Annotated in this window: 88 protein-coding genes and 4 pseudogenes; 36 read left to right on the top strand and 56 right to left on the bottom strand. The window is 60.8% G+C overall.

The window, feature by feature from the left end; translation table 11 throughout:
* Positions 1-167: 167 nt before the first annotated feature.
* Positions 168-821: a DsbA family oxidoreductase gene (locus tag AACY08_RS06465; protein WP_339417816.1), complete on the bottom strand. Its 654-nt coding sequence runs from the start codon at positions 819-821 to the stop codon at positions 168-170.
* Between the two features lie 68 nt (positions 822-889).
* Entirely contained in the window at positions 890-1909 is a 1020-nt protein-coding gene (locus AACY08_RS06460; protein WP_339468677.1) for an alpha/beta fold hydrolase, read from the bottom strand.
* Positions 1910-2105: 196 nt separating this feature from the next.
* Here AACY08_RS06460 and AACY08_RS06455 point away from each other — a divergent pair, with 196 nt between their 5' ends.
* Entirely contained in the window at positions 2106-7706 is a 5601-nt protein-coding gene (locus tag AACY08_RS06455; RefSeq protein WP_339468666.1) for a dermonecrotic toxin domain-containing protein, read from the top strand.
* Between the two features lie 95 nt (positions 7707-7801).
* Positions 7802-8719 carry a transcriptional regulator MetR gene (gene metR, locus AACY08_RS06450; protein WP_049709781.1) on the top strand — a complete coding sequence of 306 codons (918 nt, stop codon included), beginning with the start codon at positions 7802-7804 and terminating at the stop codon, positions 8717-8719.
* A 55-nt stretch (positions 8720-8774) separates the two neighbouring features.
* Here the strand turns inward: metR and AACY08_RS06445 are convergent, their stop codons facing one another.
* The 6 genes from AACY08_RS06445 to AACY08_RS06420 form a co-directional block, all read right to left on the bottom strand.
* Positions 8775-9281 carry a GNAT family N-acetyltransferase gene (locus AACY08_RS06445; protein ID WP_339468665.1) on the bottom strand — a complete coding sequence of 169 codons (507 nt, stop codon included), beginning with the start codon at positions 9279-9281 and terminating at the stop codon, positions 8775-8777.
* The gene (locus AACY08_RS06440) at positions 9278-9685 is read right to left on the bottom strand and encodes an NUDIX hydrolase (RefSeq protein ID WP_339468664.1); all 408 of its coding nucleotides are present in this window, start codon (positions 9683-9685) and stop codon (positions 9278-9280) included. Before AACY08_RS06440 ends, AACY08_RS06445 begins: the two co-directional genes overlap by 4 nt.
* 128 nt (positions 9686-9813) lie before the next feature.
* Positions 9814-11154 carry an HD domain-containing phosphohydrolase gene (locus tag AACY08_RS06435; RefSeq protein ID WP_339468663.1) on the bottom strand — a complete coding sequence of 447 codons (1341 nt, stop codon included), beginning with the start codon at positions 11152-11154 and terminating at the stop codon, positions 9814-9816.
* A 167-nt stretch (positions 11155-11321) separates the two neighbouring features.
* The gene (locus AACY08_RS06430) at positions 11322-11594 is read right to left on the bottom strand and encodes a type B 50S ribosomal protein L31 (RefSeq protein ID WP_339468662.1); all 273 of its coding nucleotides are present in this window, start codon (positions 11592-11594) and stop codon (positions 11322-11324) included.
* Positions 11595-11694: 100 nt separating this feature from the next.
* Positions 11695-13020 carry an APC family permease gene (locus AACY08_RS06425; protein ID WP_339468661.1) on the bottom strand — a complete coding sequence of 442 codons (1326 nt, stop codon included), beginning with the start codon at positions 13018-13020 and terminating at the stop codon, positions 11695-11697.
* 92 nt (positions 13021-13112) lie between these two features.
* The gene (locus AACY08_RS06420; RefSeq protein ID WP_339417806.1) at positions 13113-13928 is read right to left on the bottom strand and encodes a carbon-nitrogen hydrolase family protein; all 816 of its coding nucleotides are present in this window, start codon (positions 13926-13928) and stop codon (positions 13113-13115) included.
* Between the two features lie 93 nt (positions 13929-14021).
* Between AACY08_RS06420 and AACY08_RS06415 the strand changes: the two genes are divergently transcribed.
* The 3 genes from AACY08_RS06415 (at position 14022) to AACY08_RS06405 (ending at position 17739) form a co-directional block, all read left to right on the top strand.
* Entirely contained in the window at positions 14022-14786 is a 765-nt protein-coding gene (locus tag AACY08_RS06415; protein ID WP_065872550.1) for a helix-turn-helix transcriptional regulator, read from the top strand.
* Between the two features lie 28 nt (positions 14787-14814).
* Entirely contained in the window at positions 14815-16434 is a 1620-nt protein-coding gene (locus tag AACY08_RS06410) for an FMN-binding glutamate synthase family protein (protein WP_339468660.1), read from the top strand.
* A 174-nt stretch (positions 16435-16608) separates the two neighbouring features.
* The gene (locus AACY08_RS06405) at positions 16609-17739 is read left to right on the top strand and encodes an OpgC family protein (RefSeq protein WP_339468659.1); all 1131 of its coding nucleotides are present in this window, start codon (positions 16609-16611) and stop codon (positions 17737-17739) included.
* A 39-nt stretch (positions 17740-17778) separates the two neighbouring features.
* On the opposite strand, the gene AACY08_RS06400 is transcribed toward AACY08_RS06405, so the two are convergent.
* Positions 17779-19197: an amino acid permease gene (locus AACY08_RS06400; RefSeq protein ID WP_339468658.1), complete on the bottom strand. Its 1419-nt coding sequence runs from the start codon at positions 19195-19197 to the stop codon at positions 17779-17781.
* Between the two features lie 179 nt (positions 19198-19376).
* Here AACY08_RS06400 and AACY08_RS06395 point away from each other — a divergent pair.
* Positions 19377-20025 (top strand): annotated as a pseudogene (locus AACY08_RS06395) (transglycosylase domain-containing protein); the annotation flags it as partial.
* An 8-nt stretch (positions 20026-20033) separates the two neighbouring features.
* Positions 20034-20168 carry a hypothetical protein gene (locus tag AACY08_RS06390; RefSeq protein ID WP_339468678.1) on the top strand — a complete coding sequence of 45 codons (135 nt, stop codon included), beginning with the start codon at positions 20034-20036 and terminating at the stop codon, positions 20166-20168.
* A gap of 96 nt (positions 20169-20264) precedes the next feature.
* On the opposite strand, the gene AACY08_RS06385 is transcribed toward AACY08_RS06390, so the two are convergent.
* Together AACY08_RS06385 and AACY08_RS06380 are read right to left on the bottom strand one after the other, a co-directional pair.
* Positions 20265-23852, bottom strand: a complete 3588-nt coding sequence (locus tag AACY08_RS06385) for a hypothetical protein (protein WP_339468657.1) — start codon at positions 23850-23852, stop codon at positions 20265-20267.
* A gap of 30 nt (positions 23853-23882) precedes the next feature.
* Complete coding sequence (locus AACY08_RS06380) at positions 23883-24848, bottom strand: hypothetical protein (protein ID WP_339468656.1); 966 nt, start codon at positions 24846-24848, stop codon at positions 23883-23885.
* 217 nt (positions 24849-25065) lie between these two features.
* Between AACY08_RS06380 and AACY08_RS06375 the strand changes: the two genes are divergently transcribed.
* Complete coding sequence (locus AACY08_RS06375; protein ID WP_339468655.1) at positions 25066-29925, top strand: NEL-type E3 ubiquitin ligase domain-containing protein; 4860 nt, start codon at positions 25066-25068, stop codon at positions 29923-29925.
* A 66-nt stretch (positions 29926-29991) separates the two neighbouring features.
* Here AACY08_RS06375 and AACY08_RS06370 read toward each other — a convergent pair whose 3' ends face one another.
* The 5 genes from AACY08_RS06370 to AACY08_RS06350 form a co-directional block, all read right to left on the bottom strand.
* Positions 29992-31203, bottom strand: coding sequence for a hypothetical protein (locus AACY08_RS06370; RefSeq protein ID WP_339468654.1), 1212 nt, complete (start codon positions 31201-31203; stop codon positions 29992-29994).
* Positions 31204-31221: 18 nt separating this feature from the next.
* On the bottom strand, positions 31222-31704 hold the full coding sequence (locus AACY08_RS06365) for a CS1 type fimbrial major subunit (protein ID WP_339468653.1): 483 nt from the start codon (positions 31702-31704) through the stop codon (positions 31222-31224).
* A 4-nt stretch (positions 31705-31708) separates the two neighbouring features.
* Positions 31709-32449: a molecular chaperone gene (locus AACY08_RS06360; RefSeq protein ID WP_339468652.1), complete on the bottom strand. Its 741-nt coding sequence runs from the start codon at positions 32447-32449 to the stop codon at positions 31709-31711.
* 72 nt (positions 32450-32521) lie between these two features.
* On the bottom strand, positions 32522-35044 hold the full coding sequence (locus tag AACY08_RS06355) for a CS1-pili formation C-terminal domain-containing protein (RefSeq protein ID WP_339468650.1): 2523 nt from the start codon (positions 35042-35044) through the stop codon (positions 32522-32524).
* Positions 35045-35173: 129 nt separating this feature from the next.
* A complete protein-coding gene (locus tag AACY08_RS06350; RefSeq protein WP_339435855.1) occupies positions 35174-35662 on the bottom strand; it encodes a CS1 type fimbrial major subunit in 489 nt (162 codons plus the stop codon).
* Positions 35663-36149: 487 nt separating this feature from the next.
* Between AACY08_RS06350 and AACY08_RS06345 the strand changes: the two genes are divergently transcribed.
* The gene (locus tag AACY08_RS06345; RefSeq protein ID WP_049709805.1) at positions 36150-36671 is read left to right on the top strand and encodes a PadR family transcriptional regulator; all 522 of its coding nucleotides are present in this window, start codon (positions 36150-36152) and stop codon (positions 36669-36671) included.
* Positions 36668-37435, top strand: coding sequence for a siderophore-interacting protein (locus AACY08_RS06340; protein WP_339468648.1), 768 nt, complete (start codon positions 36668-36670; stop codon positions 37433-37435). The genes AACY08_RS06345 and AACY08_RS06340 overlap by 4 nt, the downstream gene beginning before the upstream one ends.
* Positions 37436-37536: 101 nt before the next feature.
* Here AACY08_RS06340 and AACY08_RS06335 read toward each other — a convergent pair whose 3' ends face one another.
* Both AACY08_RS06335 and AACY08_RS06330 read right to left on the bottom strand, forming a co-directional pair.
* Positions 37537-38160: a Pr6Pr family membrane protein gene (locus tag AACY08_RS06335; protein WP_339468646.1), complete on the bottom strand. Its 624-nt coding sequence runs from the start codon at positions 38158-38160 to the stop codon at positions 37537-37539.
* A 4-nt stretch (positions 38161-38164) separates the two neighbouring features.
* The gene (locus AACY08_RS06330) at positions 38165-38398 is read right to left on the bottom strand and encodes a VF530 family protein (protein ID WP_012722427.1); all 234 of its coding nucleotides are present in this window, start codon (positions 38396-38398) and stop codon (positions 38165-38167) included.
* 149 nt (positions 38399-38547) lie between these two features.
* On the opposite strand from AACY08_RS06330, the gene AACY08_RS06325 reads away from it, so the two are divergent.
* The gene (locus AACY08_RS06325) at positions 38548-40566 is read left to right on the top strand and encodes a TonB-dependent receptor (protein ID WP_339468644.1); all 2019 of its coding nucleotides are present in this window, start codon (positions 38548-38550) and stop codon (positions 40564-40566) included.
* Between the two features lie 414 nt (positions 40567-40980).
* Positions 40981-43392: a glucose/quinate/shikimate family membrane-bound PQQ-dependent dehydrogenase gene (locus tag AACY08_RS06320; protein WP_339468642.1), complete on the top strand. Its 2412-nt coding sequence runs from the start codon at positions 40981-40983 to the stop codon at positions 43390-43392.
* A gap of 91 nt (positions 43393-43483) precedes the next feature.
* Here the strand turns inward: AACY08_RS06320 and AACY08_RS06315 are convergent, their stop codons facing one another.
* The 9 genes from AACY08_RS06315 to AACY08_RS06275 form a co-directional block, all read right to left on the bottom strand.
* Positions 43484-45820, bottom strand: a complete 2337-nt coding sequence (locus tag AACY08_RS06315) for a putative bifunctional diguanylate cyclase/phosphodiesterase (protein WP_339468640.1) — start codon at positions 45818-45820, stop codon at positions 43484-43486.
* A gap of 290 nt (positions 45821-46110) precedes the next feature.
* Positions 46111-47286: an ABC transporter substrate-binding protein gene (locus AACY08_RS06310; RefSeq protein WP_339417779.1), complete on the bottom strand. Its 1176-nt coding sequence runs from the start codon at positions 47284-47286 to the stop codon at positions 46111-46113.
* Positions 47283-48257 (bottom strand): CobW family GTP-binding protein, encoded by a 975-nt coding sequence (locus AACY08_RS06305; protein WP_339468638.1) that lies wholly within the window; start codon positions 48255-48257, stop codon positions 47283-47285. The genes AACY08_RS06310 and AACY08_RS06305 overlap by 4 nt, the downstream gene beginning before the upstream one ends.
* Complete coding sequence (locus tag AACY08_RS06300; RefSeq protein ID WP_339417776.1) at positions 48254-48553, bottom strand: hypothetical protein; 300 nt, start codon at positions 48551-48553, stop codon at positions 48254-48256. The genes AACY08_RS06305 and AACY08_RS06300 overlap by 4 nt, the downstream gene beginning before the upstream one ends.
* A 13-nt stretch (positions 48554-48566) precedes the next feature.
* The gene (locus AACY08_RS06295) at positions 48567-49316 is read right to left on the bottom strand and encodes an SDR family NAD(P)-dependent oxidoreductase (RefSeq protein ID WP_339437920.1); all 750 of its coding nucleotides are present in this window, start codon (positions 49314-49316) and stop codon (positions 48567-48569) included.
* 69 nt (positions 49317-49385) lie between these two features.
* Positions 49386-50147, bottom strand: coding sequence for an SDR family NAD(P)-dependent oxidoreductase (locus tag AACY08_RS06290; RefSeq protein WP_339468637.1), 762 nt, complete (start codon positions 50145-50147; stop codon positions 49386-49388).
* A 10-nt stretch (positions 50148-50157) separates the two neighbouring features.
* The gene (locus AACY08_RS06285) at positions 50158-51498 is read right to left on the bottom strand and encodes an MFS transporter (RefSeq protein WP_339468635.1); all 1341 of its coding nucleotides are present in this window, start codon (positions 51496-51498) and stop codon (positions 50158-50160) included.
* A gap of 33 nt (positions 51499-51531) precedes the next feature.
* Positions 51532-52410, bottom strand: a complete 879-nt coding sequence (locus AACY08_RS06280) for a polysaccharide deacetylase family protein (RefSeq protein ID WP_003234086.1) — start codon at positions 52408-52410, stop codon at positions 51532-51534.
* A gap of 11 nt (positions 52411-52421) precedes the next feature.
* Positions 52422-53744 carry an amidase gene (locus AACY08_RS06275; RefSeq protein ID WP_339468634.1) on the bottom strand — a complete coding sequence of 441 codons (1323 nt, stop codon included), beginning with the start codon at positions 53742-53744 and terminating at the stop codon, positions 52422-52424.
* Positions 53745-54081: 337 nt separating this feature from the next.
* Between AACY08_RS06275 and AACY08_RS06270 the strand changes: the two genes are divergently transcribed.
* The 7 genes from AACY08_RS06270 (at position 54082) to cmoB (ending at position 61288) form a co-directional block, all read left to right on the top strand.
* Complete coding sequence (locus AACY08_RS06270) at positions 54082-55071, top strand: GntR family transcriptional regulator (RefSeq protein WP_339468633.1); 990 nt, start codon at positions 54082-54084, stop codon at positions 55069-55071.
* Between the two features lie 138 nt (positions 55072-55209).
* Positions 55210-57633, top strand: coding sequence for an endopeptidase La (lon, locus tag AACY08_RS06265; RefSeq protein WP_339435848.1), 2424 nt, complete (start codon positions 55210-55212; stop codon positions 57631-57633).
* 204 nt (positions 57634-57837) lie between these two features.
* Positions 57838-58227: a protease inhibitor I42 family protein gene (locus tag AACY08_RS06260; protein WP_339437914.1), complete on the top strand. Its 390-nt coding sequence runs from the start codon at positions 57838-57840 to the stop codon at positions 58225-58227.
* 1 nt (position 58228) lies between these two features.
* On the top strand, positions 58229-58888 hold the full coding sequence (locus AACY08_RS06255) for a lysoplasmalogenase (RefSeq protein WP_339468632.1): 660 nt from the start codon (positions 58229-58231) through the stop codon (positions 58886-58888).
* A gap of 135 nt (positions 58889-59023) precedes the next feature.
* Positions 59024-59446, top strand: coding sequence for a hypothetical protein (locus AACY08_RS06250; RefSeq protein ID WP_339468631.1), 423 nt, complete (start codon positions 59024-59026; stop codon positions 59444-59446).
* A gap of 145 nt (positions 59447-59591) precedes the next feature.
* Positions 59592-60335 carry a carboxy-S-adenosyl-L-methionine synthase CmoA gene (cmoA, locus tag AACY08_RS06245; protein WP_339468630.1) on the top strand — a complete coding sequence of 248 codons (744 nt, stop codon included), beginning with the start codon at positions 59592-59594 and terminating at the stop codon, positions 60333-60335.
* A complete protein-coding gene (gene cmoB / locus AACY08_RS06240; protein ID WP_339468629.1) occupies positions 60332-61288 on the top strand; it encodes a tRNA 5-methoxyuridine(34)/uridine 5-oxyacetic acid(34) synthase CmoB in 957 nt (318 codons plus the stop codon). The genes cmoA and cmoB overlap by 4 nt, the downstream gene beginning before the upstream one ends.
* 140 nt (positions 61289-61428) lie before the next feature.
* On the opposite strand, the gene tadA is transcribed toward cmoB, so the two are convergent.
* The 10 genes from tadA to lptF all read right to left on the bottom strand — a co-directional run bounded on the left by tadA (position 61429) and on the right by lptF (position 71840).
* Complete coding sequence (gene tadA, locus AACY08_RS06235) at positions 61429-61926, bottom strand: tRNA adenosine(34) deaminase TadA (protein WP_339468627.1); 498 nt, start codon at positions 61924-61926, stop codon at positions 61429-61431.
* Positions 61926-63302 carry a multicopper oxidase family protein gene (locus AACY08_RS06230; protein ID WP_339468626.1) on the bottom strand — a complete coding sequence of 459 codons (1377 nt, stop codon included), beginning with the start codon at positions 63300-63302 and terminating at the stop codon, positions 61926-61928. Before AACY08_RS06230 ends, tadA begins: the two co-directional genes overlap by 1 nt.
* Positions 63303-63462: 160 nt before the next feature.
* Positions 63463-64206, bottom strand: coding sequence for a pyridoxine 5'-phosphate synthase (gene pdxJ, locus AACY08_RS06225; RefSeq protein ID WP_339468625.1), 744 nt, complete (start codon positions 64204-64206; stop codon positions 63463-63465).
* 51 nt (positions 64207-64257) lie between these two features.
* The gene (gene recO, locus AACY08_RS06220) at positions 64258-64947 is read right to left on the bottom strand and encodes a DNA repair protein RecO (protein ID WP_339417755.1); all 690 of its coding nucleotides are present in this window, start codon (positions 64945-64947) and stop codon (positions 64258-64260) included.
* A 157-nt stretch (positions 64948-65104) separates the two neighbouring features.
* Entirely contained in the window at positions 65105-66007 is a 903-nt protein-coding gene (gene era, locus AACY08_RS06215; RefSeq protein ID WP_027604661.1) for a GTPase Era, read from the bottom strand.
* A complete protein-coding gene (rnc, locus tag AACY08_RS06210; protein ID WP_017136295.1) occupies positions 66000-66689 on the bottom strand; it encodes a ribonuclease III in 690 nt (229 codons plus the stop codon). Before rnc ends, era begins: the two co-directional genes overlap by 8 nt.
* 152 nt (positions 66690-66841) lie before the next feature.
* Positions 66842-67693 carry a signal peptidase I gene (gene lepB / locus AACY08_RS06205; protein ID WP_339468623.1) on the bottom strand — a complete coding sequence of 284 codons (852 nt, stop codon included), beginning with the start codon at positions 67691-67693 and terminating at the stop codon, positions 66842-66844.
* A 5-nt stretch (positions 67694-67698) separates the two neighbouring features.
* Positions 67699-69498, bottom strand: coding sequence for a translation elongation factor 4 (gene lepA / locus AACY08_RS06200; RefSeq protein WP_339417750.1), 1800 nt, complete (start codon positions 69496-69498; stop codon positions 67699-67701).
* A 151-nt stretch (positions 69499-69649) separates the two neighbouring features.
* Positions 69650-70729 carry an LPS export ABC transporter permease LptG gene (gene lptG, locus AACY08_RS06195; RefSeq protein ID WP_339468622.1) on the bottom strand — a complete coding sequence of 360 codons (1080 nt, stop codon included), beginning with the start codon at positions 70727-70729 and terminating at the stop codon, positions 69650-69652.
* The gene (lptF, locus tag AACY08_RS06190) at positions 70722-71840 is read right to left on the bottom strand and encodes an LPS export ABC transporter permease LptF (RefSeq protein ID WP_339468621.1); all 1119 of its coding nucleotides are present in this window, start codon (positions 71838-71840) and stop codon (positions 70722-70724) included. The genes lptG and lptF overlap by 8 nt, the downstream gene beginning before the upstream one ends.
* A 283-nt stretch (positions 71841-72123) precedes the next feature.
* Between lptF and AACY08_RS06185 the strand changes: the two genes are divergently transcribed.
* The 6 genes from AACY08_RS06185 (at position 72124) to rlmF (ending at position 78674) form a co-directional block, all read left to right on the top strand.
* The gene (locus tag AACY08_RS06185) at positions 72124-73614 is read left to right on the top strand and encodes a leucyl aminopeptidase (RefSeq protein ID WP_339468620.1); all 1491 of its coding nucleotides are present in this window, start codon (positions 72124-72126) and stop codon (positions 73612-73614) included.
* A gap of 51 nt (positions 73615-73665) precedes the next feature.
* Positions 73666-74094 (top strand): DNA polymerase III subunit chi, encoded by a 429-nt coding sequence (locus tag AACY08_RS06180; protein WP_339417743.1) that lies wholly within the window; start codon positions 73666-73668, stop codon positions 74092-74094.
* A 7-nt stretch (positions 74095-74101) separates the two neighbouring features.
* On the top strand, positions 74102-74482 hold the full coding sequence (locus tag AACY08_RS06175) for a DNA polymerase III subunit chi (RefSeq protein WP_339468619.1): 381 nt from the start codon (positions 74102-74104) through the stop codon (positions 74480-74482).
* A 121-nt stretch (positions 74483-74603) separates the two neighbouring features.
* Positions 74604-77450 carry a valine--tRNA ligase gene (locus AACY08_RS06170; RefSeq protein ID WP_339468617.1) on the top strand — a complete coding sequence of 949 codons (2847 nt, stop codon included), beginning with the start codon at positions 74604-74606 and terminating at the stop codon, positions 77448-77450.
* Positions 77451-77462: 12 nt separating this feature from the next.
* Positions 77463-77618 carry a hypothetical protein gene (locus AACY08_RS06165; RefSeq protein ID WP_339435845.1) on the top strand — a complete coding sequence of 52 codons (156 nt, stop codon included), beginning with the start codon at positions 77463-77465 and terminating at the stop codon, positions 77616-77618.
* Between the two features lie 36 nt (positions 77619-77654).
* Positions 77655-78674, top strand: coding sequence for a 23S rRNA (adenine(1618)-N(6))-methyltransferase RlmF (rlmF, locus tag AACY08_RS06160; RefSeq protein ID WP_339468616.1), 1020 nt, complete (start codon positions 77655-77657; stop codon positions 78672-78674).
* Between the two features lie 77 nt (positions 78675-78751).
* Here rlmF and AACY08_RS06155 read toward each other — a convergent pair whose 3' ends face one another.
* Positions 78752-79033, bottom strand: a complete 282-nt coding sequence (locus AACY08_RS06155; protein ID WP_003212743.1) for an HU family DNA-binding protein — start codon at positions 79031-79033, stop codon at positions 78752-78754.
* A gap of 397 nt (positions 79034-79430) precedes the next feature.
* On the opposite strand from AACY08_RS06155, the gene yejK reads away from it, so the two are divergent.
* Both yejK and AACY08_RS06145 read left to right on the top strand, forming a co-directional pair.
* The gene (gene yejK, locus AACY08_RS06150; RefSeq protein ID WP_049709838.1) at positions 79431-80435 is read left to right on the top strand and encodes a nucleoid-associated protein YejK; all 1005 of its coding nucleotides are present in this window, start codon (positions 79431-79433) and stop codon (positions 80433-80435) included.
* Positions 80435-80785 (top strand): glutaredoxin family protein, encoded by a 351-nt coding sequence (locus tag AACY08_RS06145; protein WP_339468615.1) that lies wholly within the window; start codon positions 80435-80437, stop codon positions 80783-80785. Before yejK ends, AACY08_RS06145 begins: the two co-directional genes overlap by 1 nt.
* On the opposite strand, the gene AACY08_RS06140 is transcribed toward AACY08_RS06145, so the two are convergent.
* Genes AACY08_RS06140 through AACY08_RS06120 form a run of 5 tightly spaced genes read right to left on the bottom strand, consistent with a single transcriptional unit; the run spans position 80786 to position 84546 of the window.
* Positions 80786-81763: a FecR family protein gene (locus AACY08_RS06140; RefSeq protein WP_339468614.1), complete on the bottom strand. Its 978-nt coding sequence runs from the start codon at positions 81761-81763 to the stop codon at positions 80786-80788.
* On the bottom strand, positions 81760-82338 hold the full coding sequence (locus AACY08_RS06135; RefSeq protein ID WP_445261417.1) for an RNA polymerase sigma factor: 579 nt from the start codon (positions 82336-82338) through the stop codon (positions 81760-81762). Before AACY08_RS06135 ends, AACY08_RS06140 begins: the two co-directional genes overlap by 4 nt.
* Positions 82339-82345: 7 nt before the next feature.
* On the bottom strand, positions 82346-82672 hold the full coding sequence (locus AACY08_RS06130) for a DUF3325 domain-containing protein (RefSeq protein ID WP_339468610.1): 327 nt from the start codon (positions 82670-82672) through the stop codon (positions 82346-82348).
* Positions 82673-84247 (bottom strand): PepSY-associated TM helix domain-containing protein, encoded by a 1575-nt coding sequence (locus AACY08_RS06125; RefSeq protein WP_339468609.1) that lies wholly within the window; start codon positions 84245-84247, stop codon positions 82673-82675.
* Complete coding sequence (locus tag AACY08_RS06120; RefSeq protein WP_339417725.1) at positions 84244-84546, bottom strand: DUF3649 domain-containing protein; 303 nt, start codon at positions 84544-84546, stop codon at positions 84244-84246. The genes AACY08_RS06125 and AACY08_RS06120 overlap by 4 nt, the downstream gene beginning before the upstream one ends.
* 170 nt (positions 84547-84716) lie before the next feature.
* Between AACY08_RS06120 and AACY08_RS06115 the strand changes: the two genes are divergently transcribed.
* The 3 genes from AACY08_RS06115 (at position 84717) to fecA (ending at position 88571) form a co-directional block, all read left to right on the top strand.
* Positions 84717-85205: a sigma-70 family RNA polymerase sigma factor gene (locus tag AACY08_RS06115; RefSeq protein WP_339417724.1), complete on the top strand. Its 489-nt coding sequence runs from the start codon at positions 84717-84719 to the stop codon at positions 85203-85205.
* Complete coding sequence (locus tag AACY08_RS06110; protein WP_339468607.1) at positions 85202-86143, top strand: FecR domain-containing protein; 942 nt, start codon at positions 85202-85204, stop codon at positions 86141-86143. The genes AACY08_RS06115 and AACY08_RS06110 overlap by 4 nt, the downstream gene beginning before the upstream one ends.
* 91 nt (positions 86144-86234) lie before the next feature.
* Positions 86235-88571, top strand: coding sequence for a TonB-dependent Fe(3+) dicitrate receptor FecA (gene fecA, locus AACY08_RS06105; RefSeq protein WP_339468606.1), 2337 nt, complete (start codon positions 86235-86237; stop codon positions 88569-88571).
* A gap of 61 nt (positions 88572-88632) precedes the next feature.
* Here the strand turns inward: fecA and AACY08_RS06100 are convergent, their stop codons facing one another.
* A complete protein-coding gene (locus AACY08_RS06100) occupies positions 88633-89043 on the bottom strand; it encodes an HPF/RaiA family ribosome-associated protein (RefSeq protein ID WP_339468605.1) in 411 nt (136 codons plus the stop codon).
* Positions 89044-89255: 212 nt separating this feature from the next.
* Positions 89256-89638: pseudogene (locus AACY08_RS06095) on the bottom strand (LysR family transcriptional regulator).
* 41 nt (positions 89639-89679) lie between these two features.
* Here AACY08_RS06095 and AACY08_RS06090 point away from each other — a divergent pair.
* The 3 genes and pseudogenes from AACY08_RS06090 to AACY08_RS06080 form a co-directional block, all read left to right on the top strand.
* A pseudogene (locus tag AACY08_RS06090) lies at positions 89680-89808 on the top strand (L-serine ammonia-lyase, iron-sulfur-dependent, subunit alpha); the annotation flags it as partial.
* A gap of 240 nt (positions 89809-90048) precedes the next feature.
* A pseudogene (locus AACY08_RS30360) lies at positions 90049-90272 on the top strand (HAAAP family serine/threonine permease); the annotation flags it as partial.
* A gap of 228 nt (positions 90273-90500) precedes the next feature.
* The gene (locus AACY08_RS06080; RefSeq protein WP_339468604.1) at positions 90501-90815 is read left to right on the top strand and encodes a DUF3509 domain-containing protein; all 315 of its coding nucleotides are present in this window, start codon (positions 90501-90503) and stop codon (positions 90813-90815) included.
* Here AACY08_RS06080 and AACY08_RS06075 read toward each other — a convergent pair.
* The gene (locus AACY08_RS06075; RefSeq protein WP_339468603.1) at positions 90812-91300 is read right to left on the bottom strand and encodes a phosphate-starvation-inducible protein PsiE; all 489 of its coding nucleotides are present in this window, start codon (positions 91298-91300) and stop codon (positions 90812-90814) included. The genes AACY08_RS06080 and AACY08_RS06075 overlap by 4 nt on opposite strands.
* Positions 91301-91551: 251 nt before the next feature.
* Between AACY08_RS06075 and AACY08_RS06070 the strand changes: the two genes are divergently transcribed.
* Positions 91552-91812 carry a YebG family protein gene (locus tag AACY08_RS06070; RefSeq protein WP_003171979.1) on the top strand — a complete coding sequence of 87 codons (261 nt, stop codon included), beginning with the start codon at positions 91552-91554 and terminating at the stop codon, positions 91810-91812.
* A 54-nt stretch (positions 91813-91866) separates the two neighbouring features.
* Here the strand turns inward: AACY08_RS06070 and AACY08_RS06065 are convergent, their stop codons facing one another.
* On the bottom strand, positions 91867-92886 hold the full coding sequence (locus AACY08_RS06065) for a Glu/Leu/Phe/Val dehydrogenase family protein (protein ID WP_339417718.1): 1020 nt from the start codon (positions 92884-92886) through the stop codon (positions 91867-91869).
* A gap of 187 nt (positions 92887-93073) precedes the next feature.
* On the opposite strand from AACY08_RS06065, the gene AACY08_RS06060 reads away from it, so the two are divergent.
* A complete protein-coding gene (locus tag AACY08_RS06060; RefSeq protein WP_339417717.1) occupies positions 93074-93877 on the top strand; it encodes a SirB1 family protein in 804 nt (267 codons plus the stop codon).
* Here the strand turns inward: AACY08_RS06060 and AACY08_RS06055 are convergent.
* Genes AACY08_RS06055 through hmgA form a run of 4 tightly spaced genes read right to left on the bottom strand, consistent with a single transcriptional unit; the run spans position 93874 to position 98524 of the window.
* Positions 93874-95241, bottom strand: a complete 1368-nt coding sequence (locus AACY08_RS06055) for an MFS transporter (RefSeq protein ID WP_339468601.1) — start codon at positions 95239-95241, stop codon at positions 93874-93876. The two genes, AACY08_RS06060 and AACY08_RS06055, sit on opposite strands and share 4 nt — an antisense overlap.
* 55 nt (positions 95242-95296) lie before the next feature.
* Positions 95297-95938 (bottom strand): maleylacetoacetate isomerase, encoded by a 642-nt coding sequence (gene maiA, locus AACY08_RS06050; RefSeq protein ID WP_339468600.1) that lies wholly within the window; start codon positions 95936-95938, stop codon positions 95297-95299.
* 12 nt (positions 95939-95950) lie between these two features.
* A complete protein-coding gene (gene fahA / locus AACY08_RS06045; RefSeq protein ID WP_339468598.1) occupies positions 95951-97237 on the bottom strand; it encodes a fumarylacetoacetase in 1287 nt (428 codons plus the stop codon).
* Positions 97238-97240: 3 nt separating this feature from the next.
* Positions 97241-98524, bottom strand: a complete 1284-nt coding sequence (hmgA, locus tag AACY08_RS06040; RefSeq protein ID WP_339468596.1) for a homogentisate 1,2-dioxygenase — start codon at positions 98522-98524, stop codon at positions 97241-97243.
* Positions 98525-98644: 120 nt separating this feature from the next.
* Between hmgA and AACY08_RS06035 the strand changes: the two genes are divergently transcribed.
* Positions 98645-99424 (top strand): IclR family transcriptional regulator, encoded by a 780-nt coding sequence (locus AACY08_RS06035; protein ID WP_339417709.1) that lies wholly within the window; start codon positions 98645-98647, stop codon positions 99422-99424.
* 1 nt (position 99425) lies between these two features.
* On the opposite strand, the gene dacB is transcribed toward AACY08_RS06035, so the two are convergent.
* The 5 genes from dacB to AACY08_RS06010 all read right to left on the bottom strand — a co-directional run bounded on the left by dacB (position 99426) and on the right by AACY08_RS06010 (position 105336).
* Positions 99426-100871 carry a D-alanyl-D-alanine carboxypeptidase/D-alanyl-D-alanine endopeptidase gene (gene dacB / locus AACY08_RS06030; protein WP_339468593.1) on the bottom strand — a complete coding sequence of 482 codons (1446 nt, stop codon included), beginning with the start codon at positions 100869-100871 and terminating at the stop codon, positions 99426-99428.
* Positions 100872-101015: 144 nt separating this feature from the next.
* Positions 101016-103436, bottom strand: a complete 2421-nt coding sequence (locus tag AACY08_RS06025; RefSeq protein WP_339468592.1) for a TonB-dependent siderophore receptor — start codon at positions 103434-103436, stop codon at positions 101016-101018.
* A gap of 109 nt (positions 103437-103545) precedes the next feature.
* Positions 103546-104481, bottom strand: coding sequence for a glutathione S-transferase family protein (locus AACY08_RS06020; RefSeq protein ID WP_339468591.1), 936 nt, complete (start codon positions 104479-104481; stop codon positions 103546-103548).
* Positions 104482-104556: 75 nt separating this feature from the next.
* Entirely contained in the window at positions 104557-104829 is a 273-nt protein-coding gene (locus AACY08_RS06015) for a GIY-YIG nuclease family protein (protein WP_339468590.1), read from the bottom strand.
* Positions 104830-104865: 36 nt separating this feature from the next.
* The gene (locus tag AACY08_RS06010; RefSeq protein WP_339468589.1) at positions 104866-105336 is read right to left on the bottom strand and encodes a nuclear transport factor 2 family protein; all 471 of its coding nucleotides are present in this window, start codon (positions 105334-105336) and stop codon (positions 104866-104868) included.
* Positions 105337-105480 lie beyond the last annotated feature (144 nt).

Below are 105480 nucleotides of genomic sequence, written 5' to 3'. Positions count from 1 at the left end.
AAGCCTGCGTTCGGCCAGCGTGGTTGATGGGGCGCCTGAGATCAAAATCAAAAACAGATCAAAAGCCAGAGCAACCGCTGCTCAGCCGAGCTCGGGCATCGGGCGGAAAGTTGTGTAGATACCTATGGTCATCGCAGGCAAGCCAGCTCCCACTTTTTAGATCAGTTTCAGGATTTGGCTTCGCTGATGATCTGCCGAATCGCGCCCACAAATGCCTCGGCTGGCTGGCCACCGCTGACGGCGTACTGATCGTTGAACACAATGGTCGGCACCGAGGTCACGCCACGGGAGATCCACAGCTGTTCCTGTTCGCGGACATCGGCGGCGTATTCATCGGAGGCGAGAATCTCAGCCGCACGTTTGATATCCAGGCCAACGCTTTCTGCAATGATCGCCAGCGTCGCATGATCGGAAGGGTCCTGGCCGTCAGTGAAATACGCCTTGAACAGCGCTTCCTTGAGGTTGTACTGCAAGCCTTCCAGCCCGGCCCAATGCAGCAGGCGGTGGGCGTCGAAGGTGTTGTAGATACGGCTCTGACCATCCGTGCGAAAAGCAAAGCCCAACGCAGCCCCCATGTCGCGGATTCGCGCACGGTTTGCCTGGGACTCTTCGGCGGTGGAGCCGTATTTTTCGGTGATGTGCTCGACGATGTTCTGGCCCTCGGCGGGCATGTTCGGGTTCAGCTCGAACGGCTGGAAATGGATCTCGGCCTGTACTTCGGCGCCAAGCTGGTCGAGGGCTTCGGTCAGCCCGCGCAGGCCGATGATGCACCAGGGGCAGGACACGTCGCTGACGAAATCGATTTTCAGGGGAGTACTCATGGCAGGCAACCTCGCTGGCGTTCTTTGTGGCAGTAGCAGTGCCGGAAAGGTTGCACGATACACCAATGTCACAGCAGCTTCGAAGGCGCGACCGGGTCAATCTGCGCCCAGTGCGCGGCATCTTCACGATGCGCTTGCAGGTACGGCAACACCGCCGCCAGCAATGGCGCCTTGAACGCCTCTTGAAAACGATGGGCCAAGCCAGGAATCAGCGTCAACTGGCTGCCCTGGATATGCGCCGCCAAGTGCACGCCGTGCATCACCGGTAACAGCGGGTCGGCAGTGCCATGCACGACCAGGGTTGGCACGCGCAACTGGTTGAGCAATGGCACCCGGCTCGGTTCGGCAAGGATCGCCATGATCTGGCGCTTCACGCCTTCTGGGTTGAACGCTCTGTCGTAGGACAGCGCCGCCTGATGCAGCAACGCCTGGCGATCATCCTTCACATTCGGGCTGCCCAGCGCCGCCAACAGGTCCGCCTGCTGCTCCAGCGCCACTTCTCGATTGGGCGCACTGCGCCGTGATAACAATTGCACCAGCGCCGCATTCGGCGCTGGCAGGCCTTCGGCGCCAGAACTGGTCATGATCAACGTGAGGCTCTCGACCCGTTGCGGCGCCATGGCCGCCAGGTGCTGGGCGATCATGCCGCCCATGCTCGCACCCAGCACATGGAATTGCTGGACCTGCAAAGCGCTCATCAAGCCCAGGGCGTCGTCGGCCATGTCGGTCAGCGTATACGGCGCCGCCACCGGCAAGCCGAGCTTGTAGCGCAGTACCTCAAAGGTCAGGTTCGCGCCCGCCGGGGCCTGTCGCCAGGTCGACAGGCCGACGTCACGGTTGTCGTAGCGGATCACCCGGAACCCCTGTTGGCACAGGGCGACCACCACTTCGTCCGGCCAGTGGATCAACTGCCCGCCCAGGCCCATCACCAGCAACAAGGCAGGGTCGGACGCACGACCGATGCTCTGGTAAGCGATGCTCACCTGAGCCAGGTCGACCGTTTGGGTCGGGACATTGACGTCACATCGAGAAGCCGCAAAAGACGGCAGGCCGAACAGTAAAGCGGCCAGTAAAAACAACACGCGCATGAAATACACCGAAACGCAGAACCCCAGTAGAACGCGAGTCTGATGAAGTTTGTTCAAGCGCGCTGCCACACTTCCATGACAGTTTAATGAAGGCCGCCCAACGGTCGGTGACCTACCTATGTAACCCCAAAGCCTGGGGAGTGAAGCGCTCAATACGGGTTTGCCGGTAATCCCGGCCCTTTGGAGCCCCGTCACCATGTCCAAAACGTCCCTCTTCGATATCCTCCCGGCGCATCCCCCCGCGGAATTTGCCCGTCTGCACTCGGCAAGCGCTGCCTTGGGTAGCAACGAGAACGCGATGCGCCAGGCCCATCAGCGCCTGCAACGCTGTCGCGAGGAAATGCTTACACTGATGGCCGCAACCCCGACGGTGCGGACCTCAATTCGCTGGTATCTGCAACAACGCCTGGAGCTGAACAGCGATCGAGTCAGCCTGCATTTCTTCCCCACCGACACCGCGCCAAGAGCGCGTTTCAACCTGACCGAAGCCTGCGGTTTTTTTCTCGGCCACCCCCAGGCATCGACCGACGCACTGCGCGCCGGTGAAGTGGTTAACTTGCCCGCTGGACATCGCTACGCCAGTTGGTCGGCAACGCGCCTGCTGGAGTCGGTCAGGGTGCTGGACCTCAAGCAAGCCTTGCTGGAGGGATGGAACGCTTACTGGATGAGCCGAGCGCCCGGCACAGGCGTCTCGCGGCGGGAACGGGCGGCGCAGCTGTACAAGACACACTTCGAGGTGTCCGCGCAATTTGTCCAAGCCAGCCGCGTACAGCGCGCGGATCAATTCAAGGTGCTGCAGGTGCTGATCGATCCGCACACCGTCGAGCTGGACGGCCAGCACTTGTATACCGAACAAATGCGGCTCACCCGCGCGAACGGCGAGCAGTTGGCGTTGCCGGGCGCATGGGTCGTCACGCTGGACAGCGACGCACCGGTCAACCAGTTGTTGTACCTGCCGTTCCACGACCCGGCCTGGCAATTGTTCAGCAACAGGACCGATCTGGAGCGCTGGTTGCTGGACCATCAGCAAACACTGTTCAAAGTCAACGATCCGCTGGCCTCGATCCACTACCAAGTGCACGTCATGCCGCTGGACACGGGCATCAACCAATGGCTGGCCTCACTGGGCGAGGCCCAGTATCAGAGCACCCAGGTCAGCGAGCCTGCGTACGACCTGATCGAAGGCAGTATCAGCGCGCTGATCACGGCGGATGAACGCGATCAGCAACGCCAGAGCAACGCGCTGTTCGCACCCGCTCCAGCGCTGCCGGCAACCTTGATCCACGACGAGCCACAACCGACGCCGACATTCGGCCTGCTGAGTGCTGACCTCCCCGCCAGCGAACGCCAAGGCATGATCACGCAGCAACTGGCGGCGATCGAGCAGTGGCTGGGAAATGACGAGAATGCGGACTTGCAACACCCCAGGGTGATGGCATTGAAACAGCAACTCGACACCTTACACGGGCATCAGGACGCTGCTGCCACTGCTGCCTGGGGTTTGTTGACCAGGGGGGTGTTCGATGTTCCCACTCTCAACACTCACTTCACCGCATTGCACAGCGCCCGTCTCGGTGGCCTGCTCAGCGAGGCGCTGATCCAGCACACCCTGGGCCAGTTGACCACTGACGAACACGCGCTGGTGCAGAATCTGCTGACCTCTCCCGCCGTTGCCCGCGAGGCGACTAGCCCGGTTGCGGCCACCTTGAACCTGTCGCTGACCCGGCAACTGGACTCCTCCAGCACGACGGCCAGCACCACCGAACTCATCGGGCCCTTTCTGATCACCACTGCGCAAGCGTTGACAGACCCAGCCAACGCACGCCACAGCGTGCTGCTCTATTGGCCCGGCGCCGCCGGCGGGCTACAACGGTTTAATTCACGCCAGGATTTGGAACAGTCGTTGTTGCACCTGCAAGCCGACGAAACGGCACTGGCCGTCAGCTACACCCCCCTCACTGGAGACCCTCTGAATGACAGCCTGCGTCGCCAGCAAACGGCGTTCGACACGGAGGCCGCGACGATACGCTCAAACTACCCCCTACTGTCGCAACGGGAAAACGCGTTGGAAAACCTGCGCCTGAGAACCCTCGACTCCCTGCTGGTACCCGCCGCCGAAGCGCGGGACGCCGCCTTCATGCAACTGATCGAGCAAAACAACAGCAGCCACCTTGCTACCCGGATGCCGAGCTGGCTGCAACAAACGCCCGGCGCGCACTCAAGACTCAAGACCCTGATAGAGGTTTTCCCTGACGCCCTGGCGCAGGCTCAAGCATTGATCGCCCGCTCATTGCCTGAGCGCGAGGGCTATCTCAAGCGGCAGATCGACGCGCGCCTGCGCAAGGACTTCGCCCTCAAGCAAGGCTTCAGCGTGCAACTGGAGCTGCCGGACTCGGTCGAGCAACGTCGCGAGCCCACCGGTGGCGCGGCGCCGGGTACGCCGGTGAAGGTGGTCAACGTGCCCAGTGCCCAGCGCAGTTCTATGACACTGGAGGCGCTGGCTCTGGGCAATATCGACGAGGCCATCGGGCTGCGCATGGCCTTCAAGACCCTCACAGTACGCGCCGACGATGCCACTGAACTCGCTACCCTGAAGACGGGCCTCACCCACGCGTACCTGTTCAAGCTGGCACGCGACCTCAACCTGGCGCAGAAGTACGAAAACCTGATTCTCGACACGTTCAAGGGCAACGACCAAGAGTCCCTGTTTGCCACCCAATACCGTCGCGAATGCCTCCTGCAACCCTGGCGCCTGACCTTGCATCTGCAGGGCGAATGCGCGCACTTGCAAGGCCTCATAGACGCCCAGGCACTGCGCCTGTTGCAGATCGCCACGGACGCCGACCGCAACGAAGCGTGGAACGTCGAGGGCAAGCGCATCCGCCTGCTGCCCGCGCACCTGAGCGCCGGCACTGGCGACACCGGCGGAGCCAGCACGATCACCTTGTCCGGGATCACGTTTATCGAGGAGCAGAACAGTGGCCAGACCCTGCTCTACCTGCCTGAGGTGCCGGATGGTCAATGCCTGCGGCCCTACGCCAACCTAGAGCAGGCGCGCAAGGCGCTGTTCGATCGGTGTGCGCAAGACAGCATGGCCCGCTATGTGGCCGGATGTGCGTTGGAGGGCGCGGTCGCTGGGCATCTGTCGCGGCTGCAGCTTGCCCATCAGCAGGGGTTTGACGCGATGATCGGCGTGGGCCTCTCCTGGCCGACCTCCACCTCGTTGGCCGCCCATCAGTTGGATGCCTACATGGGACGCTTGCTCCAGTCGCATCGCAATGACTCGCGCTCGAATGCCGACCTGACGCTGCAAAAGTACGCGTTGCAGAGTGACACCTTGTTCAAGGGGATCAAGATCGCGCTGGGTGTGCTACCGGTGATCGGTACTGCGGTCAACCTCGGCGACGGGGTTATCAGTTTGTACAACGCCGTCGACGCGTTTCGCCAAGGCAAACCCTTCCATGGGATCACCGAACTGGTGGCGGTATTCGAGTCCCTGGTGTATGCGCTGTTAGACATAGCCCCAGCAATGGGCGCACCTAAAGCCAGCGCCCGGGCCGCGCGCCAACTCACACGCGTTCGCCAGGCGTCCCGAGCGCTGCACCGGCAACCGTTCTGGAGCGCATTGCCACGGCAAAAACCTGCGGCTACGCGCTTGCGCTTCGAGGGGTACGCCTATGAAAAACCGCTGTCACTGGCCGATCTGCAGCCCCAGGCCAATGGCATTTACCGCCAGGTATACCGCCACGCTGAGGGTGATTTTATCCTTCATCAGGGCCTTACCTATCAGGTGGAATACGACAAGCACCTGCGCGCCCTGCGCTTGAGCGGCACCCGCAGCAAAACCTACAAGCAGCCGATCGGCCTGAATGAGCGTGGCCAGTGGGACACCCATGGCGGCCTGTATGGCACTTTGGTAGACGGTGGCCTGGCCGGTGGCGGCAACCTGCTCGGGCATCTGGCCGACCAGATGGACCCCTTGTGGCCAGCCGCCATTCGCGAATGGCTGCCACGCTGGTGGACTGACCACACGTGGCGCCAGCATCAGCGGTTGATGGGCCGTATCGCCAGCACTGAGCAGTCTATGGGTGCGCTCGCACAGCGGATCAACGTGCTGCTGCCACGTTACGCCGCGAATGACTTGTCGGTGATTTCCGATATTGAACGGGTCATGGACGAACTGATCGCACTCGCGAAAGTCATGGACGCCGACTTGGTGCGCATCAGTTCGCATGTGCGGGGCAACCGCGCCAGCCTGCTCAGAAAAGCACGGGGCGATACCGCGCAAGACGTTGTTCACTGCGCGCAGTTCCAGGTCAAGTTTAGTCTCGGACTGTTTTTCAAGACGGGTAACGAAACCAATGCCGCCCTCGCCCACCTCAACAGCCTGCCGTTTGATCAACTCGCCGCCCGGACCGCCCAGCGCGCGCAGGTCAGGCGCCTGCGCGTGCAAACCTACGAGTACTTAAGGCGCCTGGACACTGCCATCGAACAGATGAATCACTGGCTGCCGCTGGTGCAAGGCCCCTCCCGCACAATCATGGTCAACGCTGCAGAAACAATTAACCGGGGACTCTCCGAACGCCACCTGGTGAACATGAAAGCCGGTGAATTGATGGACCTGATTGTTCGTCGCCACCCAGAACAGGATGTTTCCTGGCACTACCTGCAAGGCCCGTTGCGCAATGCCGAGAATACATTGAGCCGCGCACTCTATTTGCAACTGCACCTGCTCGAAGCAGGAGCTGGCCCGGCCCAGCGTAATCAAATCCTGCGTTACTGCATCGCGGTCTACGGTAACTATCGGCGGCAGTTGAACAGTTGGCGAGCGAGCGCGCCGATGCACTTCGATGATGTTTACGTGGAAATGATGCACACGGAAATCGAAAAAATCCGGGGCTTGGCCGAAAAGGCACTGACCTACCAATCGACGCCCGCCCCGCGCGGCAGCAACAGAAGGGTGTTCGAGTCGGTCGACAATGTATTGCTGATCGGCGAAACCGCGCCGTCGGCAGCCGGGCAGCCACGTCGGTACACCATGACCGGCCCACGTGGTCACGAGCAAATCTGGGAACAAACGCCCAATGGCAGGTTTCACTTGACCAACCCATTGCCCTCGACGCCTTGGCAGCCGACTGCGCGAGACCTGCCGGCCACGCTACAAGCGGCCCGATACCGCCTGGAGGGTGTCTCGGCCCACCGGACAACCGTTGAGGGCTACGCTCGGCGGGGCATGAGCCCCAACGATCTGGAGTTCATGATGACCAGTGAAGCCGACTCTTTGAACCTGCAAGCACGTCACATCGAGGCGCTTGACCCTCAGGCCAGCATTCTCCCGGAACTTCGTCGCACCGCCACAGAGCTGACTGAGCAGGGGCGTCAGTTACGAATCGAGCAAATATGTAAAAGCCAGACCCCGACCGAAGGCTACCTCGACTACCTGCTGACACAACGAACGGACGCCAATCCCATTGTCGATATCCGCAAAACAGGTCCGATTGAAGCGTTGGGCAAACGCCAGGACGGTCGCCCGGACTTTATGCAGGAATACGAGGTCCGCGACCTGCGTAGCGCGGCCCCGCAAGTTCTGTGGTACGCCCACTTTCACTACGAAAGCAGTACGCCAAGGCAATTCGACACGTTCGTCAAAGCTCACCTCAAGATTCCCAGCCAACGCCGGCAGGGCCTGAAATGGCAGCAAATCCAGGCACAAGGAAGTGGTAGCAACCAGGTCACGCCGATCTGGCGCGGGAGCATCGGTAAGCCGTTTGCGATACTGCATTTCAAGGAAATATGACGCTGTAGAGGGGTGACAGCGTTGTGGAGCCACGTAATCATGAATAGAATTCAAGCACTTCAAATCAAAAATCAATTCTATTCATGGAGTCTCCGGTGCTCGAAATCCGTCACCTGAAAACCCTGCACGCCCTGCGCGAGGCTGACAGCTTGGTCGAAGCCGCCGAACGCCTGCACCTGACGCAGTCGGCACTGTCCCACCAGTTCAAAGAGCTGGAAGAGCGCCTGGGCATGCAATTGTTCGTGCGCAAGACCAAGCCGCTGCGTTTCACCAGCGCCGGCTTGCGCCTGTTGCAACTGGCCGACGCCACCCTGCCCTTGCTGCGCGGCGCCGAGCGGGACATCGCGCGCTTGGCCGGCGGCACTGCCGGGCGTTTGCACATGGCGATTGAATGCCACAGCTGCTTCCAGTGGCTGATGCCGACCATCGACCAGTTCCGCGATGCCTGGCCGGAAGTCGAGCTGGACCTGGCGTCCGGTTTCGCCTTCGCGCCGCTACCGGCCCTGGCGCGCGGCGACCTCGACCTGGTGGTGACCTCCGACCCGCTGGAACTGCCGGGCATCACCTATGTGCCGCTGTTCACCTACGAAGCCATGCTGGCAGTGGCCAACCAGCATGCGCTGGCGAACAAGGCGTACATCGTGCCGGAAGACCTGCTGACCGAAACGCTGATCACCTACCCGGTGGAACGCGACCGGCTGGACATCTTCACCCGCTTCCTGGAACCGGCCGACGTGGAACCCGCCCAAGTGCGCACCTCGGAACTGACAGTGATGATGATGCAACTGGTCGCCAGCGGACGTGGCGTGTGCGGCATGCCGCATTGGGCGCTGCATGAATACAGCTCGCGCGGTTACGTGAAGGCCAAGCGCCTGGGCGAGAAAGGCTTGTTTGCGACGCTGTACGCGGGGATTCGCGCGGACATGCTGGACGCACCGTATATGCGCGATTTTTTGCTGACAGCCAAGGACACGTCGTTTTCAACGTTGGATGGGGTGAGTGCGGTTCGCTGACTTAAGAACACTACGATCCAGTGTGGGAGCAGGCAAGCCCCCCCCACATTGAACATCAGTGATCTTCCAGTTCGCGCCACATGTGGATCTTGTCGAAGTAATCGACGCCGACGCGCACCGCCAATGGCTCAAGGCCGTATTGGATAAAACCGCAGCGCTGGTACAAGGCAAACGCCGCGTCATTACCGGCGGTGACGGTCAGTCGAATCACCTTGAGGCACGGCTGTTTGCGCGCTTCTTCCAATGCCGCCTCGACCAACTGACGGCCCAGGCCTTTTTGCTGGTGGGCCGCGTTCACATACATGCCGAACAGCGTCACCTTGTGCCGCGCTTTCTCTCGCGCTTCAAACGCCAGGCCGACAATGCCGGCCAGTTCATCGCCTTCGAAAGCACCGAGCAGCCGGTCCAGCGGACTGCTCAAGCGTTTTTCCCACCCGCTCAACGGCATCGCGGCACGCTCCGCCACGCTGGAGGTGAACGCCTGGGGATAGGCGCCATAGGCCTCAAGCATCAATGCACGATAGGCCTCGGCGTGATGCGTCCCCAGCGTGCGAACCATCATGCGTTCAGCGACGAGCGGTAAAATGGCAGGATCAAATCGCGCGTCAAGGGCGCCAACTGCAGGCCGCCATCGCCGGCCGGGTCAATCCAGCGTACCTCTTCGATTTCGGCGGCGGGGGTTACCACAACGTCGATCTGCACCTGGAACAACTCGGCTTCCACGGTGAACCCCGGCTCGTTGACCGCGGGTGCGGAAAACGTGCCGAGGTAGACGGCGGCACTGGGCTCGATACGCAGGTTGAGTTCTTCGTGCAGCTCGCGGGCCAAGGCCTCGGCGGGTTGCTCGCCAGCGTCGATTTTGCCGCCGGGTTGCATGAAGGCCTGGGTGCCGCGCTTGCGCACCAGCAGGGTCTGGCCGTCAGCGCCGATCAGGAGGGCAGCGGCGATGCGGATCGTGGAGGTCATGAAAAGTCTTCCTTGGCGGTAAAGGCCGTAAGGATCACATGCGCCCGGGCACACCGCAATCAATGTGAGCGCTGGCTTGCCTGCGATAGCGGTTTGACTGAAGCCAGCTCCCACATCCTTTAACGCGCTCAGCCGGGGGGCGCAGTTTGCTCCTTGATAAACAAGCTGTAGCGCGCGCCTTCCATGGCCTCGAACGCAATCAACTTGTCCACCAACGGCAGGTTCAACACCTTGCCGGCGTTAAGCAACAGCATGCCGTTGTCAGCATTGAGGTTGCGCGCCAGTACCATTCCCTCCTCCAACTCGCGGGTGCCAAGGACTTTGACGCTGGGGTCGCCCAAGGTCACGTCTTTGAGGTAGATGGCGCAGACCATTACAAAATCTTCGACCATCACCGGGTCATACAGCCGCCCAGCGTATTTGCGGATGTACAGCAGCGCCTCGTCGCTGTTCATCTGCCGCTCCAGGATCAGACCTTTTTGCAGCTCAATAAAATCCACCGCAAGTTTCAGCAGACGCGAGCCGGCGGGAATCGCTTCACCCTTGAGGTGGTCAGGGAAACCGCTGCCGTCCCAGCGTTCCTGGTGATGGCGGATCAACCGCGCGGCATCCTTCATCGGGTCCAGGGTCATCAGCAGTGATTCACTCTGGGTGGCGTAGGCGCGATAGCGTTCACGGTCGCTGCCGTGCAGCAGGTCCGAGGGTGAAGCCATCATGCTGTCGCTCCAGCTCAGCTTGCCGATGTTGTAAAGCGCGGCGGCCATGGTCAGGTCACGGTTGCTGGCCTCGTCCACACCATGGGCCACACACCAGGTGCGTACCAGTTCGATGATTTGCCGATTGGTCTGCTTGGCGCGGGGCAGGCGCAGGTTGGCCAACAGCGAGAACACCTCCGTGCCGGTGGCGTAGCTGTGCTTGAGTTCTTCGTAGGCCAGGTCGAGCATGTCGGCGGTCTGTTGCAGCTCGCTGGTACGCGAGGCCACACGTTTTTCCAGGGTGGCGTTGAGCTGCTTGAGTTCATCGTTCTGCTGCTGGATCAGTTGTTCGAGGCGCAGGCGTTCAAGCTCGGAATGCTGGTGGGCCAGGGATTGGCGCAGCGCCAGCAGTAACTCCTCATCTTTCCAGGGTTTGCTCAGGTAGCGGTAGATCTCGCCTTCATTGATGGCTTTGACGATCAGCGTCAGGTCGGTCTCGCCTGTCAGCAGAATGCGCACGGTGTGGGGATAGCGCTGGTGGACATGAGCCAGCAGCGAAGCACCGTCCATGTCCGGCAGGCGCGCGGCGCTCATCACCAGGTCGATGGGTTGGCTGGCCAGGATGGCCAAAGCCTCGGCAGCGCAAGTGGCGCTGTGCAGGTCGAAAGGTTCCAGACGCAACAGGTGCGTGAGTCTGTGGAGAACCTCCGGATGGGCATCAATCAACAGCACCACGGCGCGGTCGGTATCGGTGAACGTAACTGACTCTCCCATGAGACACCTCGGATCGTCGGTGTGCGGTCCTTAGGTTGGGGTCTGCCTTCCTGGCCATTACTAAACAGTTTAGTAGGTTTCGTAAAAGGTGATAGCTTTCCGACATCAACGCATAAAAAAAGCCGCTCCAGAAACCAGAGCAGCCTTCGAGGTGAAACCAACATGCCTCACGCTTCAGCGTTTTTCGGGCGCGAACCAAACGAAGCAAAACGCTTGTTGAACCCGGCAATCCGGCCTTCGACCTGGGTCTTGCGCTGTTGCCCGGTGTAGATCGGGTGCGAGGCGCTGGATACGTCCAGCGGGATGTAGGGGTAAGGGTTGCCGTCGCTATGGGTATGGGTGCGGTCGCTGTCGGCGGTGGAGCCGATCAGGAAGAACACGTCGGCGGCGGTGTCGTGGAACAGCACGGTGCGGTAGTCGGGATGGATACCAGCTTTCATAAGGCCTCCGGGGCGTCTGGGTGCTTTTGATGCGTTATACAGTAACACAAATCATGCACCCAAACGAGAACCTATTGCAATAAGGATAGGCCTGCAGCTTCTATGCGGCTTCCTGGAAGTCCATTTCCGGTGGCTGTCGAGAGAAACCGCGGGTGAGGAAGCCCAGGTAAACCACCCCGATCGCCAACCACGCCAAGCCCAGGTAAATCGCCAGGTGATCGAGGCTGACCATCAGCCATAAATCCGCCAGCAGGCCGATGGCCGGGAATACCAGGAACAGGATCAGCTCACGCACACCCCGTTGCTTGGCGCCGATCCAGTAATGGAAGATCACCGACAGGTTCACCAGACTGAACGCCAGGAAGGCGCCGAAGTTGATAAACGATGTGGACGTGGTCACGTCCAGCTTCAACGCCAGCAGCGCCACCACCGCGCACAACAGGATGCTGTTGACCGGTGTGCCAAAGCGCGCATGCAGGGTGCCAAAGAACGACTTGGGCAACACGCCGTCGCGGCCCATCGCAAACAACAAGCGCGAACCACTGGCCTGGGCCGACAGCCCCGAGGCGAACTGGCCAACGATCAGGCCGATCAGGAAGATCGACACAAACAAGTCGCCACCGATGTTGCGCGCGATTTCATACGCCGCCGAATCCACATTGGTGAATTCGAAAGACGGGTGCGCGATCTGCACAAAGTAGGACACCGCCACGAAAATCAGCCCGCCAATCAGGGTGATCAACATGATCGCTCGTGGGATGGTGCGGCGCGGGTCGCGGGTTTCTTCGGTGAGGGTGCTGACCGCGTCAAAGCCCAGGAATGAATAGCAAGCGATGGCCGCGCCGCTCATGATCAGCGGAAGTTGCATCTGGCCGTTGAAGAACGGAGCGGTCGTCCATAGAGGCTTGCTAGCATCACCACCGATGTAGTGGATGCACAGCGCCACAAACGCAATCAACACCAGGAACTGCACCAGCATCAGCAAGGCATTGATGCCGTTCGCCAGCTTGAGGCCGACGATATTGATGGCGCTGGTGATGCCGATAAACGCCAACACCCAGATCCACTGCGGCAGCGCTGGGAACGCTGAGTTGAGGTACGCCGCACCGATCAGCCAGATCGCCATGGGCAGGAACAGGTAGTCGAGCAGCACTGCCCAGCCGGCGATAAACCCCAGTTTCGGGCTGATGGCTTTGCGCACGTAGCTGTAGGCGGAACCGGCGACCGGAAACGCCGAGGCCATGCGCCCGTAACTCATGGCGGTGAAGAACATCGCCACAAGCGCTGCCAGATAAGCGGCAGGGACCATACCCGCAGTGGATTGCGCCAGGATACCGAAGGTGCCGAGCACAATGATCGGCGTCATATAGGCGATGCCGAACAGCACCACCGACCCTAATGACAGGGTGCGTTGCAAATGAGCCATGAGCGATTCTCCGCGAAATTATTAGATTTATGGCAGAACTTAAGTCGATGAAGCCGTTGTCGTTTTTCTTATGTCGATCGTAGTGAGCGGGCTTAAGGAATCAGCAGTTCGCGCGTGCCGTCAGTGTGCTCGATCACCTCACCCGGCAACTTCAAGCGCTGGTCATCCAGGTAGCGGTAGTCCTTGCGCGCCGCTGCCAATTGGTCGAGATCCAGCTCGACCGTGAATTGCCCTTCGTCGCGCCCGGCTTCAAACAGCAAGGTACCAAACGGGTCCACCAGCGCACTGCCACCGGCAAACAACAATCCGCCATCCCCCTCTTCCACTCGGTTGACCATCAGCGCAAATGCCTGGTTTTCCTGGGCGCGCGCCATGATCGCGGTGCGGTGCGTGGGGCCGTACGGGTCCATGTTGCCGTTGGTGACGATCAGCAATTCGGCGCCCAGTTGCGCATTGGCTCGGGCGGTTTCCGGGAACTCAATGTCGTAGCAGATCAACAGACCGACGCGCACACCGTTCCAGAGGCAAGTGGCGTAGCGATCGCCTGGGGCGAATACACCGCGATCCGAGGCCCACAGATGGGTCTTGCGATAACGCAGGGCGATGCCTTCGGGGGTGATCAGCAAGGTGGTGTTATAGAATTGGCCGTCGTCGCTTTCGGCCATGCCGATCACCACGGCGATATGGCGCGCGCGGGCGGCCTGGATCACGGCCTGCACGGTAGGCCCGTCCAGCGGTTCAGCGATGTCAGCGACGGTCTCGGCGCTGGGAAAGCCCATCAGGTGGGTTTCCGGGAAGACGATCAGTTGCGTGTCCGCAGCCGCTGCAGCGATCGCCGCCAAGGCCCGCTCAAGGTTGTAAGCTGTACCGTTATCACGGCCCGCCAACTGGGCAAATTCGACCTTCATGGGTATTCCTTGTTCTGTGTACGTGCCGCAGTATGCGCAGGCGCAACCGGCCAGGGAATCACGCGGCGGGGGTAACCCGATAGGGGTAGAACAATGACCATGTCATTGCAAGACATCGCCTGGCACCGTTCGGTGGGGCAAATGATAGACGCCCTGGACCAGCCCAATTTCTGGACCCAGCTTGTCCGCCTGCTGGACCAATACGTGCCGTTCGACAGTTGGGTGGTATTGCTGTTCAGCAGCGAACACCGCCCGCTGGTATTCGCCGAATGCCCAGGCGCCGATGGCACACCGGATCATTTGTTCCAGGACTACCTCAACGGCCTGTACCTGCTCGACCCCTTCTACATCGCCAGCCGCGAACACTCGCGCACCGGGCTGTTGCGCCTGGCCGAAGTGGCGCCGGAGCACTTCGAACTCACCGAGTACTACCAGCGCTACTTCCGCCTGAACGTGGTGGCTGATGAAATCCAATTTAATTGCCAGCAGCCGGATGGGCGTACCCTGTGCCTGTCACTGGGCTCCAGGCAGCGCTTTGACCCGGCGCAGATTGCCCTGCTGTCGTTGATCCAGCCCTGGGTGCTGGGCCTGCTGCGCCAGCGCCTGCCCTTTGAACTGCACCAGGTGAGCGCCCCGCAGCCGCCGATCCAGAATGATGAGTGGGGCGCGCAACTCACCGCCCGCGAGCTGGATGTGGGCCGTTTGATGCTCAGCGGTTGCTCTAGCAAAGAAATCGCTCGTAAGCTGGAAATCTCTGTTGAAACCGTGAAAGTCCATAAGAAACACATGTACAGCAAGCTAGGGATCAAATCCCAGTCAGAGCTGTTCTCGATCTTTCTACAGGCGCAAAACGCCTAGCCGATGAGTCCGAATCCAGGAAACCCGTATGAGCCTGTCGCTACTGAGTCGTTACGCTTTCTTTGCCGTGTGCGTCATTTTCACCCTCGCCAGCCTCCCCTTTATCGAACATGAATGGCTGTGGCCGATCACGGTGGTCACCGGGGTGTTGAGCCTGATCGGGATTTTCGACCTGCTGCAAAGCCCCCACGCCGTGCGCCGCAACTACCCGATCCTGGGCAATATCCGTTACCTGGTAGAAGCCATCCGCCCGGAAATCCGCCAGTACCTGCTGGAGTCCGACAGCGACGCCCTGCCCTTCTCCCGGGCCCAGCGTTCATTGGTGTATTCGCGCGCCAAGAATGAATCTGCCGACAAACCCTTCGGCACCTTGATCGACGTGTACCAGTCAGGTTTCGAATTCATCGGCCACTCCATGCGCCCCGCGCCGCTCAGCGACCCCAGCGCGTTCCGCGTGATGGTTGGCGGCCCACAGTGCACGCAACCGTACTCGGCGTCGGTGTTCAATATCTCGGCAATGAGCTTTGGCTCGTTGAGCGCCAACGCAATTCGCGCGTTGAACCAAGGTGCCAAACTGGGCAACTTCGCCCATGACACCGGCGAAGGCAGCATCAGCTCCTACCACCGCGAGAACGGCGGCGACCTGACCTGGGAATTGGGCAGCGGCTATTTCGGCTGCCGCACCAGTGACGGCCGTTTCGATCCGGAACGTTTCGCCGTGCAGGCGCAGAATCCACAAGTGCGCATGATCGAAATCAAGATGAGCCAGGGCGCCAAACCCGGCCATGGCGGGATCCTGCCCAAGCACAAAGTCACCCAGGAAATTGCCGATACCCGCGGCATCATGATGGGCGAAGACTGCATCTCGCCGTCGCGCCACAGCGCGTTTTCCACCCCTATCGAACTGATGCAGTTCATCGCCCAACTGCGCGAACTGTCCGGCGGCAAACCGGTAGGCTTCAAGTTCTGCCTGGGTCACCCGTGGGAATTCATGGGCATCGCCAAGGCCATGCTCGAAACCGGCATCCTTCCGGACTTTATCGTAGTGGATGGCAAGGAAGGCGGCACCGGCGCCGCGCCGGTGGAGTTCACCGACCATATCGGCGTGCCGCTGCGTGAAGGCCTGCTGTTTGTGCACAACACCCTGGTGGGCCTGAACCTGCGCGACAAGATCAAACTCGGCGCCAGCGGCAAGATCGTCAGCGCGTTCGACATCGCCAGCGTCCTGGCCATCGGCGCCGATTGGGCCAACTCGGCGCGCGGCTTTATGTTCGCGATCGGTTGCATTCAATCGCAGAGCTGCCACACCAACAAATGCCCGACCGGCGTTGCTACCCAAGATCCGTTGCGTCAACGTGCGCTGGTGGTCCCGGACAAAGCCCAGCGCGTATTCAACTTCCATCGCAACACGCTCAAGGCGCTGGCGGAAATGCTCGCCGCGGCCGGCCTGGATCATCCGTCGCAGCTGTCGGCCAAGCACTTGGTACGGCGCATGTCGGCGACAGAGATCAAGCTGTTTTCGCAGTTGCATGTGTTTCTCAAGCCTGGGGAGTTGCTCACGGGTGAGGTGAACGGGGCGTTCTATTCCCGCATGTGGCAGATGGCGCGGGCGGACAGTTTTGAGGCGCAGGAAGTCGTCGCCGCCTGATAACCCTCCTTCTTGAGCCTGCCCGTGCCGGGCAGGCCGTCGAGACATTCAGTAATACCCAACCTTTGCAATTGCTTACAAATACCGCCAACCTGCGCCCGCCCGACGGGTGGCGTGCGCCAACGCCCACGCCTGCCTGTCTTTAATAAACATTTCGTACAAGAGCCCGCTGCCATGTTGAACGGACGCGACCCGCGCATCGATTTTTTTCGGGGCCTGGCGTTGATCTTCATTTTCTGGGATCACGTCCCCCACAACCCGCTCGGCCAGATCACGCTGCGCAACTTCGGCTTCAGCGATGCGGCTGAGGTGTTTGTATTTCTCGCCGGCTACGCGGCGGTATTGGCCTACGGCAAGATCCTGCAACGCGATGGCTATTGGATTGCCTCGCTGAAAATCCTGCGGCGTGCCTGGGTGTTATATGTGGTGCATATCTTCCTGCTGGCGATGCTGATGGGCATCGTGTTCTTCGCCAACAGCCACGTGGAAACCCGCGACCTTGTCGAAGAGATGGGCCTGACGCACTTCGTCACCCACCCGCAGCAAGCGCTGACCGATGAGCTGCTGCTGCGTTTCAAACCCAACCTGATGGACCCGTTGCCGCTCTACATCGTGCTGCTGGCAGGACTGCCGCTGGTGTTGCCGTTGATGCTGCGCAACACCTGGGCGGTGGTGGCCGTGTCTACGACGATCTACTTGCTGGCGCCGTGGATGGGCTGGAACCTGCGGGCGATTGCCGATGGTGTCTGGTACTTCAACCCCGTCACTTGGCAACTGCTGTTCATACTGGGAGGTGCGGCGGCGCTCTACAGCCGACAAGAACGGCCGGTGAACACCCGGCCACTGCGCCGCCAGCCGATGTTTGTCGCGGCAACGATTTATGTGTTGATGGCCGGCGTGCTCACGCTGTCCTGGCGCTGGCCGCAGATCCACGATGCGCTGATGCCGTCGATGATCAGCGACCTCATCTACCCCATCAGCAAGACCGACTTATCACCGCTGCGCCTGCTGCACTTCCTTGCCCTGGCTTATGTCACCGCCAAGCTGCTGCCGGGCCGTGGCTGGACCGAAAACTGGCTGGCGCAACATACCTGTCGCATGGGGCGTTATTCGCTGGAGGTGTTTTGCCTGGGCGTCGTGCTCGCGCCGTTGGCGGACATGATCAATGCCATGGCCGGGGATGCTTTGGCGATTCAATTGATGACCGCTGTGGCCGGTGCTGCACTGATGGGGTTGCTAGCGCTGTGGCTGGAGTTCAACAAGCGTCTGGATCAGTCGCTCAAGGCAAGCGTGCACGCGGGATAGACTGGATGGCCCGCCGCACGCAGCGGGCCATTTGTGGCGTCAGGCCGAACGCACCGGCGCCGCAGTCGCGTTGTTCGGTTGCAGCTTGAACACGTAGAACAGCACCGTGAGCAGCACCAGGAAGGCCGGCCCCACATACAACGCCACGCGAGTATCCGGGAAGTACGCCATCAGGCCCACCACCAGCACCAGGAACGCCAGCGCCAGGTAGGAACTGACCGGGTAAAACCACATGCGGTACTTGAGACCGGCCTGCTCAGCGGGACTCAGGCTTTTGCGGAATTTGAGCTGGGCCAGCAGTATCATCAGCCAGGTCCAGATCGCGCCAAAGGTAGCGATGGACGTTACCCAGACGAACACTTGGTCCGGCACCAGGTAGTTGAGCAGCACGCCCAGCAACAAAGCAAAGATCGACAACAACAGCGCCTTGCGCGGCACGCCATTGCTCGAGGTGGTGCCAAAGGTGGCCGGTGCCTGCCCGTTCTGCGCCAGGCTGTAGAGCATGCGCCCCGTACTGAAAATACCGCCGTTGCACGACGACAGCGCCGCCGTGATCACCACGAAGTTGATGATGCCCGCAGCGGTCTTGATGCCCAAGCGCTCGAACGTCATCACGAACGGGCTGCCCTGAGTGCCGATTTCATTCCACGGGTAGATCGACAGAATCACAAACAACGCACCGACGTAGAACAGCAGGATGCGCCAGAACACCGAGCCGATAGCGCTTGGAATCGTCTTCTGCGGGTTGCGTGCTTCACCGGCGGTGAGGCCGATCATCTCGACGCCCAGGTAGGCAAACATCACCATCTGCAGCGACATCAACACGCCTTGCACGCCGTTGGGCATGAAACCGCCATGGGCCCACAGGTTGGAAATACCCAGCGCCACGCCGTTGTTGCCAAAGCCGAACGCGATGATGCCGACGCCGCCGATGACCATCGCAATGATGGTGACGATCTTGATCAACGCGAACCAGAATTCGAATTCACCGAAGGCTTTTACTGCGATGAGGTTGATCGTACCCATGCTGATCAGTGCCGCCAGGGCCCAGATCCAGCGCGGCGTGTCTGGGAACCACACGCCCATGTACACAGCCACGGCGGTGATCTCTGCAACGCACGTTACCAGCCACAGGAACCAGTAGTTCCAGCCGGTGAGAAAGCCCGCCAACGGGCCGAGGTAATCCTGGGCATAACGGCTGAACGAACCGGCGACGGGGTTGTGCACCGCCATCTCACCGAGCGCACGCATGATCACCAGGATCGCCAGGCCACCGATGATGTACGACAGCATGATTGCCGGGCCGGCCATTTCAATGGCCTTGGCCGAACCGAGGAACAGGCCGACACCAATGCAGGCGCCTAGGGCCATCAGGCGAATGTGCCGCTCGCCAAGTTCGCGTTTGAGCGGACCGCCTTGAGCGGTCTCGCCGTGGGGCAGTGGGTTGCCGACAGGCATAAAGGTACAACCTCATTTTGTTATTGGAGTGTCCGCCGTGGAGCACGCTTGGCGGGCGTGCAGTATAAAAAGCGGGGCTTAGAGTGATTCACTATAAAAAACGAAAAATTCAGTGAAACCAACCGCAAAAATGCCATTTGGTAGGGGCATTATACCTGCCTTTAGCGGAAAAATGCCTCAGCGACGCCATCGCCTACCCGGGCGCCGGCCCGTTTGATAGGCGCTTGGGCTAGAGCGACCTGGACAGTTTTATCGGCCGGCTGCTCAAGCGTGGTTATGTGATCGAGGCCCAGACGCAGTTCTCTGCCGAACTGTTGGAGTACGCCCACAAAGGCCTGTTCGAGCCCTACGCTGAAAAGAGCCAGGCCGGGCTGTCGATCACCGATTGCCGTGCCGCTGTATCAATACGTGTATCCGCAGCAACTCTACGAGCGTTTCACCGCGATCCCGCCGCTGGTGGTCAACAGTTTGCTGTTTATCGAAAACCGCGACCTGCTCGACCCCGCGCCCCCCCCCAGGCCAACCCTGCCGTGGACTGGCCTCGCTTTGCCAGGGCTGCGTGGTCTCAGGTGGCCAAGCGGCTGCACCTGCCGGGGCAAAGCGCCGGCGGCAGTACCCTGGCCACGCAGTTGGAAACTGCGTATGTTCGCGCAGAATGCTCTGATTGATGCGCCGTTGTTGCTGGCCGCCTTGAGCGCGCCGTTGGCCTACCGCGACTGGCAATTACAACCCACCGTCCAGCCGATCAATACCAACAAGGGCATCAGCGTCGCCCGCAGCCGTCTGGCCGCCTTGCTTCAACGTCCGCTCTACGACTTGGACCGCGTATCCGCACCATGCTGGAGATCGAGGCCTTTCTCGACATCCATCAGCGCTGGCAGGCGCTCGGCTATCCGTTCGATCACTTGGTACCCTCACTGGCCACCGCGATTGGCAGTTCCGGCAACCGGGCAGTCACAGCCAGTGCATAAGCCCGGGCTGAGCCCACGCGGGATCGCCTCAATGCGATTCAGTCAGAGAACGTTCAGGCCCGCGCCTGCCCGTTGGCGAGCGCGCTTGCCACGGGATCAGTCGAGGCTGAAAAACAGACGACGTGACATGGCCAATCCAACAGGCGAGCGATAAATCTCCAGCGTCTGTTGCGCCCGGCCGCCCTGCCCGAGGCGCATGCGCGCAAAGGCCTGGGCTTCGAACTCAGCCTGGGCCAGGCGACCCAGGCGGTTCTGTTCGGGGCTTTTGAGGTGACCGAAGGTGTAGTGATCGTCAGGCCCGTGACGACTGGCGTAGTGAAAATGCGCAAAACACAGCGCGCGGCCGGTATGGATGTCGTTCACCGCGTACACTTGCAAAAAATCATTGCGGCGCCCACGCAGCGGCACCCGTTGTCCCTGCCGGATGATCTTCACTTCACCCTGCTGTTGCAAAAACGCCACGTCATTGACGCTGCGTAGGTTATTGCGGCTGGCGCGGATGCGCGCGTCCAGCCCGGCCGCGTCCAGCCGCGCCGCGGCCAGGCGCAATTTCGCCTCGGTATCCCGCGCTTTGCTGCGCTGGACGTTCTCGAGTCGCACGATGGTCCGGCCGCTCAGTTTGTGCCTGATAGCCTCGGCCGCCAACGTACGGCTACGCCCCTGAGCCTCCAGCAGTTCCTGAAGCGACGCCGCATCGTTGGCCCGAGCCATCATCGCCTCGACATTGGCGATGGCCCTGTCCTCATCGCGCAGCAGGACGTCCGCTTTTTTCAACAAGGCCCCCAGTTCTGGATCAGGACGCACGGTGGGGGGTGCTTTCAACTGATCCCAAACGCCATCGTCGGCCTGGGTGAACGAACCGATCACACCGCCCGCAGCGTCATGCAACTGGGCTGTCTCGACGCTCATGGGTTCCAGGCTCAGCCGGGCCACATAAAGGTCGCGATTGCGCGTAAGAATGATTTTCCCACTTGACTGGCCAGCCGCCTCAGGACGGGGTTTGATCACGCGGCGCGGCGCAGGTTGCAGCAACTGCGCCAGATCCTGTTGCACCTGGTGATGCAGGGATGCCAACAGTTCCTGCAGTTTTTGCAGATACGGCAGGTCGAATTTATCCGGCTCCATGGCGCGCCAGAATTCGATGCGATCATCGGTTTGTGCGTAGACACGATCAATGCTCTGGAGCAGTTCGATGCGTTGTTCGTGGCTGCACTGCAAGTGCTGCAAATCGACCTGGGAGCGACTGGCCAAACGGGCGCGGTCGAACGTTTCATTCATGTCATCGATAAAATCATCCTTGAGCAGCGAACCACGCACATCAAAGGCAGCACTCCAGAGCGTGGTCAATTGCAACGTTTGCAGGTCAAGGATCGACGGGCGTTGCGGCATACGCAGGGTTAACACGCGTGCCTTGTCACGTCCCAGTCGCGGGACCTGGCGCATTTCTTCAAGGTAGCGCTCTTCTATCGTGCGCCAGTGAATCGCGTCGCCATGCAGGGTCGCCAGCTCACGCATGATCTGTCTCAGCTCGTCATGAAACTGTGCTTGCCTCGTCTCCTCCAACTGCTTCAACACGGCGGGCAATTTATTCGTGACCCGCTGAATGTGTTCACGGCTGACGACGTCGGACAATTGTGCGGCGAGGACAATCGACTCCACTATCTGACTCAGTTCTTCTTCGTATCGTGGGCGTGGCGCCAGTTCCCGCAGGCGCCTGAGCAACCTCAGTTCCTGCAGCAAATACGCCACCTTGCCGTTGAGCTCCTTGATGTAGCGGTCGCGGACTGCGTTGAGCATTTTTTCGTCGGCGCCGCTGTTGGGTTTTTTGAGCAGGTCGTACGCAACTTCCGCTGCCTGTTGCGCGCGCGTGCGATTCTTGATCGCATGCTGGTACTGAGCTTCCAGGACACTGCGGTCCACGACAGGCTTGCTCGGCTCCTGGTCCGCGCCCCCGCTGAGGCGCAACTGCAGATCAATATCCCACAGGCCGGCACCGATGAGTTTCAACCAGGGCCCGAGCCGGCTTCCGTCAGAGCTGATCACACGGGCCCGCCCCCGTTGCAGGCGCACGGCGAACACTTGGCCGCGCACCAACGCCTTCCACTGCGTGGGCGCGCGCGCGGTGTCATGCCACAACCCCTGCCAGGGTCCGCTTTGCTCGGTAAAGCCCTGGGGCCAGGGCTTGCCAACGGTGTTCAGGCTAAACCCTTGCAAGCGCGCCTGCAGCGGCGGCGTCAGAACGTCACGCGCATTGGCCCAAGCGGCCGGTACGCTGAAGTCCACTGGCGGAACGTGATAGGTGGGCGGCAGCGGGCTCGGCTCCTGGGCGGCCAGAGGGGCGAACACCGGGTGTTCTAGCAGCAGATGCTGGCGCGCGTCGTGGGGCGAGGCCTGGTGCGCGAGGATTGCCATCAGGTTGGCAAGCACGTCCATGACGGCGGCGTTACGTGTCTGGTCATCATCGCTTTGCAGGCTAGGCATATCCTGCCGGGCACTGTCGAGCACCTGCACCAGCCAGCCCGCCAACATCACCGGGCCGCCGAGCAGCGGTTGCAAAATACCGAACAACAGCCAGCCAACCTGCTTTACGCTGGCCCAGCGCTGTTCAGCGTTCGACACGCTTTGCCGATCCGCTTGGGCAACCATGGCCTGGGCAGTGGCGGCGAACACTTGGTGCGCGGGGTCGTCCACATTGATCCGCTTGCTCAATTGCGCAGGCCCAGGCGCCTCGAACGCAGTGAACTCATCGCCCGACAAAAAACGCCGCACATGAGGTTCGCGGAAACCGCCGTGGGCATACACCGCCTGGCGCGACGGGTCGAGCCAGTTCAGGACGCTGGCCTGCAAATCGCCAGGCGCCTGTACGGCCGCGAACAGGGCATCGAGGCTGGGGTATTCGAGCAGCAGCGGAACGCACAAGGGCCGGTACAACAGATGCGCACCTTGCTGGCCTTGCTCCGGGCCGATGATAAACATATTCGCCACCTCGTCCGGCGCGGCGTCGCGTGTTGCCTTGAACGCCAGTGGCCACATCGCCACGGCTTGCCCGTCCACCTGGCGTTGCGCCCGCGTGTCTTGCAGCGCCGCCAGCAGCCGGCGAAACCCCTGGAAGGTCAGGCCGTGCAGGCCGCTCACCTGCCACTCCAGCGCCTGCATGGGCAGTTGGATGCGCAGTTGCTGACTGAATAAGCGCCGGCGGCGCGTCGCTTGCACCGGGTCGTCGACCAGGTTTTTCTTCAACAGCGCAGGGTACGTCTGGCCCACATCGGCGTTAGTCACACAGGTCTTGAGCAGGTTATAAGTCAACCACGCGGGCGCCGGTTCCCCCTTGAGGCGGATGCTTTTCGCGGTATAGGGAAACCCGGCAAGGTTTTCCAGGGCAAGCTGCGCCAAGGTGACGGTAATTGACTGCACTTGCCCGGCAATGAAACCGCCCGGCACCGGCACGGCGGCGGCGATGACTTTGTCAAAGCTCACACTGATCGCAGAGGGTTCGAGTGTGGCGGTTTTCGGGTCGTTCTTGAGACACGCCTGCAACTGCTGTTCGGCGTATTCCGGGAGTGCGGGAATATCATCCAGAAAATGCTCTGTTCCGTTTTCCTGCCGGGCCAGCACCTGGGCCTGGAGCAGACGCGCGTAGGCGCTGCAGGTTTGTCCGTCGACGTGCAGCAGCCACAGCGGCAACTGATCGCGCAGCTGTTGCTGACGGGGGCTCTAGCGCGGAATGAACCAGCGCTGCACATCGGTAATGGTCCTCAGCAGTGCCTGATAATCCTCGACGGCACGTGGCACCGCGAGATCCAGGCTGGCGATTTCCCGCAATTGGCGCTGCAGGTAACTCGACGCCAATTCATCGAACGGATCGCTCACGACCTCGACAGCGAACCAATCCCCGGCAGCGCCCGGCAATAACGGGCTGGCATAGGCCGGCAACAAGGCCTGCACCGCTTGCAGGTTATCGAGCACCTGCACGCCGCTGGCCGGGCTGAACAACACCACAGGCCCCTGCCCTGCGGGGCTGAGCACCAGCAACGGCAGCATCTGCACGGGCTCGTTCCGGCCACGCCGCAGGTGCAGGGTCTGTACCCGCAGCGCAGGGCCAAGAGCGTTCCAGTGACGGTTGGGTCGCTGCCGATGCAGGCCCGACTTGGGCAACACCTGGGCATACCGTGCCTCACTCATGCCGGGCGGGCGCGGGGAATCGTAGAGCAACCCCAGTAATTCGTCGGACAGATACCCCCAGCGCGTCCTGTTCACCGGCAGCGATTCATTCCACCAGGCTTGCAAGCGCTGGGCGAAGCGGGTGAGCAACAGGGCGCCGCATTGATTGATCAGCCGCTCCACGGTCGCCAGGCTCGGACCTGCGACGGTGTAGGTTTCACGGGTGCGCTGCGCGACCACGTGGTAACCCGCGGCCAATAACGTCGGTTGCGCCGCCGCCAGACGCTCCAGCAACAGTTGCGGCAGGCTTTTGTAGCGATAAGTGGTCGGGGCGGTTTCGATCTCCGGAAAACCCAGATAAATCAGCCCGGCAGCGTCACGGTGTTGCTCAGCATAGGTGTCCAGCCAGGCCTGGGCGCAATCCTGGGCCACCACGAGCAACGTGGGCGGATCGCTGAACAGGGTCAAGACCTGCTCGATATGAGCCTGGCGTAGCGACAGTGGAGCATCGACAGTCATGGTGCGTTCTCAGTCAGGGATTGAGCGCAAACCGTAGGCGGGAGCGGCGGCGCGCGGGCACTAAACAATTACCCCTGGCCTGTTCACCGCGGTACCGGCGGCCTGCCCCTATGCCCCCGTCTGTGAAGCCCAGGCGAAACGCGCTAACTATGTAACCCCAAGGCCCGCACCGGGTCCTTAGGCTGATGACCTTAAATCGCACTCGAGGTCATCCGCCATGCCTGTCACACCTGACGCTGTGATCACACTCAACCTTCCCGACTGGCTGCGCAGCACCGCCTGGCCGCGCGCCCAGCGTCTGCAAGGCGCGTCGATGGTGGCGCTGACGACCTTCCATCGGCTGGCCGACACGCCTCAAGCACCGCTCAAACGTGCCAACGCGCACGCCTGGCGTGCACAGAACAGCGTCGACAAACGTCTGGGCGCAGTGCTCGACCTGCACGCCTTCGCCGAACCCTTGCTCAGCGATGCACTGAAGCAACGCTACGCGCTGCACCTCAACGTCAAGGCCGTCTACCTGTTCTTGCACAGCGAAAAAGGCACCTGGCTCAAGGGCACGACCAGCCGCAGCGTGTCCCTGCTGGACGCCGCGCTGCACAACTTCGCCAGGAGCGAGGTGTTCAGTACCGATTCCAGCTACATCACCCGGCCTGATGCGCGCGGGCACTTCATGATCACGCCGCTGAAAGACCGCATGAGCATCGCGCAGTTCGTGACGCTGTGCCGCGAGCTGGACCTGGGTGCGCAGTACCAGCGGCATCTGCAGCGTTACCTGCTGCCGCCTGCCCAGGCAGACCAGGACGCCTTGCAAGCTGAGGTCATCGCCAGCCAGAAAGCCGCCTTGAACGCGGCGGCGCACCTGGCGCTGCATACCGGTGAGCTCGACGCGGCGACCTTTCACCTGGTGCAGCGCGCCGTAGCCGGCGAGCGCGGCGTGATGCAGTTTTATCAACTGCGCATACAGGACACGCAACTGACCGGCATCCTGCTGATTGCGCCTGATCTGCTTGCAGCCACGACCCTCGTCCCCATCGTGATGTACATCCCCCACGAGCCCAAAACCCCGATAAAGCAGTACGTCAGCACCGTCGCGCTGATGGATGACTTGCAAGCGAAGCTGAAGGATACGGGCTACACGGTGTTCTTCAGCCAGTTCGTCGATCAGCAGCAGCGCGGGCGCTTTTTCAGTGCGCTGCAACAGCACCCGCGTTTCGAGGCAAGCCTCATCAATGGCGATTTGTGGCAGCACCGCTACCAATCGATGCTGAATAAAATACTCAACGACGGTCGCGAACTGGCGGTGGCTACCGCCTACGCCGACAGCCGTGCTCGCTGGAGTTGGTGGGACAATTTCAGTCAATTGCTCGAAGAAGTATTCAATGCGGCGCTGCTGGTGATCACGCCGTTCGTGCCGTTGCTGGGCGAGCTGACACTGGCCTATACCGCCTATCAATTGCTCGATGAGGTGGTCGAAGGTGTGGTGGACCTCGCGGAGGGCCAGGCCCGCGAAGCCGCCGGCCATCTGATTGGCGTGGTCAGCCAGGTGGTGCAACTGGGTGCCTTCGGCGTGGCCGGACACTTTGCACAGTCGGCCTTCGTCAACCAGCTCAAGCCGATCAGCTTCAACGGCAAAACGCAGTTGTGGAACCCTGATCCAAAGCCCTACGCGCAACCGCGACTGGACCTGCCCGCCGACTTGACGCCGGATGAGCGCGGCCTACTCCAGCACAATGACCGCAGCTTGTTGCCGGTGGATGGCCAACACTATGCCGTCGCCCTGGATGCGCCTGAGGCCACCTACCGGGTCCAGCACGCCAGCCGCCCGGACGCCTATGCGCCGCCCCTGCAGTACCTCGACCAGCCGCAAGCCTGGAGTGACCAACAACTGTGGCGCCAACTGGGGCCGTTCAGCGACGAGCAACAGGCGCACATCCGCAGCATCAGCGGTGTCGACCATGGCGTATTGCGCGCCGTGCAGTCAGAGCACCTGCGCGCACCGTTGTTGGACGACACCGTCAAACGCGTGCGTCTGAGCCAGGACACCCGCGACATGGTGCAGCGCTTGCGTGAGGGCAAACCGGTGGACCAGGACACTTACTGGAGCCCGCACCTGGCCCGTGAGCTGCAGGGTTGGCCGGCCGATGTGGCGATCGACGTGTATGAAAACGCCGACCTCAGCGGCGCTTGCTTACGCTTCGGTGAGCCGGACGCCGGCGAGGTACTTGCCATCAGCCAGGAGGCCCTTAACCAAGGCACGTTGCCGGAGCGCCTGCTAGACGTGCTCGACGACACACAACTGAGTGCGCTGCTCGGCGAGTTGCCGGAGCAGCGCCCGGCGCGCATCCAGGCACTGCGTGAGCGCCTCGCCGACAACCTCGAGCGCCGTCATGGTGCGGTGTTCGACTACCTGTATCGCAACAGCGAAGATCTGCACGATGAAACCGCGTTGCGGGTGCGTCAAGCCATGCCGGACCTGCCCAAAAGCCTGTTGCAAAGTGTGCTCGACCACGCCCGCCCGGCGGAGTTGAGGCGCCTGCGCGAAGAACAACGCCTGCCTCTGCGCTTGAAAAATCTCGCCCGCGAATGGCAGTGGCAGGCACGCGCCGCCCATGCCTTTCAGGGCTTGCACGAACCCGAACTGTTCGGCGCCGATACCGAACAGATGAGCCTCAATACCCTGCGCGTCAACAGCGATGCGCTGGGTGATTGTCGAATCGAAGTGCGCCAGCAACACCTGCAGGGCACTCTGCGCGCGAGTGCCGGGCCGCAGGGTGCACGCCGCACGCGGGTGCTGGTCGCGCACGATGGCGGCTATCAGTTGTACGACGAGCGTCAGCACGCGCTGCAACAAACGAATGATTTTTTTGACGCGCTGCTACTGGCGTTGCCCGTCGACACAAGCGCCGCCCTGAAGCTTAACGAGGGGACGACGCTCAAGCGCTGGCTGATGGACCGCATTCAAACGCCGCAGCAACGGCGCAGCCTGTTTGAACCGGCCGGTAAGCCCGCGAACGCGCCCAGGGATGCGCTGGTGCTGACGCAAAAACCGATGCACCGGATGGGTCAATGGATGTGCGAACTGTTTCCCACGTCGTTGAGGGGTCGGGTCAAGGCGCTCTACCCTTTTGCGCCGCAGATCGTGATCGAGACTTATCTGCTGGGCCTCGATGACCCGGTGCAACGCGATCTTTTCGAGGCGCGAGCGCTGGAAAAAACCCGCCTGGAGGAAGACCTGAATAATTGGCTGGACGCCGCGCCGGCACTGGAACACCCGCACATGGGCCGCAGAAAGCAAGAATTGGCCACGGCGCTGCTGCGCACCTGGGAACAGAACATTGACCCCGACCCGGACGGTTTCGGCTTGATCCTCAATGGGGTTGAGCTGTCAGGGCTGCTGAGCGACCTGCGCCTGCGTACCCGCTTTGAACATATCTTGCATCTGGATTTGATCGACGCCGAACTGACCGACAGCGATACGCACTTTCTCAGCGTGTTTCCACGGCTGCACAACCTGGACCTTTCCGGCAATGGATTGACGCGCTTGCCTGATGCGCTGACCGGAATGCGCAGCCTGACAACCCTGAACCTGGATCGCACGCCGATTCAGTGGGAGGCGCACGGTCTAGCCAAGCTCAGCGGCATGCGGCGTCTGCGGCGCTTGTCCCTGGCGGACAACCGCAACCTGACTGTAGCGCCAAACCTTTCGCAACTGCCTGGCCTGCGCTGGCTGTGCCTGCGCAACACGGCGATCAGCGAATGGCCGCAAGGGCTGTTTCCAAGGCGGAGCCCGGCGCATTTTTTTCTCGATATACAACACACGGCAATTATCGACGTGCCGGCATTTCTGCCCTGGCAGCCCGAGGCCGAACTGGTGGCGCGGGTGCGCCTGGATCGCAACCACCTGACCACTGACGCCGAGAAACGACTGGTGAGCTACCGGATCGAGGCAGGGCTGGACCCGTTCCGCCTCTATCCGCCGAAAGGCGACGCGGCTTATTGGCTTGAACTCGAAACGCCTGAACACAGCCCCTGGCTGCGGCAACTGTGGCAGGAACTCGAAGAGGAACACGGCTCGCAGGGGTTCTTTGAGGTGATCAAGAGTCTTGAACCGTCGGCGTATTTCGAGGACCCCAACGATGAAGCGATGTTTGCACAGGGTCGCCGCGAACTGACCTCAAAGGTCTGGCGCATGCTGTTGGCGATGCAAGGCGATGAGGCGCTGCGCTTGCGACTGTTTCTCATGGCCAGCAACCCGTTGACCTGCGCCGATGCCGGCGCACATGTATTCAATGCCATGGGCTACGAGGTGCTGCTCGTCGAGATCAACCGTGATCTGCTCGGCCTCGATCGGGACTTGAAACTGTCCCACCTGGCCAGGGGTAAAACACGCCTGGATCGCCTGAACAAAGTGGCGCAAGCCGCTATCCGCTTGCGCATCACTGCGCTCGAAGAAGGCGGACACGGGTTGCGCTTTACCACTGACGTTATCGACGGTGTGCCGGGAACGGTGGATGAGGTGGAGGTGTACCTGGCCTACCACACCGGGCTCAAACGACGCCTCGACTTGCCCTGGATCGCCGAGCACATGACCTACCGCATGACGGCGCAGGTGGATGAACCCAGTCTTGAAACGGCGTACAACCACGTGATCGCTCAAGAGGCCGGGGACGGACTGGCGGCGGGCATGCTCGATCAGCCGTTCTGGGTTGAGTATTTGCATGCCCGGCATGCCGAGCAATTCGCCGCTAGCCTGGACCGCGGCTATGAGTTGATCGGCCCACTGGACGAACTGCGAGACGCGCAAGATCAATGGGCCAAAGGCCAATCGCGGCCCCCTGAAGAGCAACCCACGCTCAAGCAACACCTGCTGACGTTGGCGGATGCGCTGAACGTGCCCCACGACGTGGTCCTCACGGGCAAGCCAATGACCACCGAAACGTACGAACGTCTGCTCGCAGGCGGCTTCACGGATGACCAAATCAGTGAAACCGACCTTGCCCACCAACTGACCCGCAACGCCTTGCATCGCCTGAACGACTACGAAAGCGGCCGGGGCACGCCACAGCAAGCGCACTAACTATTGAGCGCCGTGGCGAGCGGGCGCGCCCGCGTGACACAACAGGCCCGCTCGCCACGGGAAACGCTAGGCCTGCGAATCCCACACCACGGTGACTACGCCGCTGTAGGTACTCCCGGCCTGTTCAAGCATTTCGGCCACGGCGTCGGCCTTGACTTCAAAGTGCAAAGTACTGGGTTTGCGGTTGATGTAGTTTATCGGCCGGAACAGTTCAGTACCGCTGCCGTCCAGGCGCAGGGGCAAGCGGTTGACCGGGCGCCCGGCAGCGTCGACAAGGCCATGCGGCAAACTGACGGCGACGTCCAGCGGTACCTGATGACCGGCAGCGTTACGCAGGCTGCAGCTGTTGCCCATGGGTTCCGGGCATTCCAGGGTCATCTTGAAGTGCGAGCTGGCCCACAGGTTGACGGTCTGGTCGCGGAACAGCCGGCTGGGCCTACGGCCGTTCTGCAGCCAGGCTTGCCAGCCGCCCTGGGGTTCAAGCTGGATGCGGTTGCCGCCAGGGGGGACTTCGACTTTGAGGTGGTGATCCACATCCAGGGTGAAGTTGAAGGTCAGCACGTTGTCGGTGGGGATCATGATGTCGCCGAAGTCAAAATCCGCACCCGGCCCGATGGTGTAGGTCGTGCTACCAATGTATTGGCCGGCATCCATTTGCAAGGGGTTGGGGGTTTTCAATTCGTACGAATACTCGAACGTTTCGTAAAACAGGGTTGAAATGTCCTTGGCCGCAGGCATCGCGCAGGCACCGATGCCAACGGGTGTGATCCACGACCACAACAAATAGCGATCGTTGCCAATCGCGTAGTCTGTGGACACGCAAGGACTTCGGGCGATCTTCCATCCAAGAGTGCCATAAAGCCAAAGCCAGCGGTCAGCAACGGGCAACACGTACTTACCCCCAATGCCAGCAATTCTGACCTGCAGCAATTCGGTTTTTGCTGTCACCGTATTGGTCACCTGCAGGTCGCGCCATTCGGTGGGCACCTTGAACATCGCGCCTTTGCGCGGGTCTGTGTGATTGCCCAGGATTGGGCCACTGGAGTTGAACTGAATCGCCGTGGTCCGAATACTGAAGATACCTAATTGCTTGCAACGCTCTGGAATATGCCAAGGACAAATGCCACTTTCCGGCGTGGTATTTTTAAACCGATTGATCATCGGATTAGACGGGTCAGGGCGAAACTCAGCCGTCATTTCCTGCACGAGCGCCTGGGCATGCGCCGTCCACAAAAAAAATCCGAGCATCGCAATCCAGCGCCCACTCAATACATTCATCAATAAATCTCCAGTCGATCAGGGCGCAATTGCATCGAACACCATGTGCACGGTGCCGTAGTAATGGCCGGGCCGGTAATCGTCGTCCGGTTTGATGGCGGCGATTTCCAGGCTCACGCGTGTGCCGGGCCGCGCTTGGGCGGTGGACACCACCTCGGTCTGGTCCAACCCCAATTCCACGTCATTGAAGGTCACGCGCAGGTCAACGCGCTCGGTGCCGTTGGACAGGTACGCCTCCTGGTCCAGCCGCGCACCAATGGCCCCAGCGATATTTTTCACATCGAACGGCGCGCGCAAGGTGGCCAACTGGGAACTCACCGGGTTGTAGACCAGCTTCTGGTCGCGCTGCACCAGTTGCGGGTCGACCGGCAGCACATAAAAGTCGGCCGTCGGAATGGTCACAGACACTTCAAACGTCTCGCGCTCAACGGCGGCGTGAATCCGCGACCCCGTCATCCCAAGGACGATGACTAACATGGCCAGGGCCAGGAGCTTGTACATAGGTTTACCCCTTGACCTCGATTTTTCTGGTCTCGTCGCCTTCGATCAGGCTAAAGCGGTATTCGCGACCCGGTTGCTTGTCGAAGCCATACGAACGCCCGGCACGGATGTGGTGACGCAGGGTCGGCCGGCACTCTTGCGCGGACTCGGCCGAGCAGTCCTTGAACTCGTCGATCACCACCACACTGTTGCCGTTGTTGCTCAGGGTGTATCGCGTGGCGTTGTCCTGGATCGCCGTGTCGAACCGGGTGACCTTGGGCCGTACGAAAAACACCGTGCCGTAGCCGGCCAAAACCCTGACACCCGCCGCGAGGCTTTGCTGATACTCGTCGCGCTCTTCATCGGTGACGGCAAAGTCATCGTCAGACTGCGGCACCACCGGCACAAAGCGCACGCGGAAATAGCGCTCCTTGTCGCGGTTGCCCAGGAACAGCAAGCGCGTGCCCTGTGTGCCGTTGGCCGGCACGATCAAGCGTGCAGGGCTCGCCATCAGCCCTTCGCGCGCAGCGGCGCCCGGCTGGTTTTGCAGCGGCACTTCGCGGTAGCTGCCGTCGTCGTTATAGATCATCTCAAGGATGTTGACCTTGACGAAGGCAGTGGAGGTGCCGCCGTTGAACACCCGTTTCATGTAGGTACTTTTATCGCTGTCGAGGTAGTCGTACACCACCCCCACATTGATCTGCGGGCCGGCCAGGGCCTCAAGGGAAAACAGCGATAAGGCGTATAGCATCAACACACGTTTCATTTACTCAACCTCAGGTTTATCGCGAGAAGACGGTTGTCTAGGACCGTTTCAGGCCGTTGCATAAAAAGGTGATCAGCCCGCAGCTCGGTCAGTCAGGGCGATATCAGCCAACGTATCCGGCGTGCACCGCAAATCCCCGATCATCAGCACATCGCTTTCCTGACGCGCCTTGCTTGGGTCGAGCCTGAACTGGCACCGCAACTGGTTGGCGTAGCGCACTTCCAGGGTCGGCGCGCCGGCGTTCATTTCCATCGAGAAGAAACCGTCCACTTCGCTGACCGCACGGCTGGCGTGGTTGATCACGTGGTGGCCCTTGAGGGGAGAGCCCTGCCCGTCGACCAGGCGCCCCAATACCGTGACGGTGCGCATCACGCTGATCTTGCGGTACTCCACGCCGCCCTTGTTCAGGTGGTATTGGGTACGCGCCGGCTGGATATTGGCGGCCGGTGGATGGTTGCCGTCAAAGTCGAACGCGAGGGTGCTGCTCTTGTAAGCGGTGATCGGCACAAAGTTGCGCCCTGGCCGCAGGCGTGAACTGCCGCCGGTCAAGTCATCGGCGCGCAGGGTGATGTCTTCGAGGTCGGTTTCCACGTCGACGATCATGCCTGCGCCACCGCGTTGCTGCTGGCTGCTGAGCACGGCTTTGCTGCCGCCCACCGCGACCGTGCTGCTGAGGTTCAAGCCACCTGACAGGCGCCCGTTGAACGACGAGCGCTGCACGTAGGTGTCGCCATAGAGTTCGTCGCTCTGGAAGCTGGCGCGCCCCGACAAACCCACGCCATAGGTGTCGGCAATCGCGGTGCCGGACACGCTTTGCAGCAGGTGATCGTCAAGGGTCTTGGTGTAGGTCAGCGAGCCGTTATTGTCGCGACCACCGTCACGCGCGGTACGCGAGCCGATGCTGGCGGACCACTGCTCGCCCGGCGAACCCAAGGCCACGCTGACGCTGAGGTCGACGCCGCGGTTGCGGTTGTCACCGGTGGCTGAGGTGGCGGGCCGGTCGAACAGCGACAAACGCCAGTTGGCATCGCTGCCCAGGAACGTACCGCGCTGGGTCCAGCCCACGTCCACGCCCGTGCCTTCGATGTTGCCCTGGCTGTAGGACAGCCGCGAGTTGATCGAACTTTTGTTGCTGAGGCGATGGTTGAGGGACAGCGACGAGTTGCTGGTCTGGCCGATAAACACGTTGCGCTGTCGGAGGCGCGTGCCGTCCGGCAGCAGCTCGTAGGTGCGCGTGGTGTCGAGCCAACTGCGGTTGTGGCTGAACACCACACTGCCCTGGCCATAGCTGTAGAGGGTTTGCAGATCGACGCCGGTGCCGTGGTCCTGGGTCTGGTAGACGTTGGCATACAGGCTGAGGCTGTTGGCGAGCGTCCAGTCGATGGACGTGCCGTACTGCATTTTTTCCCGCACCTTGCGCGTGGACAGGCCGAGAATCACCCGAGGATGCGCGAGGTAGTTAATCCCGGCGCCATAGGTCATGAAGCGACTCGACTGCTCGTCCCAGTTGCTCAGCAGTTTGGTTTCCTGGCCGATGAAAGTGTTGTAGCGCCAGCGTTCATCAGCGTTGCGCCAGTTGTTGGGCTTGTAGATCAACTCCTGGGTGGTGGAGGTGGTGAAACCGTCTTCGATCAGGCGCACCTCCACCTCGTAGATACCACCCGGCAAGGGCCGGGTGTCGAGGGTCTGCAAGCCGGCAGCGACGGGCTGGGTGTTGATCAACAGGCCGGCGCGGTAGATTTCCACCGATGCCTGGCGGCTGGCGGTGACGTACACCGGGTAGACGCTGGGCTTGGGGTTGTTGATGAGCAGGCTGTCGGAGCTGCCGTACATCACACCCACGGCGGTGTCGGGGTTGGCGCCGAATGAACGGATCTGCCGGGTGAGCCCGTTGGAGCCAGGGGTGAAGTAGCCCAGGCGGACGAAATTGCCTTCCAGTTCGCGCTGGGTGTAAAGCTCGTGCATGGCGTGGTAGAGCGTGGTGTCCACCCCACCGACGCGGGACAACTGCAGGTTCATCGCCTGGCTCCAGTTGCCAATGCTGGAACTGGCCTCAAGGCCATAGCGGCCGCCGACTGACTCGTCCTGGCCACCGGTGAGGTTGAATTGGTTATTTAAAATCATGCCCAGGCTGCCGGCTTCCGGCTGATCGTAAAACTGCTTCATCTGCGCGTTGCGCTCGACGTTTTCCGTGAGGATCGAGACCAGCGAGTTTTCCAGACTGTAGTGCACCGCTAACAATTGCGACGGGCAACTTTGTTCGCAGCCGCCCAAGGGCATGCCGTCTTTAAGGCGTTGCTCCCAAGTGGCACTGACAGCGGCAGACAGTTGACTGTCGCCCCGGTCAGTAAACTCAAGTAAGGTAATACGGTCATCGCGACCCAATACAATCATGGCTTCGCCGAGAAACTGTTGATCGAGTTCTACGCGCACCGCCAGTGGCACATCGAAAAAGTGTTGCTCAAACTCTTCAGGCAGTCCCTTGGACTGTGATAACAAGCTACCCGGTGTTGTACCGGGAACTGTCGGTGCAGCCAGGGCATTGGCGCACAGCAATAACGCGAGCGCGCCCATCAGTGGCGTCATCGGAAACATGGACGGAATACTCGTCAGTACGGACAGTCGGGACTGTTAAACCAGGCCGGCGTTCGGGAAGGAAGCTGCCGGCCTGTCTATTAAAACCCCCGCAATCATCGCGTTCACGGGGTGAACCACAGGCTCACATCAACGCGGTACGGCGTCGAAGATCACGGTGTAGTTGGAGGTGTAGAGGCCGTTCTGAGTGTCCAGCGGCTTGGCCGGAGTGACGACCAGATCAGCTTGGGTGCCTGGGGTGGATTGAGGATCATCAACCACTTCCTGAGGGGTGGCCGTCAGGGTGACGCCGTTGAAGGTGTTGGTCAGCGCGATGTTGTCCGAGCCGTTGTACAACGCAGCCGCGGTCGGGCCGCCTTCGATGTAGGCGTGAACCGAACCGTCGGTGTTCTTGACATCGAAAGTTGCCCGCAGGGAACTCAGTTCACCGCTGACAGGGTTGTAGTTCATGGTTTCATCCTTACCGAAGTTAGGGTCACGCGGCTGAGCGTGAAACTGCTTGGTAGGGATATTGGCCGTGATGTTGATGGACGAACGCGCATCGTCGACCGCAAAAGCCGTGGTGGCGGACATGGCGACGGCGACGAGAGGTGCCGCTACGGCGAATTTCTTGAACATGCTGAATACCTGTCATCTAAAAAAAGGGTTCTTAGAGGCGTTGGAAGCGTTTAACTTTCCAACTAATTGCATTGCAAGTCGGGGACTTGTTCAACGCCAGGCAAGTATCCACAGCAATAAATGCTAAGTAAGCCGTCTGATTCGCTTAGTTGCGTAGCCGAGTCACACCATGACACATGGGAAAATTATGGCATTTTGCCAAAACTTTAAAATTACCCGTAAGAAACAGACTACACGCGGAAAAATGATAATAATTTACTGCGGATCAGTTCCGTAAGACTAGTATTACAACAACTAAAAAACAACAGCCTTTACGCGTCCCCACCCACTTTCTATTGAGTCGAGTCGTTCTGCTATTACATGTTTCAAGTAGCGGTGAGCAGAAGACCGCTGGGACGCAGGTGTGGCTGACCGTCCGTCTGGAGCCCTTGCCACGACCACAAGATATATCTTACGTTATATCTAGACACACACAGAGGCTCCTACCATGCGAGACCATCCTCACCAACGTGACGGTTTTGACCCACGCGCCGGCCGCGGTCGTGGCCCTCGGGTATTTGCGCCCGGCGACTTGAAATTGCTGCTGCCGGCACTGATCGCCGAACAGCCGTGCCACGGTTATGACCTTATTCGCCAGATTGAAAGCCTGTTTGACGGCGCCTACACACCCAGCCCGGGTGTGATTTACCCGACCCTGACCTTTCTGGAAGAAAGCGATTTGATCCAGGGCGACGCCGATGGCGGAAAAAAGCGCTACACAATCACCGACGCCGGTCGTCTCTTCTTAAGCGAGCAAGCGGTCGCCCTGGACGGCGTGCGTATGCGCATCGACGTCAGCAAGCGTTCACTGCGTGGTCATGACCGCCCGCCGGAAATCCACGAGGCGGTGCACAACCTGCGTCATGCCTTGCATTCGCACCACGGGCGCTGGAGCCCGGAAGAAATCGTTCGTGTCGCGGCGCTGCTCAATCGCACCGCCCAAGCCATTGCCGACGGGAAAGACCAATGAATACGCAAGTCATCCACCGCGTTACCCACGACATCAAACGCCGTCGCCTGGACGTATTGCGGGTGGTCGATATCACCCCACGCATGCGCCGTGTCACCCTCGGCGGCCCTGAACTGGCGGGATTTGTGAGCCTGGGCAGCGACGATCACATCAAGCTGCTGTTCCCGCAGAACGCCGCTGAACAGGCCGCGCTGGAAAGCCCGGGCTTCAGCATCAAGGGTGATGGCCCGCAACCGGCCATGCGCGACTACACGCCACGGCGTTTCGACCTGAGTATTGGCGAGCTGGATATCGACTTCGTGCTGCACGGCGATGGCCCTGCCTCCACCTGGGCCGAGCAGGTGCAGGTCGGCCAACACCTGTACATCGGCGGGCCACGGGGCTCGATGATCGTGCCGGATATTTTCGACAGCTACTTGTTGATCGGCGATGAAACCGCCCTGCCTGCCATTGCGCGACGCCTGGAAGAACTGCCGGCGGGCCGCAAGGTGTTGGCCGTGATTGAGATCGCCAATGCGGCGGAGCAGCAAGCACTGCAAAGTGCCGCCGATGTGCAGGTGAAATGGGTGGTGCGTGGCCAGGACGATCTGCTCGACACCGTACAGAACCTGACGCTGCCGAGCGGTTCACTGTACAGCTTCGTGGCGACCGAAACCAAGCTGTCGCGCCGAGTACGGCGAGTGCTGCTGGACACGCACAAGGTCAATGAGGAATACCTCAAGGCCGTGGGCTACTGGCGCGCCGAGGGCAGTGAAGACAATTAAACCTGACGCGGTCAAAATGTGCGCGGGCTTGCTCGCGAATACGCTGGATCAGTTACAGATACATCCACTGACACACAGCATTCGCGAGCAAGCCCACAGTTTTACCGTGGTCGCTTTAGAAACCTGTCCAGGCCCACCACTGCCGACGCAATCAACACAAACCCCGCCAAAATCCCCCCGGCATTCGCAAACACCTGTGGATAACCCAACGTGCTCACGTCAATGAACGGGTACTGATACTGCCCGAGCAAATCTCCACGCAGCAGCGCATAGCCAAAATACACCAGCGGGTAAATCACCCACGCCGCAATGTGCCTGACGTGCAAGCTGCCCTTGGGCACATACCGCCACCAGTAGACAAAAAACAGCACCGGCATCACGTCGTGCAGCAACTCGTCAGCGATAAACTGGAAACCTTCGGGCTGCCACAAGTGCCGCAGCAACAGGTTATAGGCCAGGCCCACCACCACGATGCTCACGGCGATGCCGCTGCTGACCTTGGGCCCGAGGAAAAACCGCTTCGCAGCGCAATCGCGACTCACCCACGCATAGCTCAACACCACCACCGCCAGGGTGTTGGTGAGCACGGTGAAGAAGCTGAAAAAGTTGATCAACCCGCCCATCAGGCTGGCGCCGGACGCCCAGCGCGAATAGAAAATCAGGTATTGCTGGATCGCCAGCCCCGCCCAACCGGCCAGCGCCACTGCTGCCACGAACCGCTTCATGGGTTCAATCCAACGGGCGTTTGGTGCGCATCAGTTTCACGTACAACCCTTCGACTTTCTCCCGCGCCCAAGGCGTCTTGCGCAAGAAGGTGAGGCTCGACTTGATGCTCGGGTCACTCTTGAAGCAGCGGATATCAATACGCTCGGCAAGGCCTTCCCATTCGTAGTGTTCCACCAGGGTGGTGAGGACGTGCTGCAGGGTCACGCCGTGGAGTGGGTCGTTACTTGTCGCGGTCATGCCAGGCCTATGAAAAATGTGTTCACGAAGGCGCACACCTTATCACCCCACCTGCTCGTTATAAAAAGTTCCGGCCTCCAACGAAAAGGAGATGTTATATTGTAACTATAAATCTCAAATCTTTTCGTCGTTTTTCCAAGGAATGTCCGATGCCCCTCTCTTCTCTGTGGCGCTTGACCCCACTCGCCGCCGCCCTGTTGATCTGCTCCGAAGCCCACGCCCTGGAGCTGCAACCCCAAGTCATTACCGGTAACCCGCTGGGCAGCGAACAGCTTGCTTCGCCGACCACCGTGCTGGAGGGCGATGAGCTGACCCTGCAACAAAAAGGCAGCCTCGGTGAAACCCTGAACAAACAGCCGGGCGTATCGTCTTCTTACTTCGGCCCGGGCGCGAGCCGGCCAATCATCCGTGGCCAGGATGGCGACCGTATCCGCATCCTGCGCAATGGTGTGGGTGCGCTGGATGCCTCTTCGCTGTCCTACGACCACGCGGTGCCGCTGGACCCGGTTAACGTCGATCGCATTGAAATCGTGCGCGGCCCGGCGGCGTTGTTGTACGGCGGCAGCGCCATCGGCGGCGTGGTCAACACGTTCGACAACCGTATCCCCACCGAGGCCATCGAAGGCATCCACGGTGCCGGTGAATTGCGCTACGGCGGCGCCGACACCACGCGCAGCAGCGCTGGCAGGCTGGAAGCCGGTAACGGCGCCTTTGCCTTGCACCTGGACGCCAATGCGCGGGAATTCAATGACCTGAAAATCCCTGGCCAGGCGCGCAGCCGCCATGCCCCGGAAACCGATGATGCACCCGGCAAAAGCGGCCGCCTGGGCAACAGCGACGGCCGCCAGGACGGCGGCGCGGTGGGAGGTTCCTACACCTGGGATGACGGTTATGCCGGGCTGTCCTACAGCAACTACGACGCCAACTATGGCTCCCCAGCCGAGCAGGACGTACGTATCCGCATGCAGCAGGACCACTACGCGTTCGCGTCGGAGATCCGCAACCTGCAAGGCCCGTTTACCTCGGTAAAACTTGACGCGGGCTACACCGATTACGAACACCGTGAAATCGAAGGCGGCGAAACCGGCACGATCTTCAAGAACAAGGGGTATGAAGCGCGCGTCGAAGCCCGTCACCAGCCCATCGGCCCGTTCGACGGCGTGGTTGGCGCACAAGTGACCCGCAACGAGTTCTCGGCCCTCGGTGAAGAAGCCTTCGTGCCGCAGACCGACACCAACGCCGGCGCGCTGTTTATCCTCGAAGAAATGCAGGCCACCGAGCGCCTGAAACTCAGCCTCGGCGGGCGCCTGGAACACACCAGCGTCGACCCGGATGCCAAAGGCAACGCGCGCTTCGCCGGTGCAGACAAATCCAATGATTTCACCGCTGGTAGCCTGTCCTCCGGGGCGGTCTACACCCTCACGCCAATCTGGTCCCTGGCCGCGACCCTGGGCTATACCGAACGCGCGCCGACCTTTTACGAGCTGTACGCCAACGGTGCCCACGTCGCCACCGGCACCTACGAGCTGGGCGATGCCGACCTGAAGAAAGAAAAAGCCGTGTCCAGCGACCTGGCCCTGCGCTTTGACAATGGCACCCACAAAGGCAGCTTTGGTGTGTTCTACAGCCGTTTCTCCAACTACATCGGCCTGCTGGGCAGCGGTCGCACACTGAACGATGAGGGTGAAGAAGACGCGGGCGGTATTCCTGAGTACAAATACGCCGGCGTGCGCGCACGGTTTGCCGGCTTCGAAGCCCAGGATCACTGGAAACTTGGCGAAAGTGCCTACGGTAAGTTCGCCCTGGAACTGTCGGGCGACTACACCCGCGCGAACAACCTGGATACCGGTGAAGCCTTGCCGCGTATTGCGCCGCTGCGCTTGAACAGCGGCTTATTGTGGGAGCTGGACCGCTGGCAGGCACGCATCGATGTTGAACATGCCGCCGGACAAGGCCGCGTGCCGGATAACGAGAGTGGCACCGATGGCTATACGACCTTGGGGGCGAGCGCGGGCTATCGCTTCAATCTCGGTGGCAGCCAATGGCTGGCGTTTGTGAACGGTGAAAACCTGACAAACCAAACCGTGCGCTACGCCAGCTCGATCCTGCGGGATATCGCACCCGCGCCGGGCAGAAGCGTGCAGTTCGGCGTTCGCACCACCTTCTAATAAGTACAAACACTATTTGTAATGAGCGGGCTTGCCCCGCGCGAGGCAAGCTCGCTCACTACAAATATCCCGCCCTGCCCAATGGTTTTGCAGCGACATTTAGTCACTGTTACCCAATTTGAAATAATGCATCTTGCGATTTGCGCTTTCTCTCGACGCGCACTCCCTTTATCCTTGCCCGCAATAATCTGAAACGTTTCACCTCCCGGTCGAACCCATCTTGCCGATTCATACCGCCCATCAAGACAGCGCTGTCTTACACGGACCTGCGCGTGGGAATAAATCGCCCGCCTGTGGATAACCGTGCTTATTCCCAGAAAACTGAATTAACGCTGAACCAAGCCCGTGTCGAATCGTCATCTACAGTGAAGAAACACGGGATACATAATTCCAACGCAACGGAGAAACACAATTATGAGCACTGACGGTGCCTCAAGCCCAAGTCGCCTGCTGCCCAGGCTGCTAGGCGTCTTGCTGCTGATCATGGGCCTGGCCTTGCTGGCCGGGGGTATCAAGCTGACGATGCTCGGCGGGTCGCTGTATTACCTGCTGGCCGGTATCGGCATCGCCCTGACCGGCGTTCTGCTGCTGGCTACTCGCCGCGCCGCGCTGGGTCTATACGCACTGGTGCTGTTCGCCAGTACCGTGTGGGCCCTGTGGGAAGTCGGCCTGGACTGGTGGCAATTGGTGCCACGCCTGGCGCTGCTGTTCGCGCTGGGTCTCATCATGCTGCTCCCGTGGTTTCGCCGTCCGTTGCTGCGTGGCCAGCCTGCTCCGCTGGGCACTGGCGCGCTGAGCGTGGCCGTGGTGCTGGCCGGTGCTGCCGCCATTGCCAGCCAATTCACCAACCCCGGTGAAATCAAAGGCCAGCTGGACCGCGACGCGGTACCGGGCATGGCCAACGCTGCACCGGCCCAGGCCGATGGCGACTGGAACTCCTACGGCCGTTCGGCCTTTGGCGATCGCTACTCGCCGCTGGCGCAGATCACCCCGGAAAACGCCCACAAACTGGTGCCGGCCTGGACCTTCCGCACCGGTGACATCCCTGGCGCAGGCGACCCGGGTGAAACCACCGCAGAAAACACCCCGCTGAAAGTCAACGGCATGCTCTACGTGTGCACACCGCACAGCCAAGTGATTGCCCTGGACCCAGACACCGGCAAGGAAATCTGGCGCTTCGACCCGAAGATCACCACCCAGGGTGCTGAGAACTTCAAGGGTTGGGCGCACATGACCTGCCGTGGCGTGTCGTATCACGATGATGCCGTCTACGCTTCGTCGCAGAGCCCGACCGGCACCGCCAGCCCGGCTGCCGCGCCGAATGCCTGCCCGAAACGCATTTTCGTACCGACCGCCGACACCCGTCTGATCGCCCTGAACGCCGACACCGGCAAGATGTGCGAAGACTTCGGTGACAAAGGTCAGGTCGACCTGCGTGCCAATATCGGCAGCTTCGCCCCAGGCGGTTACTACTCCACGTCGCCACCGGCCGTGACCAAGAACCTGGTCGTGATCGGCGGTCACGTGACCGACAACGTTTCCATCGACGAGCCGAGCGGCGTGATCCGCGCGTTCGATGTGCACACCGGCAAGCTGGTGTGGAACTGGGACAGCGGCAACCCGGAAGACACCACCCCGTTGGCCGAAGGCAAGACCTACACCCGCAATTCGCCGAACATGTGGTCCATGTTCGCCGTGGATGAAAAGCTCGGCATGCTCTACCTGCCGATGGGCAACCAGATGCCCGACCAGTACGGCGGCGACCGTACCGACGAGTCCGAAAAATACGCTGCTGGCCTCACTGCGCTGGACATCGACACTGGCCACGTGAAGTGGACCTTCCAGTTCACTCACCACGACCTGTGGGACATGGACGTGGGCGGCCAGCCTTCGCTGATCGACATCAAGACCGAAGCCGGCGTGAAGCAGGCAGTGATGGCGTCGACCAAACAAGGCAGCATCTATGTACTGGACCGCGCTACCGGCCAACCGGTCGTGCCGATCCACGAAGTGGCGGTACCGCAAGGCGCAGTGGCGGGCGACCGCACCTCCCCTACCCAACCGAAGTCGGACCTGAACTTCATGCCACCGCCGCTCAAAGAGCGTGACATGTGGGGCGTGACGCCGTTCGACCAGATGCTGTGCCGCATCGACTTCAAATCCCTGCGCTACGACGGCCCGTTCACCCCGCCATCGCTGCAAGGTTCGATCGTTTATCCGGGTAACTTCGGCGTGTTCGACTGGGGTGGCATTTCCGTCGACCCCGTGCGTCAGATCGCCTTCGTGAACCCAAGCTACATGGCGTTCAAATCGAAGCTGATCCCGAGGGCCGACATCGCCAAGCAAGGCCCACGCGTCAGTGAAACCGAAGGCGTGCAGCCGAACAAAGGCGCGCCGTACGGTGTGATCCTCGAAGCCATGCTGTCGCCAATGGGCCTGCCGTGCCAGGCGCCAGCCTGGGGTTACGTGGCGGCGGTCGACCTGACCACCCACAAAACCATCTGGATGCACAAAAACGGCACCGTGCGTGACAGCTCGCCGGTTCCGATCCCACTGACCCTGGGCGTGCCTAGCCTGGGCGGCACATTCACCACCGCTGGTGGCGTGTCCTTCCTCAGCGGCACCCTCGACCAGTACCTGCGTGCCTATGACGTGAAAAACGGCAAGCAACTGTGGGAAGGCCGCCTGCCAGCAGGCGCGCAAACCACGCCGATGACCTACACCGGCAAGGACGGCAAGCAGTACGTGCTGGTCATGGCGGGCGGTCACGGTTCCCTGGGTACCAAGCAGGGTGATTATGTGATGGCGTTTAAACTGCCGGATTAAGCGAAACTGGCGGTAAGAAAAAGGCGGCTACCCTCACAGGTAGCCGCCTTTTTAATGTAGGACGAAGATCAAAACGTGGGAGTACCGGTCTTTAGAGCGGCGCTCGCTCCCGACGCATCCACCTCTCAAACGCCATCGCATTCAACGGCCGACTGATCAAATAGCCCTGGGCAGTGTCGCACTTCCACTGTTTGAGCAGCTTCAGGCTAGGCTCGAACTCGACCCCTTCGGCCACCACTTTGAGCCCCAGGTTGTGACTCATCTCGATAGTGGAGCGCACGATCACCGCGTCGCCGCTGGTACTGCTGAGGTTGCGCACAAATGACTGGTCAATCTTCAACTCTTGCACCGGCAGGCGCTGCAATTGCGCGAGGGACGAATAGCCGGTACCAAAGTCATCCACCGACAGGCTGATGCCGCAGCCGCGCAGTTGCTCCAGCACGCTGAGGGCCTGTTGCGGGTTGTGCATGATCGCGCTTTCGGTGATTTCGAAGATCAGTTGTTGGGCCGCCACGCGGTACTGCATCAGCAGGGCGGTAACGCGAATCGCCAGGTCATCATCGGCCAGGTCGTCCACTGAGATATTCACTGACAGCTGGATCAGCATGCCGCGTTGTGCCCACTCGGCGATCTGGCGGATGGCTTCCTCGATCACCCACAAGGTCAGGTTGCGAATACTGCCAGTGCGCTCGGCCAGGGGGATGAACTCGGCGGGAGACACCTGGCCCAACGTCGGGTGCTGCCAGCGCAACAAGGCTTCGGCCTGGCGCACATGGCCGTGCTTGAGATCGAGTTTGGGCTGGTAGCAAAGGAATAATTCCCCCTCAAGGGCCGCACGCCGCAAGTCGCGGATCAGGGTGATCTGGCGTTGGTGGGCCAGGTCGCGGTCCTGCTGGTAGGTCTGCAGATGCCCCGGCAGGCTCGCGGCGTCATGCCGGGCGATCGCGGCGCGGCTGATCAACTCGTCCACCTGCTGGCCGTCGGCAGGGTAGGCGGCGATGCCGATGCTCACCTCGTGGCGCAGTTCGTCATTGCCGATGCGATGGGGCTCGGTGAGCAGTGCGTATAGGCGGTCGGCGCGGGCTACAGCGCGGTCGACTTCGGTATTTTCCAGCAACAGCAAGAACTCACTGCCGGTGATGCGCGCCGCCGTATCGCTGGCCAACAGGCTCATGGACAGGCAGCGGCTGGCCTCGCGCAGCATTTCTTCCACGCCCTGTGGGCCGAAATCTTCATTGATCACCCGATAATTTTCGATCCCCAGGTACAGCAACACCACTGGCCGCCCCGCACTGATCGCACTGCCCAGGCGCTCCATGGCCAAGGCGCGATTGGGCAGGCCGGTCAGCGGGTCGTGCAGTGCGTTGTGCGCCAATTGCCGCTCGCGCACGGCGATGCCGCTTTGCATGGCGTTGAAGGCCCGGGCCAACAGGCCGAATTCATCATGGCTGCGCACCCGCACCGGCGTGCGGTAGTCACCGGCACCAATCCGGTCGGCCGCTTGCACCAGGGCATTGAGCGGGCGTGACACCCTGCGTGCCATAAACAACGCACCGGCCAACGACACCAGCAGCACCGCCAGGGCGATCCCAAGGAACTGCCGATCCAGCGGCGCAAAGGATTCCAGCGCGTGGTCCAGCCGGCTTTGCAGCAGCACCCGCACTTCATCGCCATCGCCGGTGTTGTCCAGCGGCAACACCTGGCTGAGCACACGTAGGCCGTAGAACACATGGATTCTTGGCTCGGGGTCGACGGGCTCGTCACGTAACAGGCTGAGGATGGCGGCTTGGTGAACATCCGGCTGAGTGCTGAACAACGGGCCGGGCGCGCCGTTCTGCACGCTGAGGAACGACACTTCCAGGTTGCTCATGGCGCGCAATTCATTGGCGAACAGTTTGTCCATGGGAAAGCCCATGACGATGCGCGCGATGGGCAGCGGGTCGAGCACTTCATCCTGCACCAGCAAATACGGCCGCCCATCCATGGCCACAATCAGCATCTGCAACCCCGTGCGCCGCGCACGGCGCAGGGCGTCGTCATAGGGGAATAACTCGCCGCGGGTCAATATCGGCAAGGTACTGACCATGACCTTGCCATCCAGGCCCAGTACGAACACTTCGCTGGAGCGAATGCCCGTGCCGTGGCGACGCAGCGCGGCGAGAATCGGTGCCGCCTTGCCTTCGGCCACGGCCTTTTTGAAGGGAATATCGACGGTCAGCCAGCCCAGCCCGTACTGCAGGCGATGCCCGCGCAGGTCGAGCAGGCGTTCAAACACCTGGCTGCCGGTTTGCAGTTGGACTTGCGCCTGGTTCTCCACGGCGCGGTTGGTGGCGGTCTTCACGGCGAAGTAAGTAGCGGCGACCACGACCAACAGCAACAGCGCCAGCACTCCGGCGATGCGGGTTTGGAACGTATGGCGCCACCTCATTGCAGTGCCCTCTGGCAGCGCTCGCCTCTCTCTGCCACCGCGTCCCTTTGTCATGTGCATTCCCTGCGAGAGCTAACCTGGCGTCAAAAAGATATCCATTTTTATTGAATATTAGGATTCAGGAGATTAGCTGGGACTTGGGGTACGTGCACCCAATAAAAGCTAGGATTTTGGTGGCATTTTATTGGCGACAGAGGGTTGACCAGGGTATGCACCGATCCAGAGCGCGTGATATATGCCTGATACGGGAGATCGACGTTAGGCCGGCCGCTTCAAACGGGTGAGCCCGGTCAAACAGCCCGAGCCCGCATGAAATCGCCCCATCGGCGCACGAGATAATTGTGTTCGTCCATCACCGAATTCCATACCGCAATATGCCCCATGCGCGCCTCATAAGCCCCTCCATCGCGCACTTCTCCGATCTCGATCAACGGCAACCCATCACTGCCCAGCAATTGCTCGCGTGCGGGCTTTCCAGCGTACCAATAATCCCATTCCGCACTGCTCAAGTGATCACGCGCGCGCGCCGGATTACCGATGTAGTAACCCTGACGCGCCATTACCGCCCCCGGCCAACCGGACAACCACCAATTCAGATACGCATAGGCGGCATCCAGCACCGGTCCCTTGGCATGCTGCGACAATGACAAACCACCAAACCAGGCGCGATAACCTTCGCGCGGCACCGCCAGGCGGTATTTCACTCCGGCACGATGCAGGCGCATCAGGGTCGGCGACCACAGGCTCTGGATGTCGATGCTCGGGCTGAGCATCAGTTGCGCGGCCTCTTCGTCGTCCGACCAGAAGGCCGCGAAATGCCCCTCCTTCTGTTTACGCACGAGGATATCGGCGAGTACATCGATCTCTTCGATGCTCATATTGCCAATGTCCTTGAACTGCGCCAGCCCCGCGCCCTGCACCGCCAGCGCGGCATCCAGGGCGCCGATGGCGGCGTCGCTTTGCAAGGCGGTGCGCGCACGCCACGCGGGGTTGAGCAGCCAGCCCCAGCTTTCGTTGCCGTGGCAAAAACCTTCGGGCAAGCGCTCTGGGCGGTAGGCGAAACTGTCGGCGTTGTGGGTCAGGGGCAACATGCTGATGCGCTCGGTGACCGTGCTGCCGAGGCTGCCGTCGTGCTGCACGAACAGCCGCTCGCTGGGCACGCTGCCGCTGCCCAGGCGGTCATCGGGCGACAGGCGCCCGCGCTTGGGTAGGTCATTGATCTCGTGCCACAGCGCGATGCGTCGGGTGTCGATAGGCTGGATCGCCCGGGCCGGCCACACGAAGTCGACGTTGTGGAACCACTGGTCATACAGGTCGTAGCTGTCGGGTTGCATCACCGCGATGCGTTGCGCCTGTTCGACGTCGTGCACTTGGTAGACAAGGCGAATGCCCAGCTCCTCTTCGGCGCGTACGCGCAGGCATTCAAGCAGGGTGACCGACGTGCCGAGAACGCGGAGTGTGATCATGCAGCGAGCCGCCGCGAGAACGCTTCAAACGAACGCTTTAGCAGCGCAGGCTCGAGGCCACGCAGGATAAACACCAGGCGTGATTGGCGGTCGCTGCCCGGCCATGCAGGCAAATGCACCGGCGCATGCAGGCAATGCTGCACGCCATGAATGACGATAGGGGCGTTACTGGCGTTCACGTTGAGCAGCCCTTTGACGCGGAGAATTCGTTCGCCGTGGCATCTTAACAGCATCGACAACCATACCCCGAAACCCACCCAATCAAGAGGCTGGTCGAAGGTCAGGCTGCAGACTTGCGCGGCGCCGTGGGTGGCCGTGGTGGTGTGATGCAGCTGCCAGCGGCTGACTTCCATGGCGGGCTCGGCACTGCGCAGGCCTTCGCCCAGCAGCAGTTGGTCGCCGCTATGGATGTCGTGGGTATTGAGAATCGGCGTGCCGGTATTGAGCGCTTGCAGATGTGCGCGCAGCGCAGCGCAGTCACCCGCCAGATCAGTCTTGCTCAGCAGCAAACGATCCGCCGCCGCCACCTGGGCCAGCCATTCCGGGTGCAGGCGTTCTTGCAGGACAGCATGGCTGGCGTCCACCAGGGTGATCACCAAGCCAATATGAAAACGTCCGCGCAGTTGCACGTCGTTGTTCAAGGTGGCCAGGATAGGCGCCGGGTCGGCCAGACCAGTGGTTTCGAGGATTACCCGTTTGAAGGCGGGGATTTCACCACGCTCGCGGCGTTGCAGCAGGCCGAGCAGCGCGTCTTTCAACTCGCCACGGATCGAGCAACACACGCAGCCGCTGGGCAGCAGCACCGTGTCCGGCGCCACCTCTTCCACCAGCAGATGGTCGATGCCGACATCACCGAATTCGTTGATCAGCAACGCGGTGTCGCCCAGGCTTTCACCCTGCAGCAGACGCTTGAGCAAGGTGGTTTTACCGCTGCCGAGAAAGCCGGTGATGACGTTGAGGGCGATGCTCATGGGGCTGACTCCAAGTGGTCCAACAAACGCGGATCGAGGGGATCCAGCGGCCGGCCGAGCATGTTTTCGGCGGCTTGCCACAGTTGATCCAGACCGCTGGCCAGCGCCTGCTTGCCAGTGGCGCCGAGCAGCAGATACGACGCGCCCTGGAAGTCTTCGACCTTGAGCCGGAACACCGCCAGCACCTGGTTGATCGCCGCGATCCGGCGCAGGCGTTCACGGCGCCGGGGTAACTCATCGCCCAGGGGATCGCTCCAGTGCAGGTCTTCGCCAAGCAGTCCGCAGAGTCCGCACATGGCTACACCTCATTCATGGCATGACATCGCCGGAGTTCGGGCCCAGTGTCTGGCCAACGAACAAGTTGCCGCCGGGCTCGCTGGCCAGCAGCACCGCCACCGGCGCCACTTCATCGGCCAGGCCGAAACGGCCCAGCGGCAACTCCTTGGCCTTGGCGCGTTTCCATTGCTCACTGATACCGCCCACCAACGGCGTTTCAATCGGGCCCGGTGCGATGGCGTTGACCAGCACGTTGTCCTTGGCCACTTCCAGCGCCAGGGACTTGGTAAAGCCGATCACCCCAGCCTTGGCGGCGGCGTAGTGAGTCAGTTCGGCGCCGCCCTTGATGCCCAGTTGCGAGGCGACGTTGATGATCCGGCCCCAACGCTGCTCGAGCATGTACGGCAAGGCGCGCTGGCTGGCGATGAACACACTGGTGAGGTCGACGCGCAGCATGTCGTTCCACATGTCGATGGTCAGGTCGACACAGCGCGCCTGGGTGAGCATGCCGGCATTGTTGACCAGGATATCGATACCGCCGAACTGTTCGACGCAACGGTCGACACTGGCCTGGGCGCCTCCGACGGTGCCGACGTCGGCCAGGCATTCGAACACCTCGGCGCCAAGGTTGCGGCAGGTGATCGCGGTTTCGGCGAGGCTGGCGGCGTTGCGGTCGGCCAGCACCAGGCGCGCGCCTTCGGCGGCGTAAGCGCGGGCGATGGCGGCGCCGATGCCGCTGCCGGCACCGGTGATGACAGCGCGGCGGTTAGTCAGTTGGGGCATGTCAAATCTCCTAAAGCAAACACAGATCCAATGTGGGCTTGCTCGCTCCCACATTTAGATCCAGCACATTCAGTCAGGCCAGCGTACGGTCAGGCCGCCGTCGATGACGATGCTCTGCCCGGTCAGGTAGCTCGACGCTTCACTGGTCAAAAACTGCACCAACGACGCCACTTCATCCGCCCGCCCTACCCGCCCCAGCGGAATCGCGCGCGCCGCCTTGGCCAAACCTTCCGGTCCCAGCGAGTTCTTTGCATCCAGCGACTGCGGCGTTTCAATCAACCCTGGAATCACCGCATTACAACGAATGCCCAGCGGCGCCAATTCCACCGCCAACGACCGGCACAACCCCGGCACACCGGCCTTGGCCGCCGCGTAATGGCTGTGTTCCTGCCAGCCATACACGCCACCGGCAATCGACGAAATCGCGACCAGCGCGCCGCCTTCGTGCATATGCCGGGTCGCCGCGCGGAAGGTGCGCATCACCCCTGTGAGGTCGACATTGAGCATCTCGTTCCACAACGCATCGGTCATCTCGAGCAACGGCGCGCGGCGCAACAGGCCCGCATTGGCCACCGCATAATCCAGCCGCCCGAAATGCTGCATGGCTTGCGCGGCCAGTGCGTCGACCGAGGCGGTATCGCCCACGTCCAACGGCAGCATGAGGCACTCGCCGCCGGCTTGTTGCACCAGGCTTAGGGTGGTCTGCGGGTCATGCGGATCAGCCGGGTAGTACCCGCCCACTACCGCCACACCGTGGCGGGCATAGGCCACGGCGAGGGCTTGGCCGATGCCGCTGGCGGCACCGGTAATCAAGGCAACTTTACGGCTCATCACTCACTCCTTACTGAACGGTTTCCGGGCGCACATGGCGCGCGGCAAACATCAGGACGCCGGACAGGAAGCACGGCAATGCGCCAAACCACAGCGCGGCGGTCTGCCAGTCGCTGCCGGCGGACAACACCTGGGTCGCACCAAAACCTGCGACCACTGCCCCGATCGGGCCCATGGCATGGATGATCGCGCCGCCGGTGGCGCGGATGCTGGTAGGGAAACTCTCGCTGATAAAGAACAGCGCCGCCGAGTACGGCCCGATCAGGAAGAACAGGCCCAGGCTGTAAAGCCCGACCACCATCGGCATATTGCTCGGACCAAACAGCATCCCGGCGAACGCCAGCCCGCCGAGCATCCAGCCCAGGCCGATCACGTTGCGACGGCCGATCTTGTCGCCCATCCAGCCGTGGCTGAGGTAGCCGCAATAGCCCACCAGGTTCGACAGCACAAGGATGATCAGCGAGTTCTCGAACGAGATGTGGTGCACGCTGACGATCACCGATGTCCCGAGCACGCTGAACACTTGGATAGCTGCCCAGTTAAGCAACAGCGCAGCGCCGATCACCAGGGTGGCGCGCCGCGCCGGACCACGGAAGGCGGCTTTGAGACCGGCCTTGCTGTGTTCGTCATAGTCCACGCCGTAGGTCTCGGCGACATTTTGTGCTTCAGTCACCGCGCCGCTTTTACGCAGCTGGCTGATGCGTTCATGGATCTGGAACTGCGGACTCTCCTTGAGCTTGCGCGCCATGATCGCAATCACCACCGCTGGGATCGCGGCAAAGATGAAGCAGCCCTGCCAGCCAATGATCGGCAACAGCAACGCGGTCAACCCAGCGGCGATCAACGCACCGACCGGCCAGCCGCCCTGCACCAGGCTGTAGATAAAGCCGCGACGTTTGGTCAACTGCGGGTCTTGCGAGGCGCCATACAGCTCGCTCAGATAAGTCGCGTTGACGGTTTCCTCGGCATAGCCCAGCCCGCCCAGCGACCGGATCAGAATCAGCGGCGACTTGCCCCACGCGCCGCCGATTGCAGTCAGTGCCGAGCAGAGCGCGGAACCCGCCACGGTGAAAATAATACCTTTGCGCCGCCCCAACTTATCGACGACGGGGCCGATGGCAAAGGCGACCACCGCCGTGCCCACCGCCACCCACGTCGCGATTTCAGCTTGCTCCACTTCACCCCAGCCAAAATGCCGGCCAATCTCCGGCAGCAAAGTGCCGAACAGGATGAAGTCATACACCGCGAACACCCAGGCGAAAAACGCGATCCAGGTGGCGAAACGTACTTCCTTGGACGTCAGTTGCCGGGGTTTCCAGCCAGTCAGGTCAAGCTTGTTATAGATGGACATAATCGCGCCTCAGGGGGTGAGCAAGGGTGGGTGTCAGGTACGCGGTTGGCGGCGGATAAAGTCGTCGGCGATTTCGTCAAAGGTGACGAAGCGCACGCCGGCATGGCTCTGGATGTGTTCGATCAGCCGCTCAAGCATCAACAGCACTTGCGGACGGCCGGAGACATCGGGATGGATGGTCATGGTGAACACGGCGTGTTCGTGCTCGCGGTAGACCCAGTCGAACTGGTCGCGCCACATTTCTTCGAGGTGACGCGGGTTGACGAAGCCGTGGCTGTTGGGGGCCTTTTTGATGAACATCATCGGCGGCAGGTCGTCCAGGTACCAGTTGGCCGGGATCTCCACCAGGTCGGTTTCTTCACCGCGTACCAAGGGTTTCATCCAGGTGTCGGGGTGCTGGCTGTAGTCGATCTTGGTCCAGCTGTCGCCCTTGCGCACGTAGTAGGGATGGAAGTCGTTGTGCATCAGGCTGTGGTCGTACTTGATGCCTTTTTTCAGCAGCAGTTCGTTGGTGACTTTGCTGAATTCCCACCATGGCGCAACGTAGCCCGTCGGGCGTTTGCCAGTCACTTGGGTGATCAGCTCGATGGATTTATCGAGGACGATTTCCTCCTGCTCCGCGGTCATCGCGATGGGGTTTTCGTGGCTGTAGCCGTGCACGCCGATTTCGTGACCGGCGTCGGCCACCGCCTTCATCTGCTCGGGGAAGGTTTCCATCGAGTGGCCGGGAATGAACCACGTGGTGCGCAGGCCGTAACGTTCGAACAATTTGAGCAGGCGCGGCGCACCGATCTCACCGGCAAACAAGCCGCGGGAAATGTCGTCCGGCGAGTCTTCACCGCCATAGGAGCCGAGCCAACCGGCGACGGCGTCAACGTCGACGCCAAATGCACAGAGAATGTCTTTAGCCATGATGAATCTCCTTAAACGTTAAGTACGGTTTCGACGGACAACGCCGCGCGCAGCAGGCGTGCGTCTTCTCCCGCCGGTGCGCTGAGCAGCAGCCCGGTGGGCAGGCCCTGGGCATCGCAGCCGCTGGGCAGGGTCACGCCGGGCATGTCGAGCAAACTGCCGGGCATGGTCAGGCGCAGGGTGGCAAGGTTGGTTTTCACGAACAGGTCGTCGTCGGCTTCCAGCGGTGCCAATGCGGGCGCCACGTGGGCAACGGTTGGGGTGATGAGAATGGCGCCGTCGAGGTCATCGATCAGTTGCTGTTGCAGGCGGCTGCGCGCGTCGGTCAGGTGGATCAGTTGGCTGGCTGGCAGCGAACGTGCGGCTTCGAGGCGGCGGCGTACGCGAGGGTCGAGTTGTTCGGCGTCGCGGCTGTCGAGCAACCCTTGGTGCAAGGCGAAGGCCTCGAACGAGCCGAGCCAGCCGTGGTGGTTGATCAGGTCCAGAGTGGCCTGGAAGGTCGGGCATTCGCGCTCTTCGATCAGCGCACCTTGGGCCTTGAGTTGCTCGACTGCACGCAGCAGGTTGTTGCGCACAGCAGGCTCGACATCCTGTTGCGCCAATACGAAGCGTTGGCCCTTGAGGCTGCGGGCATGGTGGGTTTGGGTGCGCCCATGCAGCAAATCGTCGATGGCCAAGGCGTCGCGCACACTGCGGGTCAGCGGGCCGAGGCTGTCGAGGGTATGGGCAAGGGGAAATACGCCATCGCGGCTGTAGCGTCGGCTGCTGCTGCGATAACCGACCAGGCCGTTGAACGCCGACGGGATGCGGATCGACCCGGCGGTGTCGGTGCCCATGGCGATGGGAACGATCCCGGCCGCAACGGCCACTGCAGAACCGGACGACGAACCGCCTGGGATGCGTGGTTGGTCAGTGCCATGGGGGTTGTGCGGCGTGCCGAAATGCGGGTTCAGACCCAAGCCTGAGTAGGCCAATTCGCTGAGGTTGGTCTTGCCCACACTGACCATCCCGGCACGACACAACAGGCCCACGGTCGGCGCGTCGAGCAAAGCGGCAGGCGCATTGCGGCGATAGGCGGCGCCAGCAGTGGTGGTGCTGCCGGCCACATCGAACAGGTCTTTCCAGGCCAACGGCACGCCATCGAACACGCTCAAGGGCTGGCCGGCGCGCCAACGGGCAGCGGCGGCTTCGGCTTCACGGCGGGCACGCTCGGTGGTCAGGCTGATAAATACCGACGACACCTGGCCTGCCTTTTCGAGTGCCTGTTCGAGGGCTTGCACCGGATCGCTGCGACCGCAGGCAAAATCCTCGGCCATTGAAGTGGCGTCTGACATCAAGATGACCCTCAAAAAACGTACATATTAATAAAATGTACATTTTACAAAGGCAGCTTTCGTGCCAGTCTCTTGTGAGGTGGTTTTGCGCTGTCAGGTTTTTTCGCTGAGAGCAACGGGATAGATGGTTTTAATAGACGAGAAAAAACCTCGTCAGAGCAAAGCGCGCTGCTGCCAACGAAATAATGTATCTTTTATTAATAAGTACATTTTGGTGCAGAAAAGTAACATTCCCAGCGTTCGGGCCCCAAAAAAGTGCCATCGACGTTGCCCAGAGTGACAGGTGCAACTTATGAGAGAATCCCCGGCCACCGTCCTCCCACCTTTAGAGAAATCGATGAAAGCAGTGTCCGCCTCGGCCTCTCGTTACGCGATGATTCACCAAGTGTTGCGTGACGCGATCGTCAACGGCACCGCTCGCCACGGCCTGGTTTTGCTGGAAGCGCCGTTGGCCGAACTGTTCGGTACCAGCCGTGTACCGGTGCGCAAGGCCTTGGACCTGCTGCACGCCGAAGGCCTGATCTGCCGCTTCAATGGCCGGGGTTACCTGATCAACCCCGAAGGCCTGGCGATGGAGCCGCTACGCCTGCCCTTGAGCCATACACATTTGGGTCTTGATGGTAAGGATGAGCTGGTGGATACGCGGCCGTTGGGTGAACGTATCGTCGAGGAAATCGGCGCGGCGCTGTCCACCTGCATTGCCTTCGGCCATTACCGCCTGGATGAGCAAGCCGCCGCCGACCACTATGGCGTCAGCCGTGCAGTGGTGCGTGAAGCACTGATGCGCCTGCGCGATCGCGGCCTGGTGGAAAAGGAACCCTATTCCCAATGGTTGGCGGGGCCTTTGACGGCGCGGGAAGTCACCGAAGACTACGAACTGCGCGCCTGCCTGGAACCCGAAGCCTTGCGCCAGAGCGCACCGCACCTTGATCGCCAGCTGCTTGAAGCCATGTTGCAACGCGTACTGGCTGCCCAAGACAGCCCTCACTGCAGCCTTGAGGCCATCGAACAGATCGAGGAAGACTTGCACCAGCACTGCCTGGCCGGCCTGCAGAATCGCAAGATCGCTGCACTGATCCGCCAGGGCCAGAGCCCGATGATCATCAGCCGGATTTTTTATCGGTTGCTGGGGATCGGCGCCGATCCGGCGATGTTGGCCGAACATCGGTTGATTCTTGAGCTCTTATTGCATGGCGCGGTGGATGCGGCGGCGCTGAATCTGCGTGAGCATCTTCAGCGAGCACGCCAGCGCATGTTGCAACGGCTGAAAGTGCTCTCAGTCCTGCCAGAACAACCGCTGCCCGCCTACCTGCACAAAATCAGCTGACCGCACACAGTTGCGAATAGAGGTGGGAGCGGCGGCGCTGTCGAGATTTCATGCAATATGTTGCGATCTCGCCGCTGCCATTGAAACCACTGCACCCCCGCCCCATCTAAGCACCATACTTCCTGATGCAGGTGCCCCATGAGCGACCAGCAAGAATTCCCTGATTACGACCTCAACGACTACGCAGATCCCGAAAACGCCGAGCACGAAGCGTCCTCCAACACCGGCCTGGCCCTACCTGGGCAAAACCTGCCGGACAAGGTCTACATCATCCCGATCCACAACCGGCCCTTCTTCCCGGCGCAAGTGCTGCCGGTGATCGTCAATGAAGAGCCGTGGGCCGAGACCCTGGAACTGGTGAGCAAATCCGACCACCACTCCCTGGCCCTGTTCTTCATGGACACCCCGCCGGACGACCCGCGCCACTTCGATACCTCCAGCCTGCCGCTGTACGGCACGCTGGTGAAGGTGCACCACGCCAGCCGCGAAAACGGCAAGCTGCAATTCGTGGCCCAGGGCCTGACCCGCGTGCGCATCAAGACCTGGCTCAAGCACCACCGCCCACCGTACCTGGTGGAAGTCGAATACCCGCACCAGCCCTCGGAGCCGACCGACGAGGTCAAGGCCTACGGCATGGCGCTGATCAATGCGATCAAGGAACTGCTACCGCTCAACCCGCTGTACAGCGAAGAGCTGAAGAACTACCTCAACCGCTTCAGCCCCAACGACCCGTCGCCGCTCACCGACTTCGCCGCCGCGTTGACCTCGGCCACCGGTAACGAATTGCAGGAAGTGCTGGACTGCGTGCCCATGCTCAAGCGCATGGAAAAAGTGCTGCCGATGCTGCGCAAAGAAGTCGAAGTTGCGCGCCTGCAAAAAGAACTCTCCGCTGAAGTGAACCGCAAGATCGGCGAGCATCAGCGCGAGTTCTTTCTCAAGGAACAGCTCAAGGTCATCCAGCAGGAGCTGGGCTTGACCAAGGACGACCGCAGTGCGGATGTCGAGCAATTCGAGCAACGCCTGGAAAGCAAAGTACTGCCGGCCCAGGCGAAAAAACGCATCGATGAAGAACTGAACAAACTGTCGATCCTCGAAACCGGCTCGCCGGAATACGCGGTGACGCGCAACTACCTGGACTGGGCCACCTCGGTGCCGTGGGGCGTGTTTGGCGAGGATAAACTCGACCTGAAACATGCGCGCAAGGTGCTGGACAAGCACCACGCAGGCCTGGATGACATCAAGAGTCGCATCCTCGAATTCCTCGCGGTGGGTGCCTATAAAGGCGAAGTCGCCGGTTCCATCGTGCTGCTGGTCGGTCCGCCGGGCGTGGGCAAGACCAGCGTCGGTAAATCCATCGCCGAGTCGCTGGGACGGCCCTTCTACCGCTTCAGCGTCGGCGGCATGCGCGACGAGGCCGAGATCAAGGGCCATCGCCGCACCTACATCGGCGCCATGCCCGGCAAGCTGGTGCAGGCGCTCAAAGATGTGGAAGTGATGAACCCGGTGATCATGCTCGACGAGATCGACAAGATGGGCCAGAGCTTCCAGGGCGACCCGGCGTCGGCACTGTTGGAAACCCTCGACCCCGAGCAAAACGTCGAATTCCTCGACCACTACCTGGACCTGCGCCTGGACCTGTCCAAAGTGCTGTTCGTGTGCACCGCCAATACCCTGGACTCCATCCCCGGCCCGCTGCTGGACCGTATGGAAGTGATTCGCCTGTCGGGCTATATCACCGAAGAAAAAGTCGCGATTGCCAAGCGCCACCTGTGGCCCAAGCAGCTGGAAAAAGCCGGCGTGTCGAAAAACACCCTGACCATCAGCGACGGCGCGTTGCGCGCATTGATCGACGGCTATGCCCGCGAAGCCGGTGTGCGCCAGCTGGAAAAACAGCTGGGCAAACTGGTGCGCAAGGCCGTGGTCAAGCTGCTGGATAAGCCGGACCTGGTGATCAAGATTGGCAACAAAGACCTGGAAAGCTCACTGGGTGTACCGGTGTTCCGCAATGAGCAGGTGCTGTCCGGCACCGGTGTGATCACCGGCCTTGCGTGGACCAGCATGGGCGGCGCGACGCTGCCGATTGAGGCGACACGTATCCATACGCTCAATCGCGGCTTCAAGCTCACCGGGCAGTTGGGTGAAGTGATGAAGGAGTCCGCCGAAATTGCCTACAGCTACATCAGCTCGAACCTGAAGTCGTTTGGCGGTGATCCGAAATTCTTTGACGAAGCTTTCGTGCACCTGCACGTGCCGGAAGGCGCCACGCCAAAAGACGGCCCGAGTGCGGGGGTGACCATGGCCAGTGCGCTGTTGTCGCTGGCACGTAACCAGCCGCCGAAAAAAGGCGTGGCCATGACCGGTGAGCTGACGTTGACCGGGCATGTCCTGCCGATTGGCGGGGTGCGCGAGAAAGTGATCGCGGCGCGGCGCCAGAAGATCCATGAGCTGATCCTGCCGGAGCCGAATCGGGGCAGTTTTGAGGAGTTGCCGGAGTACCTCAAGGAAGGGATGACAGTGCACTTTGCCAAGCGGTTTGCGGATGTGGCTAAAGTGCTCTTCTGATAGTTATGTAGCGCCTTAACTGGCCTCTTCGCGAGCAAGCCCGCTCCCACATGTTGACCGAGTAAATCCTTTGGAATGCGGTCGAAATGTGAGAGCGGGCTTGCTCGCGAAAGGGCCGGCCCGGTCACTACAAAATCCCACCCAGTCACACCTCGTCCCATCTTCGGTTATGCTCGCCCTTCGTCGCCAATCAACGGAGCCCTCATGACCGCTGCTCGCCTGCTTCTCCCCTTGAGCCTTGCCCTGCTGGCAGCCTGCGCCAGTGCCCCCAAGCAAAACGTCAGCGTGGACAACCAGAGCGCCTGCCCACTTCAGCTTAAAACCGGACAAAACCTGATCCTCACCCTGCCGAGCAACCCCACCACGGGTTACCGCTGGGCCATCCAGGATTCCGCTGGCGGTGTGTTGCGCGCCTTGAGCCCGGAGGTCTACACCAGCTCGGAATCCGGCGTGGTCGGTGGCGGCGGCCAGTCGACCTGGCGGTTCCAGGCGTTCGCGACCGGCCAGGGGCGCTTGCGCCTGACGTCCCAGCAACCCTGGGAGCCGGAAGCCGAACCTGCCGAAACGTTCGACTGCGCCATCACGGTGAACTGATATGCCATGGCTGATTCTTGCGTTGATGGGCGCCGGCACTTTTATCTACGGCCTGACCACCCATGCCACGTTGCTGTGCCTGCTGGTCAAGCCGCTGCCGGTCCTGGCGCTGCTGGGCTGGCTGCATGATGCGCCGCCCACCGAGTATCGACGCTGGATCAGCCTGGGTTTGATCTTTTCCCTGATAGGCGATGTGCTGCTCGCCTGGCCGGGCGATCTGTTTATCTTTGGGTTGGGCGCATTTCTGTTTGCGCACCTGGCCTACCTCAAAGCCTACTTCAGCGACTGCCGCCGCTTAGCCCTGTTGCCGTTGGCATTGGCGCTGGGCGTGGGCGCGATTCTGCTGAGCATCCTGATCTCCCACGGCCTTGGCGACCTGCTGATGCCGGTAGTGGTTTATGCGCTGGTGATCAGTGCGATGCTCTGGCGTGCGCTCGCACGCTTGGGCACTGACGTGCCGAAACACTCGGCATTGCTGGCGGCAGCAGGCGCGCTGTCGTTTGTGTTTTCCGACACGCTGATCGGCATCAATCGGTTTGTGGTGGCATTCGATGCGGCGCCGTATGTGCTGATCAGTACTTACTGGCTGGGACAGTGGGGGATCACTGCGGCTGCATTTGCCCTCAATCCACGGACTGAACACCCCACGCGGCATCATTGAAAAAACACCGCCTATTTAGATTAATAACCTCTGCAGAACTGGTATTTCTAACAGTTACGCAGATGGGTGCCTGCCTCTATCGTTCCACGACATCGCACACAATCCGGTGGGCGAGTGGTTCAAGAGGGTTCGATCATGACCACCAGTACTGCTTACGGGGAAGCAACGGGAACATTGACCGCATCCGTCAACGGTGTCGTGAGTTTCAATGCAGGCGCGGTCTACCTGACTAATGAGAATGAGCAGATCACTATCGTAGGCGTCGAGGAAAATTCACCCGGCCCCCTGCGCATCATCGAAATTGAGATGCTGTCGAATACACAGAACGGCGACTATGTTTTTCCGGGCGAGCAGATTTGTGCACTCATAGCCGGTGGAAAATCTGCTCCCGCGCACTATTTGACTCAGAGCGGTAGCGTGAACGTTGATTTCGAACGTGAAAATGGCCGCTACAGGTGCCACTTCAACTTCACTGCAAAAAACCTTTTTCAGCCAAAAGACACTATTGGCGTAGTCGGTGATTGTGATATCCGCACGAATCCACTCTCCAAACAGTGACAAAGCGCTCCACCGCCTCCCGGTCAACCCGAAGGGGTGGTGAAGCCACCACTGCCTGTTACATCGCGGTTTATCAGACAACTCGCGCGCACGAAGGCTAACTTGGCTAAAATGCCGGCCTTTCCCCTTCGTCGCCGGAACAACCGTGAGCAAAGAACCCGATCGCCTATTCGCCCAGCCCCTGCCCCAGGTGCCGGACTTCGCCTTTAACGAGGACGTGGTGCGGGTGTTCCCGGACATGATCAAGCGCTCGGTGCCGGGTTATCCGACCATCGTCGAGAACCTCGGCGTGCTCGCGGCGCAGTTTGCCCAGCCGGGCAGCGTGCTGTACGACCTGGGCTCTTCCCTCGGCGCAGTGACCCAGGCTCTGCGCCGCCATGTGCGCACCGAAGGGTGCCGGGTGATTGCAGTGGATAACTCGGCGGCGATGGTGGAGCGCTGCCGCGAGTACCTCAATGGCCAGGATTCGATGTTCCAGGAGTTGCTGCCAGTCGAGGTTATCGAGGGCGATATACTCGCGCTGCAATTCCAACCGGCCTCAGTGGTTGCACTCAATTTCACCCTGCAATTTGTCGCACCGGATGAACGCCTGGCCTTGCTCTCGCGTATCCGCCAGTCGCTGCTGCCGGGCGGTGCGCTGATCCTCTCGGAAAAGCTGCGCTTCAATGACCTTGAAGAACACGCGCTACTCACCGACCTGCATATCGCGTTCAAACGCGCCAACGGCTACAGCGAACTGGAAATCGCCCAGAAGCGCAGCGCCATCGAAAACGTCATGAAGCCCGACAGCCTCGAAGAACACCGCGAACGCCTGCTGGCGGCGGGGTTCTCGAAAGTCGTGCCGTGGTTCCAGTGTCTTAACTTTGCCTCGTTGATTGCCCTGCCATGATTGATCTCTCCCCCCTTGCCCGCCACTTGGTGGGCACTCCTTTGGCCGTTTGGGCCCAGGGCCTGCAAGCGCAACTCGATAGCAAGATGGAGAAAGGTCATGGCGACCTGGAGCGTTGGCAGAGTGCGTTGGATGCCTTACCGAAAATAATGCCCAGCGAAGTCGATTTGCTGAATGACCTGACCCTGGACACTGATTGCGACGACGCTACCCGCGCGCAAATGCACACTGCGCTGATGGGCCTGAGCCCGTGGCGCAAAGGCCCGTTCCACCTGTTCGGCGTGCATGTCGATACCGAATGGCGTTCGGACTGGAAGTGGTCGCGGGTCGCGCCGCACCTGGATCTGAAAGGCAAGCGCATCCTTGACGTCGGCTGCGGCAATGGCTACTACATGTGGCGCATGCTCGGCGCCGGCGCGGACAGCGTGATTGGGGTCGATCCGAACTGGTTGTTCTTCTGCCAGTTCCAGGCGGTGCGGCGTTACCTGTCCGAACCCAACGCCTGGCACTTGCCGTTCCCGTTCGAAGACTTGCCGTCGAATCTGGAAGGGTTCGACACGGTGTTTTCCATGGGCGTGTTCTATCACCGCCGCTCGCCGATCGAGCATTTGTTGGCGCTGAAAGACACGCTGGTCAAAGGCGGTGAACTGGTCCTGGAAACCTTGGTGGTGGAAGGCGATCAGCAGCAAGTGCTGGTGCCGGAAGACCGCTATGCGCAAATGCGTAACGTATGGTTCCTGCCGTCGGTGCCGGCGTTGATGCTGTGGCTGCGCCGTGCAGGGTTCAGCGATGTGCGCTGTGTGGATGTGAGCGTGACCACGGTTGAAGAACAGCGCGGGACCGAGTGGATGAAGTTTCAGTCGCTGAGTGATTTTCTTGATCCGGAGGATCACAGCAAGACCATCGAAGGGCTGCCGGCGCCGATGCGCGCAGTGATCATCGCCAAGAAGTAACCGTCAATCTGCCTGCCAAGTTGAGATCGAAAATGTGGGAGCGGGCTTGATCGCGAATGCAGTGGGTCAGTCGGTACATGTGTGACTGATACACCGTATTCGCGAGCAAGCCCGCTTGCACATTTGCTCACCCGTGTTCTTTAGAGTGTGGGCTTGGCCCGCCGGGCCTTGAAGAACTCACTCAGCACCGCCCCACACTCCCCAGCCAACACTCCCCCCTCAAACAACACCCGGTGATTCAGAAATCCCTGGGTAAAAAACTGCCCCTGGCTTTGCACTATCCCCGCCTTGGGCTCCAGCGCGCCATACACCACCCGCGCAACGCGCGAATGCACGATCAGGCCGGCGCACATGCTGCACGGCTCCAGCGTGACATACAGGGTGCTGCCGATCAGGCGGTAGTTGCTGATCGCTTGCGCGGCGGCGCGGATGGCGACCATTTCAGCATGCGCGCTGGGATCATTGCCGCTGATCGGGCAATTGAAGCCACGACCGATGATCTCGCCGTCTTGTACGAGCACTGCGCCGACAGGCACTTCGCCGAGTGCAGCGCCCTGGGCAGCAAGGGCCAGGGCTTCACGCATGAAGTCCTGGTCGCGACTGCGGTCGATGATCGCCGTTGGGCGAAACTGACGCATCACGCCACCTCGATGGCGGCCATCAGGCCGGTTTCCATGTGGTCGATCACATGGCAATGGAACATCCACACCCCCGGGTTATCCGCCACCAAGGCCACGCGGGCGCGTTCGTTTTTGCCCAACAAGTAGGTGTCGGTGAAGTAAGGAATCAGCTTGTGGCGGTTCGAGGCGATCACCTTGAAGCTCATGCCATGCAGGTGGATCGGATGCTGGTACTGGGTCATGTTCTTCAATTCGAAAATGTAGCTCTTGCCCTTTTCCAGCTTGGCAATCGGGCGGTCGGCACAGGTTTTGTCTGTGATGTCCCACGCCTTGCCGTTGATCTGCCACAGGCTTGGTGGCTTGCCATCATCGACTGAAACGCTGCCAACCCATTCGAAATTGAAGTTGAGCTTCTCGGCATTGGCCAGGTCCGGTTCGCTGATCGGGTTGGCGGGCAATGCGGGCGGCCACTCACTCGGTGCATCGGAGTTGGCCACCGAACGAAACGTACCGAGGCGCACCGGGCCGTTGCGGATCGACAGTTCTTCACCGGCAGGCGGTGCCTTGATCGCCAGGCAAATGCGCATGCCGGGGCCCAGCCAGTATTCCTTGCCCAGCGGGCGCGGCTCGATAGGGTTGCCGTCCAGCGCGTAGATCTGCGCGTCGACGTCTGGAATATTGATGCGATAGGTCAAGGTGTTGTCGAGGTTGAGCAGGCGCACGCGGGTGATCTGCCCGGCGGGCAGATCGATGACCGCCTGGGACACGCCATTGATCGTCGATAAACGCCCGGCGGTGCCGCCCCGCGCCGCTTCACGGGGGATGCTGAAGGCCACGAAAGCGCCCTCTTCGTCCACGTGCCAGTTTTTCAGGCTCAGGGTGCGCTCGTGTTTGAAACCGGTAGGCTCGCGCTCTTCAATGATCAGCGGGCCGACCAGGCCACGGCCCAGTTCTTCGCTGCTGTTCACATGGGGGTGATACCAGTAGCTGCCCGCGTCCGGCACGCGGAATTTATAGTCGAAGTATTCACCGGGCAGTACCGGCAATTGCGAGACGTAGGGCACGCCGTCCATTTCCAGCGGCAGGCGGATGCCATGCCAGTGGATGGTGGTGGCGACTGGCAGATGGTTGATAAAGCGCACCCGCAGCCACTCACCCTGGCGCACGCGCAACTCGGTGCCCGGCGCAGAGGGGCCGAATGCCCAGGCTTCGGTCTTGTGGCCCGGTACCAACTCCACGTCCAGGGGTGCTGCGATCAGTTCGTAATCGTGCCCAGCCTCAGCCTCGGCGACTTTCCCCAGCCAGTAGCGGTAGGCGCCACCGGCCCCCACGCCCACTACGGCCAGGCCTGCAAGGCCACCCAGGATTTGTCGACGGGAAAAGGATCGGGACACAACAACCTCACGTATCTGCCGCAAGCCCAGGGCCTGCAAAGGGCAGATACGATACACCTGCAACGGCTAAACAGTAAGGCTTCGCATTGCCGCATTGCCGCATGGCTGAATTCACTGGCGCTCACACACGTTTGATATTCAGCGTTCTTTAGGCTGTGGCTTAAGTCGTGGCGGCGGCCAGGATCAGCGCTTTCATCTCGGCTACCGCGCCTTTGAAACCGACGAACAGCGCGTGCGCCACCAGTGCGTGGCCGATGTTCAGCTCGTTGATGCCCTTGATCGCGGCCACGGCCTCGACGTTATGGTAGTGCAGACCGTGGCCGGCGTTGACGATCAGGCCTTCCTTGAGGCCGCAGTTCACACCGTCAATGATGCGTTGCAGTTCGTCGGCGACTTCGGTCGGTGTAGTAGCGTCGGCGTAACGGCCGGTGTGCAGTTCGATGGCCGGCGCACCGACACGGCGCGAGGCTTCGATCTGGCGCTCGTCGGCGTCGATGAACAGCGACACTTCACTGCCGATCTTCGACAAGCGCTCTACCGCAGCCTTGATCCTTGCCTCCTGGCCCGCCACGTCGAGGCCGCCTTCGGTGGTCAGTTCCTGACGGGTCTCCGGGACCAGGCAGATGTGCGCCGGGCGGATGCGCTCGGCGAACTGCATCATTTCTTCGGTGACGCCCATCTCGAAGTTCATGCGAGTTTGCAGCACGTCCTTGAGCACCAGCACGTCGCGCTCCTGGATGTGGCGGCGGTCTTCACGCAGGTGCACGGTGATGCCGTCGGCGCCCGCTTCTTCGGCGTCCAGCGCGGCCTTGACCGGGTCAGGGTAACGGGTGCCCCGGGCCTGGCGCAGGGTGGCGACGTGGTCGATGTTGACGCCAAGAAGAATGCGATTGCTGGTGGTCACGGAAGCGCTCCTGAATAGGGAAAGAAACGCTGCACAGCATACACGGGGTTGTCAGGGCTTTCGAAACAACTCGCGACTGACCAGCGGCCGCCCGCCCAGGTGCACGGCCAGCGCTTGGCGCATGAGGCGCTTGGCGGCGGACAACGCACCCGGAGCGCTCCAATCAGCTTCGCTCATCGCCAGCAACTCGGTACCCTGAAACAGGCCAGGTTGCAGCAGGTACACGCGCTCAAGGCCGGCATCGACTTGCAGACGATACATACCGTCGGCGGCGATGGGGTCACCGTGCAGATCGTTGGCGAGTTCGAAGCCGTAGCCCAGGTCGTCAAGCAGGCGCCATTCAAAGGCGCGCAGCAGCGGCTCCAGCGGGCGGCCTTCGGCGAGGGCGAGCAAGGTGGCGGCGTAGTGATCGAAGACGCCAGGGTGTGGGTCTTCGGCGGGCAGTAGGCGGATCAGCAGTTCGTTGAGGTAGAGGCCGCTGAACAACGCATCACCGTTGAGCCAGGCCGACGTACCGACGCTCTCGAGCCGCCCAACGTTTTTCAACTCGCCCTTGCCGCGAAATTCCACGTCCAGCGCCACGAATGGCCTTGCCAGCGTGCCCGCCTTGCCTCGCGCGCTGCGCAATACCGCGCGCAGGCGACCGTGAGGCGTGAGAAAGTCTACCAGGGCGCTGGTCTCACGGTAGGCGCGGCTGTGCAGGACGTAGGCGAGTTGGCTGGGGGGCGGGGATTGGGACATGGAAGTCTCTTCGCAGAACTTAAGAACAGCGACAAACCAATGTGGGAGCTGGCTTGCCTGCGATGCAGGCACCTCGGTTTTTCAATTGCACCGAGGTGATGCTATCGCAGGCAAGCCAGCTCCCACACAAACCCGCTCCCACAAAGGTATGCGGTGTTTACAGGTCGCCGTAGCCCAACGAACGCAACGCACGCTCATCATCAGACCAGCCACCCTTAACCTTCACCCACAGGTTGAGCATGATCTTGGAATCAAACAGCAATTCCATGTCCTTGCGCGCTTCGGTGCCGATGCGCTTGATGCGCTCGCCCTTGTCGCCAATGATGATTTTCTTCTGGCCGTCACGCTCGACCAAGATCAGCGCATGGATGTGCAAGGTCTTGCCCTGCTGCTTGAACTCTTCGATTTCGACGGTGATCTGGTACGGCAGCTCGGCCCCCATCTGGCGCATGATTTTCTCGCGGACCAGTTCGGCGGCGAGGAAACGGCTGCTGCGGTCGGTGATCTGGTCTTCCGGGAAGAAGTGCTCGTTCTCCGGCAGGTAGCCTGCTATCACGCGTTCCAGCGCTTCGAGGTTATGCCCGTGCTGGGCCGAGATCGGCATGATCTGGGCGTTTGGCAGTTGTTCCTGCAGCCAGCTCAGGTGCGGCATCAGTTCGGCTTTGTCTTCGATACGGTCGGTCTTGTTCAGCGCGACGATCAACGGGCCGGTCACGTATTGCACACGCTCGAGGACCATTTGGTCTTCATCAGTCCACTTGGTGCGGTCGACCACAAAGATCACAACGTCGACGTCTTTCAACGCCGCCGAAGCGGTTTTGTTCATGTAGCGGTTAAGCGCTTTCTCGCCGCCTTTGTGCATGCCCGGGGTGTCGACGTAGACCGCTTGCACGCTGCCTTCGGTCTTGATGCCCAGCATGTTGTGGCGAGTCGTCTGCGGCTTGCGCGAGGTGATCGCGAGCTTCTGGCCGAGGATGTGGTTGAGCAGCGTGGACTTGCCCACGTTGGGGCGGCCAACGATGGCAACATAGCCACAGCGTGTTGCGGTTGAATCAGTCATGGCCATTCTCCACGCCCAGGGCAATCAGTGCTGCAGCGGCCGCTACCTGTTCGGCAATACGACGGCTCACACCCTGACCTCGGCTTTTTTCATTCAGTAAGGTGATTTCACATTCCACGAAGAACACGCGGCAATGCGGCTCACCCTGGATATCCACCACTTCGTAACGTGGCAGTTCGCAACCACGGGACTGCAGGTATTCCTGCAGGCGGGTCTTGGGATCTTTGTTGGTGTCGACCAGCGTCAGGCTTTCGATTTCCGAGGCCAGCCAGGCGACCACGCGCTCCTTGGCCGTCTCCATACCTGCATCGAGGTAGATCGCACCGATCAACGCTTCCAGGGCATCCGCCAGGATCGACTCGCGACGGAAGCCACCGCTTTTCAATTCACCGGAGCCCAGTCGCAGGTATTCACCCAGGCCGAAACCACGGGCCAGCACGGCCAGGGTCTCGCCTTTCACAAGGCGTGCACGCAAGCGCGACAGCTGGCCTTCGCGCGCTTGAGGGAAACGTTCGAAAAGCGCCTCACCGGCGGCAAAGTTAAGGATGGCATCACCGAGGAATTCCAGGCGCTCGTTGTTGCGCCCAGCAAAGCTGCGGTGTGTGAGGGCAAGGACCATCAATTCCTGGTCCTTGAAGGTGTAGCCGAGCTGGCGCTCGAGACGACTTAAAGAAACGCTCACGGTTTACCCATATCTGTTTGGTGGCACCGGCGGCCATCGACGATTGACGCAGTGTTCAAATTCAAATCCTGGTTGGTGCTGCATGGGGCCGGGCAAATAATTGTCCCAGCCCCAGAAAAGCATTCGGCGCTGTGTTCACAGCGCCGCCTGTATTACTTGATCAGCCCGACCCGCGAGAAATTCGGCAGGTGGCTGAGTTTGGGTTCCGGCCAGCTCATCCAGACCGCAAAGGCCTTACCGACGATATTCTGGTCGGGAACCATGCCCAGCAGGTCCTTGGGAATGTTGGGATCATTCCAATAGCGGCTGTCATTGGAGTTGTCACGGTTGTCGCCCATCATGAAGTAGTGCCCGGCAGGCACTTTCCACTCACCGCCAGGCTGGCGGTAGCGCGACATTTCCTTGCGGATCTCATGCTCTACCGCGCCGAGTTTTTCCTGGTACAGCTCGGCGCTGCCCAGGGAACTTGGCTCAGAGCCGAGCAGCTTCTCGGCCACCGACTCACCGTTGATCAACAGACGCTTGTCGCCCGTGTAGCGAATCACATCGCCCGGCAGGCCGATCACGCGCTTGATGTAGTTCACGCTCGGGTCGCTCGGGTAGCGGAACACCATCACATCGCCGCGCTGCGGGTCACCAATTTCGATGACCTTCTTGTCGATCACCGGCAGGCGAATCCCGTAGGAAAACTTGTTCACCAGAATGAAGTCGCCCACGTCCAGGGTAGGTTTCATCGACCCCGAAGGGATCTGAAACGGCTCCACCAGGAACGAACGCAGCACCAGCACGATGAACAACACCGGGAAGAACGACTTGCCGTATTCAACCAGCAAAGGCTCTTTGTTCAGCTTCTCGACCACCACGGCATCGGGCTGGCTGACGCTGCCCTGATACGAAGCGATAGCCGCCCGCCGACGCGGGGCGAAGAACACCAGATCAAGCAACGCCAGGAAGCCACAAACGGCAACGGCGATGACCAGCAACAGCGGGAAATTTAGTGACATAGGACCTAACTATCCAACCTGAGCACCGCAAGGAAGGCTTCTTGTGGAATTTCCACGTTGCCCACTTGCTTCATGCGTTTTTTACCGGCCTTTTGCTTCTCAAGCAGCTTGCGCTTACGGCTTACGTCACCGCCGTAGCATTTGGCCAGTACGTTCTTTCTGAGTGCCTTGACGGAGGTCCGTGCAATGATCTGCCCGCCGATGGCGGCCTGGATCGCGACGTCGAACATCTGGCGCGGAATCAGTTCTTTCATCTTCTCGGTCAACTGGCGACCTTTATAGTGCGCATTGTCCTTGTGCACGATCAGTGCCAGGGCATCGACCTTGTCGCCGTTGATCAACACATCCAGCTTCACCAGATTAGCCGACTGGTAACGGTCGAAATGGTAATCCAGCGAAGCATAGCCGCGGCTGGTGGATTTGAGACGGTCGAAGAAGTCCAGCACCACTTCGTTCATCGGCAAATCATAGGTCACTTGCACCTGGGTACCGAGGAACAGCATGTCGTGCTGTACGCCACGCTTTTCGATACACAGGGTAATGACGTTGCCCAGGTGTTCCTGTGGCACAAGAATATTGGCGCGCACGATTGGTTCGCGCATGTCTTCGATGGAAGACAGGTCTGGAAGCTTCGACGGGTTATCGACGTAAATCGTTTCACCGGTTTTCAACGCCAGCTCAAAAATAACCGTCGGCGCGGTGGTGATCAGGTCCAGGTCGTATTCGCGCTCAAGGCGCTCCTGGATGATCTCCATGTGCAGCATGCCGAGGAAGCCGCAGCGGAAGCCGAAGCCCAGGGCGTCGGAGCTTTCCGGGGTGTACTGCAACGACGAGTCGTTGAGGGTCAGCTTTTGCAGGGCTTCGCGGAAGTCTTCGAAGTCGTCGGAGCTGACCGGGAACAGGCCGGCGTAGACCTGCGGCTGGATGCGTTTGAAACCCGGCAGCACATCGACGTCAGGGGTGGAGCTCAAGGTCAGGGTGTCACCGACCGGCGCACCGTGGATGTCCTTGATACCGGCGATGATGAAGCCCACTTCACCGGCTTTCAGGTCGACGGTGGCAGTGTGTTTCGGGTTGAACACACCGACGCTGTCCACCAGGTGGATCTTGCCGGTGGATTTGACCAGGATCTTGTCGCCTTTCTTCACACGGCCGTGGCGCACGCGCACCAGGGAGACAACGCCCAGGTAGTTGTCGAACCAGGAGTCGATGATCAACGCTTGCAGCGGATCTTCGTAGTTGCCGGTTGGCGCAGGAATGGTATTGACCAGGCGCTCAAGCACTTCGTCGACGCCCAGGCCGGTCTTGGCGCTGCACTCGACGGCGTCGGTGGCGTCAATGCCAATGATTTTTTCGATTTCTTCTTTGACGCGGTCAGGATCGGCTTGCGGCAAGTCGATCTTGTTCAGCACCGGCATCACTTCCAGGCCTTGCTCGATGGCGGTGTAGCAGTTGGCTACGGACTGGGCTTCAACGCCCTGACCCGCGTCCACCACCAGCAATGCGCCTTCGCAGGCCGCCAGGGAACGGCTGACTTCATAGGTGAAGTCGACGTGGCCCGGGGTGTCAATGAAGTTCAGCTGGTACTTGATACCGTCTTTGGCGGTGTAGTACAGGGTGACACTGTGGGCCTTGATGGTGATCCCGCGCTCGCGTTCGAGGTCCATGGAATCCAGCACCTGGGCTTCCATTTCACGCTCGGCAAGGCCGCCGCACATCTGGATGAATCGATCGGCCAGCGTCGACTTACCATGGTCAATGTGGGCGATGATGGAGAAATTGCGGATATGACTCAAATCACTCACGGATCAACACTCAAAAAGGCTGCAGGCAGATTGCCCGCTGAAAAATAGCCGGGAATTGTACCTGATGCTCAGGCCAGGCGTCATCTTTGCTGACCAGAACAAAAATGCCCCGAACTCTGGACCGGGGCATTTTTTGTTCATAAGCGTGGTATCAACCGGCTCGACGCAGTAGCCAGAAGCCAGCCAAGGCGCAGATGGCCGTGGGCACCAGCACCGCAAACAGCGGCGAGAAGCCGAACACCAGGCTCGACGGGCCTAGCAGGTCCTGGGCGATACGGAATGTGAAACCCACTAGCACGCCGGTAAACACACGCTGGCCCAGGGTTACGGAGCGTAGCGGACCAAAGATGAACGAGATTGCCATCAGCACCAGCGCAGCCGTCACCACCGGTTGCAACACCTTGACCCAAAATGCCAGCCAGTAACGACCGTTGTTCAGGCCCTGGTCCTTCAGATAGTGGATGTAACTCCAAAGCCCGGAGATCGGCAGGCTTTCCGGGATCATCACCACGGTATTGAGCAATTGCGGCTTGAGGGCGATGTCCCATTCTGCGCTTGGCACGTTGATCACTTCGGTGCTGGCCTTGGCACCTTGGCCGATATCGCGGAAATACGTGGTGGTGACATCGCTCAATTGCCACTTTTCATCACTGTACTGCGCACGTTTGGCGAAGCTTGACGAAAGCAGATGGCGTTCTTTGTCAAAGTTGTAGCGGGTCACGCCAATCAACAGGCCGCCCGGTTGAACGGCATTGATGTGGATAAATTGATCACCCTGGCGGTGCCACAGACCGCGCTTGGAGCTTTGCGCATCGCCCGACCCCTGAGCCAAGGCACGATTAGCCTGGGCCGTGGATTCAGTCGGCGGCGCGACGTATTCACCGATCAGCACGCTGCACAGCATCAGCAGCAACATGGGCTTCATCACCGCCCAGACGATACGACCGATGGAAACCCCGGCCGCGCGCATGATGGTCAGTTCGCTGTTGCTGGCCAGGGTACCCAGGCCGATCAGACAGCCAATCAGCGCGGCCATCGGCATCATCTCGTAGAGACGACGCGGCGCGGTCAGCGCGACAAAACTGAGCACATCCCACACGGTATAGGTGTCGCTGACGTTACCCACTTCATCGATGAAGGCGAACAACGACGCCAGGCCCAGGATGATGCCCAATACCGCCAGGATGGCGATCAGTACACTGCTACCGATGTAGCGATCGAGCTTAGCCACGAGCCAACTCCTTCTGGCCACGACGGCTCATCATTTTCAAACGTATGGGTTCCCAGTAGAGCAGGCCCAGGCCAATCACAAGGAAGATCCCGTGCACCCACCAAAGGCCCAGGGTCGGGGACAGCTTGCCCTTTTCCAGGGAACCGCGGGCGGAAATCAGGATGGTCAGGTACGCCATATACAGCAGGATCGCCGGCAGCAGCTTGAGAAAACGCCCCTGGCGCGGGTTGACGCGCGACAGCGGCACGGCCATCAAGGTCACGATGAACACTAGCAACGGCAGGGAGATGCGCCATTGCAGTTCGGCGATGGAACGCAGCTCCTTGCTGCCGAACAGCTCGGAGGTCGGGATGGCGTCACGGTCGGTAACTTCGTCGCTGATATCCGGACGCGCCAGCATCACGCCATAGGTGTCGTACTGGATTGCACGGTAATCGGCCATGCCGGGGCTACCGTCATAGCGATAGCCGTTTTCCAGTATCAGGTAGCGGCTGCCGTCCGGGCGCACTTCCTGACGCCCCGAATCGGCTACCAATATGGAAATACCACGGTCCTTCTTGTCCTGGCCCAGGCGCTTCTCGGAGATGAACACCCCGCCCAGGTTAGCGCGATCGTCGGTCAGGGTTTCGGTGTAGGTCACCCGAGAGCCGTCATTGAGCGCCTGAAAACGGCCTGGCTCGAGGGTATCGAACTCGGTCATCGCGTCTTGTTTGTTCAGCACCAACTGGAACTGCATGGCGCCCTGGGGAGCCAGGCTCAGGCTCAGCCAGGCGACGATCAGCGCGACGCCGGCGGCTGGGATCATGGTCATGCCCAGCAGGCGCTGCTGGCTCATGCCTGTGGCCGAGAGCACGGTCATTTCGCTTTCGAGGTATAGGCGGCCGTATGCCAGCAGGATCCCCAGGAACAGGCCCAACGGCAGGATCAGTTGCAGGAAGCCCGGCAGGCGAAAGCCCATAATCAGGAACAGCGAGCCTGGGTCCAGGGCGCCCGAAGCGGCTTGGGCCAGGTATTTGACGAAACGACCACTCATGATGATGACCAGCAATACCGCACTCACGGCACTCAGGGTCAACAGGACTTCGCGGGACAGATAACGGAAGACGATCAAACCAGACACTCCAGGGTTGTCAGGCTAAGGCGGCCAAACAAGCAAGCATACCGAGTCAGCCCCTTTACACAGGGCCGGCTAAAAAGATGGCGCATTATCCTGTGATTGACCGCGCCTGTCACTGCGCAACCTCATGCACGTGCACAAAGCTGGTGGCAAGGGTTGTCAGGCTCCGCCGGCGAGGTTCAAACTGCGGCCTTTGTCGCCGGCGGTTTACACAGCTGCCGGGTATTAAAGCCGGAGTACAGACTCCTGGCTAATAGACCTTATAAGGGACCCGAAAATGGAATTGGTTGTAAAAAGCGTTAGCCCCGAAACGTTGAAAACCGCCACCCTCGTGGTCGCCATTGGCGAAGGCCGCAAACTCGGCGTTGCCGCCAAGCAACTCGACGAACTCAGCGGCGGCGCTATCAGCGCAGTGCTCAAGCGCGGCGACCTGACCGGCAAAGTCGGCCAGAGCCTGCTGCTGCAGAGCCTGCCCAACCTTAAAGCCGAGCGTGTATTGCTGGTGGGCGTGGGCAAGGACGCCGAACTCGGCGACCGCCCTTTCCGCAAGATCATCAGCGCCATCCTTACCACCCTCAAGGGCCTGGGCGGCAGCGATGCAGCGCTGGCACTCGATGAAATCGTCGTAAAAGGCCGCGACAGCTACGGCAAGACCCGCCTGCTGGCGGAAACGTTGGTGGATGGCGGTTACTTCTTCGACCAGTTCAAGAGCCAGAAAGCCGAACCGCGTGCCCTGAAGAAAATCACCCTGCTGACCATCAAGGCGGCCCAGGCTGAAGTCGAGCGCGCCGTGACCCACGCGACAGCAATCGCCAATGGCATGTCGTTCACCCGCGACCTGGGTAACCTGCCGCCGAACATCTGCCACCCGACGTTCCTGGGCGAACAAGCCAAGGCACTGGGCAAAGAGTTCAAGGGCCTGAAAGTTGAAGTGCTGGACGAGAAAAAGATCAAGGAACTGGGCATGGGCTCGTTCTATGCCGTAGGCCAGGGCAGCGACCAGCCGCCACGCCTGATCGTGATGCAATATAACGGCGGCAAGAAGTCCGAGAAGCCTTACGCCCTGGTCGGCAAAGGCATCACCTTCGACACCGGCGGCATCAGCCTCAAGCCGGGCCAGGGCATGGACGAGATGAAGTACGACATGGGCGGCGCCGCGAGCGTGTTCGGTACCCTGCGTGCCGTGCTGGAACTCAAACTGCCGATCAACCTCGTGTGCATCCTGGCCTGCGCCGAGAACATGCCAAGCGGCGGCGCAGCGCGCCCGGGCGATATCGTAACGACCCTGAGCGGCCAGACCGTCGAAATCCTCAACACCGACGCCGAAGGCCGCCTGGTGCTGTGCGATGCCCTGACCTACGCCGAGCGCTTCAAGCCACAGGCCGTGATCGATATCGCCACCCTGACCGGCGCCTGCATCGTCGCGCTGGGCTCCCACACCTCGGGCCTGCTGGGCAACAACGACGAGCTGATCGAGCAACTGCTCAGCGCCGGCAAGGCTGCCGACGACCGCGCCTGGCAACTGCCGCTGTTCGATGAGTACCAGGAACAGCTGGACAGCCCGTTCGCCGACATCGCCAACATCGGCGGCCCGAAAGCCGGCACCATCACTGCTGCCTGCTTCCTGTCGCGCTTTGCCAAAAACTTCAACTGGGCCCACCTGGACATCGCCGGCACGGCCTGGACCAGCGGCGGCAAGGACAAGGGCGCCACTGGCCGTCCGGTGCCACTGCTGACCCAATACCTGTTGGATCGCGCCAAGGCCTGAAACTGACGATTCCGGGACGGCCATCACGCCGTCCCGGTCTCAGGAACCGCAATGACCCAAGTCGACTTCTATATATTGCCCAGCGCCGACCCGCTCGCGCGCCTGGACTTTGCCTGCAAACTCACCGAAAAAGCCTGGCGCTTGGGCCACCGTATTTACCTGCATTGCAGCGATGCTGCGCAGCGTGACGAGCTTGATGCCCGCCTATGGCGCTTCAAGGGCGAAAGCTTCGTGCCCCACGGCCCCGCCGAGTCTGAACCTGAAGGCTTGGTGGTGCTGGGCTTAGGCGACAACTGCGGCGCTCATCAGGACCTGCTGGTCAACCTGGACCTGAAAGTACCGCCCTTTGCCAAGGCGTTCGCCCGTGTGGCGGAAGTGGTGGTGGAAGATCCGGCTATTCGTCAGGCCGCGCGGGAGAGTTTCCGTTTCTACCGCGAACAGGGCTATCCTCTGCAAGATCACCGGTTACAACGACTTTGAGCACACGATGGACACTCCCAATTCTGTAAAAAAAGACGACCACCTGCTGGACGACCTTGAGTCGATCCGCCAGTTGCTGGGTGATGATGACTTGCAGCCGCCGCTGCTGACCGAGACGGTCGATGGCGAGGTACAGATTCCGCTGTTATTCGACATGGTCGGTAATAAGCCCGCAGCCCCGGTAGCAGTCACTGCAGTAGCAGAACCCGCTCCCGCTGAAAAAGGGCCCGACGCCCTGCTGCTGCACTTGGATAACGAACTGCGCGCCGCTGCGCAATTGATCATGCAAGACGTGATCGACGACTTTGCCCCGCATATCGAGACCGAGATCAAGCGTCGGTTGGATGCGCGGATGGAGCGGCTGATCGCCGCAGCTACAAGCAATTAGCTACAAGCTGCAAGAGCAGTTGCCCCCAAGCTTGTAGCTCATAGCTTGTAGCTTGCAACTGCTCCCCCCCGTTATACTTGCCGGCTTTCCTGAATTAATGCCAACTAGGGTCCCGCCGCGCATGGATAAGACCTATCAGCCCCACGCTATCGAAACTTCCTGGTACAACACCTGGGAGTCCGAGAACTATTTCGCCCCACAAGGTGCGGGCGACTCGTACACCATCATGATTCCGCCACCGAACGTCACTGGCAGCCTGCACATGGGCCATGGCTTCAACAATGCGATCATGGATGCGTTAATCCGTTTCCGCCGCATGCAGGGCCGCAATACCCTGTGGCAGCCAGGCACCGACCACGCCGGTATCGCCACGCAGATGCTGGTGGAACGCCAACTCGAAGCGACCGGCCAGAGCCGTCACGACCTGGGTCGCGAGAAATTCCTGGAAAAGATCTGGGAATGGAAAGGCCAGTCCGGCGGCAACATCAGCCGTCAGATCCGCCGCCTGGGCTCGTCCGTCGACTGGAGCCGCGAGCGCTTCACCATGGACGATGGCCTATCGGAATCCGTGAAAGAAGCCTTCGTGCGCCTGCATGAAGACGGCCTGATCTACCGGGGCAAGCGCCTGGTCAACTGGGACACCAAGTTGCACACGGCGATTTCCGACCTCGAAGTGGAAAACCACGACGAGAAAGGCTTTCTGTGGAACCTCAAGTACCCACTGGCCGACGGCGCCAAGACCGCTGAAGGCAATGACTACCTGATCGTCGCCACCACCCGTCCGGAAACCATGCTCGGCGACGCCGCCGTAGCGGTTAACCCGAACGATGAACGCTACCAGGCGCTGATCGGCAAGTTCGTCGAGCTGCCTTTGGTTGGCCGTCGCATCCCGATCATCGCGGACGACTACTGCGACCCTGAATTCGGCACCGGCTGCGTGAAAATCACCCCAGCCCACGACTTCAACGACTACGAAGTCGGCAAGCGTCACAACCTGGCGCTGCTGAACATCTTCGACAAGAATGCCGCCGTACTGCCGGCCTGCCAGGTGTTCAACCTGGACGGCACGCTGAACGAGAGCATCGACGGCAAGATCCCGGCCGAATACGCCGGCCTCGACCGCTTCGAAGCGCGCAAGCAGATCGTTGCCGCCTTCGACGCCGTCGGTTTGCTGGTGAGCGTTGACGACCACGGCCTGAAAGTGCCGAAGGGCGACCGTTCCGGCACCGTGATCGAACCGTGGCTGACCGATCAGTGGTACGTGTCCACCAAGCCGCTGGCCGAGCCTGCGATTGCCGCAGTGGAAGATGGCCGAATCCAGTTCGTGCCGAAACAGTACGAAAACATGTACTTCTCGTGGATGCGTGACATCCAGGATTGGTGCATCAGCCGTCAACTGTGGTGGGGCCATCGCATTCCGGCCTGGTACGACGAATCAGGCAAGGTCTACGTAGGCCGCGACGAAGCCGAAGTGCGTGCCAAGCACAACCTCGGCCCGGACGTTGCGCTGCAACAAGACAACGACGTACTGGATACCTGGTTCAGCTCGGGCCTGTGGACGTTCTCTACCCTGGGCTGGCCGCAGCAGACCGAATTCCTGAAGAAATTCCACTCCACCGACGTGCTGGTTACCGGTTTCGACATCATTTTCTTCTGGGTTGCCCGGATGATCATGCTGACCATGCATTTGGTGAAAAACGAAGACGGCACGCCGCAAGTACCGTTCAAAACCGTGTACGTGCACGGCCTGGTGCGTGATGGCCAGGGCCAGAAGATGTCCAAGTCCAAGGGCAACGTCCTGGACCCGCTGGACATCATCGACGGCATCGACCTGGAAACCCTGGTGCAGAAACGCACCTCGGGCCTGATGCAGCCGAAACTGGCGAAGAAGATCGAGAAGCAGACCCGCGACGAGTTCGCCGACGGCATCGCCAGCTACGGTACCGACGCCCTGCGCTTCACCTTCTGCTCGCTGGCGTCTACCGGTCGCGACATCAAGTTCGACATGGGCCGCGTCGAAGGCTATCGCAACTTCTGCAACAAGATCTGGAACGCGGCGCGCTACGTGCTGGACAAAGGCGAAGACTGCGGCCAGAACGGCGAAGAAGTCGAATTGTCCCTGGCTGACCGCTGGATCATTTCGCAACTGCAACGCACCGAAACCGAAGTGACCCGCCAACTCGACCAGTTCCGTTTCGACCTCGCCGCACAGGCCTTGTACGAGTTCATCTGGAACCAGTATTGCGACTGGTACCTGGAACTGTCCAAGCCCGTGCTGTGGGACGAAAACGCACCTGTCGAACGCCAGCGCGGCACCCGTCGCACCCTGGTGCGCGTGCTGGAAGTGGCGTTGCGCCTGGCGCATCCGTTCATGCCGTTCATCACCGAAGAAATCTGGCAGCGCCTCGCGCCGCTGGCCGGTATCGAAGGCAAGACCATCATGCTGCAGCCTTGGCCGGTGGCCAACGAAGCGCGTATCGATGAGGCGGCCGAAAGCGATATCGAATGGCTCAAGACGTTGATGATGGGCACACGTAACATCCGTGCCGAGATGAACATCGGGCCGGGCAAGCCACTGGCAGTGTTTGTGAAGAACGCCAGCGCTGAGGATCAGCGTCGTCTTACTGAGAACGATGCACTGCTCAAGAAGCTGGCGAAGCTGGAGTCGATCACTGTATTGGCTGCGGGCGAAGAAGCACCGCTGTCCGCCACCGCTCTGGTGGGCGACATGGAAGTGCTGGTGCCGATGGCTGGCCTGATCGACAAGGGCGCTGAACTGGCCCGCCTCGACAAAGAAATCCTGCGCCTGCAAGGCGAAGTGCAGCGGGTGGGCGGCAAGCTGTCCAACGCGGCGTTCGTCGACAAGGCGCCGGCTGAAGTGATCGAAAAAGAACGCGCCAAGCTGGCCGAGGCTGAACAGGCCTTGGGTAAGCTGGCGGAGCAACATGCTCGGATTTCCAGCCTGTAAGGTGTGAACCGCGTGAAAAAAGAGACCTTCGGGTCTCTTTTTTTTGCTTTTTGTGGGAGCTGGCTTGCCTGCGATGCAGGCAACTCGGTGTACCTGCAAGAGAGCGTTGATGCCATCGCAGGCAAGCCAGCTCCCACATTTGACCGAGATCACCTCAAGAATGTGTGACAATGCCCACCACTTTGAGCCAACACCAGAATCATCATGACCACCCCCAGCACGCCAAAACCTCCGCGCAAGAAGCCTAAAACCGCAGCCACGGCCAAGCCCGTCGTGCCGCGCAAAGAGGCCACCCTGCACCCGCGCAACCGTCACACGGGCCGTTACGACTTCCCTGCGCTGATCAAAACCACGCCGGAACTGGCGCAGTTCGTGATCCTCAACCCCTACGGAAAGGAAAGCATCGACTTCGCCAGCCCGGATGCGGTGCGGGTGTTCAACCGGGCACTGCTGAAGGCTTTTTATGGCATCCAGCACTGGGACATCCCGGCGGATTACCTGTGCCCACCGGTGCCGGGACGTGCAGACTACGTACACTTCCTCGCCGACCTGCTGGCCAGCGTCAACGACGGCAAGATCCCGCGTGGTTCAATCGTCAAGGTGCTGGACATCGGCATGGGCGCCAATTGCGTCTACCCGTTGATTGGCTACATGGAGTACCGCTGGAACTTCCTGGGCTCGGAGGTCGACCCTACCGCCGTGGCCGCGGCCAAGGCCATCGTGCAGTCCAATGACCTGAGCAAGGTCATCCAGTTGCGCCTGCAGGCTAACCCTAAGCAGATCCTGCTGGGCTTGCTGGAGCCGGGTGAGCGCTTTGACCTGACCATGTGCAACCCGCCATTCCACGCGTCCATGGACGAAGCCACCAAGGGCAGCGAACGCAAGTGGCGAGCCTTGGGCAAGGCTGACCCGAAACGCAAGTTGCCGGTGCTGAACTTCGGCGGCCAATCGGCCGAGTTGTGGTGTGAAGGCGGTGAAGCACGCTTCGTGACCCAGTTGATCGCCGAGAGCGCGCACTTTGCCCACAAGGTGTTGTGGTTCAGCACTCTGGTGTCAAAAGCGTCGAACTTGCCCGCCATCGAGACTGCGCTGAAAAAAGCCGGCGTGCTGGAAAGCCAAGTGGTGGAAATGTCTCAGGGGCAGAAGCAAAGCCGCTTTGTGGCCTGGACCTTCCAGACCAAGAACGAACAGCAGATCTGGCGCCAGCGCTGGGTACGCGACTAGCCCTTCATCACAGTAGAATCGCAGGCAACAAAAAACCGTGCCCGGATCGCTCCGGAGCACGGTTTTTTTGCTGCGTCTTACTTGTTAACAGCGTCGGTCAGGCCTTTGGCCACAACCAGCTTGATAACTTTCTTGGCAGCGATTTCGATGGCAGCGCCAGTCGAAGGGTTACGGCCAGTACGGGCAGGACGCTCGGTCACTTTCAGTTTGCCAACGCCTGGCAGAGTGATTTCGCCGCCGTTTTCCAGCTGATCAGCAACGATCTGGCTCAGTTGGTCCAGCAGAGCGCGCACGGTGGTCTTCGGTGCGTCTACTGCTTCAGCCAGGTCAGCGATCAGTTGGTCTTTAGTAATAGCCATTGTGGTGTTCCTTCCCTATCAAATTCATATGGATTGCAGAGTGCAGTGTCAGCCGTCGAGCCCGACCGTCACGGCCTGGCACCCCCGGCTATAACCACTGAGATCGGGGTTATAGATGCTTGAAACGGGGATTGGTTCGACCTGACAGATGCTGAATGCACGCTTATCGCCGAGACTTGGCGTAAGACGGGGCAAAACTAGCACAGAGACGGGGAAATATCCGCCTCTACCTACCCATTTGGTCAGCTTTATCGCTCTAAACCGTGAAAAAAAGGTATATGAACCGTCGGAGGGCACGCATAACCGCCTTCGAAGCACGTCTTGCCCAATGGGTGCGGTACACTGGGCGACTTTTTGGGGAGGGCGCACCGCTCCCCTTCAACCAGCCGAGAAGCCTATGCCGATCCGTCATTGCATCGTCCACCTGATCGACAAAAAACCCGACGGCACACCTGCAGTTCTTCACGCCCGTGACTCGGAGTTGTCCGAATCCGCTGCCATCGAGAACATGCTTGCCGACCTTAACGAGAGCTATAACGCCAAACAAGGCAAGGCCTGGGGCTTCTTCCATGCCGAGTCCGGCGCGCACCCGTTCAGCGGCTGGTTGAAGGAATATTTCGACGGTGGCCAGGATTTCACCACGTTCAGCCGCACTGCCGTCGAGCACCTGCAGAAGTTGATGGAAGAGTCCAACCTCTCCGTCGGTGGTCACGTGCTGTTTGCCCACTACCAACAAGGCATGACCGACTACCTGGCCATCGCCCTGCTGCACCACAGCGAAGGCGTGGCGGTGAATGATGAGCTGGACGTGACCCCTTCTCGTCACCTGGACCTCGGCCAACTGCACCTGGCGGCACGCATCAACGTCTCCGAGTGGCAGAACAACAAGCAGTCCAAGCAATACATTTCCTTTATCAAAGGCAAGAACGGCAAGAAAGTCTCGGAGTACTTCCGCGACTTTATCGGCTGCCAGGAAGGCGTCGACGGCCCGGGCGAGACCCGCACGCTGCTCAAGGCCTTCAGCGACTTCGTCGAAAGCGAGGACCTGCCGGACGAATCCGCTCGCGAAAAAACCAAGACCCTGGTGGATTACGCCAGCAGCCAGGCCAAGCTCGGCGAGCCGATGGGCCTGGAGGAACTCTCGGGGCTGATCGATGAAGATCGGCCAAAAGCGTTCTACGACCATATCCGCAACAAGGACTACGGCCTGTCGCCAGAGATCCCGGCTGACAAACGCACCCTCAACCAGTTCCGTCGCTTCACCGGCCGCGCCGAAGGCTTATCGATCAGCTTTGAAGCGCACTTGCTGGGCGACAAGATTGAGTACGACGAAGCCGCCGGGACCTTGATCATCAAGGGCTTGCCGACCCAACTGACCGACCAGCTCAAGCGCCGTAACTGATGCTCGGCGGGGTTTTCAAGAAAGTCCTGCTGGTGTTGCTGGTCGTGGTGGCGATCCAGAACTGGGGCAAGATCGAGCGGGTGTTCAACCCATCGCAGGTGGTACCAGAGCAGACCCGCGCCTCGGCGCGCGTGGTGCTCTATTCCACCGAGTGGTGTGGTTACTGCAAGCAGATCCGCCGGTTCCTGGACCGGAAGGGCATTGCGTACCAGGCGTTTGATATCGAGAAAAACACCCAGGCGCGCAAGGCGTATGAGGCGTTGGGTGGCGGTGGGATTCCGTTCGTGGATGTAAATGGCACGCTGATCCGCGATTACAGCCCCGAGAAGATCATGGCTGCGCTGAAGTAATCAGTGCACCACGATCATCCGCCCCAATACCGTGTGCTGCTCAAAGCCAAGCACAGCCTGCAACGCATTCAACACCGCCTGCGGGTCTTTGCTCGGGAAGCTGCCGCTGACCCGTTTGGCGCCCGCCTCTTCGTTGAGCAACAGAATGCGTCCCGGATAGTAGCGCCCCAAGTCATTGATCACATCGGCCAGCGGCGCGTTGTAGTAGTTGAGCCAGCCGTCACGCCAAGCCAGGCGTGATTCGCTGTCGACCGCATGCAGAGGGTCGGCGACACCGTCGGCGTAGATCACTTGCTGGCCTGCCGTAAGAATTTGCTGCTGGCCCTGCTTGGACGGTATGACGCCAACGCGCCCGGACAACACGGTTACCTGAGCCCCCTCCGGTTGCAGGCGCACTTCAAACTGCGTACCCAACACCCGCGCTTCACCGCTGCCCGCCTCCACCACAAAGGATTGCCCGGTGTGAGTTACGCTGAAAAACCCGGCACCGCGACGCAACTGGATATGCCGCTCACCCTGGCTGAAATCCACGGCAATGGCACTGTCGGCATCGAGGGTGATTTGGGACTTGTCGGCCAGCGTGAAGGTTCTGACCTCCCCCGGCGCCGTCACGTAGTCGGCGCCGAAGTCATCGACCCAGCGCGACGGCTGCCAACCGGCGCCCATCGACACCATCAACACCAGACAGGCGGCCATCGCCAACGCGCCAGACCAACGCACAACCCGTGAGCGCTTCGAGGTGTTCATCGCATTGAGATAACCCTGCAAGGCCATGGCCTCTTCATCCGCCAGTTTGCGTGCCGGCACTTCGCTCAACTCCCACAGCACCTGAGCCTGTGCATAGGCCTCGACGTGCGCGGGATCGGCGCGCAGCCAGTGGCTGAACGTGGCCTGGTCGCCGCTGCTGGGTTGGTCATGCAACAGGCTCAGCCAAGCCAGTGCGGCCTGCTCCTGCGCGGGCGTGGGGGTGACGTTCACGGTGCTTTCCCTGGCGTGCGTGGGGGCGATGGTTCGCGAAGGCTGGCTTTGCAGGCTTCGAGGGCACGCATCATATGTTTTTCCACGGCACTTTGGGACAGGCCCATGGCTTTGGCGATCTGCGCGTATTTGCGGCCGTGAATGCGGTTGAGCAGGAAAATCTGCCGCGTGCGTTCGGGCAAGCTGCGCAAGGCGGCTTCGACGTGGCGCAAATCATTGCCGGCTTCCAGCGCGGCCTGCGGCTCGCAACCCTGATTGTCCTGCTGCTCGGGCAGCCAGCCTTCGCTGCTGCGCACCCGCGCGCTTTCGCTGCGCAGGTGGTCGATGGCAATATTGCCGGCGCAGCGCAACAGGTAGGTGCTGAGTTCTTCGACCTGCACCAATGGCCGGCGCCAGAAGCGCAGGAACAGGTCCTGCACCAGGTCGGCCGCCGTGGCGCGACATCCCACACGGCGGTTCACCAAGGCCTCCATCTGCGAACGCTGGGACAAAAACACCTGCAGGAAATGCGCACGTCCACCTACCGCGTCAGCGTGCGGGCTGTCCTGGGATTCGGGTGGGGGGCTGATCATCAGGCTGAACTCAAAGAGTGGCAAAGGCCGCAACAGGGCTGGCGAGCAGGCCGACGCCCGCCAGGATCAAGGCCAGCCTTGGCCGATACGGCAACAACAGCACCAGCAACAGCGCACTGAGCATCAATACCGCGCACCATTCCACAAGGCCCTGGCCCCAACCCGCGATATTCACGGCGGGCCAGATCGACACCGTCAGCAGCACCCAACCGGCCACACGCAGGGCCAGCCGACGACGGGGCGATGGCTTGCTGTGCAGCAGTTCGCCGTGATGTCGGTCGGTAGACAAGCACAATGCGGTGAACCCCCCGTAGCACATCAGCAGTGCGAGCAGCATTCAGTTCGCCTCCTGCTTGAGCGTCAACCGGCGTGCGCGTTCTGGCTTGGAGGCAGGCACCATACGCTGCTGCATTTTCCAGGCGGCCCAGGCCAGGAACACGCCGCTGGCCAGGCAAGTCAAGTCGAAGCCGGCCATGGCCCAGTCGCCCGTTGCCAGGGAAACGCCCAGGTGATGGGAGGTCGTGAGCGCATTGAGCAGTGGAATGGCGATAAACAGCAGCGCGCCAGCGCTCAACTGTTCGATCCACCCCTGGCGACCGCGGCGCAGCATGGCGTGCACCAGGCTCAGGCCCCAGACGATAAAGAAGGTTTGCACTTCCCAGTCGGAACGCTCGGCGAAGCTCACCGGCAACAAACGGTTGGCCCAGAAAAACGCCGCGATGGCGATCATCAGTCCGGACATACTGGCGATGTTCAGCACTTCCACCAGGCGCAATTCAAACGGCATCACCGCGCTTTTAGCGTGCTTGAGCTGGCGCTTGCCAAGCCAGATCACCAGCCCGGTGCCAATCATCGCCGTGCCCGCCAGACCACAGATAAAGTACAGCCAGCGCAGTACCGGGCCGGCGAAATGGCCCATGTGCAGGCCATAAAAACTGCCGCCGATCACGGCCGGCAGTGACTGCTCACCACTGACCCGCAACAGCTCGCCCGTGTTGCCGTTAAAGGACACCGTGCTGCCGAAATCATGCACCACGCTGTCAGAGCCGGCGCGAAACACATTGACCGAAGCGTTCACATCACTGGGGTTATTCACCGCCACACGCCCGACATGTCCACCCGCCCACTGCTCACGCGCCTGTTCGTACATCGGCACCAGCGGCTTCAACTGCCCAGGTTGCCCGAGCGCCGGTGCATTGTTTGTCGCCGGGAACACCTCACTGAAGAAGGCGCGGGTGTCGTTGCCATACGAGGCCAGGATCGGTGCCGGCATCACCAGGCTCATGAAAATCACCAGGCTGCTGTAGGTGATCATCAGGTGAAATGGCAGCACTAACACACCCACCGCGTTGTGCCCGTCGAGCCAGGAACGCTGGCCTTTGCGGGGGCGGAAAGTGAAGAAGTCCTTGAAGATTTTCTTGTGGGTGATGATCCCGGTGATCAGTGCAACAAACATCACCATCGCGGCAATGGTCGACAGCCAGCGGCCCCAGGGATGCGGCATTTGCAGCTGGAAGTGAAAGCGATAGAAGAACTCGCCCCCCATGCTTTCACGGGCCTGCACTGCCTGGCCGGTTACGGGATCGAGGGTTTTCTGGATAAAGTTGCCACGCTTGCCGGGGTCGACTTTGTCTTGCCACATTACCGACAGGCTGGGGTCGCGGCTGTCCGGCAGGGTGATAAACCAGCGGGCAGCGGTCGGCGCGACGTGCTGCAGATAGGTTTGAGCGACGTTCAGGCTACGCGCATCGTCCAAGGGACGAGCCTGCACTTCGGGCTGCATCCAGTGGCTGATTTCGTCTTTGAAATACGCCAACGTGCCTGTCAGAAAAATCGCAAACAACAGCCAGCCGAAGATCAATCCAGCCCACGTGTGCAACCAGGCCATGGCCTGGCGAAAGCCCTCTTTCATGTGCGCGCCATCCAAAAGCCCACGCCCGCCAGCGTGGCAAATGCTGCGCTCGGCAGCATCACGCCGAACCAGGCGCGTATGGCGCTGCGGCAGGCGAAACACCAGAGCACGGCCAGCAGATAGAACACGAATGAACTCATCATCCCGGTGATCACAGCGTCGGCACGCGACGTGGGCATCCACAGCGCGAGGCAGATGCTGGCCAGTGAAGCCATCAGGTAACCGCCCACCACAGCAGCCAGTACGCGCGAGGTCACGGCGAGACGATAGGAGACAGGCAGCGAGGTTTTGCTTTTCATGCGAGAGGCGCCAGGTTCATCAGCACGCGATATTAATGATAAATATTCTCATAAGCAAAAGAGAACGGATAAATCACCTGTGCCGATGGATTGCCGAAGCCCGCCACGCACCCTACAATGAGAACAATTCTTGTTCTCTACAGCATACCGATGCTTGCGGAGCGTTCCCGTTGAGCCCGTCCACTACCGTCGAAGTTTTGTACAACGACCATCACCACTGGCTCACCGGCTGGTTGCGACGCAAACTCGGCTGCCCGGAAAGTGCCGCCGACCTGGCTCAGGACACGTTCATCCGCGTGCTCACCGCGCGGGAAACGCCAACGCTGATCGAACCCCGCGCGTTCCTCACCACTGTCGCTAAGCGCGTGCTGTTCAACTTCTACCGTCGCCAAGACCTGGAACGCGCCTATCTCGATGCCTTGGCGCAAATGCCCGAACACGTGGCACCGTCGGAAGAAGAACGCGCGATCATTCTGCAAACCCTGGTTGAGCTGGACCAACTGCTCGACGGCCTGCCCACGCAGGTCAAGCGTGCCTTCCTGCTGGCCCAACTGGATGGCCTGACCTACGCGCAAATCGGCGCTGAGTTGGGCATTTCCATCGCCACTGTTAAACGCCACTTGAGCAAAGCGGCGATGCGCTGCTACTTCGCCCTATGAATTTTTCCACGCACGTCGCCGAACAAGCCGTGCATTGGCTGATGGAAATGCAGCAAGGCGCCCTCAATCCACGCCAGCAAGCCGCCTGGCAGCAATGGTTGAAAGCCCACAGCGAACACCAGCGCGCGTGGGACCACATGCAGCGTGTCAATCAGCGCCTGCGCGGCATGCCGCTGCCCCTGGCCCACGCGGCACTGAACGCCCCCACCTCCGCCAGCCGACGCCAGGCCCTGAAGCTGCTGCTGATACTCGGCGCAGGCTCGGCCGCCGCCTGGGGCCTGCGCCAGCAACCTATATTGCCGCCGCTGAGCGCCGACTACCGCAGCCCCGTCGGCCAGCGCCGTAAGGTACAACTGGCGGATGGCAGCCAATTGCAGCTCAATACCGCCAGTGCGGTGGATGTGCATTTCGACGGCCAGCAACGCCTGATCCGCTTGCTCGAAGGCGAGATCCTGCTGACCGGCGCCGCAGGCAATACGCCGCTGCAGGTGCTGACCGGCCAGGGCCTGCTCAGCAGCCAGGCGGCGCGTTTGAACGTGCGTCAGTTCAGCGATCACACTCAACTGTCGGTGTTTGAGGGGCGCGTCGACGTCATGCCCAATACCTATAGCGGCCTGCCGCTGACAGTCCAGGCTTCGCATCAGGTCAATTTCACGCGCAAAGGCTGGGACACCCCGCGCCCTACCGACGCCAACAGCGGCGCCTGGGCCGACGGCATGCTAGTCGCGGCTCACATGCGCCTGGAAGATTTCCTCGCCGAACTCGGCCGTTATCGCCGTGGCCAGGTTAATTGCGACCCACAGGTGGCCAATCTGCTGATCTCCGGCAGCTATCCACTGGACAACAGCGAACGCATTCTCGACCTGCTGGAAGTGAGCCTGCCGGTCAACGTTCGGCGGTTTACCCGCTACTGGGTGACCGTCCAGGCCCGCGCCTGAACTTTTTCTTAAAAACGATGAGCCGTTTTCCACACCTCGCGTGACAGAGAAGGAAAGCCACCTAGATCCTTCCTTCTCAGGACCGCCCGTCATGCCCCAGCAACCGACGCTTCTCGCCCGCTCACTGCGCCAACTCCTACTCGGCGCCAGCCTGAGTCTTACCGTACTGCCTCAGGTAATGGCCGCCGACGCCAAGCCTTTTCACATCGCGCCGACTTCGTTGGAAGCCGCACTGAATCAATTTGGCCGCGAAGCCGGCGTGTTGATCTCCTTTGGTTCCGAAGTGGCGGCGGGCATGCAGAGCCGTGGCTTGACGGGCAACTACAGCGCGGCTGAAGGCCTGCAAAAACTGCTGGAAGGCACCGGCCTGCAAGCCCGCGCCGAAGGCGACAATGCCTACAGCCTGCAACCGGCCACTGCCCCAGCCAGCATTGAGCTGGGCACCTCCAGCGTGGTCGGCGACTGGCTCGGCGACGCCGCGCAAACCAATGTCTTCGAACACCCCGGCGCCCGTGATGTGATCCGCCGTGAAGAATTCGAACGCCAGGGCGCGACCCAGGCCAAAGACGTGCTCAACCGCATTCCCGGCGTCAACGCCCCGGACAATAACGGCACCGGCAGCCATGACATGGCGCTGAACTTCGGTATTCGCGGCCTCAACCCGCGCCTGGCATCACGCTCCACAGTGCTGATGGACGGCATCCCGGTGCCTTTCGCGCCTTACGGCCAGCCGCAGCTTTCGTTTGCACCGATCAGCATGGGCAATATGGATGCAGTAGACGTGGTGCGCGGCGGCGGCGCTGTGCGCTACGGCCCGCAAAACGTCGGCGGTGTGGTCAACTTCGTGACCCGCGCAATTCCGGATGCGCCCACCGTCAAAGGCGGTTTGCAGACCGAAACCAGCCCCTCTTCCAGCCACGACGGCTTCAAGACCACCGGCAACCTGCTCGCGGGCGGCACTGCCGACAACGGCCTGGGCGGGGCGATTTTGTACTCCGGTACCCGTGGCGGCGACTGGCGCGAACACAGCGACACGCAAATCGACGACCTGATCCTCAAGGGTAAATACCAACTCGACGACGCCAACAGCTTCAACGCCATGGCGCAGTACTACGAAGGCCAGGCCGATATGCCTGGAGGCCTGAACGTCGCGAACTACAAGGCCGACCCGTACCAGTCCACACGCCCCTACGACAAATTCTGGGGCCGCCGTACGATGTTCAACATCGGCTATCGCTATGAGCAGGACCGTCGCGAATTCACCGTAAACAGTTTCTTCACCAAGACCCTGCGCAGCGGCTACCTGGACCAGGGCACGTTCCTTTCGCTGTCCCCGCGTGAATATTGGGTACGTGGCATCGAGACCCGCTTCGCCCAAGGCTTCGACCTGGGCCCGACCAGCCATGAAGTCGGCGTCGGTTACCGCTACATCAACGAGGCTGGCCACGAACTGCGTTACCGCACGCCGATCGCCGCCAACCAGCAAATCCCCAGCACCGACAGCCGCAACGACCGCGACACCCGCGGCGGCACCGAAGCCAACGCCTTCTTCTTCGATGACCGGATTGATATCGGCAAGTGGACCCTCACCCCGGGCATTCGCTACGAGATGATCGAGTCCCAGCAGACCAACAACCTCACCAACGTCAAATACAAGGGCGACTACAACACCGCGCTGCCAGCGCTGAACGTGCTCTACCACCTCACTGACAGCTGGAACCTCTACGCCAACACCGAAGGCTCGTTCGGCAGCGTCCAATACAGCCAGATGCCCAACCGCGTCACCAGCGGCGAAGTGAAACCGGAAAAAGCCCGCACCTGGGAACTGGGCACCCGCTACGACGACGGCACGTTGCGTGCAGAAATCGGTGCGTTCCTGATCAACTTCGACAACCAGTACGAAAGCAACCAGACCAACGACTCGGTGATTGCCCGTGGCGAAACGCGCCATCAAGGCATCGAGACCAGCGTCAACTATGCGCTCGACGGTTTGAGCCCGGCGCTGGCAGGCTTTGATGTGTATGCCACCTACGCCTACGTCGACGCCACCATCCGCGAAGACGGCCCGAACAAAGGCAACCGCGTGCCGTTCTCGTCCAAGCACAAGGGCACCCTGGGCGTGGGTTACACCGAAGGCCGCTGGAAGCTCAACCTGGACAGCAGCTACCAGAGCAGCCAGTTCGCCGACAACGCCAATACCCAAAAGGAAAGTGCTGACGGCGCAAACGGACGCATCCCGGGCTACCTGTTATTCAGCAGCCGCGCGGCATATGACTTCGGCCCGCAGTTGTCGGACTTGAACGTGGCAGTCGGCGTGAAAAACATCTTCAACACGCAGTACTTCACCCGCTCGTTCGACGATAACAACAAGGGCAAATACGTGGGCGAGCCGCGCACGGTCTACGTGCAAACCTCCATCGCGTTTTAAGACTGAAACGAAAACGGGCCTGCAAATGCAGGCCCGTTTTTAGTGGGGTGTGAAAAAACTGTCAGCCGTTAAGTGCAGCATTTTCGTTTTCCAGGAATTCCTCTTCAAGCGCGTCATCGTTCACTTTATTGACCGACAGGTTTTTACCGGCAGCGCGCGGCTTGCCTTGCAGTTTGCCAAACAAATGTTCCAACGCATGGTCCAGCTTGGTGGCTGCACCGTCGATCGCCTGTTCCAGGGTATCGGCCTTGTGCAGTACCGAAACCGGCTGGTGGCCTTTTGGCCGTGCTTCCAGGCGGCAACTTAAATCGTGGGGACCGGGCTTATCCCCGTTCTCATCTTTAAGGTAGACCTCAACGCGGGTCAGGTCTTCTTCATAACGTTCGAGCGTGCTTTCAATGGTAGTACGTACCCACTCCTCCAGTCGGATGCTGCTTTCAATATGGTTATCGCTATTGACTTGGATTTGCATAGTTTTTCCCTTATTTCAGCTAGCTCGCGAGAGGTCACGACTGCTTTACCCGGCAGGTAAAACCATGACCTCTTGATTACACAATTGGGCAGACCGCGAAACAATTCAAGCCCTTTGCAAAGATAAATCACACATTACAAATTAAGTCTGACAAGGATCAAACACGCTGTTATCTTCGGGAGTTGGGTACATCTTCCTACGCTCCCAATTCCCTACAATTGCCCTTCTCCCAAGGGGTGCAATCCGCGAAAAATCATCGCTTCTTCCACCAGCCAATCATGGACTGCCCGCACGCCCGGATGGTTCAGCGCACCTGGCGCATACAACAGCACGTAGCGTTTATGGTTAGGCACGGCCAGGCCAAACGGCACGATCAAAGTACCGCGCTCCAGCTCATCGTTAAGCAAGGTACGCCACACGCGCGTCGATGAAACAAGCGGAAACCTAATCGCTCCTCCAACTGACGGATTTGCTGGCTCACCGCCCCCGGCGTGATGTGCAGTTCTTCAGCGCAGCGGGTGAACGACAAATGCCGCGCCGCACTGGAAAAAACGTGCAGCCAGACGTAAGTCTGACCATGGAGGGATCGGGTCATAGCGTTTAGTCCTGCTAAAGGCTGTCTTAGGATAATTCGTGCAAATGGCCCTGCGCGGTGACGGCAAACACTTTATCTCCCTCGACCGGGTGATCCGCACCCTGCGCGATACCGGCGCCGATATGCATGACAAATACAAGGAAACTTCACGGGGTGGCCTGGCGGTCAGCTGGATGCTGGGCCTCTACGGCACCGCCATCGGTGCGGGTACCTTGTTCCTGCCGATCAATGCTGGCGTCGGCGCGGGCAAGCTGATCACCCTGCTCTGTTTCTTTGCGGTCTTCTCGATCCTGCTGGTGTACAGCGTGGCGCTGACCAACACCCTGGGCAGTTTCATGGAGCACCAACTGCACATGACCCCGCTGCCGCGGGCGATCCTGTCGCTGGTACTGATCCTGGGCCTCATGGCCATCGTGCTGACCTGCTGGGCCGTGGCCACTTTCAACCCGAGCATTCTGGGCATGATCGAGACCAAGGGCGGGCCGATCATCGCGTGCCTGCTGTTCCTGATGCCGATGTACGCAATCCGCCGCGTGCCTTCCCTGCGCCAGTATTCGGGCCAAGTCTCGAATGTATTTGTGGGGGGATCGGGCTGATTGCGCTGTCTGCGATCGTTTTTTCAGTACTGCCCTGAAATAGCCCACAACGCCCATTCAATATGGGCGCGGGCGAGCAAGCCCGCGCCCACATTGACACCTCACTGGCTGATAGACCGCTACACGGCACGCCCCTTGCTGTACAGCTTACGAAGCAAACGGATCTTGTGACGCTTCAGCGACGAAGTGGCCGGTGGTCAGGAGACACGAACTAATCCCAACACCGGTCGTCAATGACTGCATGTTCTTATCAGGCGGTACGCACCATGGACAATCCTTTTCAGATCATCACCGACACCTTCACGCCGGACTATCGGGTCAACCTGAGCATCCAACGGTTGGACGGCAGCATTATGCTCACCCTCTCCAATGAGGACGGGGTGGTGGCCAAACGCATGATCAGCGCCGAACAGCGCAACGATCCAAAGCGGCTGAAGCGTCTAGTGCAGAGCATCCAATTCGGTATTGCCATAGAACAAGGCCACAGCGCCATGGAAATCCTCGCGGCCATGACCGATGGCGATCACACAGTGCTACAGCGACCGCCTGCCCGTCCCCTGCCCTTCAGCGCCGGACTTTAAAGCTCGCCCTTCTCGGTTTCCAGGCTCGCACTACCCTTGCGACGCGGGCCTTCGACCTTCACCGACGGGAACGCCGACGACGCGTAGCGCACTACCAGGATGGCGAACGCCAACAGCAGAATCCCGCCGCACAGGTAGATGATTCCTACGTCTGGTGGGTTGTGGTGCGACACGTTGGAAATCAGCAGCCGCGTCAGGGCGGTGATCGCCACGTAGATCAGGAAGCGCACCGGCATGTGGTTGGTCTTGAAATAAATCCCGACCATGGCGCCCAATTCCAAGTAAATGAACAGCAGCAAGATGTCATCAATCTTGATGTGCCCGTTCTCCAGCATCCCCAGAAATTCCATCACCGCTGCCCAAGCGGTCACCGCACCAATGGCGAACAACGCCAGGAAGTGGAACGACTCGACAAACAGATTGCCCAGGGACTCGGCCAGACCATGTACTTGCTGGCGTAGCCTTTCGGCCCAGTTGATTTTCACGATGATGCTTCCTTAGGTCGACTCGACCGGATAATGCGGGTTAGACGTGACGGTTGTTATGCTTTTGCATGCAGAAAAAAGCCAGGGCAGATATGAGATGATGGCCGGGTGACATGAGACACGCTTAACCTGTATTTACGGGCTACATTAAAAACTGCTATCCAAACCCCACGGTTTGGCTTACTCTTTTTGCTGTATATAAATACAGTAGTCGCAAAAGACAACTATCGTGAAGGCATGTGAGGTGGTGAATGGCCGTCGAAGTGGTATACCGCAGCAGCCGAGATCTGGAGCGTTTGTTCATGGATAAAGCCGAAGCTGACCGTCATGACAAGATGCTTGAACTCGCTGAGTTGCTGGCAGAAGTGTTGCAAAAAGCAGTGCCGTCCCTGAGTGAGCAGCAGGTGGAAGAAGCCGGGATCTACATGGCGAAGAACCGCGATGTATTTGCCAAGGCGTTCAAGAGCCAACCGGACGCGTTGTCCGAGTTGCTCAACGCTGCAGCGGAGTAAAGCCAGAATTGAACAGGCCCTGAATCATGGATTCAGGGCCTTTTTAATAGCTGGCTATTGGTACAGCAACCGTTCGGCCAGCTCATCCGCCACCCGTGCGGGGGAGCGCTTTTCGGCCTGGGCGTGGGCGAAGATTTCGGTAAGGCGCGTGCCGATGTTGGACAGGTGCGCGGTAATGATCGGCAACTCTGCGCCGCTGTGCCTAAGAGCCACGTAGATCAGGCCACCGGAGTTGATCACGTAGTCGGGGGCGTAGAGGATGCCGCGCCCTTCCAGTTGGTCGGCCACTTGCAGGTTGGTCAGTTGCGCACTCGCGGAACCGGCTACGGCGGCGCAGCGCAGCTGGCCGACGCTCTGGCGGTTGAGCACGGCGCCGAGGCCGCAGGGCGCGAGGATGTCGCACGGCGTGCTTAACAACGCCTCGTTGGCGATTGGGTGCGCGCCCAGTTGCTCCATGGCCAGTTGCACCTTGCCATGGTCAATGTCGCTGACCAGCAACTCGGCACCGGCGGCGTGCAGCTGTTCGGCCAGGGCGTAGCCAACATTGCCCAGGCCCTGGATGGCCACGCGCAACCCTTCGAGGTTGTCGCTGCCCAGGCGGGCCATGGCGGTGGTGCGGATGCCGGCAAACACGCCCATGGCGGCATGGGGTGAAGGGTCGCCCGCGGCGGTGGTGCTGGTGACGTAACGGGTGTACTGGGCGATGCAATCCATGTCCGCCACCGAGGTGCCGCTGTCGGTGGCGGTGATGTAGCGGCCGTCGAGTTGTTCGATACAACGGCCAAACGCTTCAAACAGTGCCGCGCGGTTTTCCACGTGGCCTGGGCGCAGTATCACTGCGGTGCCGCCGCCCACCGGCAACCCCGCCAGTACGGCCTTGTAGCTCATGCCCTGGGCCAGGCGCGCGGCATCGGCCACGGCACTTTCGTCGTCGGGGTAGGAGAGGTAACGGCAACCACCGAGGGCGGGCCCAAGGCGACTGTTATGGATGGCGATGACCGCCTTCAGCCCGGTGACCGGGTCGACGCTCAAGTGCAGCGATTCAAGGCGGGTGCTATGCATGAGAGCAAACATCGTCAAGCTCCCGAATCACTTTTGGTAGTGGGCCAAGTATAGGCTTGCGGCAGAAAAATGCCGGACCACGCTGGAATAAGACGCCCGTTTTTGCAGGATTTGAGACATAAGCGCGCTGGATATTTGCTAAGCCACTGGACGAAAAACCCCAGCAAGGCTAAAACGGGGGCCTATGTCGGAGAATGCAATGAATCCCCGCAAAGCCTTTTTCGCCTGCCTGGAACGCTCACCACCTGCGCTGTTTGAAGCGGCGCTGTGGATTGCCGCCGAGCACGACCCGGCGGTGCAGCCTTTGCTGATCCTGCAGGAATTGACCCTGTTGCAACAGCAGGTGAGCCTGGGCATGCCGATGCTGCCAGCGGATGAGCAGGCCCAGCCGCTGCTGCGGCGCATGAATGACCTGGGGTTTGCCCAGGATGAATTCACCCCCTTGCGCCCCGCCGCTGCCCTGCTGGACAAGGTCTTGCGACGCAAACGTGGACAACCCTTGGCCATGGGGCTGATCGCTATGGAACTGGCGCGGCGCCTGGACATCCCCATGGTCGGCGTGAATTTCCCCGGCCACTTCCTGCTGCGGGTACCCGGTGCCGATCACCTGCTGGACCCCTGCGGCGGGCGGCGTTTGTACCCCAATGATTGTCGCGACCTACTGCAACGCCAGTACGGCCCCAACCTCAAGTTGCAGGCCGACCACTTGTACACCGCCGATCCGCGTTCGATCCTGCAACGGCTGTCGCGCAACTTGCGGCAACTGCACCTTTCCAATGACGCCCCGCTTGAAGCGCTGGTCGATGCCGAACGCGTGCTGGAGCTGGGCAACGCCAGCGCCGCCGATTACCTGGCGAGGGCCAGCCTGTATCAGCGCCTGGATTGCCCTAACGCCGAACGCTTCGACCTGGAGCACGCACTGATGCTCAGCGAAGATCCCATCCAACGCCTGCGCCTGACCGAGCGGCTGGGGCACCTGCCACCCAATTCAGTGGTGCACTAAGCCTGTGGCGTCTTGAGAATATCCCCTGTCATCCGGCTCTTCGGCACATCAACCCCGGGCGAACGCACCTGAATAATCAACAACGCCGCAATCACCGCCGGTATCGCGCAGAAGAAGAAAATCTGCTCCACCGGGATATGCATCGCGAGCAGCATGCTGCCAAAGAGCGGCCCCAGGATTGAGCCAAATCGCCCTACCCCCAGCGCCCAGCCCGTACCGGTAGCGCGCACATGCGCCGGGTAGAAGTTGCTGGCAAAGGCATTGAGGGTCAACTGGCCACCGATGATGCAAAACCCGGCCGCAAATACGCAGGCCACCAAGTAGCGAGGGTTGTCATGGTTCAGGCCGAGTAAAACGGTGCACACAGCAGCCGCCGCCAGCACGCCTGACAGTAGTCGTACTTTGCTTTTCAAGCGGTCGGCGAACCAAGCCATGCCGATGGCGCCCAAGGTGCCGGCGAACAGGAACATCGACGTCACCAGATTGGCGTCTTTCAGCGTCAAACCACTTTCCAGAAGCAGCGACGGCAACCAGCTGATCATGAAATACAGCAGGATCAGGCTGACAAAAAAGGTCGCCCAGATCAGCACGGTCGGGCGCGCGTAGCCGTTACGGAACAACTCCACGACCGTCAGTTTACTGCTTTGCGCCGGTTGGTTTTCAGCCTCGGTCGCTAACGGCGGTTGCCAGTCGGGAAGCATACGCACCGTCACCTTCCGCAACCTTGCATAGGACGGGGCATCACGCAGCAAACGCGGCAGAGATTCCGGCAGCAGCCACACCAGAAACGGGAACAGCAACAACGGTGTCACGCCTCCTGCAAGAAACACAGCCTGCCACCCGAAGCCTTCAATAAACCCCGCCGCCACAAAACCACCCGCGGCCCCGCCAAACGAGAAGCCACAGGCTGCCAAGGTCACCATCAACGTGCGCAAGCGCGGTGGGGAGTAGTCCGACATCAACGCCATCGCGCTCGGCATCGCGCCCCCCATGCCGATACCGCAGATAAACCGCGCGGCCATCAGCGTGTTCAGCGAGTTGGCAAACACCATCAGCACGGTGAGGCTGGCGTAGATCAGCACACAGCCGAGCAGGATGCGGCGCACGCCAAAGCGATCGGCCAAGGGTGTGACCAGCAATGACCCGAGCGTCAGCCCCAGCAGGTTGGCGCTGAACACCGGACCAAATGCGGCTTTCTCCAGCCCCCAATCCTTGGCCAGCGCCGGCACGACATAACCCAGCACTTGGGCGTCGTAGCCATCGGTGACCAGCAGCAGCGCGAGCAACAGGAGAATCAACCACTGATAGCGCGACACCGGACGGGCGTCGAGTGCCGCGCGAAAGCTGGCAATTTGGTTGTGCATCGCAAGGTACCTATTATTTTTATAGAGATGACGCCGAACAAGCCCGCTCCCACATTCAGGGTTGGGGTGTGTCAGGTTGATTGGCAGGGTGAGCCTGTATAAATGCCGGATGCTGCGCCGCCAGCCCCGCCACACGGCCAATGCGCGGGTACGCCGCCAATGGCACTTTGAAGCGTTCTGCCGCATACAGCTGAGGGATCAGAAACGCATCCGCCAACCCCGGCTGCTCGCCAAAGCAATAACCTTGATCACCAATCAATTGCTCCACCGCGCCCAGCCCCTGGCTGATCCAATGACCGATCCACGCCAACACCTTCGCCTCGTCATGCCCCCATTGCCGCAGCAGGTTCTGGGTGCTCGAATTGTGCAGCGGGTGGATATCACAGCCGATAATCGACGCCGCCGCACGCTCATGCGCGCGGGTCGCCAAGTCTTTGGAGAGCAACGGCGCCTGTGGATAACGTTCCTCAAGGTATTCGATGATCGCCGGTGACTGAATCAGCAACTCGCCCTCATCAGTACGCAACGCCGGCACGCGACCTTGTGGGTTGATCGCCAGGTACTCCGGCTGGCGATTGGCACCACCCGCCGGCACCAGCAGGTTGACCGGCACGGCGCTGAAATCCAGGCCCTTGAGCGCCAGGGCAATACGCACCCGGTACGACGCGGTCGAACGGTAGTACGTGTAGAGTTCCATCACCCTGCCCTCCTAGCGCGCCGCGATCACAGTGCCGCGGCATTCGCCGAAGCCGATCGAAGCAAACCCTTCGCGGCTGCAACGGGCGCGCAGGATGATTTCGTCGCCGTCTTCAAGGAACTTGCGCACTTCGCCGGATGGCAACTCGATGGCCTTTTTGCCGCCTTCGGTCATTTCCAACAGGCTGCCAAACTGGCCTTCTTGCGGCCCCGACAAGGTGCCCGACCCAAACAGATCACCCGCTTGCAACTGGCAGCCGTTGACGCTGTGGTGCGCAACCAGCTGCGCGACGGTCCAGTACATGTGCAGGCTGTTGCTCAGAGCCAGGCGATGAGCCGGCAGGTTCTGCTCGCGCATGGCGGCGGTGGTGAGCAGTACTTCCAATTCGATATCCAGCGCACCCGCAGCCTGGTCACGCTTATCCAGCAAGTACGGCAGCGGTTGCGGGTCGCCTTCAGGCCGCGCCGGTTGTGCCTTGCGGAACGGCTCCAAGGCCTCGGCGGTCACCACCCACGGTGAGAGGCTGGTGATGAAGCTTTTCGACAGGAACGGCCCCAGCGGCTGGTATTCCCAGGCCTGGATATCCCGCGCCGACCAATCATTGAGCAGGCAGAAACCGGCAATGTGCTCGGCCGCGTCACCAATGGCGATCGAATCGCCCATCGCATTGCCCTGGCCGATCCAGATGCCCAGCTCCAGTTCGTAGTCCAGGCGCGCGCACGGGCCGAAGGTCGGCTCGGTCTGGCCGGCTGGCAAGGTTTGGCCTTTGGGACGACGCACCTCGGTGCCCGAGGCGCGGATGGTCGATGCGCGGCCGTGGTAACCAATCGGCACGTACTTGTAGTTGGGCAGCAGCGGGTTGTCGGGGCGGAACAGTTTGCCGACGTTTTGCGCGTGTTCGATACCGACGTAGAAGTCGGTGTAGTCATTGATTTTCGCCGGCAGGTGCATCTGGCAATCAGCGGCGCGGTGCAGCACCTGTGCCTCGCGGGTTTGCAGTGTGCTGCCTTCAGCCAGCAGTTCCAGCAGACGCTCGCGCAAGGCCACGCGCGGGCCACGGCCGAGTTCAAAAAACGCGTTCAGTTGGCCGCCGGCGGTCGCTTCAACGGCGCGACGCGCTTCACCCTCGAACTCATCCAAGGCTGCGTGCAGATCAAGGATGGAATCACCAATCGCCACGCCACTGCGCGGCGCCGAACCGTTGAGGCTGAACACCCCCAGCGGCAGGTTTTGCAGGGGGAAATCCGCGTGACCATTGGCCGAGGCCACCCAGCTGCGCGTTAGTGTTGGCTGAGTCATGGGTTATCTCCGATTCGGGTTGAAGGTGGCGGGCAGCGAGGCCCAGCACGCGTCGTAAGTGTTTTGCAGTTGCGGGCATTCCAGGGCGAACTGCGTGGGACGCAGCACTTGGCTGGTCTCGAACATGAAAGCCATGGTGTTATCGATCTTGTGCGGCGCCAGATCGACGTTGATCGCCTTGGTGCAGGTCTCGCCGTCCGGGCCGTGGGCGCTCATGCAACTGTGCAGCGACGCGCCGCCGGGCAGGAAGCCTTCGGCCTTGGCATCGTAGGCGCCCTGGATCAGGCCCATGTATTCGTTCATCAGGTTGCGGTGGAACCACGGCGGGCGGAAGGTGTTTTCGGCCACCATCCAGCGCGGCGGGAAAATCACGAAGTCGAGGTTAGCCAAGCCATGGGTGCTCGTCGGCGAGGTCAAGACAGTAAAAATCGACGGGTCCGGGTGATCGAAACTCACGGTGCCGAGGGTGTTGAAACGGCGCAGGTCGTATTTGTACGGCACGTTATTGCCGTGCCAGGCGACGACGTTGAGCGGGGAATGGTCCAGTTCACAGGCCCAGCGTTCACCGAGGAATTTTTGTACCAACGTCGTAGGCTTTTTCAGGTCTTCGTAGTGAGCAACCGGCGTGAGGAAATCGCGCGGATTGGCCAGGCCATTGCTGCCGATGGGGCCCAGGTCCGGCAGGCGTAACGGCGCGCCGTGGTTCTCGGCGACGTAGCCACGCGCCTGGGCATCCAGCAGTTCGACGCGGAACTTGAGGCCTCGCGGCAGCACGACGATCTCCAGCGGTTCCACCTCCAGCACGCCCAATTCCGTGGCGATACGCAGCCGACCTTGCTCGGGGACGATCAACAATTCGCCATCGGCGTTAAAGAACACGCGCTCCATGGAACGGTTGGCACAGTAGTGATAGATGCTGATGCCAGCGGGTTTTTCCAGCGCCGAATTGGCGACCATTCCTACAAGCCCATCAACGAAGTCCGTCGGTTCACTTGGAACATCCAACGGGTTCCAACGCAAGCGATTGGGCGTCACCGCGCCCAATGGCCCACCGGCCAATTGCCGCTCAAGCTTGACGAACGCAGGGTGATTAGCCGACGGCTGAATGCGGTAAAGCCAGGTACGCCGGGCTTCGCTGCGCACCATGGTGAACGCTGTGCCGGAGAACAATTCGGTGTACAGCCCATAAGGCGCTTTTTGCGGGGAGTTCTGGCCGACCGGCAATGCGCCAGGCAGGGCTTCGCTGGCGAATTCATTGCCGAAGCCCGACAGGTATTCGAGGTTCATGGATCGTCCTCTACACGGAAGTTGTTTTTATCGTAATCCAGTTACGCATAACGTAATTTGATCACTGTCGACCGTCAAGCTATAAAGACGCCCATTCATCTCTCGGATTCTCGCCCTTCCATGGAAAAGCCCCGCGACACCGGTAAACAGAAAGTCCGCTCGGCCGAAGTGGGCACCGACATCCTCAAGGCCCTGGCCGAACTGTCGCCGGCCACCTCGCTGTCGCGCCTGGCCGAGCACGTGCAGATGCCGGCGAGCAAGGTGCATCGTTATCTGCAGGCGTTGATCGCCTCGGGATTTGCCGAACAAAACACCGCCACCAACCACTATGGGCTGGGCCGCGAAGCCTTGCGCGTGGGCCTGGCGGCGCTGGGCAGCATGGATGTGCTGAAAGTCGGCGCAATGCCGCTGGCGGAGTTGCGCGACGCGTTGAATGAGACCTGCTTTCTGGCGGTGTGGGGCAACCAGGGGGCGACCGTGGTGCAGATCGAACCCGCCGTGCGCGCCGTCACCGTGGTGACGCAATTGGGTTCCGTGCTGCCGCTGCTCAGCTCGTCCACCGGGCTGGTGTTCAGCGCCTTTCTGCCGTCGCGGGAAACCGTGGAATTGCGTGAGCGCGAGATCCAGGCTGGCATCGCCCATGCCCTGGCCGATGACCAGGCTTACGCCACCGTCTGCCAGCAGATCCGCAGCCGCGGCCTGCATTTTGTGCATGGTCTGCTGATGCCGGGGGTGGATGCCTTGTCGGCGCCTGTGTTCAACGCCATCGGCCAAGTGGCGGCGGTGATGACCGTGGTCGGTCCCACCTCATTGTTCCACGCCGATGAAGATGGCCCGGCGGCGCAGCGCTTGCTGGCGGCGACCCGGGCCGTGAGTTGGCGCATGGGCTATCAGCCGTGAGCTAGTCGTGCCATTGGGTCAGTGCAAGTGCCACGCGATTCTCCAGCGCACGGATAGGCGCGGCATTGCTCAGGTAGTTATTGCTGATTATTGAAAACGCCAGGCGTCGGCCCTCGGCGTCGGTGATGTAGCCGCTCAACGAGGAAACCCCGGCCATGGAACCGGTCTTGGCGTGCAGATTGTTTTCTGCAGCCGTCCCACGCAAGCGGTAGCGCAAGCTGCCGCCGGTCATGCGGTCCGGGTTGCCGGCGATCGGCAAGGCGTTGTACCAAGCCTCGAACCAGGGCTGTTTGGCCGTGGCCAGTAACAGATCGGTGAGGTTCTGCGACGACACCAGATTGCGCCGCGACAAGCCCGAACCATCGACCTGGCTCAGCGTCATCGGGTCCAAACCCTGGCGGCGCATGAAGTCCGCCACTGCCGCGACACCGGCCTGCGCCGTGCCTGCATTGGATGCTTTGCGCCCCATGGCCTTGAGCAAGGCTTCGGACATGTTGTTGTTCGACAGCTTGAGCAGCGGCGTGATCAATTCCCGCAAAGGCGCCGATTGATGCTCCACCAGGACCCTGGCCGTCACAGGGCTTGCACCGCCGATCACACGCCGTCCCATCACCTGAATGCCCTGCTGCGCCAATGCCTGTTCAAACAGATTGGCCACCAGTTGTGTCGGCTCCCACACGCTCACCCACTGCCGGCTTTGCTTGCCCGGTGCCAAAGCGCCCGTGAGTTGCAACAGGTTAGTGCCGTGCTGGCGCGTGATGCCGTAGCTGTTGCCAGGGCCGCTGACGGCACGGTTGCTCAGTTGCACATAGTCAGTGGCTGGGCTTATCACCACGCTTACCGGCTGGCCGACCGCGACCGGCGCCTTCGCCGTGACGAGCAAGGTGCCCGCATCGAAGTCCGTATTGGGCGATACGGTCAGCGCCGAAATCTGCGCACCGTAGTAAGTGCTTTCGTCGTCCTGGGCCCAATCAACACCCAGGCGCTCAGCGTCGAACCAGGTGTCGTCGAACACCAGGTCGCCCTGGATCTGGCGTACGCCTTTCGCCGCCAGTTGCGCGGCCAGCGCTTGGTAGTCGGCGAATTGCGTGGTCGGGTCTCCCAGGCCTTTGAGGTACAGGTTGCCGCTGAGGCGCTCACCTTGCTGCGCGCCATTACTGAGCAGTTGAGTGGAGAACCGGTACTGCGGCCCCAGCACGTCCATCGCCGCAGCAGTGGTGAACAACTTGAGATTGGAAGCCGGCACCAATCGCGTACGTGGGTTGTACTGGTAGAGGGTGCTGCCGCTGCGGGCGTCGCGCACCATCAGGGAGACGGTGGCACCATGCAGCGCTGGATCAGCCAGGAGATGGTCCAGGGAGGCCTGGGTGGAGGTTGGCGAAACACTCGCGCAACCACCCAGCAGAAACAGTATGACGCTGGCGTATATCCATTTTCCAAAAAACATCGGTGCTTTATTTCCGCAAAAAACTGTGCGGCCACGCTACCAGCTCGCTCCCTGCGTGGCGAGCGCGCTGGTGTAGTCAGCGGGCTCGTCCCGCGCTGGGGGACGGTGCGACGATTCGACAAGCCCGTTCACTACAAGCCCACATTAGAACTCCAGGGTGCTGGAGACCGACACTTGTCGCGCATCGCCCATGGACACGAACAACCGGCTCGCGGCCGAGGTGTAGTAGACGCGGTCGAACATGTTCTTCACGTTGAGCTGGAACTTGACCTTTTGCCCATCGATTTTGGTGTCGTAGGTGGCAAATGCATCCGCCACGGTGTAACCCGGCAGGGTGAAATCGTTGGCCGCATCACCTGCGCGTTCACCGACATAGCGCGCACCGGTGCCCACACGCAGCTGATCACCGCCAAAAATGTTGCCAAAGTCATAGGCCACCGACAGCGAGCCAGTGTGTTTGGCCACATTTTGCAGGCGGTTGCCTTCCAGCGTCGGGTCGTTGTCCTTGATGTCTTCGGCGTCGGTGTAGGCGTAGCTGCCGATCAGGCTCCAGCGGTCGGTCAACTGGCCGGTGGCGTCCAGTTCCAGGCCACGGGAGCGGACTTGGCCGGCCAGACTGTAGATGGTGCTTCCAGCCACTTCGGACGACACCAGGACATTGCGCTTGTCGATATTGAACAACGCCGCGCTGGCGGTGATACGCCCCGGAATGTCGAGTTTGGCCCCCAGTTCCCAGGACTTGGATTCTTCGGGCGTGAGGTCGCCGGTCAAGGTGCTGCCATCCGCCAAGGCAGCAATGGTGGAGTTGGGTTTGAACGATTCGGTGTAGCTGCCATAGAACGACAGCTCATCGGTGTAGCGATACACCAGGCCGGCACGCGGCACCCAGGCCTGGCCATTGCCGTTGGTGTTGGCCTTGAACGGCACGCCTTTGCCGGCGTATTGGTCGTACATCTGGTAGCGCGCGCCGGCGACGAAAATCCACTGATCGGTCAGGTGGATCGCGTCCTGGAAGAACAGCGAGTCGCTGCGCAGCAGGTCGGTCTGGGCGCTGTCGGCGGCGCTGACGGTGGTGCCCGCCACTTCGTTGCCGTACACCGGGTTGTTGTAATTGAACGGGCTGCGTGAATTCTGGCGGATCAGGTCGGCGCGGTAGATCTTGCGGTACTCATCATCCATGCCAAACACAAGATCGTTCTGCAGACCGAACACATTGACCTTGCCTTCAAGGCTCGCGGTGGTGAAGCGGTCAGTGGTGATCGCACCTTGGGTGCCGTCCATCCTGCGAGTCAGGTTGCCGTTGGTGGCCACGGCGCTGACACGGACCTGGCTCGCGTCGTAGGTTTCACGGTTCCAGCTGTAGCCGAAATGGGCTTTCCAGTCGTCGTTCAAATCATGGTCGGCTTCGAAGCGGTAAAGGTCGGAGCGGCCTTCCATGTTGTTGAACGGCTCGTCCAGACGCCGGGTAGACGGGATATCCAGCGGGTGGTTGGACTTGTCGATGGCGGTGCCACGGTCGAACGGCGAGAGAAACTCGCGATGTTCGTAGGCCAACAGCAACTTGGTGGTGTCGCCATACCAGGCCAGCGACGGCGCGATCAGACTCTCACGGTGAGTGCCGAAGTTACGCCAGTAATCCTCGTCTTCATGGTCAACGATCAACCGATACGCCAGGCCGCTGTCGCCAATCGGGCCGGTAGTGTCGAGGCTGCCGCCGCTGCCGTTCTTGCCGTCACCGAAGGTTGAACCGCGCACGGTCAGAGCCGTGGACTGCACCCGCTCAGGCTTTTTGCTGACGATGTTCACCACGCCGCCCGGGTCCTGGATGCCGTACAGCAGCGAGGATGGGCCCTTGAGCACTTCGACGCGCTCCGCCGTGGCATTCAGCGCACGCCCCTGCACGATAGGCATGCCGTCGCGCATGATCGAGCCGTTACGGTTGTCGCCAAAGCCGCGCAGCATCACCGCGTCCTGGGTGCTGGCCAAGGTGTTGGCCTGGGTGATGCCGCTGATGTTGGCGAGGGCGTCATCCAGGTTGCGCGGGGTCTGGTCACGCAGTACCTGGGCGGGGACGACGTTGACGGTTTGCGGGGTTTCGAGCAGCAGGCCGTGGGAGCGCATCACCGAACTGGTAGGCGGTGGCTGGTAGCTGGTGCTGTCCTGGGTCTGCTGGCCGACGCCACTGATGGTGGTGGCACCGAGGTTGACCGCCCCCTCGGTGGGCACCGGTTCCAGGGCCAGGGTGCGGGCGTCGATCTGACGGAAGGTAAAGCCGCTGTTACCGAGCAGGCGTTGCAGGGCCTGGGTCGCGCTCATCTGCCCGCTGACCGCCGGGGCCTTGAGGCCGTAGGGCGCTTCATCGGTGTAGATCACGCTGATCCCGGTGACCCGGCTGAAATCGCTCAGGGCCTGGGGCAGCGGTTTGGCCGCCAGGGCAAAGTTGAACTGCACACTTTGCTGCTCCTGCGCCTGCGCCACGCAGAGGGGTAGCAACGCCAACCCCGACGCTGCCAATACCGAGGCGCCCAACCACTGTTTAACCAAACCGCCCGCCGTCGACTTCATGCTGTGAGAACCCGTGTAGAAAACGCTGTTAATGCGAATAGATCGCAGTTTCATGCACTACACGGATGGGACGGCAATTTACCTCACTCTTATTTGCAAATATTTTTACTTATTGCGCCTGAATGTGGAAACCGAAGCGTGGGAAATGCACATGCACGGTGCCCGCGCGTTCATCGGTACGCCTCAGGATCAGCTCTTCGCGGCCGGCAAATAGCAACTCGCCCGCAACCGGGTCGACGCCGTAATCGATCGCCGAAACGGTGACGTGCTGGCCTGCCTTGAAACCATTCAGATCCTCGAACACCTCGTCCGGCAAAGCAGCGGGCGTGGAATCACGCGCGATGTCCAACGCCTGCTCGGCACTCATCTGGCTGGCCGTGCCGTGGCCAAAACCGAGTACCCGGCCCAACCAGGCCAACACGCCCGGATAAGCATCCACCAACGGCGCAGTCACCGGGGTGGCTTTGAGGAACCACAACGAATGCGCCAAGGCAAAGTCGGCAATCGACGGTTCGCCAAACAGAAAATCCCCGATTTCGCGCTGTAGCTGTTGCTCCAGGCGCGCCATTATCGCCGGCCATTGATGCTTGGCCAGTTCGGCCGGGAGCTTGCTCGCGGTGCCACCGCTGAACAGCGCGGCGCGGTCGGCAAGAAACGCCTTAATTGCCTCTGGCGGCAGTTTGCCAAAGCGTACCGCCACCGATTCAGGCTCAAACACCAGGCTCACGGCATGCGCGAACACCACGCTGTCAGCCCAGGTGGCGAAGGTTTGAGTGATCATTTCCTGGCCCAGCGGGAACAGCGCCGGCACGGCCTTCTCCTGCTCCAACCGGCGCGCGATCAAGGCAGTGTCGCAGTAAATATCGGCGCCGACCTGCAACACTGGGGTCTTGCGATAGCCGCCGGTGAGGGCTGTCAGGCCCGGCTTGGGCATCACTGGAGAGATGTGCACCGAGTGCCAGGACAAGCCTTTGAAGCCCAGCAGCAGCCGAGCTTTTTCCGCAAACGGAGAGGTGGGGTAATGGTGCAGGATCAGCTCAGACATGCTTGGGTCCACTTAACAAAGGAACCCGCAGCTTAGCGTGCAAAACCATTGGGTGGCGTGATGGCAATCCATCAGTCAAATCAATGAGCCACTCGCCGCCAGGCATTCCTTGGCGCTCTTCTTCAACCTTTTGATCAGCCGCTCCTGACGCAACGCCTCGCCCTTGCTCGCGCACTGCTCGGTGTACACCAGCGCCACCGCCGGGCTGGACAGGAAAAACCGCGCGCCCCTGCCGCTCTGGTGAGCGGCAAAGCGGCGCACCGGGTCATTGCTGATGCCGCAGTACAGCGAGCCATTGGCGGCGCGCACCAGGTAGACAAACCAGGGTTTGGGTTCAGGCGTGGTCACGGGTGCATTCGGTAAGACCAAGGGATGCCAAGCTTATCAACGACTGGCCTGGAATGCCTTCAAGCCTTTGAGCGCCTGGGCGCGCACGGCGTTTTTCAGCGCCGGCGACCAGCCCAGCAACAGCCCCTTGACGCCCAGGGCCTGACGCGACCAGCGCCACAAGTCGAAGTGGTCGTGGTGCGCACAGATCTTGCCATCACGAAATACAAATCGCGCGCCGATATCGTTGACCACCGTATTGCCGGTAGCGCTGAACAGATACGTCGCGACCCAGTGAGCACTGCCGGTGGTTTCATCGCTGCGCACATTGTCGAAGGTCAGGGAGAAATCCTTGGCGCGGGTGGTGAGCATGCGCCACATGTCGCCGACATCACGGCCGTGCAACTCGCCGAAGGCCGGGTCGCTGAACACCACATCGTCGGTGTAGCAGGCCGCCATGGCTTGCGCGTCGAGGCGTTGAAACGCCTGGTAGAATCGGGTGATCAAGGCGTCGTGGGCATCACTCATGGGCAGGCTCCGCAGTTCGTTGTTATCAGGGCTGCACGATAGTCTGCACGTGAGAGGAAGGCTATGCCCATTTGCCACATAGATGAGGGCGGTGCGGTTAGAGGTAGACGATGTCCAGGGTAGCGCTGCCGTGGATGGGTATTT

Source organism: Pseudomonas sp. EL_65y_Pfl1_R83, from assembly GCF_963970695.1.
GTDB classification, from domain to species: Bacteria; Pseudomonadota; Gammaproteobacteria; order Pseudomonadales; family Pseudomonadaceae; genus Aquipseudomonas; species Aquipseudomonas tritici.
This window is presented reverse-complemented; position numbering and strand designations above follow the sequence as displayed.

Excerpts from the sequence above, each read along its gene's own strand:
- dacB (WP_339468593.1), bottom strand. The coding sequence starts at position 100,871 with ATGTTTTTTGGAAAATGGATATACGCCAGCGTCATACTGTTTCTGCTG.
- AACY08_RS06290 (WP_339468637.1), bottom strand. The coding sequence starts at position 50,147 with ATGAGCCGTAAAGTTGCCTTGATTACCGGTGCCGCCAGCGGCATCGGC.
- AACY08_RS06335 (WP_339468646.1), bottom strand. The coding sequence starts at position 38,160 with ATGAAGCGGTTCGTGGCAGCAGTGGCGCTGGCCGGTTGGGCGGGGCTG.
- AACY08_RS06305 (WP_339468638.1), bottom strand. The coding sequence starts at position 48,257 with ATGAGCATCGCCCTCAACGTCATCACCGGCTTTCTCGGCAGCGGTAAA.
- AACY08_RS06400 (WP_339468658.1), bottom strand. The coding sequence starts at position 19,197 with ATGCCTGTCGGCAACCCACTGCCCCACGGCGAGACCGCTCAAGGCGGT.
- AACY08_RS06295 (WP_339437920.1), bottom strand. The coding sequence starts at position 49,316 with ATGCCCCAACTGACTAACCGCCGCGCTGTCATCACCGGTGCCGGCAGC.
- AACY08_RS06315 (WP_339468640.1), bottom strand. The coding sequence starts at position 45,820 with ATGAGGTGGCGCCATACGTTCCAAACCCGCATCGCCGGAGTGCTGGCG.
- AACY08_RS06420 (WP_339417806.1), bottom strand. The coding sequence starts at position 13,928 with ATGAAGGTCGAATTTGCCCAGTTGGCGGGCCGTGATAACGGTACAGCT.
- AACY08_RS06325 (WP_339468644.1), top strand. The coding sequence starts at position 38,548 with ATGCCCCTCTCTTCTCTGTGGCGCTTGACCCCACTCGCCGCCGCCCTG.
- AACY08_RS06285 (WP_339468635.1), bottom strand. The coding sequence starts at position 51,498 with ATGTCCATCTATAACAAGCTTGACCTGACTGGCTGGAAACCCCGGCAA.
- AACY08_RS06410 (WP_339468660.1), top strand. The coding sequence starts at position 14,815 with ATGAGCCTGTCGCTACTGAGTCGTTACGCTTTCTTTGCCGTGTGCGTC.
- AACY08_RS06010 (WP_339468589.1), bottom strand. The coding sequence starts at position 105,336 with ATGAGTGATGCCCACGACGCCTTGATCACCCGATTCTACCAGGCGTTT.
- fahA (WP_339468598.1), bottom strand. The coding sequence starts at position 97,237 with ATGACTCAGCCAACACTAACGCGCAGCTGGGTGGCCTCGGCCAATGGT.
- AACY08_RS06025 (WP_339468592.1), bottom strand. The coding sequence starts at position 103,436 with ATGAAGTCGACGGCGGGCGGTTTGGTTAAACAGTGGTTGGGCGCCTCG.
- AACY08_RS06445 (WP_339468665.1), bottom strand. The coding sequence starts at position 9,281 with ATGATGGTTCGCACGCTGGGGACGCATCACGCCGAGGCCTATCGTGCA.
- AACY08_RS06465 (WP_339417816.1), bottom strand. The coding sequence starts at position 821 with ATGAGTACTCCCCTGAAAATCGATTTCGTCAGCGACGTGTCCTGCCCC.
- yejK (WP_049709838.1), top strand. The coding sequence starts at position 79,431 with ATGCCGATCCGTCATTGCATCGTCCACCTGATCGACAAAAAACCCGAC.
- AACY08_RS06260 (WP_339437914.1), top strand. The coding sequence starts at position 57,838 with ATGACCGCTGCTCGCCTGCTTCTCCCCTTGAGCCTTGCCCTGCTGGCA.
- AACY08_RS06125 (WP_339468609.1), bottom strand. The coding sequence starts at position 84,247 with ATGAAAGAGGGCTTTCGCCAGGCCATGGCCTGGTTGCACACGTGGGCT.
- AACY08_RS06020 (WP_339468591.1), bottom strand. The coding sequence starts at position 104,481 with ATGTCTGAGCTGATCCTGCACCATTACCCCACCTCTCCGTTTGCGGAA.
- AACY08_RS06380 (WP_339468656.1), bottom strand. The coding sequence starts at position 24,848 with ATGACTGTCGATGCTCCACTGTCGCTACGCCAGGCTCATATCGAGCAG.
- AACY08_RS06430 (WP_339468662.1), bottom strand. The coding sequence starts at position 11,594 with ATGAAAGCTGGTATCCATCCCGACTACCGCACCGTGCTGTTCCACGAC.
- AACY08_RS06170 (WP_339468617.1), top strand. The coding sequence starts at position 74,604 with ATGGATAAGACCTATCAGCCCCACGCTATCGAAACTTCCTGGTACAAC.
- AACY08_RS06460 (WP_339468677.1), bottom strand. The coding sequence starts at position 1,909 with ATGCGCGTGTTGTTTTTACTGGCCGCTTTACTGTTCGGCCTGCCGTCT.
- AACY08_RS06440 (WP_339468664.1), bottom strand. The coding sequence starts at position 9,685 with ATGACCTCCACGATCCGCATCGCCGCTGCCCTCCTGATCGGCGCTGAC.
- AACY08_RS06185 (WP_339468620.1), top strand. The coding sequence starts at position 72,124 with ATGGAATTGGTTGTAAAAAGCGTTAGCCCCGAAACGTTGAAAACCGCC.
- AACY08_RS06060 (WP_339417717.1), top strand. The coding sequence starts at position 93,074 with ATGAATCCCCGCAAAGCCTTTTTCGCCTGCCTGGAACGCTCACCACCT.
- AACY08_RS06300 (WP_339417776.1), bottom strand. The coding sequence starts at position 48,553 with ATGTGCGGACTCTGCGGACTGCTTGGCGAAGACCTGCACTGGAGCGAT.
- AACY08_RS06360 (WP_339468652.1), bottom strand. The coding sequence starts at position 32,449 with ATGAAACGTGTGTTGATGCTATACGCCTTATCGCTGTTTTCCCTTGAG.
- AACY08_RS06155 (WP_003212743.1), bottom strand. The coding sequence starts at position 79,033 with ATGGCTATTACTAAAGACCAACTGATCGCTGACCTGGCTGAAGCAGTA.
- AACY08_RS06405 (WP_339468659.1), top strand. The coding sequence starts at position 16,609 with ATGTTGAACGGACGCGACCCGCGCATCGATTTTTTTCGGGGCCTGGCG.
- AACY08_RS06280 (WP_003234086.1), bottom strand. The coding sequence starts at position 52,410 with ATGGCTAAAGACATTCTCTGTGCATTTGGCGTCGACGTTGACGCCGTC.
- AACY08_RS06080 (WP_339468604.1), top strand. The coding sequence starts at position 90,501 with ATGGACAATCCTTTTCAGATCATCACCGACACCTTCACGCCGGACTAT.
- lepB (WP_339468623.1), bottom strand. The coding sequence starts at position 67,693 with ATGTCACTAAATTTCCCGCTGTTGCTGGTCATCGCCGTTGCCGTTTGT.
- AACY08_RS06370 (WP_339468654.1), bottom strand. The coding sequence starts at position 31,203 with ATGAATGTATTGAGTGGGCGCTGGATTGCGATGCTCGGATTTTTTTTG.
- AACY08_RS06145 (WP_339468615.1), top strand. The coding sequence starts at position 80,435 with ATGCTCGGCGGGGTTTTCAAGAAAGTCCTGCTGGTGTTGCTGGTCGTG.
- AACY08_RS06310 (WP_339417779.1), bottom strand. The coding sequence starts at position 47,286 with ATGATCACACTCCGCGTTCTCGGCACGTCGGTCACCCTGCTTGAATGC.
- lon (WP_339435848.1), top strand. The coding sequence starts at position 55,210 with ATGAGCGACCAGCAAGAATTCCCTGATTACGACCTCAACGACTACGCA.
- AACY08_RS06355 (WP_339468650.1), bottom strand. The coding sequence starts at position 35,044 with ATGTTTCCGATGACGCCACTGATGGGCGCGCTCGCGTTATTGCTGTGC.
- hmgA (WP_339468596.1), bottom strand. The coding sequence starts at position 98,524 with ATGAACCTCGAATACCTGTCGGGCTTCGGCAATGAATTCGCCAGCGAA.
- AACY08_RS06065 (WP_339417718.1), bottom strand. The coding sequence starts at position 92,886 with ATGTTTGCTCTCATGCATAGCACCCGCCTTGAATCGCTGCACTTGAGC.
- era (WP_027604661.1), bottom strand. The coding sequence starts at position 66,007 with ATGACTGATTCAACCGCAACACGCTGTGGCTATGTTGCCATCGTTGGC.
- recO (WP_339417755.1), bottom strand. The coding sequence starts at position 64,947 with ATGTCCCAATCCCCGCCCCCCAGCCAACTCGCCTACGTCCTGCACAGC.
- AACY08_RS06350 (WP_339435855.1), bottom strand. The coding sequence starts at position 35,662 with ATGTTCAAGAAATTCGCCGTAGCGGCACCTCTCGTCGCCGTCGCCATG.
- cmoB (WP_339468629.1), top strand. The coding sequence starts at position 60,332 with ATGATTGATCTCTCCCCCCTTGCCCGCCACTTGGTGGGCACTCCTTTG.
- AACY08_RS06130 (WP_339468610.1), bottom strand. The coding sequence starts at position 82,672 with ATGCTGCTCGCACTGCTGATGTGCTACGGGGGGTTCACCGCATTGTGC.
- AACY08_RS06390 (WP_339468678.1), top strand. The coding sequence starts at position 20,034 with ATGCTGGAGATCGAGGCCTTTCTCGACATCCATCAGCGCTGGCAGGCG.
- AACY08_RS06035 (WP_339417709.1), top strand. The coding sequence starts at position 98,645 with ATGGAAAAGCCCCGCGACACCGGTAAACAGAAAGTCCGCTCGGCCGAA.
- AACY08_RS06270 (WP_339468633.1), top strand. The coding sequence starts at position 54,082 with ATGAAAGCAGTGTCCGCCTCGGCCTCTCGTTACGCGATGATTCACCAA.
- AACY08_RS06455 (WP_339468666.1), top strand. The coding sequence starts at position 2,106 with ATGTCCAAAACGTCCCTCTTCGATATCCTCCCGGCGCATCCCCCCGCG.
- AACY08_RS06250 (WP_339468631.1), top strand. The coding sequence starts at position 59,024 with ATGACCACCAGTACTGCTTACGGGGAAGCAACGGGAACATTGACCGCA.
- AACY08_RS06110 (WP_339468607.1), top strand. The coding sequence starts at position 85,202 with ATGAATTTTTCCACGCACGTCGCCGAACAAGCCGTGCATTGGCTGATG.
- AACY08_RS06070 (WP_003171979.1), top strand. The coding sequence starts at position 91,552 with ATGGCCGTCGAAGTGGTATACCGCAGCAGCCGAGATCTGGAGCGTTTG.
- AACY08_RS06175 (WP_339468619.1), top strand. The coding sequence starts at position 74,102 with ATGGACACTCCCAATTCTGTAAAAAAAGACGACCACCTGCTGGACGAC.
- rlmF (WP_339468616.1), top strand. The coding sequence starts at position 77,655 with ATGACCACCCCCAGCACGCCAAAACCTCCGCGCAAGAAGCCTAAAACC.
- AACY08_RS06435 (WP_339468663.1), bottom strand. The coding sequence starts at position 11,154 with ATGGGAGAGTCAGTTACGTTCACCGATACCGACCGCGCCGTGGTGCTG.
- fecA (WP_339468606.1), top strand. The coding sequence starts at position 86,235 with ATGCCCCAGCAACCGACGCTTCTCGCCCGCTCACTGCGCCAACTCCTA.
- AACY08_RS06375 (WP_339468655.1), top strand. The coding sequence starts at position 25,066 with ATGCCTGTCACACCTGACGCTGTGATCACACTCAACCTTCCCGACTGG.
- AACY08_RS06345 (WP_049709805.1), top strand. The coding sequence starts at position 36,150 with ATGCGAGACCATCCTCACCAACGTGACGGTTTTGACCCACGCGCCGGC.
- AACY08_RS06320 (WP_339468642.1), top strand. The coding sequence starts at position 40,981 with ATGAGCACTGACGGTGCCTCAAGCCCAAGTCGCCTGCTGCCCAGGCTG.
- maiA (WP_339468600.1), bottom strand. The coding sequence starts at position 95,938 with ATGGAACTCTACACGTACTACCGTTCGACCGCGTCGTACCGGGTGCGT.
- AACY08_RS06055 (WP_339468601.1), bottom strand. The coding sequence starts at position 95,241 with ATGCACAACCAAATTGCCAGCTTTCGCGCGGCACTCGACGCCCGTCCG.
- AACY08_RS06330 (WP_012722427.1), bottom strand. The coding sequence starts at position 38,398 with ATGACCGCGACAAGTAACGACCCACTCCACGGCGTGACCCTGCAGCAC.
- AACY08_RS06180 (WP_339417743.1), top strand. The coding sequence starts at position 73,666 with ATGACCCAAGTCGACTTCTATATATTGCCCAGCGCCGACCCGCTCGCG.
- AACY08_RS06275 (WP_339468634.1), bottom strand. The coding sequence starts at position 53,744 with ATGTCAGACGCCACTTCAATGGCCGAGGATTTTGCCTGCGGTCGCAGC.
- AACY08_RS06340 (WP_339468648.1), top strand. The coding sequence starts at position 36,668 with ATGAATACGCAAGTCATCCACCGCGTTACCCACGACATCAAACGCCGT.
- AACY08_RS06415 (WP_065872550.1), top strand. The coding sequence starts at position 14,022 with ATGACCATGTCATTGCAAGACATCGCCTGGCACCGTTCGGTGGGGCAA.
- AACY08_RS06120 (WP_339417725.1), bottom strand. The coding sequence starts at position 84,546 with ATGAAAAGCAAAACCTCGCTGCCTGTCTCCTATCGTCTCGCCGTGACC.
- AACY08_RS06100 (WP_339468605.1), bottom strand. The coding sequence starts at position 89,043 with ATGCAAATCCAAGTCAATAGCGATAACCATATTGAAAGCAGCATCCGA.
- AACY08_RS06365 (WP_339468653.1), bottom strand. The coding sequence starts at position 31,704 with ATGTACAAGCTCCTGGCCCTGGCCATGTTAGTCATCGTCCTTGGGATG.
- AACY08_RS06255 (WP_339468632.1), top strand. The coding sequence starts at position 58,229 with ATGCCATGGCTGATTCTTGCGTTGATGGGCGCCGGCACTTTTATCTAC.
- tadA (WP_339468627.1), bottom strand. The coding sequence starts at position 61,926 with ATGCGTCAGTTTCGCCCAACGGCGATCATCGACCGCAGTCGCGACCAG.
- AACY08_RS06425 (WP_339468661.1), bottom strand. The coding sequence starts at position 13,020 with ATGGCTCATTTGCAACGCACCCTGTCATTAGGGTCGGTGGTGCTGTTC.